General features: G+C 73.5%; 103 protein-coding genes and 4 pseudogenes (1 of these 107 running past the window's edge). 49 read left to right on the forward strand and 58 right to left on the reverse strand.

All coding sequences use genetic code 11. The features are described 5' to 3' along the window. On the reverse strand, nucleotides 1–377 hold the 5' end (the start) of the coding sequence (locus FJK98_RS29390) for an amino acid permease (RefSeq protein WP_240762417.1). The gene continues 1126 nt to the left of window position 1, outside the view; 377 of the gene's 1503 nt are visible here — the first part of the coding sequence; its start codon is at nucleotides 375–377; its stop codon lies beyond the left edge, outside the window. Between the two features lie 500 nt (nucleotides 378–877). Here FJK98_RS29390 and FJK98_RS29395 point away from each other — a divergent pair, with 500 nt between their 5' ends. Both FJK98_RS29395 and FJK98_RS29400 read left to right on the forward strand, forming a co-directional pair. After that, a complete protein-coding gene (locus FJK98_RS29395) occupies nucleotides 878–2563 on the forward strand; it encodes a glycoside hydrolase family 10 protein (RefSeq protein WP_145923060.1) in 1686 nt (561 codons plus the stop codon). A 171-nt stretch (nucleotides 2564–2734) separates the two neighbouring features. Continuing rightward, the gene (locus FJK98_RS29400; RefSeq protein WP_145921823.1) at nucleotides 2735–3277 is read left to right on the forward strand and encodes a phospholipase; all 543 of its coding nucleotides are present in this window, start codon (nucleotides 2735–2737) and stop codon (nucleotides 3275–3277) included. Nucleotides 3278–3334: 57 nt separating this feature from the next. On the opposite strand, the gene FJK98_RS29405 is transcribed toward FJK98_RS29400, so the two are convergent. Further along, nucleotides 3335–6163, reverse strand: a complete 2829-nt coding sequence (locus FJK98_RS29405) for an adenylate/guanylate cyclase domain-containing protein (RefSeq protein WP_145921824.1) — start codon at nucleotides 6161–6163, stop codon at nucleotides 3335–3337. Nucleotides 6164–6337: 174 nt separating this feature from the next. Continuing rightward, nucleotides 6338–6565: a zinc ribbon domain-containing protein gene (locus FJK98_RS29410; protein ID WP_145921825.1), complete on the reverse strand. Its 228-nt coding sequence runs from the start codon at nucleotides 6563–6565 to the stop codon at nucleotides 6338–6340. A 56-nt stretch (nucleotides 6566–6621) separates the two neighbouring features. Here FJK98_RS29410 and FJK98_RS29415 point away from each other — a divergent pair, with 56 nt between their 5' ends. The 3 genes from FJK98_RS29415 (at nucleotide 6622) to FJK98_RS29425 (ending at nucleotide 12357) form a co-directional block, all read left to right on the forward strand. Beyond that, nucleotides 6622–7854 carry a lytic transglycosylase domain-containing protein gene (locus FJK98_RS29415; RefSeq protein WP_145921826.1) on the forward strand — a complete coding sequence of 411 codons (1233 nt, stop codon included), beginning with the start codon at nucleotides 6622–6624 and terminating at the stop codon, nucleotides 7852–7854. Nucleotides 7855–7926: 72 nt separating this feature from the next. Further along, a complete protein-coding gene (locus tag FJK98_RS29420) occupies nucleotides 7927–8943 on the forward strand; it encodes an N-acetyltransferase (protein WP_145923061.1) in 1017 nt (338 codons plus the stop codon). Between the two features lie 141 nt (nucleotides 8944–9084). Continuing rightward, nucleotides 9085–12357: a lamin tail domain-containing protein gene (locus FJK98_RS29425; protein ID WP_145921827.1), complete on the forward strand. Its 3273-nt coding sequence runs from the start codon at nucleotides 9085–9087 to the stop codon at nucleotides 12355–12357. Between the two features lie 56 nt (nucleotides 12358–12413). Here the strand turns inward: FJK98_RS29425 and FJK98_RS29430 are convergent, their stop codons facing one another. The 7 genes from FJK98_RS29430 to FJK98_RS29460 all read right to left on the reverse strand — a co-directional run bounded on the left by FJK98_RS29430 (nucleotide 12414) and on the right by FJK98_RS29460 (nucleotide 20103). Then, nucleotides 12414–12959 carry a helix-turn-helix transcriptional regulator gene (locus FJK98_RS29430; protein WP_168222569.1) on the reverse strand — a complete coding sequence of 182 codons (546 nt, stop codon included), beginning with the start codon at nucleotides 12957–12959 and terminating at the stop codon, nucleotides 12414–12416. 892 nt (nucleotides 12960–13851) lie between these two features. Beyond that, the gene (hemB, locus tag FJK98_RS29435) at nucleotides 13852–14835 is read right to left on the reverse strand and encodes a porphobilinogen synthase (protein ID WP_145921828.1); all 984 of its coding nucleotides are present in this window, start codon (nucleotides 14833–14835) and stop codon (nucleotides 13852–13854) included. A gap of 19 nt (nucleotides 14836–14854) precedes the next feature. Beyond that, nucleotides 14855–16435 (reverse strand): uroporphyrinogen-III synthase, encoded by a 1581-nt coding sequence (locus FJK98_RS29440; protein WP_145921829.1) that lies wholly within the window; start codon nucleotides 16433–16435, stop codon nucleotides 14855–14857. Further along, nucleotides 16432–17400, reverse strand: coding sequence for a hydroxymethylbilane synthase (gene hemC / locus FJK98_RS29445; RefSeq protein ID WP_145921830.1), 969 nt, complete (start codon nucleotides 17398–17400; stop codon nucleotides 16432–16434). Before hemC ends, FJK98_RS29440 begins: the two co-directional genes overlap by 4 nt. Beyond that, nucleotides 17397–18788, reverse strand: a complete 1392-nt coding sequence (locus tag FJK98_RS29450) for a glutamyl-tRNA reductase (RefSeq protein WP_145921831.1) — start codon at nucleotides 18786–18788, stop codon at nucleotides 17397–17399. Before FJK98_RS29450 ends, hemC begins: the two co-directional genes overlap by 4 nt. Continuing rightward, the gene (locus FJK98_RS29455) at nucleotides 18785–19555 is read right to left on the reverse strand and encodes a redox-sensing transcriptional repressor Rex (protein ID WP_145921832.1); all 771 of its coding nucleotides are present in this window, start codon (nucleotides 19553–19555) and stop codon (nucleotides 18785–18787) included. Before FJK98_RS29455 ends, FJK98_RS29450 begins: the two co-directional genes overlap by 4 nt. Nucleotides 19556–19848: 293 nt before the next feature. Next, nucleotides 19849–20103, reverse strand: a complete 255-nt coding sequence (locus FJK98_RS29460; RefSeq protein ID WP_145921833.1) for a glutaredoxin family protein — start codon at nucleotides 20101–20103, stop codon at nucleotides 19849–19851. A gap of 709 nt (nucleotides 20104–20812) precedes the next feature. Here FJK98_RS29460 and FJK98_RS34730 point away from each other — a divergent pair. The 3 genes and pseudogenes from FJK98_RS34730 to FJK98_RS29475 all read left to right on the forward strand — a co-directional run bounded on the left by FJK98_RS34730 (nucleotide 20813) and on the right by FJK98_RS29475 (nucleotide 23910). Beyond that, a pseudogene (locus FJK98_RS34730) lies at nucleotides 20813–21843 on the forward strand (ECF subfamily RNA polymerase sigma factor, BldN family). Between the two features lie 229 nt (nucleotides 21844–22072). Continuing rightward, the gene (locus FJK98_RS29470) at nucleotides 22073–22936 is read left to right on the forward strand and encodes a DUF5667 domain-containing protein (RefSeq protein WP_145921834.1); all 864 of its coding nucleotides are present in this window, start codon (nucleotides 22073–22075) and stop codon (nucleotides 22934–22936) included. A gap of 104 nt (nucleotides 22937–23040) precedes the next feature. Next, nucleotides 23041–23910 (forward strand): HAD family phosphatase, encoded by an 870-nt coding sequence (locus FJK98_RS29475; RefSeq protein ID WP_145921835.1) that lies wholly within the window; start codon nucleotides 23041–23043, stop codon nucleotides 23908–23910. 44 nt (nucleotides 23911–23954) lie between these two features. Here the strand turns inward: FJK98_RS29475 and FJK98_RS29480 are convergent, their stop codons facing one another. The 5 genes from FJK98_RS29480 to FJK98_RS29500 form a co-directional block, all read right to left on the reverse strand. Continuing rightward, nucleotides 23955–24809 (reverse strand): lysophospholipid acyltransferase family protein, encoded by an 855-nt coding sequence (locus tag FJK98_RS29480; RefSeq protein WP_145923063.1) that lies wholly within the window; start codon nucleotides 24807–24809, stop codon nucleotides 23955–23957. Between the two features lie 140 nt (nucleotides 24810–24949). Then, nucleotides 24950–26023, reverse strand: coding sequence for an NAD-dependent epimerase/dehydratase family protein (locus FJK98_RS29485; RefSeq protein WP_145921836.1), 1074 nt, complete (start codon nucleotides 26021–26023; stop codon nucleotides 24950–24952). 119 nt (nucleotides 26024–26142) lie between these two features. Continuing rightward, entirely contained in the window at nucleotides 26143–26244 is a 102-nt protein-coding gene (locus tag FJK98_RS29490; RefSeq protein WP_007465623.1) for a 30S ribosomal protein bS22, read from the reverse strand. 206 nt (nucleotides 26245–26450) lie between these two features. Then, entirely contained in the window at nucleotides 26451–26663 is a 213-nt protein-coding gene (locus FJK98_RS29495) for a helix-turn-helix domain-containing protein (RefSeq protein ID WP_088646105.1), read from the reverse strand. A 190-nt stretch (nucleotides 26664–26853) separates the two neighbouring features. Then, complete coding sequence (locus FJK98_RS29500) at nucleotides 26854–27774, reverse strand: proline dehydrogenase family protein (RefSeq protein ID WP_145921837.1); 921 nt, start codon at nucleotides 27772–27774, stop codon at nucleotides 26854–26856. Between the two features lie 114 nt (nucleotides 27775–27888). Here FJK98_RS29500 and FJK98_RS29505 point away from each other — a divergent pair, with 114 nt between their 5' ends. From FJK98_RS29505 to FJK98_RS29515, 3 genes are read left to right on the forward strand one after another with little or no spacing between them, the layout of a single operon-like run. Then, nucleotides 27889–28170, forward strand: a complete 282-nt coding sequence (locus tag FJK98_RS29505) for a hypothetical protein (RefSeq protein WP_232377627.1) — start codon at nucleotides 27889–27891, stop codon at nucleotides 28168–28170. Nucleotides 28171–28172: 2 nt separating this feature from the next. Further along, nucleotides 28173–29339, forward strand: a complete 1167-nt coding sequence (locus FJK98_RS29510) for a glutathionylspermidine synthase family protein (RefSeq protein ID WP_145921838.1) — start codon at nucleotides 28173–28175, stop codon at nucleotides 29337–29339. A gap of 19 nt (nucleotides 29340–29358) precedes the next feature. Continuing rightward, on the forward strand, nucleotides 29359–29907 hold the full coding sequence (locus FJK98_RS29515; protein WP_088646103.1) for a CGNR zinc finger domain-containing protein: 549 nt from the start codon (nucleotides 29359–29361) through the stop codon (nucleotides 29905–29907). Nucleotides 29908–30061: 154 nt separating this feature from the next. On the opposite strand, the gene FJK98_RS29520 is transcribed toward FJK98_RS29515, so the two are convergent. Beyond that, entirely contained in the window at nucleotides 30062–30868 is an 807-nt protein-coding gene (locus FJK98_RS29520) for a sugar phosphate isomerase/epimerase (protein WP_194822121.1), read from the reverse strand. 76 nt (nucleotides 30869–30944) lie between these two features. Then, complete coding sequence (locus tag FJK98_RS29525) at nucleotides 30945–31889, reverse strand: Ppx/GppA phosphatase family protein (protein ID WP_145921839.1); 945 nt, start codon at nucleotides 31887–31889, stop codon at nucleotides 30945–30947. Nucleotides 31890–31962: 73 nt separating this feature from the next. Between FJK98_RS29525 and FJK98_RS29530 the strand changes: the two genes are divergently transcribed. Further along, a complete protein-coding gene (locus tag FJK98_RS29530) occupies nucleotides 31963–32775 on the forward strand; it encodes a hypothetical protein (protein ID WP_205789272.1) in 813 nt (270 codons plus the stop codon). Nucleotides 32776–32787: 12 nt separating this feature from the next. Here the strand turns inward: FJK98_RS29530 and FJK98_RS29535 are convergent, their stop codons facing one another. Beyond that, on the reverse strand, nucleotides 32788–33471 hold the full coding sequence (locus FJK98_RS29535) for a response regulator transcription factor (protein WP_067314784.1): 684 nt from the start codon (nucleotides 33469–33471) through the stop codon (nucleotides 32788–32790). After that, on the reverse strand, nucleotides 33468–34778 hold the full coding sequence (locus FJK98_RS29540) for a cell wall metabolism sensor histidine kinase WalK (RefSeq protein WP_145921840.1): 1311 nt from the start codon (nucleotides 34776–34778) through the stop codon (nucleotides 33468–33470). Before FJK98_RS29540 ends, FJK98_RS29535 begins: the two co-directional genes overlap by 4 nt. 211 nt (nucleotides 34779–34989) lie before the next feature. Between FJK98_RS29540 and phoU the strand changes: the two genes are divergently transcribed. Beyond that, a complete protein-coding gene (gene phoU / locus FJK98_RS29545) occupies nucleotides 34990–35643 on the forward strand; it encodes a phosphate signaling complex protein PhoU (protein WP_145921841.1) in 654 nt (217 codons plus the stop codon). A gap of 59 nt (nucleotides 35644–35702) precedes the next feature. On the opposite strand, the gene FJK98_RS29550 is transcribed toward phoU, so the two are convergent. Further along, nucleotides 35703–36470 carry a phosphoglyceromutase gene (locus FJK98_RS29550; protein ID WP_145921842.1) on the reverse strand — a complete coding sequence of 256 codons (768 nt, stop codon included), beginning with the start codon at nucleotides 36468–36470 and terminating at the stop codon, nucleotides 35703–35705. A 151-nt stretch (nucleotides 36471–36621) separates the two neighbouring features. On the opposite strand from FJK98_RS29550, the gene FJK98_RS29555 reads away from it, so the two are divergent. Beyond that, nucleotides 36622–37968 (forward strand): MFS transporter, encoded by a 1347-nt coding sequence (locus tag FJK98_RS29555; protein WP_145921843.1) that lies wholly within the window; start codon nucleotides 36622–36624, stop codon nucleotides 37966–37968. A 962-nt stretch (nucleotides 37969–38930) separates the two neighbouring features. Here FJK98_RS29555 and FJK98_RS29560 read toward each other — a convergent pair. From FJK98_RS29560 to mshA, 3 genes are all read right to left on the reverse strand, one after another. Beyond that, nucleotides 38931–39671: a hypothetical protein gene (locus FJK98_RS29560; RefSeq protein WP_145921844.1), complete on the reverse strand. Its 741-nt coding sequence runs from the start codon at nucleotides 39669–39671 to the stop codon at nucleotides 38931–38933. A gap of 76 nt (nucleotides 39672–39747) precedes the next feature. Then, nucleotides 39748–40263, reverse strand: a complete 516-nt coding sequence (locus FJK98_RS29565) for a YbjN domain-containing protein (protein ID WP_088646095.1) — start codon at nucleotides 40261–40263, stop codon at nucleotides 39748–39750. A 60-nt stretch (nucleotides 40264–40323) separates the two neighbouring features. Next, complete coding sequence (gene mshA, locus FJK98_RS29570) at nucleotides 40324–41688, reverse strand: D-inositol-3-phosphate glycosyltransferase (protein ID WP_145921845.1); 1365 nt, start codon at nucleotides 41686–41688, stop codon at nucleotides 40324–40326. A gap of 182 nt (nucleotides 41689–41870) precedes the next feature. On the opposite strand from mshA, the gene FJK98_RS29575 reads away from it, so the two are divergent. Further along, a complete protein-coding gene (locus tag FJK98_RS29575; protein WP_145921846.1) occupies nucleotides 41871–42638 on the forward strand; it encodes an SDR family oxidoreductase in 768 nt (255 codons plus the stop codon). Nucleotides 42639–42644: 6 nt separating this feature from the next. Continuing rightward, complete coding sequence (locus tag FJK98_RS29580; protein WP_145921847.1) at nucleotides 42645–43442, forward strand: class I SAM-dependent methyltransferase; 798 nt, start codon at nucleotides 42645–42647, stop codon at nucleotides 43440–43442. Between the two features lie 39 nt (nucleotides 43443–43481). Here FJK98_RS29580 and FJK98_RS29585 read toward each other — a convergent pair whose 3' ends face one another. Continuing rightward, complete coding sequence (locus FJK98_RS29585) at nucleotides 43482–44573, reverse strand: UDP-N-acetylmuramate dehydrogenase (protein ID WP_145921848.1); 1092 nt, start codon at nucleotides 44571–44573, stop codon at nucleotides 43482–43484. Between the two features lie 71 nt (nucleotides 44574–44644). Here FJK98_RS29585 and FJK98_RS29590 point away from each other — a divergent pair, with 71 nt between their 5' ends. From FJK98_RS29590 to FJK98_RS29620, 7 genes are all read left to right on the forward strand, one after another. After that, nucleotides 44645–45406, forward strand: a complete 762-nt coding sequence (locus tag FJK98_RS29590) for a maleylpyruvate isomerase family mycothiol-dependent enzyme (RefSeq protein WP_145921849.1) — start codon at nucleotides 44645–44647, stop codon at nucleotides 45404–45406. 239 nt (nucleotides 45407–45645) lie between these two features. After that, the gene (locus FJK98_RS29595) at nucleotides 45646–46953 is read left to right on the forward strand and encodes an ABC transporter substrate-binding protein (RefSeq protein WP_145921850.1); all 1308 of its coding nucleotides are present in this window, start codon (nucleotides 45646–45648) and stop codon (nucleotides 46951–46953) included. A gap of 92 nt (nucleotides 46954–47045) precedes the next feature. Continuing rightward, entirely contained in the window at nucleotides 47046–48032 is a 987-nt protein-coding gene (locus tag FJK98_RS29600) for a carbohydrate ABC transporter permease (RefSeq protein ID WP_145921851.1), read from the forward strand. Further along, nucleotides 48029–48862, forward strand: coding sequence for a carbohydrate ABC transporter permease (locus FJK98_RS29605; protein WP_088646087.1), 834 nt, complete (start codon nucleotides 48029–48031; stop codon nucleotides 48860–48862). The genes FJK98_RS29600 and FJK98_RS29605 overlap by 4 nt, the downstream gene beginning before the upstream one ends. A gap of 120 nt (nucleotides 48863–48982) precedes the next feature. Further along, nucleotides 48983–50362, forward strand: coding sequence for a GH1 family beta-glucosidase (locus tag FJK98_RS29610; protein WP_145921852.1), 1380 nt, complete (start codon nucleotides 48983–48985; stop codon nucleotides 50360–50362). Between the two features lie 19 nt (nucleotides 50363–50381). Further along, entirely contained in the window at nucleotides 50382–51389 is a 1008-nt protein-coding gene (locus FJK98_RS29615) for a LacI family DNA-binding transcriptional regulator (protein WP_145921853.1), read from the forward strand. A 416-nt stretch (nucleotides 51390–51805) separates the two neighbouring features. Continuing rightward, nucleotides 51806–52837, forward strand: coding sequence for a GNAT family N-acetyltransferase (locus tag FJK98_RS29620; RefSeq protein WP_145921854.1), 1032 nt, complete (start codon nucleotides 51806–51808; stop codon nucleotides 52835–52837). A 43-nt stretch (nucleotides 52838–52880) separates the two neighbouring features. Here the strand turns inward: FJK98_RS29620 and FJK98_RS29625 are convergent, their stop codons facing one another. Further along, nucleotides 52881–53675, reverse strand: coding sequence for an EI24 domain-containing protein (locus FJK98_RS29625; RefSeq protein ID WP_145921855.1), 795 nt, complete (start codon nucleotides 53673–53675; stop codon nucleotides 52881–52883). An 84-nt stretch (nucleotides 53676–53759) separates the two neighbouring features. On the opposite strand from FJK98_RS29625, the gene FJK98_RS29630 reads away from it, so the two are divergent. Next, on the forward strand, nucleotides 53760–54755 hold the full coding sequence (locus FJK98_RS29630; protein WP_145921856.1) for a YafY family protein: 996 nt from the start codon (nucleotides 53760–53762) through the stop codon (nucleotides 54753–54755). On the opposite strand, the gene FJK98_RS29635 is transcribed toward FJK98_RS29630, so the two are convergent. Next, nucleotides 54746–55663, reverse strand: coding sequence for an SDR family oxidoreductase (locus FJK98_RS29635; protein WP_145921857.1), 918 nt, complete (start codon nucleotides 55661–55663; stop codon nucleotides 54746–54748). The genes FJK98_RS29630 and FJK98_RS29635 overlap by 10 nt on opposite strands. A gap of 76 nt (nucleotides 55664–55739) precedes the next feature. Here FJK98_RS29635 and FJK98_RS29640 point away from each other — a divergent pair, with 76 nt between their 5' ends. Then, nucleotides 55740–56252, forward strand: coding sequence for a hypothetical protein (locus FJK98_RS29640; RefSeq protein WP_145921858.1), 513 nt, complete (start codon nucleotides 55740–55742; stop codon nucleotides 56250–56252). Here FJK98_RS29640 and FJK98_RS29645 read toward each other — a convergent pair. From FJK98_RS29645 to FJK98_RS34895, 4 genes and pseudogenes are all read right to left on the reverse strand, one after another. Beyond that, nucleotides 56242–57129, reverse strand: a complete 888-nt coding sequence (locus FJK98_RS29645; RefSeq protein WP_145921859.1) for an alpha/beta fold hydrolase — start codon at nucleotides 57127–57129, stop codon at nucleotides 56242–56244. The two genes, FJK98_RS29640 and FJK98_RS29645, sit on opposite strands and share 11 nt — an antisense overlap. After that, on the reverse strand, nucleotides 57126–57440 hold the full coding sequence (locus FJK98_RS29650; RefSeq protein ID WP_088643267.1) for a DUF2516 family protein: 315 nt from the start codon (nucleotides 57438–57440) through the stop codon (nucleotides 57126–57128). Before FJK98_RS29650 ends, FJK98_RS29645 begins: the two co-directional genes overlap by 4 nt. Nucleotides 57441–57510: 70 nt before the next feature. Next, entirely contained in the window at nucleotides 57511–58287 is a 777-nt protein-coding gene (locus FJK98_RS29655) for a hypothetical protein (protein ID WP_145921860.1), read from the reverse strand. Nucleotides 58288–58490: 203 nt separating this feature from the next. After that, a pseudogene (locus FJK98_RS34895) lies at nucleotides 58491–59198 on the reverse strand (helix-turn-helix domain-containing protein); the annotation flags it as partial. A 112-nt stretch (nucleotides 59199–59310) separates the two neighbouring features. On the opposite strand from FJK98_RS34895, the gene FJK98_RS29665 reads away from it, so the two are divergent. Beyond that, complete coding sequence (locus FJK98_RS29665) at nucleotides 59311–60111, forward strand: alpha/beta fold hydrolase (protein ID WP_240762423.1); 801 nt, start codon at nucleotides 59311–59313, stop codon at nucleotides 60109–60111. A 63-nt stretch (nucleotides 60112–60174) separates the two neighbouring features. On the opposite strand, the gene FJK98_RS29670 is transcribed toward FJK98_RS29665, so the two are convergent. The 4 genes from FJK98_RS29670 to FJK98_RS29685 form a co-directional block, all read right to left on the reverse strand. Beyond that, nucleotides 60175–61134, reverse strand: a complete 960-nt coding sequence (locus FJK98_RS29670) for an asparaginase (protein WP_145921862.1) — start codon at nucleotides 61132–61134, stop codon at nucleotides 60175–60177. Nucleotides 61135–61340: 206 nt separating this feature from the next. After that, complete coding sequence (locus FJK98_RS29675; protein ID WP_145921863.1) at nucleotides 61341–62168, reverse strand: 3-keto-5-aminohexanoate cleavage protein; 828 nt, start codon at nucleotides 62166–62168, stop codon at nucleotides 61341–61343. 146 nt (nucleotides 62169–62314) lie between these two features. Further along, entirely contained in the window at nucleotides 62315–63427 is a 1113-nt protein-coding gene (locus FJK98_RS29680; protein ID WP_145921864.1) for a folate-binding protein YgfZ, read from the reverse strand. Beyond that, nucleotides 63424–63828, reverse strand: coding sequence for a Fur family transcriptional regulator (locus FJK98_RS29685; protein ID WP_145923066.1), 405 nt, complete (start codon nucleotides 63826–63828; stop codon nucleotides 63424–63426). Before FJK98_RS29685 ends, FJK98_RS29680 begins: the two co-directional genes overlap by 4 nt. 91 nt (nucleotides 63829–63919) lie before the next feature. Here FJK98_RS29685 and FJK98_RS29690 point away from each other — a divergent pair, with 91 nt between their 5' ends. Next, entirely contained in the window at nucleotides 63920–64762 is an 843-nt protein-coding gene (locus tag FJK98_RS29690) for an aminotransferase class IV (protein ID WP_145921865.1), read from the forward strand. Between the two features lie 89 nt (nucleotides 64763–64851). Here the strand turns inward: FJK98_RS29690 and FJK98_RS29695 are convergent, their stop codons facing one another. Continuing rightward, nucleotides 64852–65439, reverse strand: coding sequence for an FABP family protein (locus tag FJK98_RS29695; protein WP_145921866.1), 588 nt, complete (start codon nucleotides 65437–65439; stop codon nucleotides 64852–64854). 114 nt (nucleotides 65440–65553) lie between these two features. Then, on the reverse strand, nucleotides 65554–65658 hold the full coding sequence (gene mtfM / locus FJK98_RS34735; RefSeq protein WP_305070102.1) for a small membrane protein MtfM: 105 nt from the start codon (nucleotides 65656–65658) through the stop codon (nucleotides 65554–65556). A 12-nt stretch (nucleotides 65659–65670) separates the two neighbouring features. Here mtfM and FJK98_RS29700 point away from each other — a divergent pair, with 12 nt between their 5' ends. From FJK98_RS29700 to FJK98_RS29710, 3 genes are all read left to right on the forward strand, one after another. After that, on the forward strand, nucleotides 65671–66045 hold the full coding sequence (locus FJK98_RS29700; protein WP_145921867.1) for a DsrE family protein: 375 nt from the start codon (nucleotides 65671–65673) through the stop codon (nucleotides 66043–66045). A gap of 78 nt (nucleotides 66046–66123) precedes the next feature. Then, on the forward strand, nucleotides 66124–66501 hold the full coding sequence (locus tag FJK98_RS29705) for an SCP2 sterol-binding domain-containing protein (protein WP_145921868.1): 378 nt from the start codon (nucleotides 66124–66126) through the stop codon (nucleotides 66499–66501). Then, on the forward strand, nucleotides 66501–68555 hold the full coding sequence (locus FJK98_RS29710) for a glycogen debranching N-terminal domain-containing protein (protein WP_145923067.1): 2055 nt from the start codon (nucleotides 66501–66503) through the stop codon (nucleotides 68553–68555). The genes FJK98_RS29705 and FJK98_RS29710 overlap by 1 nt, the downstream gene beginning before the upstream one ends. A gap of 13 nt (nucleotides 68556–68568) precedes the next feature. Here FJK98_RS29710 and FJK98_RS29715 read toward each other — a convergent pair whose 3' ends face one another. Together FJK98_RS29715 and FJK98_RS29720 are read right to left on the reverse strand one after the other, a co-directional pair. Further along, on the reverse strand, nucleotides 68569–69345 hold the full coding sequence (locus tag FJK98_RS29715; protein WP_145923068.1) for a hypothetical protein: 777 nt from the start codon (nucleotides 69343–69345) through the stop codon (nucleotides 68569–68571). 115 nt (nucleotides 69346–69460) lie between these two features. Next, entirely contained in the window at nucleotides 69461–69946 is a 486-nt protein-coding gene (locus FJK98_RS29720; protein WP_240762425.1) for a winged helix-turn-helix domain-containing protein, read from the reverse strand. A gap of 301 nt (nucleotides 69947–70247) precedes the next feature. Between FJK98_RS29720 and FJK98_RS29725 the strand changes: the two genes are divergently transcribed. Continuing rightward, nucleotides 70248–74630 (forward strand): S8 family serine peptidase, encoded by a 4383-nt coding sequence (locus FJK98_RS29725; protein WP_370516938.1) that lies wholly within the window; start codon nucleotides 70248–70250, stop codon nucleotides 74628–74630. A 382-nt stretch (nucleotides 74631–75012) separates the two neighbouring features. On the opposite strand, the gene FJK98_RS29730 is transcribed toward FJK98_RS29725, so the two are convergent. After that, nucleotides 75013–75252, reverse strand: coding sequence for a winged helix-turn-helix domain-containing protein (locus FJK98_RS29730; protein ID WP_088643161.1), 240 nt, complete (start codon nucleotides 75250–75252; stop codon nucleotides 75013–75015). Nucleotides 75253–75705: 453 nt separating this feature from the next. Here FJK98_RS29730 and FJK98_RS34430 point away from each other — a divergent pair, with 453 nt between their 5' ends. Together FJK98_RS34430 and FJK98_RS29740 are read left to right on the forward strand one after the other, a co-directional pair. Next, complete coding sequence (locus FJK98_RS34430; RefSeq protein ID WP_370516939.1) at nucleotides 75706–75930, forward strand: DivIVA domain-containing protein; 225 nt, start codon at nucleotides 75706–75708, stop codon at nucleotides 75928–75930. Further along, nucleotides 75927–76181 carry a hypothetical protein gene (locus FJK98_RS29740; RefSeq protein ID WP_145921870.1) on the forward strand — a complete coding sequence of 85 codons (255 nt, stop codon included), beginning with the start codon at nucleotides 75927–75929 and terminating at the stop codon, nucleotides 76179–76181. Before FJK98_RS34430 ends, FJK98_RS29740 begins: the two co-directional genes overlap by 4 nt. Before the next feature lie 79 nt (nucleotides 76182–76260). Here the strand turns inward: FJK98_RS29740 and FJK98_RS29745 are convergent, their stop codons facing one another. The 5 genes and pseudogenes from FJK98_RS29745 to FJK98_RS34740 all read right to left on the reverse strand — a co-directional run bounded on the left by FJK98_RS29745 (nucleotide 76261) and on the right by FJK98_RS34740 (nucleotide 79790). Then, on the reverse strand, nucleotides 76261–76581 hold the full coding sequence (locus tag FJK98_RS29745) for a DUF1416 domain-containing protein (RefSeq protein WP_145921871.1): 321 nt from the start codon (nucleotides 76579–76581) through the stop codon (nucleotides 76261–76263). A gap of 3 nt (nucleotides 76582–76584) precedes the next feature. Continuing rightward, nucleotides 76585–77433, reverse strand: a complete 849-nt coding sequence (locus FJK98_RS29750) for a sulfurtransferase (protein ID WP_145921872.1) — start codon at nucleotides 77431–77433, stop codon at nucleotides 76585–76587. Nucleotides 77434–77635: 202 nt separating this feature from the next. Further along, complete coding sequence (locus FJK98_RS34900; protein ID WP_342747087.1) at nucleotides 77636–77764, reverse strand: Ms5788A family Cys-rich leader peptide; 129 nt, start codon at nucleotides 77762–77764, stop codon at nucleotides 77636–77638. Nucleotides 77765–77829: 65 nt separating this feature from the next. Further along, complete coding sequence (locus FJK98_RS29755) at nucleotides 77830–78609, reverse strand: DUF2993 domain-containing protein (RefSeq protein ID WP_145921873.1); 780 nt, start codon at nucleotides 78607–78609, stop codon at nucleotides 77830–77832. A 135-nt stretch (nucleotides 78610–78744) separates the two neighbouring features. Beyond that, nucleotides 78745–79790 (reverse strand): annotated as a pseudogene (locus tag FJK98_RS34740) (hypothetical protein). A 273-nt stretch (nucleotides 79791–80063) separates the two neighbouring features. On the opposite strand from FJK98_RS34740, the gene FJK98_RS29765 reads away from it, so the two are divergent. The 7 genes from FJK98_RS29765 (at nucleotide 80064) to pstB (ending at nucleotide 87239) form a co-directional block, all read left to right on the forward strand. Continuing rightward, nucleotides 80064–80780: a response regulator transcription factor gene (locus FJK98_RS29765; protein ID WP_088643167.1), complete on the forward strand. Its 717-nt coding sequence runs from the start codon at nucleotides 80064–80066 to the stop codon at nucleotides 80778–80780. 176 nt (nucleotides 80781–80956) lie between these two features. Continuing rightward, complete coding sequence (locus FJK98_RS29770) at nucleotides 80957–81847, forward strand: polysaccharide deacetylase family protein (RefSeq protein ID WP_145921874.1); 891 nt, start codon at nucleotides 80957–80959, stop codon at nucleotides 81845–81847. Nucleotides 81848–81874: 27 nt separating this feature from the next. Then, nucleotides 81875–82798: a mycothiol synthase gene (mshD, locus tag FJK98_RS29775; RefSeq protein ID WP_145921875.1), complete on the forward strand. Its 924-nt coding sequence runs from the start codon at nucleotides 81875–81877 to the stop codon at nucleotides 82796–82798. A 324-nt stretch (nucleotides 82799–83122) separates the two neighbouring features. After that, nucleotides 83123–84226 carry a phosphate ABC transporter substrate-binding protein PstS gene (pstS, locus tag FJK98_RS29780; protein WP_145921876.1) on the forward strand — a complete coding sequence of 368 codons (1104 nt, stop codon included), beginning with the start codon at nucleotides 83123–83125 and terminating at the stop codon, nucleotides 84224–84226. A gap of 42 nt (nucleotides 84227–84268) precedes the next feature. Next, nucleotides 84269–85360: a phosphate ABC transporter permease subunit PstC gene (pstC, locus tag FJK98_RS29785; RefSeq protein ID WP_145921877.1), complete on the forward strand. Its 1092-nt coding sequence runs from the start codon at nucleotides 84269–84271 to the stop codon at nucleotides 85358–85360. After that, nucleotides 85357–86445, forward strand: coding sequence for a phosphate ABC transporter permease PstA (gene pstA / locus FJK98_RS29790; protein ID WP_145921878.1), 1089 nt, complete (start codon nucleotides 85357–85359; stop codon nucleotides 86443–86445). The genes pstC and pstA overlap by 4 nt, the downstream gene beginning before the upstream one ends. A gap of 17 nt (nucleotides 86446–86462) precedes the next feature. After that, nucleotides 86463–87239, forward strand: coding sequence for a phosphate ABC transporter ATP-binding protein PstB (gene pstB, locus FJK98_RS29795; RefSeq protein WP_145921987.1), 777 nt, complete (start codon nucleotides 86463–86465; stop codon nucleotides 87237–87239). 419 nt (nucleotides 87240–87658) lie between these two features. Here pstB and FJK98_RS29800 read toward each other — a convergent pair whose 3' ends face one another. After that, nucleotides 87659–88501 carry an NUDIX domain-containing protein gene (locus FJK98_RS29800; protein ID WP_145921988.1) on the reverse strand — a complete coding sequence of 281 codons (843 nt, stop codon included), beginning with the start codon at nucleotides 88499–88501 and terminating at the stop codon, nucleotides 87659–87661. Between the two features lie 125 nt (nucleotides 88502–88626). Here FJK98_RS29800 and FJK98_RS29805 point away from each other — a divergent pair, with 125 nt between their 5' ends. After that, entirely contained in the window at nucleotides 88627–89595 is a 969-nt protein-coding gene (locus FJK98_RS29805; protein ID WP_145921989.1) for a Gfo/Idh/MocA family protein, read from the forward strand. A gap of 52 nt (nucleotides 89596–89647) precedes the next feature. On the opposite strand, the gene FJK98_RS29810 is transcribed toward FJK98_RS29805, so the two are convergent. The 3 genes from FJK98_RS29810 to FJK98_RS29820 all read right to left on the reverse strand — a co-directional run bounded on the left by FJK98_RS29810 (nucleotide 89648) and on the right by FJK98_RS29820 (nucleotide 92356). Continuing rightward, the gene (locus FJK98_RS29810) at nucleotides 89648–90652 is read right to left on the reverse strand and encodes an inorganic phosphate transporter (RefSeq protein WP_145921990.1); all 1005 of its coding nucleotides are present in this window, start codon (nucleotides 90650–90652) and stop codon (nucleotides 89648–89650) included. A gap of 4 nt (nucleotides 90653–90656) precedes the next feature. Continuing rightward, a complete protein-coding gene (locus FJK98_RS29815) occupies nucleotides 90657–91283 on the reverse strand; it encodes a DUF47 domain-containing protein (RefSeq protein ID WP_067311399.1) in 627 nt (208 codons plus the stop codon). Nucleotides 91284–91402: 119 nt separating this feature from the next. Continuing rightward, nucleotides 91403–92356, reverse strand: a complete 954-nt coding sequence (locus FJK98_RS29820) for a PPK2 family polyphosphate kinase (protein WP_145923071.1) — start codon at nucleotides 92354–92356, stop codon at nucleotides 91403–91405. 250 nt (nucleotides 92357–92606) lie between these two features. Between FJK98_RS29820 and sigJ the strand changes: the two genes are divergently transcribed. Then, nucleotides 92607–93512 carry an RNA polymerase sigma factor SigJ gene (sigJ, locus tag FJK98_RS29825; protein ID WP_240763080.1) on the forward strand — a complete coding sequence of 302 codons (906 nt, stop codon included), beginning with the start codon at nucleotides 92607–92609 and terminating at the stop codon, nucleotides 93510–93512. Between the two features lie 30 nt (nucleotides 93513–93542). Here the strand turns inward: sigJ and FJK98_RS29830 are convergent, their stop codons facing one another. Next, nucleotides 93543–94049: a DUF402 domain-containing protein gene (locus tag FJK98_RS29830; RefSeq protein WP_145921992.1), complete on the reverse strand. Its 507-nt coding sequence runs from the start codon at nucleotides 94047–94049 to the stop codon at nucleotides 93543–93545. 141 nt (nucleotides 94050–94190) lie between these two features. Here FJK98_RS29830 and FJK98_RS29835 point away from each other — a divergent pair, with 141 nt between their 5' ends. Next, a complete protein-coding gene (locus FJK98_RS29835; RefSeq protein WP_145921993.1) occupies nucleotides 94191–96389 on the forward strand; it encodes an ATP-dependent DNA helicase in 2199 nt (732 codons plus the stop codon). 59 nt (nucleotides 96390–96448) lie between these two features. On the opposite strand, the gene FJK98_RS29840 is transcribed toward FJK98_RS29835, so the two are convergent. After that, nucleotides 96449–97753 (reverse strand): AI-2E family transporter, encoded by a 1305-nt coding sequence (locus tag FJK98_RS29840; protein WP_370516940.1) that lies wholly within the window; start codon nucleotides 97751–97753, stop codon nucleotides 96449–96451. A 156-nt stretch (nucleotides 97754–97909) separates the two neighbouring features. Here FJK98_RS29840 and FJK98_RS29845 point away from each other — a divergent pair, with 156 nt between their 5' ends. Continuing rightward, nucleotides 97910–98257 carry a co-chaperone GroES gene (locus FJK98_RS29845; RefSeq protein WP_088643178.1) on the forward strand — a complete coding sequence of 116 codons (348 nt, stop codon included), beginning with the start codon at nucleotides 97910–97912 and terminating at the stop codon, nucleotides 98255–98257. A 106-nt stretch (nucleotides 98258–98363) separates the two neighbouring features. Further along, nucleotides 98364–98531 (forward strand): hypothetical protein, encoded by a 168-nt coding sequence (locus tag FJK98_RS33415; RefSeq protein WP_168222570.1) that lies wholly within the window; start codon nucleotides 98364–98366, stop codon nucleotides 98529–98531. Nucleotides 98532–98592: 61 nt separating this feature from the next. On the opposite strand, the gene FJK98_RS29850 is transcribed toward FJK98_RS33415, so the two are convergent. Genes FJK98_RS29850 through FJK98_RS33725 form a run of 3 tightly spaced genes read right to left on the reverse strand, consistent with a single transcriptional unit; the run spans nucleotide 98593 to nucleotide 101097 of the window. Then, on the reverse strand, nucleotides 98593–99858 hold the full coding sequence (locus tag FJK98_RS29850; protein WP_145921995.1) for a glycosyltransferase: 1266 nt from the start codon (nucleotides 99856–99858) through the stop codon (nucleotides 98593–98595). A gap of 7 nt (nucleotides 99859–99865) precedes the next feature. Further along, nucleotides 99866–100492, reverse strand: a complete 627-nt coding sequence (locus tag FJK98_RS29855; RefSeq protein ID WP_145921996.1) for a tetratricopeptide repeat protein — start codon at nucleotides 100490–100492, stop codon at nucleotides 99866–99868. Next, nucleotides 100489–101097 (reverse strand): collagen-like protein, encoded by a 609-nt coding sequence (locus FJK98_RS33725; protein WP_240762427.1) that lies wholly within the window; start codon nucleotides 101095–101097, stop codon nucleotides 100489–100491. Before FJK98_RS33725 ends, FJK98_RS29855 begins: the two co-directional genes overlap by 4 nt. Nucleotides 101098–101163: 66 nt before the next feature. Between FJK98_RS33725 and FJK98_RS33730 the strand changes: the two genes are divergently transcribed. After that, nucleotides 101164–102543 carry a hypothetical protein gene (locus FJK98_RS33730; RefSeq protein ID WP_240762428.1) on the forward strand — a complete coding sequence of 460 codons (1380 nt, stop codon included), beginning with the start codon at nucleotides 101164–101166 and terminating at the stop codon, nucleotides 102541–102543. A gap of 319 nt (nucleotides 102544–102862) precedes the next feature. Here FJK98_RS33730 and FJK98_RS29865 read toward each other — a convergent pair. Both FJK98_RS29865 and FJK98_RS29870 read right to left on the reverse strand, forming a co-directional pair. Then, nucleotides 102863–104375, reverse strand: a pseudogene (locus FJK98_RS29865) (PrsW family intramembrane metalloprotease). A gap of 32 nt (nucleotides 104376–104407) precedes the next feature. Further along, nucleotides 104408–105667: an aromatic acid exporter family protein gene (locus tag FJK98_RS29870; RefSeq protein ID WP_370517099.1), complete on the reverse strand. Its 1260-nt coding sequence runs from the start codon at nucleotides 105665–105667 to the stop codon at nucleotides 104408–104410. Between the two features lie 58 nt (nucleotides 105668–105725). On the opposite strand from FJK98_RS29870, the gene FJK98_RS29875 reads away from it, so the two are divergent. After that, entirely contained in the window at nucleotides 105726–106361 is a 636-nt protein-coding gene (locus tag FJK98_RS29875; RefSeq protein ID WP_145921999.1) for a metal-dependent phosphohydrolase, read from the forward strand. Between the two features lie 48 nt (nucleotides 106362–106409). On the opposite strand, the gene FJK98_RS29880 is transcribed toward FJK98_RS29875, so the two are convergent. Continuing rightward, a complete protein-coding gene (locus FJK98_RS29880; protein ID WP_145922000.1) occupies nucleotides 106410–106748 on the reverse strand; it encodes a DUF4031 domain-containing protein in 339 nt (112 codons plus the stop codon). A gap of 35 nt (nucleotides 106749–106783) precedes the next feature. Between FJK98_RS29880 and FJK98_RS29885 the strand changes: the two genes are divergently transcribed. Then, nucleotides 106784–108184, forward strand: coding sequence for an FAD-binding oxidoreductase (locus FJK98_RS29885; protein ID WP_145922001.1), 1401 nt, complete (start codon nucleotides 106784–106786; stop codon nucleotides 108182–108184). 15 nt (nucleotides 108185–108199) lie between these two features. Here the strand turns inward: FJK98_RS29885 and FJK98_RS29890 are convergent, their stop codons facing one another. After that, entirely contained in the window at nucleotides 108200–108649 is a 450-nt protein-coding gene (locus FJK98_RS29890) for a hypothetical protein (RefSeq protein ID WP_145922002.1), read from the reverse strand. A 130-nt stretch (nucleotides 108650–108779) separates the two neighbouring features. After that, the gene (locus FJK98_RS29895; RefSeq protein WP_370516941.1) at nucleotides 108780–110621 is read right to left on the reverse strand and encodes a glycerol-3-phosphate dehydrogenase/oxidase; all 1842 of its coding nucleotides are present in this window, start codon (nucleotides 110619–110621) and stop codon (nucleotides 108780–108782) included. A gap of 457 nt (nucleotides 110622–111078) precedes the next feature. Between FJK98_RS29895 and FJK98_RS29900 the strand changes: the two genes are divergently transcribed. Next, nucleotides 111079–113610, forward strand: coding sequence for a S8 family serine peptidase (locus FJK98_RS29900; protein ID WP_145922003.1), 2532 nt, complete (start codon nucleotides 111079–111081; stop codon nucleotides 113608–113610). Nucleotides 113611–113631 lie beyond the last annotated feature (21 nt).

Raw genomic sequence — 113631 nt, forward strand, 5'->3', positions numbered from 1 at the left:
CCGAGCGCGAACTCCAGCAGCAGGTCCCACCCGATGATCCACGCGACGATCTCGCCCATCGTGGCGTACGCGTAGGTGTAGGCGCTGCCGGCGGTCGGCACGCTGGACGCCAGTTCGGCGTAGCAGAGGGCGGCGAGCAGGGCGACCGCCCCGGCGATGGCGAACGAGATCACCACACCCGGGCCGGCGCTGTCGCGCGCCTCGATGCCGGTGAGGGTGAAGATGCCGGTGCCGATCACGATGCCGATGCCGAAGCCGGTGAGGTCGCGGGCCCCGAGTCGTCGTTTCAGACCGGGGGTGCCGTCACTGCCGTCGGCGTTGCCCTGGGCAACCACGTCCTTGATCGGTTTGGTTCGCAGCACGGACACTGCGCTCACCCCTCCCACCACCGCGACCGCCCTGCTGACGGCCGGTGCCGGGCGTTGCTACCCACCCCGACCCCACCCCAATCACCCCACCCCATCCACGCCCCGTGCCCCGATAACCACTTTCGGTCACCCCCCACCCGCATCCCCTCACCCACCCCTTGCACCGACACCCCCGAGTATGAAAATTTCCTCCCATCCCCCCACCCACCCCGCCACTTCCCGCCACCCTTTCCTCCACCCCTCCCTCCCTCCCCCACCCACCCACCCGTCCTTGGTGATCAAGAGCTTTGCGTCAATCCCGGCGCGTCCGCTGACGCAAACCTCTTGATCGACTGACGCAAAGCTCTTGATCACCGGGCGGGGCGGGGGCGGGCGGGGGGGAGGCGGAAGGGCGAGCGGCCGGGGGTGTCGGAGGCGGTAGGGCGAGCGGCGAGGGAGGCGGGCGGGTGAGGCGGGACCGGAGGAGGGAGAGCGTGGTGAGCAGGCTCGGGATCGGTGTGGTCGGGTTGATGCTGGTGGTGGTCGGTGGGCTCGCAGGGAGCGGGCCGGCGGCGGCCACCGGCGGGGCGACCGGGACGGCGGCGGCTACCGACGGGGGCGGCGGTGCCGCGACGGTCGGGCCGGCCGCCGGCAGCGCCACGGCGGGCGACGCCTGCGTGGTCGATCCGGCGTTGCCGAAACGGCAGTTCCGGGCCATGTGGATCTCGTCGGTGGTGAACATCGACTGGCCGAGCGCGGGCTCCCGCACCGCCCCCGACCGGGTCGCCGCCCAGCAGGCGGAGTACCGGGGCTGGCTCGACCTGGCACAGCGGCTGCACCACAACGCGGTGGTGGTCCAGGTCCGCCCGACCGCCGACGCGTTCTGGCCGTCGCCGTACGAGCCGTGGTCGGAGTACCTGACCGGGGTGCGGGGGCAGGACCCGGGCTGGGACCCGCTGGCCTTCCTGGTCGCCGAGTCGCACCGGCGGAACCTGGAGTTCCACGCCTGGTTCAACCCGTACCGGATCTCCATGCCGGCACCCGGGGGCGCGGGCCCGGACCTGGGGCAGCTCGCCCCGGACCACCCGGCCCGGCAGCACCCGGAGTGGACCTTCGCCTACCCGCCGGCCGGCGTCGCGGGCAGCCGGCTCTACTACGACCCCGGGGTCCCGCAGGTCCGCGAGTTCGTCCAGACCGCGATGCTCGACGCGGTACGCCGGTACGACCTCGACGGCGTGCACTTCGACGACTACTTCTACCCGTACCCGAGCGGCACCTGGCCGGTGCCCGACGACGCCACGTTCGCCGCGTACCACCGGGGGTTCACCGACCGGGCCGCCTGGCGGCGGGACAACATCGACCTGCTGATCCAGGAGATGGGCGGCCGGATCAAGGCGGTCAAGCCGTGGGTGAAGTTCGGGGTGAGCCCGTTCGGCATCTGGCGCAACGCCAGTGTCGACCCGGCCGGCTCGGACACCACCGGCAGCCAGTCGTACGACATCATCTCCGCCGACACCCGCACCTGGGTCAAGCGGGAGTGGATCGACTACATCGTGCCGCAGCTCTACTGGTACATCGGCCAGTACCCGGCCGCCGACTACGCCCGGCTGGTGCCGTGGTGGGCGCAGACGGTACGCGGCACCCGGGTGCAGCTCTACATCGGCCAGGCGGACTACAAGAGCGGCGACCCGGCCTACGGCACGTACTGGATGAACCCGCAGGAACTGTCCGACCACCTGACGCTGAACCGGTCCTACCCGGAGGTGCTCGGCAACGTGCACTTCTCCGCCGTGCAGGTGCGGGCCGACCGGCTGGGCGCGACGAGCCGCTACGCCGCCGCGCACTACTCCCGTCCGGCGCTGGTGCCGACCATGGCGCACCTGCCGGCGAAGCCGCTGCTGCGCCCGGCGCTCACCCGCGCCGAGCGCACCGCCGACGGGGTGCGGCTGCGCTGGCGGCAGCCGGCGGACGGGAAGGGCCCGCTCGGTGCCGCCACCTCGTACGCGGTCTACCGCTTCGACGGGTCCGGGCCGGTCGACGGGTGCGACCGGGCCGACGCCGCGCACCTGGTCGGCACGGTCCGGGCCGCCCCGGGGCAGCCGCAGTCCTGGGTGGACGGCTCCGCCGAGCCCGGCCGGACGTACACCTACCAGGTGACCGCGCTGGACCGGTCGTGGAACGAGAGCGCCGCCTCGCCGGCCCGGGTGGTGCGCTGATCGACCGCGGACGCCCCGGGTGCCCGCGCACCCGGGGCATTCGTCTGTTTCGACGCATGTCACCAATACGTCGCCTCCGCCACGCCCCACCGACGAGAGATTGATCGAGACTGATCGAATTCCGGTTACCAGCCGGTGACGCACCGTACCGCCCATCCCGCGGAGGAACCCGTGTCCCGTCGTCTCGCCACCGCCCTCGCCGCCGGCACGTTCGCCCTGCTCAGCGTGCTCGGCGTCGGCTCGCCCGCGTCCGCCGCGGTGAGCACCTCGCAGAAGCTCAGCGTGCTCGGCAGCTGGACCCAGACCAGCGCCAGCAGCTACAACGCCTGGAACGCCGGCCGCCTCAACCAGGCCGCCTGGGCCGACTACGGCTTCGACTGGTCCACCGACTACTGCTCGTCGAGCCCGGACAACCCGCTCGGCTTCACCTTCAACCTCGCCTGCTACCGGCACGACTTCGGCTACCGCAACCACAAGGCGATGGGGATCTTCTCGGCCAACAAGGCCCGCCTGGACAGCGCCTTCTACGAGGACCTGAAGCGGGTCTGCGCCACCTACAACTCCGTCGTCCGGCCGGCCTGCACCAGCCTGGCCTGGACGTACTACCAGGCGGTCAGCATCTTCGGTTCGGTCGCCGCCGTCTCGCCGGCCGACCTCGACCGGGCCGCCCGGATGAAGGCCGACGCCGAGCGGGCCGCCGCCCGGCGCGGCTGACCGCCGCCCGCCGCCCAGCCGCCGTGCCGTCCGGGCGACCCCGGACGGCACGGCGGGTCAGGCCCACTCCTCCCGGCGGTCCGCCTCACGACGGCGGACCGGCCGGGGCGTCACCGGGCCGGTCGCCCGGAACCGGATCGAGTCGGCCGCCAGGTCCGGGTGCTCCACCGCGAACGCCAACGCCGCCGCCTCCTCCAGGCCCAGCTCACCGCCCTCGCCGTACGCGGCGTCGAAGGCCGCGTCGCCGAGGACGCGCCGCAGCTCGGCCTGCTGCTGGAGCCAGTACGTGCCGTAGATGCCGGGGGTGCCGCGCAGCCGGGCCCGGGTGGCCTGGGCCGCACCGAACAGCCGGGCCGCCGTCAACGGCTCCCCACCCAACGCGCAGCGCACCGCCACCGCGTTCACCGTGTCGCAGGCCCGCCCGTGGTAGCCGTGCCCCATCCGGGCCCGCAATGCCACCAGCAGGTGCTCGTGCGCGGCCACCAGGTCACGCCGGGCCAGCGCCACCATGCCCAGCAGCATGTCCACCGAACGGCACCCCCGCTCCACCGGGCGGCCCGCCTCCACCGGCCGGGCCCGCCCGAGCAGCTCCGCCGCCTCGACCAGCGCGCCCCGCCGCCACAGCAGCTCGGCCAGGTGGTAGACGGCGAGCAACGCGTCCCCACCGACCTCCTGCTCGTTCGCCCAGTCGATGACCTCCCGGCAGACCCGCTCCGCCTCGGTGAACTGCCCCATGTCGACAAGCGGCACGGCCCGCCCGGCGAGCACCCGGGCCAGCAGCCCCGCGTCGCCGGCCTGCCGGGCCGCCGCCTCCGCGCGCTGCGAGAACCGCAGTTCCTCGGCGAACTCGCCGTCCGCTCCGGCGTGCAGCGAGTGCAGGTGGTACGCCGCCGCCAGCTCCGCCTCGGGGATCGCCTCGCCGGTCTCGGCGATCCGCCCGTACAGCCGGAACAGCCACAGCCGGGCCTCCCGGGACAGCCCGCGCTCCCGCCACCACTGGTCCAGCCCACCGGCCAGCCGCAGCCCGGCCCGGGCACTACCCCTGGTGGCCGACCAGCGCAGCGCCGAACGCAGCTCACCGGCGAGCGGGTCGACCGCGTACAGCGACAGGGTGACCGGGCGGCCGTCCGCCCCCAGGTGTGCCCGGTGCAGCGCGTGCTGGGCCCAGGCCACGTGCCGGTCCCGGGCGGCCTGCTCCTCACCGGTCTCGACCAGCCGACGCGCCGCGTACGCCCGGATCGGGTCGAGCATCCGGTAGGTGCTGCCCGAGGCGTGCGGCTCGGCCAGCACCATCGACTTGTCCACCAGCACCGACAGCGGGTCGAGCGGGTCGTCACCGATCAGCCACTCCACCGTGGCCAGGTCCACCGGCCCGGTGAAGACCGCCAACCAGTGCAGCAGCCGGGCCGCACGCGGCCCCAACGTCCGGTACGACCAGGTGACCGTGGCCTGCATGGTGAGGTGCCGCTCGGTCGCCGACCGCTGCACCGCCCGGTGCGCGGGGCTCGGCGGCGTCTGGCCCGAGGCTGCGGCGACCAGGTCCACGGTGTCCTGCTGGTTGCCCGCCCAGCCCCGCTCGGGGGGCCGCTCCGGCACGCCCCGGCCGGCGTCGAGGGTGCCCAGCATGTCGTCCAGCCGGGCCGCCAACTGGCCTGCGGAGAGCACCCGCAACCGGGCCGCGGCCAGCTCGATCGCCAACGGCAACCCGTCCAGCCGCTGCACCACCCGGCGCAGGTCGGCGGCCTCCGTCCACTCCGGCGGCCGGCCGCCCCGGGCCGCCGCCGTACGGTCCAGCAGCAGCGCCACCGCGTCGCTCTCCGTACGCCCCGGCTGCGGGTCGACCGCCAGCGGCGGAATCCGCCACACCACCTCGCCGGGCAGGCCGAACGCCTCCCGGCTGGTGGCCAGCACCCGCAGCCCGCTGCCCCCGGCGAGCAGCCGCGAGATCACCTCGGCGCAGGCCGCCGGCTGGGCGTCGCAGGTGTCGAGCACCACCAGCATCCGCCGGACGGCCGCGTACTCGACCAGGGTGTCCAGGATCGGGCGGCCCGGTTCCGGCCGGGCCCCGAGCACGGCGGCGATCGCGAACGCCACCAGCCCCGGGTCGGTGACCGTGGCGATGTCGACGAACCACACCCCGTCCGGGTACGCCTCCACCTGGCCGCCCGCCACCTCGACAGCGAGCCGGGTCTTGCCGGCGCCACCCGCGCCGACCACCGTGACCAGCCGCTGGCGGCGGATCAGCAGATCCAGCTCCACCCGCTCGGTCTCCCGGCCGACGAACGAACTGACCTGGGTGGGCAGGTTGTGCGCCAGCGCCTCGGCGGTGTTCGGGCGGGGGAACTGCCGTTCCAGCCCCGGCGCGACGAGCTGGAACAGCCGTTCCCGGTCGTCGAAGCCCCGCAGCCGGTGCAGGCCCAGGTCGATCAGGGTGGCCCCGGCGGGCAGCGGGTCGGCCAGCCGCGCGGTCGACGCCGAGCAGAGCACCTGCCCGCCGTGCGCGGCGGCGGCCACCCGGGCGGCCCGGTGCACCTCGGGGCTGGCGTACTCGCCGTCGCGGGGTTCGGCGAAGCCGGTGTGCAGTCCCATCCGTACCCTCGGCGCGGCCTCCGGGTTGGGCCAGTCGTGGGTGGACAGCGCCCGCTGCGCGGTCAGGCAGGCGGTCAGCGCCGCCGACGCGTCCGGGAAGGCGAGGAAGAAGGAGTCCCCCTCGGTCAGCAGTTCCGCACCGTCGGTCTCGGCCAGGGTGTCGCGCAGCAGCCGGCGGTGCTCCCAGAGCACCGGGCGGTAGTCGGACCCGAGCAGTTGGGCCAGCCGGGTGGAACCTTCGATGTCGGTGAAGACGAAGGTCACCCAACCGCTCGGGAGGTGCATCCGTGGCGACATGCGTGGACCTCCGCCCCTGACGTCGGGTTCATGCTGCCCTATGGTCGACCGGTCACGCATCGTAAGAACGGTCGGGCGATATCGGACCCAAGGGGTCACTGGTCCCGGCGCACCGGTGCGCCGAACCGTTACATCGGGCCACCTCCGGCGCGGTCGGCAGCCGGCCCGGTCAGATCAACAGCCGCAACCGCCGCCGCAACAACCACCGCCGGAGGCGGGACCCGCCGGGGCGCCACCGGCGGCGGAGCCGCCCCCACGGCCGGTGACCGCCACGGTGGACAGCAGCTTGACCGTGTCGGCGTGACCCTGGGGGCAGTCGGCCGGGGCACCGGCGTCGGCCATCGGTCGGTTGACCTCGAAGGTGTCGCCGCAGGCGCGGCAGCGGAACTCGTACCGGGGCATGGGCCCACCCTACGGCCGGACCTGACTCCCTGGCCGACATGGGTGATACTCAAACGGTGGTGAGCGGCGAAGATTCGACGGAACGGCCCCTGCGCGCAGCGACCCCGCCCGAGGACGTGCCCCCCGCTCCGCGTCGCGGCTGGCTCCCCCGCCCCCGCCGGCCCCACCACGACGCCCTCACCCCGCCGGCCGCCCCGACCGCCGACGGCCCCGCCGCAGATCCTCCCCCGTCCGCCGAGCCCGCCGAGCAGGCAGCCCCGGGCGGAGGGACCGGCCCCGCCACGGAGGCCGACGGGACCGGGAACACCGGCACGGGTGACACGGCCGGGTCCGGGGCGAAGATCGGTCGGCGGCGGCGGGTGCCGTTCGCGCACGCCGTCCGGCTGCCGCCGCCCCGGCAGGCGGTGGGGGCCGCGACCCGGGCCACCCGGGCCTGGTCGCGCCGCCCCAGCGGCCGGTTGACCCTTCCCGGCCTGTTCCTGTTCGCGCTGGTCGCGGCGACCGCCGCGGTGGGCGCGGTGGTGGTGCCGAGCGCGGTCCGGGCACCCCGACCGGTGGCCGTGGACGACAGCGCCTCCGCCGGTCCCGAGGTCCCGTCGGCCGGGCCGACCACCGGGGTGCCGGTGTTCCCGGGCGCCACCCCCACCCTGCCGCTGGGCAGCTTCCCGTCGGCCGGGGCCGTGCCGAGCGGGCCGGTCGTACCGCCCGCCGCCGGCCGGCCCGCCGACGCGCTGGGCGACTGGGCCCGGGTCACCGGCAGCAAGGTGGGCGTCTCCCCGACCGCCATGCAGGCGTACGGCTACGCCGAGCTGGTGCTCGCCCAGACGAACCGGAGCTGCCAGCTGAGCTGGACCACGCTCGCCGCGATCGGCTACGTGGAGTCCCGGCACGGGCAGGCCAACGGCGCGACCCTCGGGGCGGACGGCCGGGCCGTACCGGAGATCATCGGTGATCCGCTCGACGGCAAGGGCGGGCGGTCCCTGATCCGGGACACCGACGGCGGGCTGTTCGACCGGGACACCGTCTACGACCGGGCGATCGGGCCGATGCAGTTCATCCCGACCACCTGGGAGCAGGTCGGCGCGGACGCCGACAACGACGGTCGCAAGGACCCGCACGACCTGGACGACGCGGCCCTCGCCGCCGGGAACTACCTGTGCCAGGGCGGCCGGAACATGACCATCCCCGGCGACTGGTGGGGCGCCATCCTCTCCTACAACGACGTGCGCCGCTACGCGCAGGACGTCTTCGACAAGGCCCAGGAGTACGGGCGCGCAAGCCGTACGTGAGGTGATCGTTCGCATACATTGGCGGACCGGACACTTCCCCCGAAGAGCCGTTGACGGCAAGCTAGACGCGTGATGGTGCGCGAATGGGACCCCCGAACCGCGTCGTCCGCCGAGATCGGCTCCGTGCTGGACACGCTGAACGCGGTTCTCGCGGCCGACCTCCCGCAGGACCCGCCGTGGCGGGAGGATTCGCTGCGGGAGTACCTCTCCGAGGTGATGCCCGGCGAACGACGCATCTCCTGGGTGGCCCACGCCGACCCGCCGGCCGACGGGGGTCCCGCCCCGATCCTCGGGCACGTGCACGTGCTGCTGCTCGGTGACATCGGCGTACTGGAGGTGCTGGTGCACCCGGCGGTACGCCGCAGCGGGCTGGGCCGTGAGCTGGTACTGACCGCCGCCCGCCGGGTCTACCAGGAGGGCTTCCGGTCGATCGGCGTCGAGGTGGTCGGCGACACCCCGGCGATCGGTTTCTACTCGTCGCTGGGCTTTACCCGGGAGTACGTCGAGACCCGCAGCGTGCTCGACCTCGGCACGGTCGACTGGACGGCGCTGACCGAGATGGCCGTCGCCGTCGACCCGGGCTACCACCTGGAGTTCTACCCGGGCGGGCCGTCCGACGACCTGATCGAGGCGTACGCGCGGGCGAAGGCCGAGGTCCGCGACGTCGAGGACGGCGAACTGCGCCCCAGTTCGTACGATCCGCAGCGGCTGCGGGACAGCCTCGACACGCTGCACCGGCGGGGCATGAAGCCGTACATCGTGCTCGCCCTGCACGAGCGCACCGGCGCGGTGGCCGGCCTGACCGAGGTGGTGGTGCCGGTCCAGCACCCCACCCGCGCCGACCAGTACGACACCATCGTGGTGCGTGACCACCAGGGCTACGGCATCGACCGGGCGATCAAGGCGCGGATGCTGCTGGAGCTGCGGTCCGCCGAGCCGGAGCTGACCGAGGTGCAGACCTGGAACGCGCAGGCCAACGAGACGATGCTCAAGGTCAACGCCGAGCTGGGCTACCAGCCCGACCGGGACTGGTGCGAGTACAGCGTGGACGTCGCCGAACTGGTGCACCGCCTCGACGCCCACCGCTGAGCAGGGCCTTGCGGCGGCACCCGCTCGGGGGCGTTGGGCAGCACTGTCGCGAATTCACCACATCGCCGCCCGGGGGATGGACGGCGGACAGCGACGCACCTTAACGTGCGTTGGTTCCCGTCCACCCATCGTGGAGGCCCCATGCGCCTGCGCCGCAGATTCGCCGCGCTCGCCACCGTCGCCGTCGTCGCCGTACCGGTGCTCGGCGTCGCTCCCACCGCGGCCACCGCCGCGCCCACCGACCTGTTCATCTCCGAGTACGTCGAAGGCTCGTCCAACAACAAGGCGATCGAGCTGTTCAACGGCACCGGCGCACCGGTCGACCTGACCGCCGGCGGCTACCAGCTCCAGCTCTATTTCAACGGGTCCACCACGGCCACCACGATCGCCCTCACCGGCACCGTCGCCACCGGGGACGTCTTCGTCTTCGCCGCCGCGTCGGCCGGCCCGGCGATCCTCGCCCAGGCCGACCAGACCACCGGCGCCAGCCTGTTCAACGGCGACGACGCGATCGTGCTGCGTCGGGGTGCCGTCGTGCTCGACGCGATCGGGCAGGTCGGCGTCGACCCGGGCACCGAGTGGGGCAGCGGGCTGACCAGCACCGCAGACAACACGCTACGCCGGCTGCCGTCGGTGTCCAGCGGGGACACCGACCCGTCCGACGCGTTCGACCCGGCCACCCAGTGGGCCGGCTACCCCACCGACACCTTCGACGGGCTGGGCGCGCACACCCTCGACGGCGGCGGCCCGGTCGACCAGCCGGCCGTGCTGACCTGCGGCGGCACGTTGACCGTCGAGGCCGGCGGGACCGGCACCCGCGACGTCACCGGCACCGACCCGGACGACACGATCGTCGACCTGGCGGTCACCTCGGTCAGCCCGGTCCCGGCGGGCGGCACGATCAGCCGTACCGCGTTCACCCCGGCGACCGCGCCGGGTGGCACGGCGACCGCGACGGTCACCGCCACCGGCCTGCCCGCCGGCACCTACACGGTCACCGTGACCGCGACGGACGCCGACGGCGGCACCGCCACCTGCCCGCTCACCGTGCAGGCCAACGGGGTGCTGTCGGTGGGCCAGGTGCAGGGCCCGACCCGGGACGACGAGAACCCGCGCACCGACCGGTCGCCGCTCGCCCCGCCCTCCGGCACCGGCACCAGCCCGCTGCTGTACGACGTCCGGGGCGTGATCACCCAGAAGTCGCTGACCCGCACCTCGGCCGGTGCCGACCAGTACGGCTTCTACCTGCAGAGCCGCACCGGCACCGAGGACGGCGACCCGCTCAGCTCGGACGGCATCTTCGTCTTCATGGGCGCGTTCACCACGCTGATCGGCGGCTACGCGCCGACCGTCGGCGACGAGGTGGTGCTGCGCGGCCGGGTGTCGGAGTATTTCGACCAGACCCAGCTCTCCGGTGCCTCGCTGGTCCGCCGGCTCGACACCGGGCTCGACGTGAACACGGCCGTGACCGTGGACGACGCGGTCCCGCCGGCCGACGCGACGGCGGCCGACCGGTTCTGGGAGCGGCACGAGGGGGCCCGGCTGCGGGTCCGCAGCGGGTCCGGCGTCACCGGCCCCCGGGACGTGTTCGGCTCCACCGCCGACTCCGAGGTGTGGGTGGTGGACCGGGCGGACCCGCTGCTGAAGCGCGCCGACCCGTACGCCCGCCGGGTGTTCCGGGACACCCACCCGCTGGACGACGTGCCGGGGCAACTGTTCGACAACGGCAACGGGCAGCGCATCCTGCTCGGCGGCGGCGGCGTGAAGGCCACCGCCGGTGACTCGACGGCGCTGCTCCCGCCGGCGCGCACCTTCGACACCCTCACCGCCGACGCGTTCGGCGCGGTGTCGTACGGCTTCAGCAAGTTCAGCGTGCAGCCGGAGTCGCTGGCCCTGACCGCCGGGGCGGACCCGGCGGCGAACAACCCGCCGCGCCCGGCGGACCGGGCCCGGGAGGTCGCCGTGGCGACCTACAACGTGGAGAACCTGTACGACTTCCGCGACGACCCGTTCGACGGCTGCGACTTCACCGGCAACGCGGGCTGCCCGGGGGTGTCCCCGCCGTTCGACTACGTGCCGGCGGGCGAGGCCGACTACCGGGAGCACCTGACCGAGCTGGCCGCCCAGATCCGCACCGACCTGCACGCGCCGGATCTGATCCTGGTGCAGGAGGCCGAGGACCAGGACATCTGCTCGGTCTCCGGCGGCAGCCTGGTCTGCGGCACCACCGACAACGCCGACGGTGCCCCGGACACCCTCCAGGACCTGGCGCTGGCGATCCGGGCCGCCGGTGGTCCCGCCTACGCGGCGACGTACGACCGGACCGGCGCGGACGCCCGGGGGATCACCTCGGCGTTCCTCTACCGCACCGACCGGTTGTCGCTGGCTCCGGCGACCGCCACCGATCCGCTGCTCGGTTCCGCGCCCACCGTGCAGTACCGGTCGGCGGGGCTGGCGTCCAACGCGGACGTGCAGAACCCGAAGGCGCTCAACGCGGTGCTGCCGGCCGACACCGACACCTCGACCGGCAAGGACGGCAACAACGTCTTCACCCGGGCCCCGCAGCTCGGCAAGTTCGTGGTGAAGGCGACGCCCGGCGGGTCGGAGTCCTACCTGCTGTACGCGCTGAGCAACCACTACTCGTCGGGGCCGGACACCCGGGTCGGGCAGCGCACCGAGCAGGCCGCGTACGGTGCCGCGATCGTCACCGCGATCGAGGCGGCCGACCCGGACGCCCGGGTGGTGTACGGCGGGGACCTGAACGTCTTCCCCCGCCCGGACGACCCGATCGCGACCGGGGCGAACCCGACCCCGTCGGACCAGCTCGGCCCGCTCTACCGGGCCGGCCTGCGTAACCTCTGGGACGACCTGGTGGCCGACGTGCCGTCGGCGGCGTACTCGTACAGCTTCCAGGGGTCGGCGCAGACGCTGGACAACCTGTTCGTCAACGACACGCTGCACGCCGACCTGGTGCAGATCCGGGCGGCGCACGTCAACGCGGACTGGCCGGCGGAGTTCACCGGCGACGGCACCCGGGGGGCCAGCGACCACGACCCGCAGGTGGCCCGGTTCCGCAGCCAGCCGTCGCTGCGGGTGGCCGACGCCAGCGTGGTGGAGGGCGACCGGGGCACCAGCACGATGACGTTCCAGGTCACCGTGTCCCGTCCGCTGTCCCAGCCGACCACGCTCTGCGCCGCCACAGTGGGGCTGACCGCGACGGTCGTGCTGGACTTCGAGCCGTACGTCGGCTGCCGGACCCTGCCCGCCGGGCAGACCTCGCTGGCGTTCCCGGTGACCGTCCGTGGTGACCGCAAGCGGGAGGCGGACGAGAAGATCGCGTTCGCGGTGGCCGGTCCGCTGAACCTGCGGTTCGCCGACCTGCTGGCGACCGGCACCATCACCGACGACGACTGAGCGTCGCGCACCTCCGACGGCCCGTCGGTCCGGCTTCCCGCCGGATCGGCGGGCCGTCACCGTTGCGGGCGCACCACCCGGGGCGGCGGTGGCACGTTGCGGTACTTCGCCACCCGCACCTCCCACTGGCTGCGGCGGCGCATCGCGTCCCGGACGGCCCGGTTGCGGTGGAACGTCTCCGGCGGTCGGGCCAGCCCGTAGACGTCCGCCCACCACTCACCCGGTTCCGGGTCGAGAATCGTGTCCAGGTGCGACGGGTAGCGGCGGTCCGCACCGTCCCGGGCGTCGTCGCGGTCCCGCATCGGTGTGAGCACCCGGCCGAACTCGTCGACCACGGCCAGCCGGAAGCCGGCCGCCGCGATGATCCGACGCAGCAGCGCGATGCTCGGGGTGAGCGCGCCCGCCTCGATCCGCCCCACCGTGCCGTGGTGCACCCCCGCCCAGCGCGCCAGTTCCCGCTGACTCGCGTCGGCGCGCCGCCGGACCGCCCGCACGATGCCGGCCGCCGGCCAGGGCAGGTCGTACGGCTTGCTGAGGAAGGTCGGCGGCTCGTCCTCCCGTCGCCCCGCCGACCGCCCCTCTTCCCCCGCACGACCCGGCACGTCCCCGGACGCATCAGGCCCAGCGGCCGGACCGCAGGCCGACCCCGGAATGGCCCCGGAAGCCGGAACAGAACCGACGCCCGGGGCGACATGGGCAGCCGGGGTGGCATAGGCGGCTGGGGGCGCATGAGCGGCAGGGGTGGGATGGGCGGCGGGTCCGAGCGGCGGGACGGAGTCGGTCATGTCGCCACCGTCACGCCCGGCCGGGCCCCGCTGCAACCCCGCCCTCGTCACCTGTGGACAACACCGCCACCTGTGGAAAACCCTCACCCAACGACCGACCATCTCGACTACAGGAAGTGACTCTGTCGCCCGGACCGCCTCAGTCACTAGGAGTAACCCGGTGGTCGACCTCGCCGCCGCCGCCAAGATCCGCGAAATCCGCCTCACCTGCGGCAATAGGACTTCATCGGCGACCAGACCCCACCCCCATACCGACACTTTGCTCTGCTGCCCCATCCGCGACGGACACCCAGAGCAAGCGTCGCGTGGAAGGCAGCAGAGCAAAGTGTGCGAGGGAGGGTAGGGATGGTCGGGCGATAAAGTGCGGAGAGTAACCGGAGCCGTGTCGAAACCGGGCGGACGACGCCGACGAGGGCCAGCCACCCCGTGCCGGAACGGGGCAGGCGGGCGAGGCGTGGAGGGCAGCCATCCCGTGCCGGAACCGGACAGGCGGCGAAGGGCCAGCCCACCCTGTGCCGGAAACCGGGCGGCGGACGACACGGTCGAGGGTCAGCCCAACCAGCAGCCCGGCCGGTGGCAGCCGGCCGCCAGCGGCGGCGGACGCCCGTGACGGATGACGGTGGCGACCCCCGGGGCGGGTGGCGCGAACCAGGGCCGGTGACAGCGCTCAGGACGGGCTGCGGGCCCGAGGGCGGGCAGCGCATCCGGGTCAGTAGCGCTGGCGCAGCAGAGCGGCGGCCTCGACCGCCCAGTAGGTGAGGATGACCTGTGCGCCGGCCCGGCGGATCGAGGTGAGCGTCTCCAGCATCACCCGCTCGCGGTCGATCCAGCCGTTCGCGGCAGCCGCCTCGACAGTCGCGTACTCGCCGGAGACCTGGTAGGCGGCGACCGGGACGTCCACGGCGGCCCGGACCGCCGCCACCACGTCGAGGTAGGGCAGGGCCGGCTTCACCATCACCAGGTCGGCGCCCTCGGCCACGTCCAGCTCGACCTCGCGCAGCGACTCCCGCAGGTTCGCCGGGTCCTGCTGGTAGGTGCGCCGGTCGCCGTCGAGCGCCGATTCGACGGCGTCGCGGAACGGGCCGTAGAAGGCGGAGGCGTACTTCGCCGCGTACGCCAGCACCGCCACGTCGGCGTGCCCGGCGGCGTCGAGGGCCCGGCGGACGACGCCCACCTGGCCGTCCATCATCCCGGACGGGCCGACCATGCCGACCCCGGCGTCCGCCTGGGCCACCGCCATCTCGGCGTACGCGGCAAGGGTCGCGTCGTTGTCCACCCCGCCGTCGGGGGTGAGCAGCCCGCAGTGCCCGTGCGAGGTGAACTCGTCGAGACACAGGTCACTCATGACCACGGTGGCGTCGCCGACCTCGGCCACCACGTCGCGGATGGCGACGTTGAGGATGCCGGCCGGGTCGGTGCCGCCGGAGCCGGTCGGGTCCCGCCGCTCGGGCACCCCGAACAGCATGATCCCGCCGACCCCGGCCTGGACCGCCTCCACGGCCGCCTTGCGCAGCGAGTCCCGGGAGTGCTGGAGCACCCCCGGGAGCGACGCGATGGCCCGTGGCTCGGTCAGCCCCTCCTTGACGAACATCGGCACGACCAGCTCGGCCGGGTCGACGCGGGTCTCGGAGACCAGCCGCCGCACGGCCGCGTTGCGACGCAGCCGGCGGGGCCGGATCTCGGGGTACGGCATGAGGGGCCTCCCAGTACGGCTAGCGGAACCTGAGCGCGGTCGGCCCCTGCACCTTCGAACCCCGACGCTGCTTCGCCGGCATGGCGGCGAGCTTCTCCCGCAGTTCGACGGCGTAGGCGGCGAGCGCCTCGACCAGGTCGGGCACCGAGGCGTGCGGCGGCTGCACGTCGACCCGCAGGCCGAACTCCGTCGCGGTCTCCGCCGTCTTGGGCCCGATGACGGCAACCACGGTACGCGCGTGCGGCTTCCCGGCGATACCGACGAGGTTGCGCACCGTCGAGGAGGACGTGAAGAGCACCGCGTCGAACCCGCCCGACTTGATCGCGTCGCGGATCTCGGCGGGCGGCGGGGCGGCCCGGACCGTCCGGTACGCGGTCACGTCGTCGACCTCCCAGCCGCGCTCGGTGAGCCCGGCGGCGAGCGTCTCGGTGGCGATGTCGGCGCGGGGCAGCAGCACCCGGCCGACCGGGTCGAGGATCTCGTCGTGCGGAGAGAACTCGGCCAGCAGCCCCTCGGAGGACTGCTCCCCGGCGGGCACCAGCTCCGGCTGGATGCCGAAGGCGCGCACCGCGTCGGCGGTGGCCTCACCGATACAGGCGATCTTGACGCCGCCGAAGTGCCGGGCGTCCAGGCCGTGCTCGGCGAACTTCTCCCAGACCGCCCGGACCGCGTTGACCGAGGTGAAGATCACCCAGGCGTACCGGCCGTCGACCAGCCCCTTGACCGCCCGCTCCATCTGGGCCGGGGTGCGCGGCGGCTCGACCGCGATGGTCGGCACCTCGCACGGGATCGCCCCGTACGCGCGCAGCCGGGCGCTCATCGCGCCGGCCTGCTCCTTGGTCCGGGGGACGAGCACCTTCCAGCCGTACAGCGGGCGGTTCTCCCACCAGCTCAGCCTGTCCCGCTGGCCGACACCCTCGCCGACGGTGAGCACCACCCGGCCGGTGAAGCCGAGCGCCGCCGCGACGAACGAGTCCACGCTCGACGTGGTGGTGTACTGCGTCTCGCCGGTGCCGTCGCCGGTCACCCCGACCCCGGTCGCGCCGTCCACCCCGGCTGCCAGCAGGCCGTCCCGCACGGCGGCCAGGTCACCGGCGTCGACCGCCAGGGCCAGCGACCCCCGGGCGACGGCGGCGGCGAGCGCGTCGAAGTCCAGCGTGCCGACGTCCTCGACGTCGGCGGCGGTGCGTACCCCGGGCAGCGGCACCCCGGCGTAGGTGGCGACGCCCTCGGCCTGGCCGACGCCCGGCACCACCTCGAAGTGCGCGGCGGTACGCGCGACCGCCTGCACCTCCTTGACCACGGAGTCGTGGCCGAACGGGTCACCGGCGACCAGGTGCACCGCGTTGAGCCCGGAGCGGGCCGCGCTGATGAGCATCTTCGCCACGTCGCCCGGCACGCCCTCGGCGGGGCTGAACTGGGCGTCGGACCGGGCCTGGGCCCGGACCACGTCGAGCAGCGTCTCGGGGACTCCCCGGTCGTACACCACCTGGTCGGCGTCGACCAGGGCGTCGTGGGCCCGGCGGGTCAGCAGGCCCGGGTCACCGGGTCCGGCACCGACGAACGCGATGCGGCCGACGGGCTTACGGGTGCGGGTCATTCTGTGCTCCCAAATTGCTGGGTCCCCGGGCCGGTGCTTCCTTCGTGGCCGAGGATCGAGTCGGCGCCGAGTTCGAGGAGTTCGGCGGCGAGTGCCTTGCCGATCTCCGCCGCGTCGGCGGGCGTTCCGGTGCGGGACAGCCGGAGGTCTCGGGAACCGTCCGGGCTGATCACCGCCCCGCGCAGGTAGATCTCATCACCGGCGTCGCCTTCGGCGAGTTCGGCGTAGGCGGCGACCGGGGCGGAGCACCCGGCCTCCAGGGTGGCCAGCAACGCCCGTTCCGCGACGACCGCGGCCCGCGACGGTGCGTGGTCGAGCACGGCGAGCAGCTCGACCAGGTCGGAGTCGTCGGCCCGGCACTCCACGGCCAGCGCACCCTGGGCGGGCGCGGGCAGCATCAGCATCGGGTCGAGCGTTTCGGTGATCACGTCGGTGCGGCCGAGCCGGGCCAGCCCGGCCCGCGCCACGACGACGGCGTCGAGGTCGGCGTCCGGGCCGAGCACCCGGGCGAGCCGGCTGTCGACGTTGCCCCGGATCGGGGTGACCTCCAGGTGCAGGCCGAGGGCGTGCAACTGGGCGATACGGCGCAGCGCGCCGGTGCCCACCACGGCCCCCGGCGGCAGCTCGGCGAGGGTACGGCCACCGGTGGCGACCAGCGCGTCGCGCGGGTCCTGCCGGGGTGGCACGGCCGCGACGTGCAGCCCGCTCGCCCCGGCGGTGGGCAGGTCCTTGTAGGAGTGCACGGCCAGGTCGATGGTGCCGGCGGTCAACGCGTCGCGCAGCGCCGAGACGAAGACGCCGACGCCGAGGCGCTGCACCGGCGCGGACGACCGGTCCCCGGCGGTGACCACCTCGACCAGCTCGACGGCGCGGCCGGTCGCCGCGGTGATCGCCTCGGCGACGTGCCCGGACTGGGCCATCGCCAGGGCGCTGCCCCGGGTGCCGAGGCGCAGGGGGGTACTCATCGCTCACCTCCGGTGGGCGGCTGGTCGGTGTCGGTCACCGGCACGTCGGCGACCCCGAAGGAACCACGGCCGTCGACGGTCTCGACCACGTCGGGCACCGCGTCGACCCCGGCGGTCTGCGGCACCTCCAGGTCGAACAGTTCCCGCAGCAGCGCGGCGTACTGGTCGCCGCCCGGTTCGGCGGCGAGCTGGCGGACCTTGACGGTGGGCTGGTGCAGCAGCCGTTGCACCACCCGGTGCACCGTCCGGGCCACCTCGGCGCGCTGGTCGTCGCTGAAGTCGGGGCGACGCTGGGCGAGCCGGCGCAGTTCGGCGGTGACCACGTCGTCGGCGCGGCCGCGCAGGGCGGCCACGGTGGGCGCCACGTCGGCCCCGCGCAGCCAGCTCAGGAACGCCTCGACCTCGGCGGTCACGATCCGGCCGACCTCGGCGGCGTCGGCGGCGGCCGGGCCGTCGGCGAGCAGGGTGGCCATCCGGTCGATGTCGATCACCTCGACGCCGGGCAACCCGGCCACCTCGGGGTCGACGTCGCGGGGCACGGCGAGGTCGAGCAGGACCAGCGGCCCGCGGGCGGGGTCGCGGCGGTCGAGCGCCCGGGTCACCACGTCGACGGTGAGGACCGGTTCGGTGGCCGCGGTGGCGGCCACTACGATGTCCACTGTGGAGAGCGCGGGGACGAGTCCGGCGATCGGGACGGCGTTCGCCCCGTACGACTCGGCCAGCCGGACGGCCCGGTCGGCACCCCGGTTCGTGACGGTGAGCGGCCCGGCGGCCCGGCGGGACAGCGTCGCCACGCTCAGCGCGCCCATCGCGCCCGCCCCGACCACCAGGGCCGGCCGGCCGGCGAGGTCGCCGTCGAGCAGTTCGGCGGTGAGGTCCAGGGCGGCGGTGACGACGCTCTGGCCGGCCCGGTCGATGCCGGTCTCGGCGTGGGCCCGCTTGCCGACCCGCAGTGCCTGCTGCATCAGCTCGTGCAGCAGCCGCCCGGCGGTGTCCGCGCCGGAGGCCCAGTGGTAGGCGTCGCGGAGCTGGCCGAGGATCTGCGCCTCGCCGACCACCATGGAGTCCAGCCCGGCGGCGACCCGGAACACGTGGTCGACGGCGGCCGAGTCGTAGTGCACGTAGAGGTGGCTGGCGAAGGCGGCGGGCGGCGCGCCGGCCTGCTCGGCGAGGACGGCGCAGACGTCGCCGAGGCCGCCGTGGAAACCGGACACGGCGGCGTACACCTCCACCCGGTTGCAGGTGGAGACGAGCACCGCCTCGGCGACGTACGGCTGGGCGACCAGGCGGTCCAGGGTGCGGGTGAGGTCGGCGGGGGCGACCGCCAACCGCTCCAGCGTGGCCACGGGAGCGGTGCGGTAGGACGCGCCGACGACGAGCAGCTTCACGTGCCGATCGCCTCCTGGGTGTCGGGGGTCGCGAGCCCGCCGGGCAGGGCGGTGAGGGCGGAGCCGCCGGCGGCGGGCAGCGCGGTCAACGATGCCTTGCGGTGCTCGTGGAAGGACAGGATCTGAAGCTCGATGGCGAGATCGACCTTGCGCACGTCGACCCCGTCCGGCACCGAGAGTACGCACGGCGCGAAGTTGAGGATGCTCGTGACGCCGACGGCGACCAACTGCTCGGCCACCGCCTGGGCGGCCGGCGCGGGGGTGGCGATCACGCCGATCGAGATCGCCTCCTCGGCGGCGACCCGGGGCAGTTCGTCGACGTGCCGGACGACCAACCCGTTGATCATCTCGCCGACCCGGGACGCGTCCGCGTCGAACAGGGCCGCGATCCGGAAACCCCGGCTGGCGAAGCCGTCGTATCCGGCCAGGGCGTGACCGAGATTACCCACCCCGACCAGGGCGACCGCCCGGCGCTGGGTGAGCCCGAGCACGAACTCGATCTGGTCGATCAGCAGGGCGACGTCGTAGCCGACCCCCCGGGTGCCGTACGAGCCGAGGTGGGAGAGGTCCTTGCGGAGCTTGGCCGAGTTGACCCCGGCCGCCCCGGCCAGCCCCTCGCTGGAGACCGTCTCGTGGCCGGCGTCGGCGAGGTTGTGCAGGGCGCGGAGATACTCGGGGAGCCGCGCGACGGTCGCCTCCGGGAGGTCCGGGAGCGCCGGTACGGCACCGGCGCGGCCGGGCGCGCCAGGGTGACGGTGCTGACTCATGAGACTCCGTGCGGTGCGATCCTCGGCCGGCTCCGGTGCCCGCCCGTTGGGGGACCCCCGCCGGTGGCCGGGCGAGCCGGCCGTGCTAGCAGGGCGCGTCGAAACTACAGAGTAGGCGCTTGTGAAGACGTGCACAAATCGCGATCTTGCTGAATCGCGGCCCCCCTGCACCTGCTCCCCCATCCCACAAGATCGATCGGGCACGCCAGCGGTGCCGCCGCGCGATTATTGCGCAATCCCGACTTCTCTCACCAATCGCGCTCGCTCGATGACCCAGGGTGATCCGCGCCACCCTAGAGTTGAGGAGTGGTCAGGTCACGCAGCAACCGCTCCTCCTCCACCCGCCAGTAGCCGTGCTCCTTGCCGTCGAGCAGCACCACCGGCAGCCGGTCGCCGTACTCGCGCTCCAGCTCCACGTCGCCGGTGACGTCCTTCTCCACCCACCGGTCCCCGGTGACCGCCACCACCCGGTCCAGCGCGGCCTTGGCGTCCTCGCACAGGTGGCAACCGGGCCGGGTGATCAGGGCGAGCCGGGCGGCAGTGGACATCGGGACCTCCGGGTGAGGGCGGCCGGGCTCGGCCGCGACGGGGATGCGCGCGCTGGACGGACCGCTGCGCACCGGTGCCGGATGCCCGGCGGCGGGCCGGGCCCGTCCGCCCAGTCTCGCCCGTCCCCGGGTGCGGCACACCCGGGACGCCCGAGCCGGTCGCGCGGTGGCTGAGTCTGACACGCCGTCGGCCGCCCGGCCAGGCCCACACACCGAACGGTCACGCAGCGTCGACCGGACCACCCGAACGGGGCCGGCGCGACCGCCCGCGGGGGCGCGCCGGGCGGACCTGCGGACACCGGTCGCCGGGGCGGCCACGCGGGGTGCCGGCGACCACCCAGAACCCCCCTGGGCTGCAATTTCCATCAGGGAACAAGTCGCGACGTGAAAGTCAACCGACCACGACGGACAACCGGTCCGCCAGGGGTCGGCGGGCCGGGCAAATACTTTGGCCCTGTGTAACGGACTTGGCACACGCGGGTGACGTTGGCCCTATCATCACTCGGGTCGGCTCACCCCATTTGCCGTGAGTCGACACCCCTCAGCCCGAGGAGGCCCCCGTGCCTGTGCGCGCATTGGACCAGCACCTCAAGGGGATCTGCCGCGCGTCGGCACCCCCCCACACGGCCCTGCCCGTCCGGGGTAGACCCGGCACGGCGGCCGCCCGCCGCCGTCCGGTCACCGTCGTGACCCGCTGCGGGGAGGCCCGGTGACCGCCTTCGGCTACCCGGATCGTTCCACCGGACTGACCGGGCCGACGCCCCGGGCGACGGTCAACGAACGGCTCGACCCGGCCCGCCCGGAGGCGACGCCCCGCCGGGTGCACCAGCGTCCGCACCCCAACGAGGCGGCGCCCCGGCCCGCCGCCCCCGGCGGCAACGCCACGCCGGCCGGCCGGGTGACCTCCCACTCCCGGCCCCCCATGCCGACGCAGACCCGACGGGTCGGTGAGCCACCCGCCGTCACCGACCCGGCCGGCGGGGAAACCGCCGTGATCCCGGTGGTGCCGGCCGACGACACCGCCGTCATCCCGGCCGTACCCGCCGACGACACCGCCCTGATCCCGGCCGTACCGGGCGGGCCGCCGACGGCTCCGGCCGCCGAACCGCCCGGCACCGCGGCGACGCCCGCCGGCACCCCCCCACCGGCTTCCCGAGCCGGCCCGACCCGTCCGACCCGGCCACCGAGGTCTGGACGCTGGTGGAGCGGGCCCAGGCCGGCGAGGCCGAGGCGTTCGGCCTGATCTACGACCGGTACGTCGACACCGTCTTCCGGTTCGTCTACTTCCGGGTCGGCAACCGGCAACTGGCCGAGGACCTCACCTCGGACACCTTCCTGCGCGCCCTCAAGCGGATCGGCAGCTTCACCTGGCAGGGCCGCGACCTCGGCGCCTGGCTGGTCACCATCGCCCGCAACCTGGTCGCCGACCACTTCAAGTCCGGCCGCTACCGGCTGGAGGTGACCACCGGCGACGTGCTCGACGCCGACCGGGAGGACCGGGGGCCGGAGGGCAGCCCCGAGGCGGCGGTGGTCGAACACATCACCAACGTCGCGCTGCTCACCGCCGTCACCCGGCTCAACCCGGAGCAGCAGGAGTGCATCGTGCTCCGCTTCCTCCAGGGCCTCTCGGTGGCCGAGACCGCCCGCGCGATGGGCAAGAACGAGGGAGCGATCAAGGCGTTGCAGTACCGCGCGGTCCGCGCGCTGGCCCGTCTACTTCCGGACGGTTTCCAGCCCTGACCCGCCGCGACGATCACTCTTCGTGATTTCGCTCCCGACCGCCCCGTAACCGGGGCCCGGCACGGAGCGTTTCTCCGGGTGCGGCCGGTGGTTGTCCGGCGCCCCCGGACCCGTCCCGGTCCGGAGCAGCGCCGCCGACCACGACCCTGGTACGACGGTGCACGCCGCCGCCGGTCGCGTGGAACCACCGCGGCCGACCGGCCGTGACCAGCGAGAGGGGGTGCCTGCGGTGGACAGCGACCTTTTCTCCCGTCGTCGGGCCGTACGCTTCGCCCAGCTTCTCGACGAGGCCAACGGCGGCCGACGCCACCACGTCCGGTCCCGCGCCGACGACCAGCTCACCAGGCTCGTGGCGGTCGGGCAGCGAATCGTCGCCGAACGACCCGACATCCAGGTGGACGTCGAGTTCCGCGCCGGCCTGCGGGCCATGCTGGTGGCCGCCGCCGAACGTGGGCACGCCGCCGAGCCGGTGACCGACGGCACGTCGCAGGCCACCGGCCGGGGCTCCCTGCTGGGCGGGGCGACCGCCCGACGGGCCCGGGCCCGGGGCGCCATCCTGGTCGGCATCGCGGCCGGGGCGGTCGCCGTCTCCGGCATCTCGGCCGCCAGCGAGAACGCGGTGCCGGGTGACGCCCTGTACGGCATGAAGCGCTCCACCGAACGCGCCCAGCTCGCCCTGGCCAGCTCGGACGTCAGCCGGGGGCAGCTCTTCCTCGACTTCGCCCGGACCCGGCTCGACGAGGCGGCCACGCTCCGCGACGACGCGACCGGCTTCGGCGCGGTCCTCGACGACATGGACGCCGACACCCGCCAGGGCGTACGACTGCTCACCGGCGGTGCGGTGCAGCACGGCGATCCGACGGCGCTGGACGCGGTGAACACCTTCGTCAGCGGGCAGCGCCGGGCGGTCGGCGGCCTGCTCGACGGGGCCGGCTCCGCCGAGCGGGACCGCACCCGGCAGTCCCTCGCCCTGCTCGACGCCATCCGCCGGCGCTCCGACGCGCTGCGCACCGCGCTCGCCTGCGCGCTGCCCACCCCGGTCGGCAGCGACGCCCTCGGCCCGGTGCCCGGCACCTGCCCGACCGACCGCTGACGGCGACGGAGCCGCACGCCACAGTTCCCGCGCCGGCCGGTCGGCCACGGTCCGCACCGGACTAGGCTCGATCATGCAGGGCCCGCTCGTCGGAGGGAGGCGCCATGGCCGGCACCCGCAGGGTCACGGTCAGCACCGACGCCCACGGACACACCACCGGCTGGGCCGAGGCGACGGCCACCGGGACCACGCCGACCCACTCCCGTGCCGCCGCGTTCTTCGACGTCGACAACACGATGATGCGCGGCGCGTCGATCTACTGGTTCGCCCGGGGGCTCGCCGCCCGCCGCTACTTCACCACCGGCGACCTGGCCCGGTTCGCCTGGCGGCAGGCCCGGTACCGGGTGCTGGCCACCGAGCACGCCGGTGACATGTCGCAGGCCCGGCAGGCCGCCCTCGCCTTCGTCGAGGGCTGGCGGGTCGGTGACGTCGAACGGCTCGCCGAGGAGATCTTCGACGAGTTGATGGCGCCCCGGATCTGGGCCGGCACGCGTCGGCTCGCCCAACGGCACCTCGACGCCGGGCAGCGGGTCTGGCTGGTCAGCGCCGCGCCCGTGGAGATCGGCCGGGTGATCGCCGCCCGGCTCGGCCTGACCGGCGCGATCGGCACCGTCGCCGAGGTGGTCGACGGGGCCTACACCGGGCGGCTGGTGGGCGAGCTGATGCACGGGCCGGCCAAGGCCGAGGCGGTCACCCAGCTCGCCACCGTCGAGGGGCTCGACCTTCCCCGCTGCACCGCCTACAGCGACTCCCGCAACGACCTGCCGATGCTCACCACGGTGGGACGGGCGGTGGCGGTCAACCCGGACGGCGCGTTGCTGCGGGTGGCCCGGGAACGGGGCTGGGAGGTGCGGGACTTCCGCACCGGTCGTCGGGCCGCGCGGATCGCCGTACCGTCGACCGCCGCGCTCGGGTTGCTGGCCGGCGCGGTCTCCGCCGGTCGGGCGCTGCACCGACGCCGCCGCCCGGCCTGACCCGGACCGTCGCCCCGCAGGGCCGGGCGTCCGCAGCCGTGGGTTCAGGGGCCGAACGGGTCGGGTCGGCGTTCCAGCAGCTGGTGCAGGGTCTGCTGGATGGTTTCCCGGACCTGGTCGGCGAGGTTGAACACGACAAGCGGGTCGTCGGCCGAGTCGGTCAGGTGGGCGGTCGGGATCGGCGGGCAGAACTCGATCAACCACTTGCTCGGCAGCGGCACCATGCCCAGCGGCCCCAGCCACGGGAACGTCGGGGTGACCGGGAAGTAGGGCAGCTTGAGCAGCCGGGCCAGCGGCTTGATGTCGGCCAGCATCGGATAGATCTCCTCGCCGCCGACGATGGCGACCGGGACGATCGGGGTGCCGGTACGCAGCGCCGCCGAGACGAAGCCGCCCCGGCCGAAGCGTTGCAGCTTGTAGCGGTCGGAGTAGAGCTTGCCGACGCCCTTGAACCCCTCGGGGAAGACGCCCACCAGCTCTCCGTTGCCGAGCAGCCGCTCGGCGTCCGGGTTGCAGGCGACCGTACCGCCGGTCTTGCGGGCCAGCTCGGAGACCACCGGCATCCGGAAGACCAGGTCCGCGCCGAGCAAACGCAGGTAGCGGTGGGCGGGATGCCGGTCGTGCAGGGCCGCGGAGAGGATCAACGCGTCCAGGGCCACCGTGCCGGAGTGGTTGCCGACCACCAGGCCGGCACCGTCGGCGGGCACGTGCTCCAGGCCGGTGACCTCGGTACGGAACCAGTCACGGTAGAGCAGCCGCAGCAGCGGGTGGAAGACCGCCCCGGTCAGCTCCGGGTCGAAACCGAACTCGTCCACCTCGTACTGGCCGGACAGGCGGCGGCGCAGGAACGCCAGCCCGGAGGCGACCCGACGGTCCCACTGGTCACCGGGCCGCTCCACCCCCGGGGCGTCCGCACCGGCCGGACCGGCGGCGGCCGGGGTGGACCGTGCCGGGGCGGCGACGGCCGGGTCGGGGCCCGACCCGTTGCGCGAGGCGGGGGCGGGTGACGTGGTGAGCCGACGGTGGCCGTTCTGCGCTGTCACGTACGTTCCCGGACGGCGGAGCGGACCTGCCGGATGCTCTCCAGCACCACCTGCTCGGCGGCGGCGAGCCGGTCGGGGGTGACCACGACACCGCCGTGGTGGGCCCGGATGAAGTCGTCGAACGCCGCCGCCGTGGTGCGCGGGGTGAAGCCGTACTCCCGGGTCAGCCGACGGGTGTCGACCACCCGGCCGTGCACGATCAGGTCGACCTGGTCGAGGCCGTAGCGGCCGAAGCCGAGGTTCCGGGCGATCGCGGCGGCCCCGGACAGCCCCGGCTCCCACACCGGTACGGCCACCCGGCCGGCCCGGCGGATCGCCTGGGACAGCGAGAGCACCCCCGGCCCGGCCACGTTGTACGTGCCCGGATGGTCCTCGGCGACGGACCGGTGCAGCACTTCGAGGGCGTCGTCGAAGTGCACGAACTGGAGCCGGGGGTCACGGCCGAAGACGGTGGGCACCACCGGCTGGGAGAGGTAGCGGGTGAGCGTGGTGTCGGCGGTGGAGCCGATGAACGGGGCGAACCGCAGCACCGTCGCGGTCACGTCGGGCCGGCGGCGGCGGAAGCCGCGCACGTACCCCTCGATGTCGAGGATGTCGCGGCCGAAACCGCCGCGCGGCACCTCACGGGGCTCGGTCTCCTCGGTGAAGACCGCCGGGTCACGGAAGGACGCGCCGTAGGCGGCGGTCGACGACCGGACCACCAGCTTGCGCAGCCGGGGCGCCCGCTGGCAGGCGGCGAGCAGTTGCATGGTGCCGATGACGTTCTGTTCCTTCATCGCCGCCCGGCCGCCGTGCTGCGGGTCGGGGGCGGTGACCAGGGCGAGGTGGACCACGGCGGCGACGTCGAGGTCGGCCAGCAGCCCGCCGAGCGAGTCGAGGTCCAACCGGATGCGTTCCACCCGGTCGAGCAGGCCGGCGAACTCGGGGCCGGGGGTGGCCGGGTCGATGCCGATCACCCGTTCGATCCGGGGGTCGGCGGCGAGCCGGGCGGCGACGTGCGCGCCGAGGTAGCGACCGACCCCGGTCACGACGACGACCCCCGGAGCACCTGGGGTGCCACCGGGGGTCATCGCGCACGCCCTGACCGGCAGGCGAGATCGAGCCGGGATGTCCGCGGCCTGATCACCTGAGCCTCCGGGGGTCGACAGATGGCAAGTGGAGCCGGACGCCGGGGGTGACCCGGCGTCGGTCACTTGCCGAGACGGCGACGCTGGACGCGGGTCTTGCGCAGCAGCTTGCGGTGCTTCTTCTTAGCCATGCGCTTGCGGCGCTTCTTGACCACCGAGCCCATACGACAGCCTTTCAATGCAACGTTCGGGACGGACCCTCGGCGTCGAGATGGTGACGCCGGTGGCCGCTTACGGACAACGGACCTGGACCAGCCTGGTGGCGTCGGGGCGCACCGGCGCACGGTCAGATCGGGCTCCAGGGTAGCCGGAGAGCGTCAGCAGGACCAACGCGCCCCCGTCGATGCCCGTTACGTCGCGATCGGCGGGGTCAGGCGGTCTCCTGGAAAGCTCCCCGCAGATAGTCGTGCACCGCGTGCTCGGGCACCCGGAACGACCGGCCCACCCGTACGGCGGTGAGTTCACCGCTGTGCACCAGGCGGTAGACCGTCATCTTGGAGACCCGCATCACCGAGGCGACCTCGGCGACCGTGAGGAACCTGACGTCCGACAGCCGACCGTCGGAGGACTGCGACCCGGCCATGGCTCACCCGACCCATCCCATGCCCGGCGCGCGCCACCCGACGGAGCTCCCGAACGGGCCGGCAACGCGCGTGTTACCAGTACGGTAGCGGGACGGCTGTGACCTGCGCGATCCCTTCCCACAACTGATCGCGCCGGAGGCGGCGTTCACCCGGTCGTGACCTGGTGTTCCCCGGGTCGACTCCGGTGGCCTACTTCTTCGAGGCCAGGGCCCGACCGAAGAAGACCAGGTTCGCGGGACGCTCGGCGAGCCGGCGCATCAGGTAGCCGTACCAGTCCTCCCCGTACGGCAGGTAGGTGCGCACCGTGTAACCCTCGCCGGCCAACCGGGCCTGCTCCTCGGGGCGGATGCCGTACAGCATCTGGAACTCGAACTCGCCGGGCCCCCGGTCGAACCAGCGGGCCCGGTCCTCGCCGATGGCGATCAGGCGCGGGTCGTGGGTGGCGAGCATCGGGTAGCCCGCCCCGGACATCAGCACGTTGAGGCAGCGCACGTACGACTTGTCCACCTCGCGGGCCGACTGGTACGCCACCGACTCCGGCTCGGCGTACGCGCCCTTGCACAACCGGACCCGCGACCCGGCGCCGGCCAGCTCCCGGCAGTCGGACTCGGTGCGCCGCAGGTACGCCTGGAGCACCGCCCCGGTCGACGGGTGGTCCTTACGCAGCTTGAGCAGCACGTCGAGGGTCGAGTCGGTGGTGGTGTGGTCCTCCATGTCCAGGGTGACGGTGGTGCCCGCCTGGTCGGCCGCCACGCAGATCGCCCGCACGTTGTCGTAGGCCAACTGCTCGTCGAAGCGCTGGCCGAGGGCGGAGAGCTTCACGCTCACCTCGGCGGCCGGGGTGAGCCCGGCGGCGTCGAGCGCCCGCAGCAGGGTGAGGTACTCGTCCCGGGTGGCGGTGGCCTGCTCTGCGGTGACGGTGTCCTCGCCGAGATTGTCGAGAGTGACCCGGAGGCCGTCGGCGACGAGTTCGCGGGTGGCGCGCAACGCGTCGTCGGTGCCGGTGCCGGCGACGAACCGGCGGACGACGTCCCGGGTGAACGGGGCCGTCGCGACGAGCCGCTCGACCTGGGATGACCGGGAGGCGGCGAGGATGACGGAACGGAGCATGAGCCGAGCGTAACGCCCGACCGTACGGCCGCGCCCGGCGGCGGGGCGGACCGGTTCCGGCCACGGCGGAGGGCCGGTCAGGGGACGCGCCGCTGGCGTGGATCAGTTACAACCATGAACGTGGAACGACACCCCCGCCGCCGGCTGCGGTCGGCCTCCGTGCAGCTCGGCGCGCTCACCGCGCTGGCACTCGCCCTCTCCGGCTGCAACCTCACCTCCGACGACGACGATGACGACTGCGCCCTCGGGCCGGTCGGTGGCGGGGACACCGTGGCACTGGCCATGCAGGTGCCGACCGTCGGCATCGACCCCCGGGCCGCCGCGCCCGACCCGGTGGCCGGCGCGCTGCCGGAGCGCGGCGGTTTCGGCACCCATCTCGCCTCCTGCGGCGGCTGACGGTGCGCCGGGAGCGGGTCACCCCCCGCCCGGACTCCGACGCGGTGATCCGCACCCAGGGCCTGGTCTACGTCGACACCGAGCTGCCCGACGGCGAGATCATGTCGTACTGGGACGAGTCCGCCGCGTACGCCTTCGACCTCGACGAGGTGCTGCGGCTGGAGGAGGCGACCGAGGAGCTGCACCGGATGTCGGTGGCCGCCGCCGAGCACGCGGTGGCCCGCAACCGGTACGCCGAGTTCGGCATCCCCGCCTGGGCGGCGCAGGCGGTCGCCCGGTCGCTGCACGAGCGCCCACCCACCCTGTACGGCCGGTTCGACCTCGCCTACGACGGCTCGTGGCCGCCGAAGCTGCTGGAGTACAACGCCGACACCCCGACCGCCCTGGTCGAGGCGAGCATCGTGCAGTGGTACTGGCTGGAGGACACCCGGCCCGACGCCGACCAGTGGAACAGCCTGCACGAACGGCTGGTCGGGGCGTGGGCCAAGATCGGGGCCGGGCTGCACGACCGGCGGGTGCACGTGTGCTGGTCCAACGAGGAGGAGTCCGGCGAGGACCAGATCACCGCCGGCTACCTGGCCGAGACGGCCCGGCAGGCCGGGCTGGACGTGACCCTGCTGCCGATCCAGCACCTCGGCTGGGACGGCCGGCGTTTCGTCGACGCCGCCGACCGGCCGGTCACCACCTGTTTCAAGCTCTACCCGTGGGAGTGGATGCTGGCCGAGCCGTACGGCCGGCCGGCGCTGGAGCCGGGCACCCCGACCACCTGGATCGAACCGGCCTGGAAGCTGCTGCTGTCGAACAAGGCGCTGCTGGCCGTGCTCTGGGAGCTGTTCCCCGGGCACGAGTTGCTGCTGCCGGCGTACCTGGACTCGCCGCGCGGGATGCCGGAGTACGTGGCGAAGCCGCTGCTCGGCCGGGAGGGCGGTTCGGTACGCATCGTGACCGGCGACACGGAGATCAGCAATCCCGGGATCTACGGCGACGAGGGTTTCTGCTATCAGGAGTTCCGGCCGTTGCCGCAGTTCGACGGGGGTCGGATGGTGCTGGGCAGCTGGATCGTCGACGGCGAGTCCGCCGGCGTCGGCATCCGGGAGAGCGAAAGTCTGATCACCGACGGTTACGCGCGCTTCCTGCCGCACTACATCGACGCGCCGCGTGCCGCGTGAGTCGTCTACCGTTGGTCGGGTGAACTTCGACGCGTACGCCAGGACCGGGGTTGACCTCGTCAACGCCCACCTGGACGACCTCGACGACCTGCGGGCCCTCATTCCGGACGAGAACGCGTGGATGCGCGACGAGGTGGCCGACCGGGACCTGGCGGTCTTCCGACGGGCGCAGAAGCGGTTGCGCGACGTCTTCGAGTACGGCACCTCGGGGCGCGACGCCCAGGCGGTGGCCGAGCTGAACGCCCTGCTGGAGGCGTTCCCGGTGCAGCCGCGCATCTCCGGTCACGACTCCAGCGACTGGCACATGCACGTGACCAGCCGGGGCGCGTCGGTCAGCGCCGAATACCTGGCCGGCGCGGCGTGGGGCCTGTCGGTGTGGCTCTGCGAGTACGGCAGCGCCCGGTTCGGGGTGTGCGCCGACGAGCGTTGCGGCAACGTCTACCTGGACACCTCGTCGAATTGCTGCCGTCGGTTCTGCTCGGAGCGCTGCGCCACCCGCTCGCACGTGGCCGCCCACCGCGCCCGCAAACGCGCCGCCGAACAACCCACCCTCACCCCGGTCCCCTGACCTCTCCCACCCCGCCGCCTCGGTGATCAAGAGGTTTACGTCAGTTGATCAAGAGGTTTGCGTCAGATTCACGCCCGGACATGACGCAAACCTTTGATCACCGGGGCGAGGCGGCGTGGCCGGGCGCGCGGGGAGGGGAGGCGTGGGGTGGGGGTTAGGCGTTGAGGGGGGTGGGGGCGGTTAGGTGGGCTCGGGCGAAGGCGAGGGATTCGCGGAGGTCGGCCTCGCGGACGGCGCGGCTCTTGGCGCCCCGGGTGGTGACCTCGACGGCGACGGAACCGGTGAAGCCGCGTCCGGCCAGGGAACGCAGCAGTTCGGCGCAGGGTTGGGTGCCCCGGCCGGGCACCAGGTGCTCGTCGCGGCCCTCGCCGGTGCCGTCGCCGAGGTGGACGTGGGCCAGGCCGGCGCCCATCCGGTCGGCCATCGCCAGCGGGTCGCTGTGCGACGCGGCGCAGTGCGACAGGTCGAGGGTGTACGCGGGATAGCCGACCTCGGTCGGGTCCCAGCCGGGCACGTACGGCACGAACTGCCGGCCGGCCATCCGCACCGGGTACATGTTCTCCACCGCGAAGTGCAGCCCGGTGAACCGGTCGGCGACGGTGCGCAGCCCGTCGGCGAAGTTGCGGGCGTAGTCGCGCTGCCAGGTGAACGGCGGGTGCACCACCACCGTGGGCGCCTCCAGCGTGTCGGCCAGCTCGGCGGCCCGCCGCAGCCGCTCCCACGGGTCGGGGCTCCACACCCGCTGGGTGACCAGCAGGCAGGGGGCGTGCACCGACAGCACCGGGACGCCGTAGTGCTTGGCGAGGCCGCGCAGCGCCCCGGCGTCCTGGCTGACGGCGTCGGTCCAGACCATCACCTCGACCCCGTCGTAGCCGAGTGCCGCGGCGAGCTGGAACGCCGCCGCGGTCCGCTCAGGAAAGACCGAGGAACTGGACAGGAGCACCGGGACGCGGGAAGTCACATCCCCGAGGGTAACCGGGTCCGCCACCGCAGTTCCGGACGAGCAGCGGCAAAAGCCGCGCAACGACCGGCGTACGTCACATCGGTTCGAGCTGATCCAACCGTCTGAGGATGACGCCCTCACGCAGTGCCCACGGGCAGATGTCCACCGCCGGCACGTCGAGCCGGCGCAGCACCGCCTCGGCCACCACCGCCCCGGCCAGCAGCTGGTGCGCCCGGCCGGCGCTCACCCCCTCCAGCTCGGGCAGCTGGGCCGGCGGGATGTGCCGGACGAACCCCAGCACCTGCCGCAGCCCCGTACGGGTCAGGCTGCGCCGCGCCCACAGGCCCGCCGAGGAGGGGGCCGCCCCGGTCAGCCGGGCCAGCGTCCGGAAGGTCTTCGAGGTGGCGACCGGCCGCTCCCAGCCCACCCCGGCCAGTTTCTCCACCACCGGGTCGAGCTGCGCGTCGACGTACTCCCGCAGTTCCTCCACCGCCTCGGCGGTCGGCGGGGTCGACCCGGCCGGGTCGACGTGCAGCCGTTCCCGGCTCAACCGGCCGGCACCCAACGGCAGCGACACCGCCACCTCCGGGTCCTCGTCGATGCCGGCGGCCAGCTCCAGCGAGCCGCCGCCGATGTCCATCGCCAGCAGCCGCCCCGCCGACCAGCCGAACCAGCGCCGGACCGCGAGGAACGTGGCCCGTGCCTCGTCCGCGCCGGAGAGCACCTCCAGCCGTACCCCGGTCTCCTCGCGGACCCGGGTCAGCACCTCGGCCGCGTTGGTGGCGTCGCGTACCGCGCTGGTCGCGAAGGCGAGCAGGTCATCGGCGGCCAGCGCGGTGGCCGCCGCGCGGGCCGCCCCGACCGCCTCGACCAGCCCGTCGGCGCCGGCCCGGGTGAGCGCACCGTCGGGGCCGATCTGCTCGGCCAGCCGCAGCACCACCTTCTCGGAGTGCGCCGCCCACGGGTGCGCGCCGTGGTGGGCGTCGACCAGAAGCAGATGCACCGTGTTGGAACCGACGTCGAGCACACCCAGCCGCATGGGAAGACCCTAGGGCCACCACGTTTCGACGGCACGCCGGCCGGCCGGTTCACTCACGCGTACGCTGGGCCGGGTGACGAGCCAGGTGGAGCTGCACGTGCTGGTGGACGGCCCCGACGACCCGCGCAGCCGGGAGGTCGGGCTGGACTTCCCCCGGGAGTGGATCGAGTTCGTCGACCCAGCCGACGAGCGGCACCTGGTGCGCGCCGACCTCACCTGGCTGCTGTCCCGCTGGACGTGCGTCTTCGGCCGGGGCTGCCACGGGATCGTCGCCGGGCGGGCCGCCGACGGGTGCTGCTCGCACGGCGCGTTCTTCACCGACACCGACGACGAGAAGCGGGTCCGGGCGGCCGTCAAGCGGCTCACCCCGCAGACCTGGCAGCACTTCCGCAAGGGTACGAAGAACTGGACCGCGACCGACACGATCGACGGCAAGAACCCGGCCCGGCGGACGGCCACCCGGGGCGAGGACGCCCCGTGCGTGTTCCTCAACGACGCCGACTTCCCCGGCGGGGGCGGCTGCGCGCTGCACGGCCAGGCACTGCGCGACGGCGTGCACCCGCTGGAGTACAAGCCGGACGTCTGCTGGCAGTTGCCGATCCGCCGGGACCAGGAGTGGACCACCCGCCCCGACGACACGAAGGTGCTGGTGTCGACGCTCGCCGAGTTCGACAGGCGGGGCTGGGGCTCCGGCGGGCACGACCTGGACTGGTGGTGCACCTCGTCGACCGACGCGCACGTCGGCACCGAGCCGATGTACCTGTCGTACGGCCCGGAGCTGACCGCGCTGGTCGGTGCGCCCGCGTACGCGCGGCTGGCCGAGCTGTGCGCGGCCCGGCTGGGCCAGGGTCAGATCGCCCCGCACCCGGCCAGCCCGCAGGGGTGAACGGTTGCCGGCCTACGGCTCGAACTTGTAGCCCAGCCCACGCACGGTGACGATGAACCGGGGCGCGGACGGCTCCGGTTCGATCTTGGAACGCAGCCGCTTGACGTGCACGTCGAGGGTCTTGGTGTCACCGACGTAGTCGGCACCCCAGACCCGGTCGATGAGCTGCCCCCGGGTGAGCACCCGGCCGGCGTTGCGCAGCAGCAGCTCCAGCAGCTCGAACTCCTTGAGCGGGAGCTGCACGGCGGCCCCGTCGACGGTCACCACGTGCCGTTCGATGTCCATCCGGACCGGGCCGGCGGCCAGCGTCGGCGCGCCCGACTCGGTCACCTCGGGGCTCTGCCGGCGCAGCACCGCCCGGATCCGGGCCACCAGCTCCCGGGGCGAGTACGGCTTGGTGACGTAGTCGTCGGCGCCGATCTCCAGCCCGACCACCTTGTCGATCTCGCTGTCCCGGGCGGTCACCATGATGATCGGCACGTGCGAGCGCTGCCGCAGCTGCCGGCAGACCTCCGTCCCGGACATCTCCGGGAGCATCAGGTCGAGCAGCACGATGTCCGCGCCGGTCCGGTCGAACTCGGTGAGGGCGGAGGTGCCCGTCGCGGCGACGGAGACCTCGAAACCCTCCTTGCGGAGCATGTACGACAGGGCGTCGGAGAACGACTCCTCGTCCTCGACCACCAGTACGCGGCTCAACGGGGTGTTTCCTTTCCTACGGTCAGGCCCGGCGCAGGGTCGGTCGGGCCGGGCTCGATACCAGCGGACGGCAGTAGCGACTCCAGGGCGTCCGGTGGGCTGGCGGGTAGCCGGAGGGTGAATGTCGACCCCCCACCCAGGGTGCTCGCCACCTCCACCCGGCCGCCATGGTTGCTGGCGATGTGTTTGACGATGGCCAGGCCGAGGCCGGTGCCACCGGTGGCGCGGGACCGGGCCTGGTCGGCCCGGTAGAACCGTTCGAAGATCCGGTCGACGTCGGTGGGGGCGATGCCGATGCCCTGGTCGGTGACGGAGACCGTGACGTGGTCGTCGTCGGCCCGGGTGACGACCCGCACGGTGGTGTCCTCGCCGGAGTAGGTGATGGCGTTCTCCACCAGGTTGGACACGGCGGTGGCGAGCTGGCTGTCGCTGCCGTACGCGGTCAGGCCCCGCTGCCCTTCGGTGACCACCTGGACCCGGCGGGCGGTGGCCGAGGTGCGGGTGCGGTCGAGCACCTCGGCGATCACCCAGTCGACCGCGACGGGCTCCGGCGCGGGTTGCGGCTCGGCGCCCTGGAGCCGGGTCAGTTCCAGCAGTTCCTGCACCAGCCGCCCGAGCCGGGTCGACTCGTGCTGGATGCGTTCGGCGAACCGGCGGGCGGCCAGCATGTCCTCGGAGAGGTCCGGTGCCCCGTCGGCCGGCTCGGTGGCGTCGACGAGCGCCTCGGCGAGCAGTTGCAGCGCACCGATCGGGGTCTTCAGCTCGTGGCTGACGTTGGCCACGAAGTCCCGCCGGACCCGGGCCAGCCGGTGCGACTCGGTGACGTCGGCGGCTTCGACGGCGATGTACCCGCCGCCGATGCCCATCGCCCGTAGGTGCACGCCGAGCGGGTTCTCCCCGGCGTTGTCGCGGCCACGGGGCAGGTCGAGCTCGATCTCGCGCCGCACCCCGGTCCGCCGGACCTGCCCGGCGAGGGTACGGATCAGCGGGTGGGCCGCGATGGAGCCGGGGGTGGCGCCGGTACGGAGCAGTCCCATCGCCCGTGCGGCCGGGTTCACCAGCACCGGAACGTCGTCCGGGCCGAGCACCACGACACCGGCGCGCAGCGAGTCGATGGTCTTGCGGCCGAGCCCGGTCAGCCCGCCGGACTGGTCGTCGGGAATCGCACGCCTCCCCAGGTCCCCGTGGGGGCCCTCGCCCCCGGACGACGCCGCGCGGCGTCGCCAGTCACGGACGGGGCGCGCCAGCAGCAGCCCGGCGACCAGTCCGGTCACCAGGGCCACCACGATCGCCACCGCCCATTCCACCCGGCGATCGTAGGGTCATTGTTAACCTGGCTATCGCCCATAACAGGACGAACCACACTCGCTTTGGCAGAAATTCACTCCCGGGCCCCGCGTCGTTCATCCGGGTTCATCTCGGGTCCGTCGCCCCCGCCTACGGTGGGTCCCGCACCTGCTCGACCCGTACGCCGGCGGTCCCTCCGACCACCGGCGGCACCGACCCCAGGAAGTGACGATGCGCGACGAGTTCCGGGCCGACCTGCAGATCGTCAGCCAACTGCTGGTGGACATGGCCGACGGCGTACGCGCCGCGATGCGCCAGGCCACCCGCGGCCTGCTGACCGCCGACCGCGAGGCGTCCGAGGCCGTGATCGCGCGGGACGCCGAGATCGACGACCTCTACCAGCACGTCGAGGAGCGGGTCTGCGACCTGCTCGCCCGGCAGGCGCCGGTCGCCTCCGACCTGCGCGCGATGATCACCGCACTGCACGTCGCGGCCGACCTGGAGCGGATGGGCGACCTGGCCGACCATGTGGCGAAGACCGCGCTGCGCCGGCACCCGTCCCCGGCGGTGCCGGCCGAGCTGCGCCCGGTCTTCACCGACATGGCCTCGGTCGCCGACCGGATGGCCGAGAAGATCGGCAAGGTGCTGGCCACCCCCGACGCCGACATCGCCGCCGAGTTGGACCGCGACGACGACGTCATGGACGACCTGCACAAGAGCCTGTTCGGCATGCTGCTCGGCGACGAGTGGCCGTACGGGGTGGAGACGGCCATCGACGCCACCCTGCTCGGCCGGTTCTACGAGCGGTTCGCCGACCACGCGGTCAACGCCGGCGAGCGGGTGGTCTACCTGATCACCGGGGAGACCGCCCCCACCACGAGCTGATCCCGGGCGGGGGCTCCCGGGGCCGGCGGAGGTCGCCGGCCCGGGAGCCCTCCGTCAGCTCAGCGGCCCTGGTTGGCGACCGCGGCGGCGGCCTCCTTGGCGGCGGCCGGGTCGAGGTACGTCCCGCCCAGGGCGAGCGGACGCAGCTGCGGGTCGAGGTCGTAGCGCAGCGGGATGCCGGTCGGGATGTTCAGCTTGGCGATCGCCTCGTCGGAGATCTGATCGAGGTGCTTGACCAGGGCGCGCAGCGAGTTGCCGTGCGCCGCCACCAGGACCGTGCGGCCGGCGAGGATGTCCGGCACGATCGAGTCGTACCAGTACGGCAGCATCCGGTGCACCACGTCCTTGAGGCACTCGGTACGCGGCATCAGCTCGGTCGGCAGCAGCGCGTAGCGCGGGTCACCGACCTGGGAGAACTCGTCGTCGTCGGCGATCGGCGGCGGTGGCGTGTCGTACGAGCGACGCCAGAGCATGAACTGCTCCTCGCCGTACTCGTCCAGGGTCTGCTTCTTGTTCTTGCCCTGTAGGGCGCCGTAGTGCCGCTCGTTGAGCCGCCACGACCGGCGCACCGCGATCCAGTGCCGGTCGGCGGCGTTCAGCGCCAGCTCGGCGGTGCGGATCGCCCGGCGCATCACGCTGGTGTGCACCACGTCCGGCAGCAGGCCGTGCTCACGCAGCAGCTCGCCGCCACGGCGCGCCTCCGCCTCACCCTTGGCCGTCAGGTCGACGTCGACCCAGCCGGTGAAGAGGTTCTTCGCGTTCCAATCGCTCTCGCCGTGCCGCAGCAGGACCAGCGTCCCGACGGTGGGCCCCTCGCTCGCAGTCATGCCGATCATCCTGCCGCACGGCGCGCGGGGACACGCGGGCAGTGGTGGTGACGACCACCACGTGGAAAAACGGGTGACCGGTGTTCACCCCCGGAACTAGGTTGTAAGGCGCTTCAAGGACAGCGGTCATTACCTGAGCGGGGGCGCGGGCGTGCGGACGGTACGGGGTTGGTTCCGGGAGACCACCGGTGGGTTACCGAGGACGTTCTGGTACCTCTGGACGGGCACCCTGGTCAACCGGCTCGGCTCGTTCGTACTGATCTTCCTCGCCATCTACCTGACCCAGGCCCGCCACTTCTCCGCCGCCCAGGCCGGCCTGGTGATGGGCCTGTGGGGGGTCGGCGGCGCGGTCGGCACCACCGTGGGCGGCACCCTGGTCGACCGGTGGGGGCGACGGCCCACCCTGCTCACCGCCCACCTGGGCGCGGCCACCATGATGCTGACGCTCGGCTTCGCCCGGCCGCTCTGGGCGGTGGCGGTGGGCGCGCTGCTGCTCGGCATGTTCGCCGAGGCCGCCCGGCCGGCCTTCGGGGCCATGATGATCGACGTGGTGCCGGAGCGGGACCGGTTGCGGGCGTTCTCGCTCAACTACTGGGCGATCAACCTGGGCTTCGCCTGCGCCGCCGTGCTCGCCGGCCTCGCCGCCGAGGCCGGCTACCTGCTGCTGTTCGTGGTCGACGCGGCCACCACCCTGGTCACCGCGCTGATCATCTTCGTCAAGGTCGGCGAGACCCGCCGCCCGACGGCCGTCGTCGCCAAGGGCGCACCCGGCCGGGCCGGTAAGCCGCCCCGGGCCGGCGCGCTGCGCACCATCGCCGCCGACCGGGTGTTCCTGACCTTCGTCGTGCTCAACCTGTTCGGCGCGCTGGTCTTCCTCCAGCACATCTCGATGCTGCCGATCGCGATGGGCGACGCCGGCCTCTCCCCCGCCACCTACGGCTCGGTGATCGCGCTCAACGGGGTGCTGATCGTGGCGGGGCAGCTCTTCGTCCCCCGACTGATCCGGGGACGGAGCCGGTCGCACGTGCTCGCCCTCGCCTCGGTGGTGATGGGGGTCGGCTTCGGGCTGACCGCGTTCGCCGACGCCGCCTGGTTCTTCGGGCTCACCGTGCTGATCTGGACGCTCGGTGAGATGCTCAACTCGCCGTCCAACGCCACCCTGATCGCCGAACTCTCCCCGGCCGAGCTGCGCGGCCGGTATCAGGGGGTGTTCTCGCTGTCCTGGCAGGTGGCCGGGGCGGTCGCCCCGGTCCTCGGTGGGCTGGTGCGCGAACACGCCGGCAACGGCGCGCTCTGGCTGGGCTGCGCCGCGATCGGCGCGGCGACCGCGCTGGCCCACCTGCTCTCCGGGCCGGCCCGGGAACGCCGGGCGGCCCACCTGCGCCGTCCCGAGGTCCCCGTCGTGCCGGTCACGGCCGTCCAGCTGCCGGCCCCGCAGTCGGCCGAGGCCGCCACGACCGCACCCGCCGAGCCGGTCACGGCCCGTACCCCCGCCTGAGTACGCCCACCGCCCGCACCGCCCGACCCACGTCCCACGCCCCTGGGCCGCCCCACCGACCCCTCCACCCGCCCGGCCGGACCCCGCCCGACCACCACCCGGCCGAAGCCCGCCCGACGGCTGCCCCGGCCGAAGCCCGCCCGACCACTGCCCCGGCCCGGCCGCACCACTGCCCGGCCGACCCCCGCCGCCGGGCACCCGATTCACCGGAACCCGGCGACCTGAAAGCGCCGTGGGTCATCGCGCAGTTGGGGAGCGGGCATACACCTGGCGCGTCCTTTAGACCTGATGACGTGAACGACTCCACTCGGCGTCGGCCTCGGCGCAGGTGCCGCCCGGCCTACCGACCGCCGCCTGCCACCTGCGGTGCCGACCCGGCGCAACAGCCCCTCGGCGAGAGCCTTGGCGCTGTCGCCGGTCGCATGTTGCCGGTCGCCTGAATCGTTGACGACATCAGCTCGAAAGGACGCGCACGGGCCACCCGACCTCCGGGCCGGGGTTGCTTCCACCACGTGCCGCGACACCGTGACGTTCGGGGCGAGCCTTCCGGATCGGCCGAACAGGGCCGAAAAGTCCGCAAGAAGCCGGGGAACGGCAGAGCGCCCACCGACGACCGATGGTCGCGGTGGGCGCTCGTACCGCCTGCCCGGCGGCGGCGGGCGACCCTCACCCCCGTAAGCGTCGCCCGCTCGCGCCGCCGGTTCCCGGGTGGCGCCGTCCCCCAACGGCGTGCTCCACCCGATGTGCGTCTCGCTCGGTGCACGGATCTGATCGATCCGCCGCTCCCCCGAACGTTTCCGAGCGTGACGCGGTGCAATAAAGTTAGTTCGCCCGGATTCCGGATTCAACCTTCGAGCACTGTCTCGCCGGTCACAACACCGACCGTCCCCGCTCGGTGCCGCTGTTTCCGGGCTCCGTGACTGCCAACACGCGGCTACCCGGCAGCCATTCCGCCAAACGTCTCAGCCGTCTTCCCGATCGGGTGACTCGGTGCGGAAGAAGTTGCTCGGTCGGCCGTCCCGCAACTGCTCCTGGAAGATCAGGTTCAGCTTGCGGGAGTCGAACGTCCGGAACCAGTCGTCCCAGCTCACCACGCGCAGCCGACGGCTCTCCCGGTAACCCGGGATGTCGAAGGTGAGCACCCCCGGCCGGCCGTTGCGCTCGGTGCCGGCGATGGTCGCCGGCTTGGCCCCCCGGGCCGCGGCCCAGTTCCGGATCACCTGGTGGTTGGTGGTCACCAGGCTGCGCCCGGGACGTTCCGGACGGTCCGCCGGAGACGTGATGAGCTGCGCGGAGCGCACCGAACGGGAGGTGGACCGCCCCGTGCGCACGCCCGTCGCGCGGGTGGCCCTCGCCGGCGTCACCTTCGCCCGCGTACGCGACGGGGTGGCCTTCGCCTTCGCGGCCCCGGCCGTGCTCCTGCGGGCCGGCGCCCGGCCCGACGGGCCGGTGCTGCGACGGGCGGCACCGCCGGCCCGGCCCTCCGCGCGCAACGTCCGTGCGAGCGCCTTCACCAGTTCCGGCTTGCGCAACGCGGAGATCCCGGAGACCCCCCGCCGGCGCAGTTGACCCCGGATGTCGTCGACCCTCATCCGGGAGATCTCCGACTCGGAGATGCCCGGCGTGTTCGGGGTCCGGTTGCCGGCCTGACGCGTGGTCCTGGTCGCCGTCGCGCCGCGACCTGAGCTGTTCCGCTGAGCCATGACACGCTCCTCGACAGTCCGTCCTCGGCCTGCGGCGGGTCCCACACTGCCGCGCCGCAGCGCTGCGGCATACCCGTCAGGACCGGTCCGAACCTCCGGCGGACGGAGTGAACAGATGGGCGAAGGCGGCGAGGTTCGCGGTCGACTCGCCCCGCTTGACCCGCCACTCCCACTCCCGGCGGATGGAACTGCCGAACCCGATCTCCAGCATCGTGTCGAAGGACTCGTCGGCGTAGCTGAGCACCGCGCCGAGCAACCGGTCCAGCTCGTCGGCGTCGACGGCCGACGGATTGACCCGCCCGGTGAGGTAGACGTCGCCGACCGCGTCGATCGAGAACGCGACACCGTACATCCGGGCGTTGCGTTGCAGCAGCCACGCCCACAGTTCCTCGCGCCGCTCGTCGGGCTGGCGCATCACGAACGCCTCGACCCGCAGCGCGTGCTCGCCGACTATCAGGTTGCAGATCGTCTTGAGCTTGTGGGTGCCGGGCAGGGTGACCGCGTACGAGCCCTCGCCGGTGGCTTCCCAGTCCAGCTCCCGTTCGGTGCAGACCGCCTCGATCAGGGCCGCCAGCTCGCTCTTCGCGCTCATCGGACCCACTCTACGGCCGCCGTGGCCGCCCCACCCGACGACGCCGGGCGGGGCGCCCGGTCACCAGGAGCCGGTGAGCGCCGGACCGTCGGCCAGCCGGGCCGCCAACCGCTCCCGGTGCCCGGTGACCGCCTCGCCGTAGACGGCGAGCAGCCCGGAGACGGTGCGTTCCCAGGAGAAGCTCCGGGCGTGCCGGGCGGCCCCCCGACCCAGCGCCTCCCGACCGGCCCGGTCGGGCAGCAGCCGGGCCAGCGTACGGGCCCAGTCGGTCGGGTCGTGGCCGTGCACGAGCACGCCGCTGGCCTGGTCCCGGACGGCGGTCACCAGGCCACCCACGGCGGCGGCGACCACCGGCGTGCCGCAGGCCTGCGCCTCCAGGGCCACCAGCCCGAACGACTCGTTGTGCGAGGGCACCGCCACCAGGTCGGCCGCCCGGTAGAGGGCGGGCAGGTCGTCACCGGTGCGCGGCGGCAGGAAACGCACCCGGTCGGCGACCCCCAACGAACCGGCCAGCTCGATCAGCGAGGTGGGCCGGTCCAGGCCGCTGCCGCTCGGGCCGCCGCAGATCACCACGGTCACCTGGTCGGCGAGGGCCGGGTCGCGTTCCCGCAACGCGGCGACCGCGCGGACCAGCACGTCGGGGGCCTTCAACGGCTGGATCCGGCCGACGAACGCGACGACGTACCCGTCGGTGGGCAGGCCCAGCCGGCGACGGGCGGCGCGGGTGGCGACCTCCCGGTCCCCGACGGCGGGCCGGAACCGCGCCAGATCCACCCCCGGCTCGACGACCACCACCCGGGCCGGGTCGGCGGCGTACCTGTCGACCAGGTCGGTGGCCTCCGCCCGGGTGTTCGCGACCAGCCGGTCGGATTCGGCGACCACCTGTTCCTCGCCGATCACCCGGGCCTTCGGCTCCGGCCGGTCACCGGCGGCGAGCTGGGCGTTCTTCACCTTCGCCAGGGTGTGCGCGGTGTGCACCAGCGGCACCCCCCAGCGCTCCTTGGCCAGCCAGCCGACCTGACCGGAGAGCCAGTAGTGCGAGTGGATCAGGTCGTAGTGGCCGGGCGGGCGGGCCGCCTCGGCGCGCAGCACCCCGGCGGTGAAGGCACAGAGCTGGCCGGGCAGCTCCTCCTTGGTCAGCCCCTCCAGCGGGCCGGAGGTGACGTGCCGGACGTGCACCCCGGGGGCCATCTCCACCACCGGGGGCAGGTCACCGGAGGTGGCCCGGGTGAAGATCTCCACCTCGACGTTCGCCTCGGCGAGCCGACGGGCGACCTCCAGGATGTAGACGTTCATGCCGCCCGCGTCGCCGGTGCCCGGCTGGTGCAACGGTGAGGTGTGCACCGACAGGGTGGCGATCCGGCGGGGCCGGGGCCACGGCAGGGCACCTCGCTGACGACCGACACCGGTGTGCTGATCCGCCACGTCCGCTCCCTCTGTCACGGTTGATGCCGTCCCGCACGACCGGCGCTCCTCGGTCAACCTTCACGCCGGATGCAATCTTCCCCATCGGGCTTCGGAAATGCCTCGCCCCGGGCCGTGGGCGTGACGGACCTCATCACGGGGCCCGGGGCGGCCGGCCACGCCGCCAGGGTGAGAATGGCCGGATGACCTCTGTCGCGATCGTCACCGGGGCGTCCAGCGGGATCGGCGCGGCCACCGCCCGCCGGCTCGCCGCCGAGGGTTTCCACGTGCTCGCCGCCGCGCGCCGCACCGACCGGCTCGCCGGTCTGGTCGCCGAGATCGCGGCGGCCGGCGGCAGCGCCACCGCCGTGGCCTGCGACGTCACCTCGGACGAGTCGGTGGCCGGGCTGGCCCGCGCCGCCGCCGACGCCCCCGGCCCGGTCACCGTCCTGGTCAACAACGCCGGCGGGGCGCGTGGGCTGGACCCGGTGGAGACCGGCTCGGTCGCCGACTGGCAGTGGATGTACGACGTGAACGTGCTCGGCACGCTGCGGGTCACCCAGGCCCTGCTGCCGGCCCTGGAGCGCTCCGGCGCGGGGACGATCGTGGTGCTCTCGTCCACCGCCGGCTTCACCGTGTACGAGGGCGGCGGCGGGTACAGCGCGGCCAAGCACGCGCAGACCGCCGTGGCGGGCACCATGCGGTTGGAGCTGTGCGGCCGGCCCGTCCGGGTGGTCGAGATCGACCCCGGGATGGTCCGGACGGAGGAGTTCAGCCTGAACCGCTTCGGCGGGGACACGGCGAAGGCCGACGCCACCTACGCCGGGGTGGCGCAGCCCCTGGTGGCCGCCGACGTCGCCGAGTGCGTCGCCTGGTGCGCCACCCTCCCGCACCACGTCAACGTGGACCGGCTGGTGGTCCGCCCGCTGGCCCAGGCCGCCCAGCACAAGGTGCACCGGGTCGGGCAGTGACCCCGGATGGCTGACCGGGGCCGGCAGCGGCCGCTGGGGGTGGTGACCCGGGGGACGACCAACCCGAACCGGCTCCGCCGGGTCGACAACTGGATCGTCGGTACCTGCGGCGACCGGTTACGTGCCGCCGTCGACCCCCTGGTGGTGGACCTGGGTTACGGCGCCACCCCGGTCACCGCCGTCGAGCTGCGGGACCGGCTGGCCACCCGGGTCCGCACCGACGTCCGGGTGGTCGGGCTGGAGATCGATCCGGTACGGGTGGCCGCCGCCGCGCCGGCCGCCGACCCGCCGGGGTTGACGTTCGCCCGGGGCGGCTTCGAACTGGCCGGGTTGCGGCCCACCCTGGTCCGGGCGTTCAACGTGCTCCGCCAGTACGACGAGAACGAGGTCGCCGACGCCTGGCGGACGGTCACCGACCGGCTCGCCCCGGGCGGGGTGCTGGTCGAGGGCACCTGCGACGAACTGGGCCGGCTGGCCGGCTGGCTGCTGATCGACTCCACCGGCCCCCGGACGCTGACCCTGGCCGCCAAACTGACCACGCTGGAGAGCCCGGCCCGGTTGGCCGAGCGCCTGCCGAAGGCGCTGATCCACCGCAACGTGCCCGGCGAACGCATCCACGCCCTGCTCAGCGCCCTGGACGACGCCTGGCACGCCGCCGCGGGGCTGGCCCCGTTCGGTCCCCGCCAACGGTGGCTGACCGCCGTCGGCACCCTCCGGTCCACCGGCTGGCCCGTCCTCGACCGCCCCCACCGCTGGCGTCACGGCGAACTCACCGTCCCCTGGCCCACCATCTCCCCCACCTGACCCCAACACGGACGGGGCGGCGGGCGGGGTCGGGGTGGGTTAGAGGGTGCAGTTGATGAGGACGGGTTCGGGGTGGAGGGGGACGGCGAAGCGGGTGTGGACGCCGTCGCGGATCTCCCGGGCGAGGGCGATCAGGTCGGCGGTACGGGCGGTGCCGCTGCGGTTGGTCAGGGCCAGGGTGTGCTTGCCGGAGATGGCGGTGCCGCCCGGCCCGGGGTGCCCCTTGGCGAAGCCCGCCTTGTCGATCAGCCAGGCGGCGCTGACCTTCACCAGGTCACCCGGGCAGGGCCAGGAGGGGGGTTCGCCGATGTCGGCGGCGCGCTCGCGGAGCAGGTCGTACGCCGCCCGGTCGAGCACCGGGTTGGTGAAGAACGAACCGACCGACCAGGTGTCCGGGTCGGCGGGGTCGAGCACCATGCCCTTGCCGGCGCGCAGGGTCAGCACCGTGCCCCGGGCGGCGGCCAGCGGCACCCGGTCGCCGACCTCGACGCCGAGCGAGCGGGCCAGTTCGGCGTAGCGGACCGGCCCGGACAGCGGCGAGCGGTCCAGCCGGAAGTCGACCGAGAGCACCACCCAGCGGTCGCTGTACTTGAAGATGCTCCCCCGGTAGGCGAAGCCGCAGTCGGCGGCGGCGACGGTGGTGAGCCGGTCCTCGGCGCGGTCGTACACCTGGACGCCGGTGATCCGTTCGGCGACCTCCTGGCCGTACGCGCCGACGTTCTGGATGGGGGTGGCGCCGGCCGAGCCGGGGATGCCGGAGAGGCATTCCAGGCCGGACCAGCCGTTGCCGACGGTGGCGGCGACGAGGTCGTCCCAGGGTTCGCCGGCTTCGACCCGTACGGTGACGGTGTCCTGGTCCTCGGCGACCACGGCGAAGCCCCGCGACCGGATCAGCACGACGGTGCCGGGGAAGCCGGCGTCCCCGACGACCACGTTGCTGCCGCCGGCCAGGACCAGCACCGGTTCGTCGCGCCGGTGCGCCTCGCGGACCCGGTGGACGATCTCGTCGGCGCTGGTGGCGGCCACGCAGCGGGCAGCGGGGCCACCGAGCCGCAGGGTGGTGTATTCCGCCAGGGCGGCCGGATCGGCGGGTTCGGCGTCCGTTGTCGGTTTGGCGTAGACGTCTGACACGCCTTTCACCCTAGGCTGAGGGGTAGCCGCGGCACCCACTGGTCGCCGGGTCACCCCGGGGAGGATTTGCGATGAGCAGACTGCACGCCACGAAGGACTTCTGGTTGGGAGCGCTCCGGGTCGACGGCCCGGCGTTCGCCGCGGCCGTCGCCGAGGCCCCGCCGGAGACACCCGTGCTGTCCTGCCCGGGGTGGACGGTGTCCGACCTCACCGTGCACCTGGCCGGCCTCTACCACTGGGTGCACTCCGTCGCCGGCGCCGGGGACACCGCGCAGCCGGCGAGCCGCGACGACACCATCGACCTGCCCGCCGGGTTGACGCCGCTCCAGCTCTGGCAGCACGAGTACGACCGGCTGATGACCCTCTTCGACGCGCTCGACCCGGAGGCCCCGGCGTGGAACTGGGCGCCGCAGCCGAAGAAGGCCGGGTTCTGGCCGCGGCGGATGGCGCACGAGACGGCGGTGCACCGGTGGGACGCCCAGCTCGCCATCGCCGCCGGTGACCCGATCGAGGCGAAGCTCGCCGCCGACGGGGTCGGCGAGGTGCTGGACACCTGGCTGCCGGCGGGCCGGCGCAGCGGTTCGGGGCAGTGGCAGGGGGTGGTGCACCTGACCGCCAGCGACGCCGCACAGGACTGGTACCTGCGGATGCGTGGTGAGGGGGTGGCGCTGCTGGACACCGCGACGGTGTTCGGGCACGACGACCACCACGCCCGGGTGCAGGTCACCGGTTCGGCGAGCGACCTGCTGCTGGCGCTGTGGGGCCGGGTCAGCTTCGACACCCTCGGCGTGGCCGGGGACCGTTCCCTGTTGGCGGGTCTGCGGGTGGGCTGACCTCCCGCGCGCCGCCGCGACCGCGTTCCACGAGCGGCCGTCCCCAGCCGGGGGCGGCCGCTCGCGCGTGTCCGGGCTCGCCGCGATCCTTGAGAGAGCGCTCTCTTGACAGGAGTCGATCGACCCACCACCCTGTCGTGAGAGCGCTCTCTCGCTGAGATCGAGTCCGGGCCGCCGCCTCCGCGGCCCGCGCATACGCCGTACCACCCCACCACCGACCTGAGAGGGGTCCGACCCAGATGGGTGTCTTTTCCCGCCGCCGCCTCACGGCGATCGCCCTGGTCACCGTCACCGCATTGCTCGGCACCACCGCCTGCGGCGGCGACGACGAGGCCGCCGACGGCGGCCCGGTCACGCTGACCGTCGACGTGTTCGGCCAGTTCGGCTACGAGAAGCTCTACCGGGAGTACGAGTCCAGCCACCCCGGCATCAAGATCGTGGAGCGGGGCACCGGCGGCAACCTCGACGAGTACTCCCCCAAGCTCACCCAGTGGCTCGCCGCCGGCAAGGGTGCCGGTGACGTGGTCGCCATCGAGGAGGGGCTGCTGGTCGAGTACAAGGCCAACCCGCAGAACTTCGTCAACCTGCTCGACCACGGCGCCGCCGAACTCAAGGGCAACTTCCTGGAGTGGAAGTGGAACGGCGGGCTGACCGCCGACGGCAAGCAGCTCATCGGCCTCGGCACCGACGTCGGCGGGATGGCGATCTGCTACCGCAAGGACCTCTTCGCCGCCGCCGGCCTGCCCACCGACCGGGACGCCGTGTCCAAGCTCTGGCCCACCTGGCAGGACTACGTGCGGGTCGGCGAGCAGTTCAAGGCGAAGAACACCGGCGCGGCCTTCCTGGACGCCGCCACCAACACCTTCAACACCATCCTGTTGCAGACCGCCGGCAACACCACCGGCTACAGCTACTACGACACCGCCGACAAACTGGTGGTCGACAGCAACCCGGCGGTACGCCAGGCGTACGACACCACCGTCGACATCATCGACTCCGGCCTCTCCGGCCGGTACGGGGCCTGGTCCGAGGAGTGGGTCTCCGCGTTCAAGCAGGCCAAGTTCGCGACCATCGCCTGCCCGGCCTGGATGACCGGGGTGATCGAGGGCAACGCCGGCCCGGATGCCAAGGGCAAGTGGGACATCGCCCAGGTGCCCGGCAGCGGCGGCAACTGGGGCGGCTCCTACCTGGCGGTGCCCAGGCAGAGCCGGCACCAGGCCGAGGCGATCGAGCTGGCCAAGTTCCTGACCAGCGCCAAGGGCCAGATCGGCGCGTTCCAGGAGAAGGGGCCGCTGCCGTCGTCCCCGCAGGCGCTGGACGACCCGGCGATCGTCAACTCGACCAACGCGTACTTCTCCGACGCCCCGGTCGGCAAGATCTTCGCCGCCGGCGCGAAGAGCCTCAAGCCGGTCTACATGGGCCCCAAGAACCAGGCCGTCCGCACCGAGGTGGAGAACGCCGTGCGCACCGTCGAGCTGGGCCAGCGCAATCCCGCCCAGGGCTGGACCGACGCCACCACCAACGCCCGCAAGGCCGCCGCCAAGTAACCCGTCCGGGGTGGGGTCGCGGGCCCACGCCGCGACCCCGCCCCCGACGGGCGGGCAGGTGCAGGCAGGGACAGAGAGGAAGCGCACGGGAGATGGTTGTTCAGGTCGACGGTCCGCCGCCGGTGGCGGTACGGACCCGGAGCAGACGGCCGGAGCGGGAGCACCGGTGGGCCCGGCTCGACGTCAGGTACTCGCCCTACCTGTACGTGACGCCGTTCTTCCTGCTGTTCGCGGTCTTCGGGCTCTATCCGCTGGCGTACACGTTCTGGGTGTCGCTGCACGACTGGGACCTGCTGGGAGTGGACCCGGCCTTCGTCGGCGCGCAGAACTACACCCAGCTGATGGCCGACGCCGACTTCTGGAACTCGGTGGTGAACACCCTCGGCATCTTCGTCCTCTCCACGGTGCCGCAACTGCTCGCCGCCCTCTGGCTGGCCAACCTGCTCAACCGCCGGCTGCGGGCGCGGACCACCTGGCGGATGGCGGTGCTGGTGCCCAACGTCACCTCGACGGCGGCGGTGGCGATCGTCTTCGCGGTGCTGTTCGGTCGCGAGTTCGGCATGATCAACTGGCTGCTCGACCTGGTCGGCGTCGACGCGATCGACTGGAAGGCGAACCGGTTCGCCGCCTGGACCGCCATCTCCGCCATGGTCGACTGGCGGTGGACCGGCTACAACGCGCTGATCTTCCTGGCCGCGATGCAGGCCATCCCCCGCGACCTGTACGAGTCCGCCTCGATCGACGGGGCCGGCCGGGCCCGCCAGTTCTGGTCGATCACCGTGCCGCTGCTCAAACCCACGATCATCTTCGCGGTGATCATCTCCACCATCGGTGGGCTGCAACTGTTCACCGAGCCCCGGCTGTTCAACTCCGGCACCAACGCGATCCGGGGCGGGCCGCTGCGCGAATCCCAGACGATGACCATGTACATGTTCGAGAACGCCTTCGCCCCGCACTACAACTTCGGCTACGGCTCGGCCGTCGCCTGGCTGCTCTTCGCCCTGATCGCGGTGGTCGCGGCGATCAACGTACTGATCCTGCGCCGGCTCGGCGGCGGCGCCCGCAAGGGGGACCGATGACCCGCATCTGGTCGGCCGGCCGGCTCACCTACCCGGCGCTGACGCTCACCGCCCTGCTGTCGATCTTCCCGATCTACTGGATGTTCGTGGTCGCCAGCCGCAGCAGCGACGCGATGGGCCAGGTGCCGCCACCGCTCACCCCCGGCGGCAACCTCGGCGCGAACATCACCCGGCTGTTCGCCAACCCCGACGCGCACTTCCTCACCGGCCTGGTCAACTCGACGATCGTCGCGGTCAGCGTCACCTTCTCGGTGGTGCTCTTCTCCACCCTCGCCGGGTTCGCGTTCGCCAAGCTGCGGTTCCGGGGCCGCAACGCCCTGCTCATGGTCATCGTCGCCACCATGATGGTGCCCACCCAGCTCGGGGTCATCCCGCTGTACCTGCTGATGACCAAGCTGAACTGGAACGACCGGCTGCCGGCGGTGATCGTCCCCGCCCTGGTCACCGGATTCGGCGTGTTCATGATGCGCCAGTACGCGGCCCAGGCGGTCAGCACCGAGCTGATCGAGGCGGCCCGGGTCGACGGCTGCCACACGCTGCGGATCTACTGGAACGTGGTGCTGCCCGCGCTGCGCCCGGCCGCCGCCGTCCTCGGCCTGCTCACGTTCATGACGACCTGGAACGACTTCCTGTGGCCGTACGCTGTGCTCAACGACCCGGAGAACCCGACCGTGCAGCTGTCGTTGCGGGCCCTCTCCGACGGTTACTACCAGGACATGTCGCAGGTGTTCACCGGCACGGCGATCGCGACGCTGCCGCTGCTGCTGGTGTTCGTCGTGTTCGGCCGCCAGATCATCGGCGGCATCATGGAAGGTGCGGTCAAGGCGTGAGCGCGAGGAGTGAGCCGGGTTTGCGAGCCCCGCAGCCGCGAACGAAGGAGAGCCCCGCGTGAGCGCGAGGAGTGAGCCGGGTTTGCGAGCCCCGCAGCCGCGAACGAAGGAGAAAACCGCGTGAGCGAGCTTCGATTTCCCGAGAACTTCGTGTGGGGCGCGGCGACCGCCGCGTACCAGATCGAGGGCGCGGCCCGCGACGACGGTCGCGGCGAGTCCATCTGGGACACCTTCAGCCGTACGCCGGGCAGGGTGTTCGCCGGCCACACCGGTGACGTCGCCTGCGACCACTACCACCGGTACGCCGGCGACGTGGCGCTGATGGCCGAGCTGGGGCTGGCCGCGTACCGGTTCTCGGTGGCCTGGCCCCGGATCAGGCCGGACGGCACCGGCCCGGTCAACCCGCGCGGCCTGGACTTCTACGACCGGTTGACCGACGCGCTGCTCGGCCGGGGCATCGACCCGATCGTCACGCTCTACCACTGGGACCTGCCGCAGACGTTGCAGGACCGGGGCGGCTGGGCCAGCCGGGAGACCGCCGAGCACTTCGCCGACTACGCCCTGGCGGTGCACGCCCGGCTCGGTGACCGTATCCGCACCTGGACGACGCTCAACGAGCCGTGGTGCTCGGCGTACCTCGGGTACGGCAACGGGGTGCACGCCCCCGGCGAGCGGGACGCCGGGGCGGCGTTCCGGGCCGTACACCATCTGCTGCTGGGGCACGGCCTGGCGGCGCGGGCGCTGCGGGCGGCCGGCGCGCGGACGGTCGGGATCACCCTCAACCCGGCGGACGTCGCGCCGGCCGACCCGGCCAGCGCCGCCGACGCCGCCGCGGTACGTCTCGTCGACGGCCTCCAGAACCGGATCTTCCTGGACCCGCTGACCGGGGCCGGCTACCCGGCCGACGTGCTCGAACACGTGGCCCGGATGGTGCAGCCCACGTTCGTCCGGGACGGCGACGAGAAGATCATCGCCGCGCCGCTGGACCTGCTCGGGATCAACTACTACTCACCCACCTACGTCGCGGGCCGCCCGGACGGGGCTGGCAGCAGCGCCTACCCGGGCACCGAGGGGGCGGTGGAGTTCCTGCCCGCCACCGGCCCGGTGTCCGACATGGGCTGGCAGATCGAGCCGGCCGGGTTGACCCGGCTGCTGGTGCGGATCGCCACCGACTACCCGGGGCTGCCGCTGATGATCACCGAGAACGGTGGCGCGTTCCCGGACGACAGCGGCACCGCCGACGGGGGCGCGGCGGGCCGGATCGACGACGCCGACCGGATCGCCTACCTGGACGGGCACCTGCGGGCCGCGCACGAGGCCATCTCCCGCGGAGTCGACCTGCGCGGCTATCTCGTATGGTCGTTGCTGGACAACTTCGAGTGGGCCGAGGGCTATCGGAAGCGGTTCGGGATCGTCCACGTCGACTATCTGAACCAGCGGCGCACCCCGAAGTCGAGCGCCCGGTGGTACCAGGAGGTGATCTCCCGGAACGGGCTGTGACGAAGTGGTGGGAGCGGGTATGACGGCGGCACAACGGCCCACCCTGGAGGCGGTCGCCCGGCAGGCCGGGGTGTCCCGGGCGACGGTCTCCCGGGTGGTGAACGGCTCCACCACGGTCGCCGAACCGATCCAGGAGGCGGTCCGCCGGGCGGTGGCCGAGCTGGGGTACGTGCCGAACCTGGCCGCCCGCAGCCTGGTCACCCAGCGGACCGACTCGGTCGCCCTGGTGCTGCCGGAGGCGGCCACCCGGGTCTTCTCCGACGACCAGGTCTTCCCCGGGCTCATCCGGGGCGCGGCCCAGGAGTTGGAGGCGGCCGACAAGCAGCTGGTGCTGATGCTGGCCGGTTCGCCCGCCGGGCACGACCGGGTCACCCGCTACACCACCGGCCGGCACGTCGACGGGGTGCTGTTCGCCTCGCTGCACGGGGAGGACCCGCTGCCCGGCCGGCTCGCCCGGCTGGGCATCCCGGTGGTGTGCAGCGGCCGGCCACTGGACGCCGCCGACGTCCCCTACATCGACGTGGACCACGTCGGTGGGGTCGCCACGGCGACCCGCTACCTGATCGACAACGGTCGCCGCCGGATCGCCACCATCGCCGGCCCGCAGGACATGGTCGCCGGCATCGAACGGCTCGCCGGCTACCGGGACACCGTGGTCGCCGCCGGCCTGCCCGAGCTGATCGAGTACGGCGACTTCACCCGCGAGTCGGGCACCATCGCGATGCGTCGGCTGCTCGCCGCGTACCCCGATCTGGACGCGGTCTTCGCCGCCTCCGACCTGATGGCGCACGCCGCCCTGCGGGCGCTGCACGAGGCGGGCCGGCGGGTGCCGGACGACGTCGCGGTGATCGGCTTCGACGACATCGAGACGGCCGCCTACACCGAGCCGCCGCTGACCACCGTGCGCCAGCCGATCGTCGAGCTGGGCCGGAAGATGACCCGCCTGCTGCTGGCCCTGGCCGACGGCGCGGAGGTGGAGCGGGCGGTGGTGCTGCCGACGGAGCTGGTGATCAGGCAGTCCGCCTGATCCGCCCCGTCCCCGTCCCCGTCCGCCGCGCTCCCTGCCCGCCGCGCTGCCACCCCGCCGTTCCGAGCACCGCACCCGACGCTGACCATCGACAACCCCGTCACTCTCAGCGATTTTGCGTCGACCCCATACTTCTCCTGTTCAGCCGCTTTGCTCTGCTGCCATCCGCGCGACAGGCACCTAGCGTGACCAGGCTGACGCGACGGCCGTCGAACGCAAGTTACAGAACAGCAGCTCAGGCTCCTGTCGCCTCCATGGCAGCAGAGCAAAGGAAGCGAGGGTGACATGGTGGGGGTGGACCCGAGAACACGGAGAGTGAAAACGGTCACGCCAGGGCAGTGTCACTCAGAGCGACGGGCAGGGCAGATCCGAAAAGCCGTGGCCGGCGACACCGGCCCGTGCCTACGCTCGCGGGCATGCCTGACGCTGCCGCACCACCACCCGCGCCGACCGGCACCACCGAGCCGACCGGCACCACCCAGCAGCGCCGGCCCCCTGTCCCGCCCGCCCACGATTACTCCGCCGGGCCACTCAGCGGACCGGCGGCGGGGTGGCACATCCGCACCGCCCGGCCGGACGACGCGCCAGGGGTGGTGGCGCTGCGGTCGCTGGTCCATCCGTACCTGGTGCGGGGCGTCGCGTCGACCCGGCAGATGATCGCCCAACCGCCGCCCGAGGAGGACTGGACGGCCTGGGTGGCCGAGGCGGACGGCCGGATCGTCGGCTGGGCCTCGGCCCACCGGAACGCGCACACCTCCGTGCCGGACTTCGGGGACGTCTCCACCCTGCACGTGCACCCGGAGCACCGGGGCCGGGGCGTCGGCACCGCGCTACTCACCGCCGCGCTGGACCACCTGGCCGCGCTGCGGGTCCGCCGGGTACGCACCTGGGTGCAGACCGACTCGCTGTCGTACGCCCGCGGGCACGGGTTCACCCCCAGCCGGGAGCTGCGCTACTCGGCGCTCGACCTGCGCCCGGCCCCGCCGATGCCCGAGCCGCCCGCCGGGGTACGGCTGCTCCCGCTCGCCGGGCTCGACCCGTACCGGGTCCACCTCCTCGACGCCGCCGCCGCGACGGGCGAGCCGGGCGACGTGCCGGTGGACGCGACCAGCTACTCGCTGTGGCGGTCGGAGTGCTGGGACAACCCGGGACTGGACCGGGACGCCGGCACGGTCGCCGAGATCGACGGCAGGCTGGTCGCGCTGAGCCTGGTCAAGCGGGACGGCGACCGGATGTGGTCCGACTTCACCGCGACCCGGCCGGAGTACCGGGGTCGGGGGCTGGCCCGGCTGACCAAGCAGGCCGCGCTGCACCGGGCCGCCGGTCGCGGGGTACGCACGGCCTACACCTCCAACGACGAGGCCAACGCGCCGATGCTGGCGGTCAACACCCGCCTCGGCTACCGGCCGGTGGCCTCCGCCTGGTCCTGCCTGCGCGACCTGCCCTGACAGCAGGCCCGGCCGGGCCGTCGGGCCACCGGACAGCGGCGGGTCAGTTCTCCTCGATGTGCTGGCCCAGCGACCGGCGGGCGAGCAGCGCCGCCCCGGCGACGGCGGCCGGCATCACCAGCACCGCACCGAGCGGGATCAGGAAGCACAGGAAGACCGCCACCCCGAAGCCGAGCGAGGTGGCCCGGTCCGCCTTCAGCCGGACCCGCCGGTCCGGCAGCCGCAGCCCTCGCCGGGAGAACGGCGCGCCGACCAGCTCCACGGCGAGCAGCCAGCCGCCCACCGCCGCCCCGACCACCGGCACCACGGTCTGCCCGACCACCGGGATGAAACCGGCCAGGAACAGCGGGATGCCGAACAGCACCGAGAGCCCGACCAGTCGCAACGAGTCGACGACGCTGCGCCGCAGCGACGCCCCGAACGGCACCTCAACCGCGCCCGGGGTGCCGCCCAGGCGATCCTCCACCCGCTCGGAGATCTTCTCGTAGAACGGGTCGCCGATGACCAGGGTGACCGCGGTGAACCCGACCACGGTGAGCAACCCGCCCAGCCCGAGGAAGGCCAGCCCGGCGATCACCCGGACCAGGCTGCGTGGGGTGTCCGACCAGTCGTCGGCGAACGGGGTCACCCACGCCGCCAGCTCGTCCACGAAGTAGACCAGGGTGGCGAACGCGGCGACGAAGAGCACGGCGGACAGCAACGCCGGCACCACGCCCAGCAGCATCAACCCCGGGCTGCGGACGTACAGGCCGAGGCCACGCAGGAGCAGGCCCACGCCGCCGAAGAAGCGACGGGCGGCACCGGTCACGGGCGCGGCGATCGTACGGGGTCCGTTCACGACCGCAGAGCCTATCGGCCGGGGGCCACCGCCACCGGACACCCGGTGGTGCCGGCCGACGGGTCGGGCCGGCAGGATGCAGGGGTGCGGGCGTCCCGGTTGATCTCCCTGGTGCTGCTGTTGCAGTCGCGGGAGACGATGACCGCCGCCGAACTCTCCCGGGAGCTGGAGGTGTCCGAGCGGACCGTCTACCGGGACGTGCTGGCGCTCTCCGCCGCCGGGGTGCCGGTCTACGCCGACCGGGGGCGGGCCGGCGGGTACCGGTTGCTCGGCGGCTACCGGACCCGGCTGACCGGGTTGACCCGCGACGAGGCGGAGGCGCTCTTCCTCGCCGGGCTGCCCGGCCCCGCCGGGGACCTGGGGCTGGCCGACGCGGTGGCGTCCGCCGAGCTGAAGGTGCTCGCCGCGTTGCCGCCGAGCCTGCGCGACGCCCCCGCCCGCACCGGGCGACGGTTCCATCTGGACGTGCCCGGCTGGTTCCGGGAGTCCACCCCGCCCCGCTGGCTGACCGAGCTGGCCCGCGCGGTGTGGCGGGACGGGGTGGTGGTGCTGCGGTACCGGCGCGGCGAACGGGAGGTGACCCGCCGGATCGAGCCGTACGGGCTGGTGCTCAAGAGCGGCACCTGGTATCTCGTCGGCCGGGTCGGTGACGCGATGCGTACCTACCGGGTGGACCGGGTGGTCGACGTCGTGCCCGACCCGGCGACGTTCGTCCGGGACGACGGTTTCGACCTGGGCGGCTACTGGCGGGAGCAGGCCGAGGCGTTCCTGCGGGGCATGCTCGCCGAGCGGGTCACCGTCCGGGTCAGCCCCGTCGGCCTGCGCCGGCTGCGGTTCCTCGCCGACACCCCCTTCGCGTACGAGGAGGCGCTGGCCTCGGTCGGCGCACCCGACGGGCAGGGCTGGGTGGTGACCCGGCTGCCCGTCGAGTCCGTCGAGGTGGCGTACCCGCAACTGCTCGGCCTCGGCCCGGAGGTGGAGGTGCTCGACCCACCGGAACTGCGCGCCCGCCTGGTCGACGCGGCGGCCCGCTCAGCCGCCCTCTACGGCGTCACCTCCGTACCCCCTGATCAGCGGTAGCCGGTGGGGTCGGCGGGCTTGTCCGCCTCGACCACCTCGCTGAGGTAGCGGAACGCGTCCGGTCGGCTGCCGTCGACGTCGGTGAAGCCGTACACCTGGGCCAGTTCGCCGGCCGAGACGGACGCCTGGTTCCAGCGGGCCCGGTCGTCGTCGGCGGCCAGGGCGGCGACCGCCCGCCCGACGAAGGCCGGCGTCTCCGAGATGAGGAAGTGCGGGTCCTTCGCCGCGCCGTCGCGCCACGTCTCCTCGGTCACCCCGAAGTGCTCCAGCATCGCCTCGGACCGGATCCAGCCGGGGGTGAGTGCCACCGCCGTGCACCCGTGCGGCGTCAGCTCGTGCCCCCAGCTGTACGCGAGCCGGGTCACCGACACCTTCGCCAGGTCGTAGAAGACCGACAGCCGGTAGTGCGTGTCGTTGTACGCCCGGGTGCCGTCGCCGATCTCGACGACCAGCCCGCCGGGGCGGCGGATCAGCAGCGGCAGCGCGAAGTGGCTGGTGACGATGTGGGTGTCCACCGCCAGCCGCAGGGTGTGGAACCCGGCTTCCAGCGGCTGCTCCCAGACCGGCTTCTCCCAGGTGATCAGGGGGTCGGCACCCCAGATGTCGTTGACCAGCACGTCGAGCCGGCCCTGTTCGGCGTCGATCCGGGCCACCAGGTCGCGGACCTGGTCGGGCACCAGGTGGTCGACCCGTACCGCGATGCCGGTGCCACCGGCGGCGGTGACCAGCTCGGCGGTCTCCTCGATGGTCTCGGGACGGTCCAGCTCGGAGCGGCCGGCCCGGCTGCTGCGGCCGGTGGCGTAGACCGTCGCCCCGGCCGCGCCGAGCTGGATCGCGATCTGCCGGCCCGCGCCCCGCGTCGCGCCGGCCACCAGCGCGACCTTTCCGTCCAACGGTGTCGTCGTCATACCGTCGAGGGTGGCAGTGATACCTGACAACCGAAGTCCGGTTTCGGATGCCGGTTCGGTCCGGCATGCTCCCGGCATGCACCTGCTGCTCTCCGGGATCGTCGGCTCGGTCGCCTACGGGCTGGCCGGCCCTGGCTCCGACGGCTGCTACGAGACCCGCACCGAAACCGGTGACCGCCTGATCGCCATCCGGTCGGCTAGCGCACCGCGCGTCCGCGACGCCTACCTCGGGTACGCGAGCCAGCAGTTCCGCAAGCTGACCACCCGCGACGCGACGGTGGGCGGCCGACGCTGCTCGGCGAAGCACGCCCGGCACCTGGCCCGGCTGCTGCACCAGGGACGCACCCTCTACGCCACCGGCCGTCTGGAGATCCGGCTGGCGGACCCGCAGTGGTTCCGGGCGTTCGGCGAGCGGGTCGTGGGCGGCGCGCTGGCCGAGGCGCAGGCACTGGTCGCCGAGGCGGAGCGGGACTTCGACCGGCTCCGCACCCCGCTGCCCGACCGGCCCGACGAGGCCACCGTGGAACGCTGGCTGCGCGACGTCCGCGCCGCCCACCTGCCGGCGGCGGACGCCGACGCTAGTCGTTGAGGAAGGTGGAGATCCGGTCCCGCAGGTCGGCGCGGTCGGTCCAGGCGAACCCGGGACGGTCGTAGACGTGCAGGGTCGCCTGCGGCAGCGCGTCGGCCAGCTCGGCGGCGATGTGGGTGGGGTGCAGGTCGTCGCCGACGCAGCCGATCACCAGGGCCGGCGCGGTCACCGCGGCGAGGGCGGCGAGGGCGGCCAGCGGGGACTGCTCCGGCAGGTCGGCCAGGCCGGTGGCGAGCCCGTCGCGGAGCAACTGGTCGAGCCGCTGCCGCAGGTAGGCCCAGCCGGCCGGGGTGTTGCGGACCGACGGCGGCAGCTCCAGGGCGACCACGTCCGCCACGGCCGAGGCGTCGCCGCCGGACACCGCCTCCAGCAGGTCGGCCAGCCGCTGCTGGGCGATCGGGCCACGCGGCCGGTCGAGGACGGCCGGGAGCAGGAAGACCAGCTTCTCGAACCGGTCCGGGCTCTCGGCGAGCAGCCGGCACAGCGCGCCCGCGCCGAGGCTGGCCCCGAACGCCCGGGTGGCACCGCTGAGATCCGCCACCGCCCGCAGGTCGCGGGCCAGGTCGAGGTAGCTCCACGGGCCGGGCGGCGCGTCGGAGCGGCCGTGCCCCCGGAACTGGAAGAAGACCCGGCGACCGGCGACCGCGCTGCCGAACGGGCGGGTGGTGGCGATGCCGTTGCCGAACCCGTGCGCGAACACGGTGACCGGGTCACCGACGCCGGTGACCAGCCGTTCCAGCTGCACGTCGTGCGGGGTGGCGACCAGCTCGGTCTCCGGCTCCGGCAGGGCGGGTCGCCCGGTACGCGGCGCCCCCGGCCCCGGGCCCCAGGTGCGGGGTCCGCCGTCCGGTGGTGGCGGCCAGCGGAAACCCCTCACCAGAACCCTTTGCCGTCGTGCAGGTCGCGCAGCCCCACCCGGACGTCGAGCAGGTAGATCAGGCCGGCCGCGATGCCGATCAGCCCGAAGATGCTCAGCGCGCCGAAACCGAGCAGGGTGAGCAGCATGCAGACGGCCAGGATGGCGATCCAGCCACCCTTGGGGAGGGTCCCGATCGCCGGGAAGGCGTCCGAGCGCTGGGTGAACGCGTGCACCAGCGAGATGCCCTGCACCGCCAGTGCGAACACGAGCAGGACCAGGTCGATCACGTAGACGAGGTGGAACACGAAGATCGGCGCGGCGATGGCCATGTCGGCCAGCATATGCCGACGGCCCCGGAAACGTCCGTCAGGACGCCCCCGGGGCCGGTGCCGGTGACGGTCACTCGGCGGCCGGGCGGGTCCGCTTCGTGGTCTTCGGCTTCGCCGTCGTACCGGTCGCGGTCGACCCGGTCGCCGCCGGCTTGGTGGCCTTGGCGGCCTTGGTCACCCGGGTCCGGGTGGCCTTGGCGGCGGCCGGCTTGGCCTCGACGACCTCGGCCACGTCCGCCGGGGTCGGCGTCTGGTCGGCGGCCACGCCCGCCGGGCGGGTGGTCACGGTGTCCGCCGGGCCGGTCGTGGTGTCCGGCGTGGTCCCGGTCCGCACGGTGGCGTCGGTGGCCTCGATGTCGGCGTTGACGGTGTCGGCGGCCTCCAGCACCCCGGCACCGACCACCCGCTCGCCCCGGGCGATCAGCGCGCCGTAGGCGGCCAGCGCGCGCTCCTGGGCCGCCTGAGCCCCGGCGACCACGACGGCGGCGTTGCGGGTGGCGGCACCGCGCAGCCGGTCCAGGTCCAGTTCGGCCCGGAGCTTGTCCAGGTCGAGTTCGGCGCGGAGCTTGTCCAGGTTCAGCTCGGTCGGGGCGACCCGCTCACGCAGACCGGTGGCGGTCAGGTTGGCGGTACGGAAGGTCTCGGTGGCCTTCTGCCGCAGCTCGACCGAGGTGACGACGGCCCGGCCGCCCAGTTCGGCGACGACCCTGGTGCCGTCGGCGACGACCCGGTTGCCCAGCTCGGTCGCCACGGTGGGCAGCTTGCGCAGTTGCTGGTAGGCCAGCTCGCCGGCGCCGGCGGCGGCGTAGAGCGGGGCAGGGATGCGGTTGGTCTTCGGCTGGGTCATGACAACTCCTCCTCGGCCGCTCCGGCGGCCCTGCTGGTGCTGGTCGTGGGTGCGGCATCCGCCCTGCCGGCGCGGGTGCCGGTGGCGGGCGCGGGGTCCGTCCCGCCGGCCGGGGACGCTGGCGCCGTCGCGGCGTCGGCGGCGCTGCCCGGGGCGGGGGCGGTGCCCGCCTCGGTGCGGGCGACCGATTCGAGGACGGCCTCGGTCGGGGTGCCCTCCGGGGTGACCGGGCCGGTGGCCGCCGGGGTGATCCCGGCTGCCGCCCCGGTCGGCACGGCCGGCGCGGACGGGCCGCCCGCCGGGGCCGGGGTGGCCGGCCGGTCCGCCACGGCGGCGGTCCGGTCCGTGACGACCGGCTGATCCGTGGCGGCGGCCCCGTCGGTGACGGCCGCCGTGACGGTCTCGTCGGTGACGGCGGTCCGGTCGGTGACGGCGGTCCCGCCGGTGACGGTCCGGCCCGTAGCGGACGGGTCCGGTGCGGTGGCGGTGGCCGGTGCGCCGGTGGCCCCGGCCGTGGCCACCGGCTCGTCCTCGGCGGACGGGTTGGCGGCGGCTTCGGCCTCGGCCAGGCGGGCGTTCTCCCGGCGGAAGGTCTCGTAGATCTGGCTGAGGGACTGTTTCTGGGCCATCGTGAGGTCGGGGTCGACCGCGATGGCGGCGAGCACGCCCTGGCCCTCCTTGTCGTCGAGCAGCCCGGCCCGCAGGTACATCGCCGGGGTGGAGACCCGCAACGCGCTGGCCAGCTGCTGGAGCACCTCGGCGCTGGGCTTGCGCAGGCCCCGCTCGATCTGGCTGAGGTAGGGGTTGCTCACCCCCGCCTGCTCGGCGAGTTGGCGGAGCGAGATCTTGGCGTTCCGCCGCAGGTCACGGATGAATCCGCCGACGTCGGGTAGATCCTTGGGTGCGGCCATACCCCAACCGTAGTCCGCGCTGCTAGCTCCAGCAAGCGAAACGCTAGCCAGAGTTAGCGAGGTAACAAAACCGCGTTGCGGGACCGGATGTCCGGTCCGTACCTTGCACGGCGTGACCACGAACATCGCCGTCAACGGCACCACCCTGGGGTACGACGAAGCGGGCAGCGGCAGCCCGGTGCTCCTGCTGCACGCCGGGATCGCCGACCGACGGATGTGGCACGGCGTACGGGACGCCCTCGCCGACCGGCACCGGGTGATCTGCCTGGACCTACGCGGCTACGGGGATTCCGCGCTGCCCCCCGAGTCCTTCGCCCACCACGACGACGTACGGGCGGTGCTGGACGCGCTCGGCATCGAACAGGCCGCCCTGGCCGGGTGCTCGTTCGGCGGGGCGGTGGCGATCGACACCGCGCTGGCGTACCCGCAACGGGTGTCGGCGCTGGCGCTGTTCGGCACCGCCGTGTCCGGGCACGAGTGGTCGGAGCAGACCGAGGAGCTGTGGGACACCCTGGTCGGCGAGGTCGACGAGGAGGATCTCGCGGCGAACGCGGCAGGTGAGGTGCGGTTCTGGGTGGTCGGCCCGTACCGCCGCCCGGAGGACCTGGACCCGGCGTTCATCGCCGCCGCCGAGGAGTCGGACCGCCGTGCCCTCGCCGCCGAGCAGGCGCTGAGCGCGGTGGACGTCGTCGAACTCGACCCACCCGCCATCGGCCGGCTCGGCGAGCTGCGGATGCCGGTGCTGGTCACCGCCGGTGCCGTCGACATCCCGGACATCATCGGACTGGCCGACCGGATCGCCGCCGAGGCCCCGGACGCCCACCGCCTCCCCGACGTGCCCGACGCGGCCCACCTGGTCCCGCTGGAACGCCCGACCCCGGTCGCCGACGCCCTCCGCGCCTTCCTGCCCTGACCACGCGGCCGGCCCGCCCCGCCCGCACGCCACCGGGAAGGCGCCGGGCAGGGGCCGGGGGCGTCACCAGACGGGGCGGACCGCGCCGACGGGGAGGCCCCCACCCAGCAGGGGAAGTTCGGCGTACTCGGTCAGGACGGGGGCCTGCACGCCGAGCCGGCGCAGCCCGGAGACCAGCACCGGCATCCGGGCCCGGGTAGCCCCGTCGTCGATCTTGAGGGCGACCGCGCCGACGCCGGGCAGCGCGGCGGCGATCACGCCTTCCGCGCCGATCTTCGCCAGCATCCCCGGCACGCCCCGCATCAGCCGGGTGTCGTCCGCCCCGGTGCCGCCGACCAGTTCCGGGTACGCCCGCATCGCGTCCGCGACGGTGCGCTCCGGGGAGCCGGGCTCGGCGGCCACCAGCCGCAGGAACGCCCGCGCCAGCCCGGTCAGCGAAACCGCCAGCACCGGCGCGCCGCAGCCGTCCACCCCGACCGCCGCAGCCGGCCCACCGGTGCACTCCTCGACGGTGGCGGTCAGCCGCCGCTGCAACGGGTGCTCCGGCCGCCAGTACCCGTCCAGCGGCCAGTCGGCGGCCAGGCAGGTCAGCAGCATCCCGGCGTGTTTGCCGGAGCAGTTCATCGCCAGCCGGCTCGGACCGCCGCCGGCCCGGAGCACGGCCTCCCGGGCGGCCTCGCCGAACGGCAGGTCGGGCGGGCAGTGCAGGGCCTCCGGGTCCAGTCCGGCGGAGCGCAGCAGCGCCGCCACCCGGGCCAGGTGGAACTCCTCACCGGCGTGGCTCGCCGAGACGAGCGCGACGTCGGCCGGGTCGGTCGTCGCCAGTCCGGCCCGGAGCATGCCGAGCGTCTGCAACGGCTTGCTGGCCGACCGGGGGAAGATCGGTGAGGTGCCGTCCCCGGCACCGGCCACCGGGCCGCCGGCGGCGTCGAGCACCACCACCGAACCCCGGTGCACACCCTCCACGAACCCCGACCGGACCACCTCGGCGAGCGGCTCGCCACCCTCGTACGTCTTGGTCACCCTGGGAAGGTACCGACGGGGGCCGGCACGGCCGGCACCCGGGTGACCTGCGACGTCAGCCGCGCGGGTAGGGAGCGCCGGGCCGGGTGTGGCTTACCGACGGGCAGGCCGACTCCGACCGGTCGCCGGCACGCCACCACACGCCGGGCCGGCGCGCAGGCCACCAGCCGGCGGGCAGGCCACACGGCCGGCGGGCAGGCGGCGGGCTACCGGCCGAGCAGGCGACGGGCCTCGGTGGTGGTCAGCGGCGGGCGCTGGGCGAGCTGCGCGAACCCGACCGCGCGGGCGACGAGCTGCATGTTGGACTCCACCGGGCGGCCCTTGGCGTACGTCACGGTGTCCTCCATGCCGACCCGCAGGTGACCGCCGGTGGAGAGCGAAGCCAGCATCACCGCAATGGTGCTGCGCCCGATGCCGGTGGCCGAGAAGGTGGTGCCCGCCGGCAGGTCACGCAGCATCTGCTGGGCGGCGACCAGGGTGGCCGTGGTGCCCGGCATCCCGCCCGGCACGCCCATCACGAAGTCGACGTGCACGTGCCCGCCGTGCGGCAGGCCGTACCGGTCGAGCAGGCGGGGCAGGGCGGCGAGCTGGCCGAGGTCGAAGATCTCGTACTCGGGGAGGATGCCGCGCTCCTGCATCCGGGTGTGCAGGTCGACGATGAACTCCCACCGGTTGAGGAAGACGTCGTCGCCAAAGTTGACCGTGCCCATGGTGCAGGAGGCCATGTCCGGGGCGGCGTCCAGCACGGCCAGCCGGTCGGCCTCCGGGTCGGTCACCGCGCCGCCGGAGGAGAGCTGCACGATCAGGTCGGTGCCCTCGCGCAGCGCCGCCACCGTCTCCCGCAGCCGCCCCTGGTCGAGGGTGGGACGGGCCGCGTCGTCCCGGATGTGGACGTGGATCACGGAAGCGCCGAGCGCCTCGCACTCCTTGGCGGTGAGCAGCAACTCGTCGAGGGTCACCGGCAGCGCCGGCACCTCCGCCTTGGCCGACTCCGCGCCGGTCGGGGCAACCGTGATCAACGTCCCTGTCGTCATGCCGGCGATGGTAACCGTCCCGACCGCCCGAGGTCGATGGCGCAGCCGAGGCAGGGCAGGAAGAACCGCACGCTCGAAGAGGAATACGCGAAGAAATTCCCGTCCCTATAGCGGTGGATGGGCATCCTTACCGTCGGGCGGGTCGGCTACCCCGGGTCGACGGCGGCGGCGGCGTCGCCCACCGACAGCCGGGCGTCGTCGGCGAGGTTGCGCTTCACCACGGCCAGCGCGACCTGACCCAGCTCGTAGTGGTGCACGGCGGTGCCGACGAAGCCGACCGTCCGGCCGTCCAGGGTGACCGGGGTGCCCGCCGCCGGAAGCTGGTCGGTGGTCACCCCGTCCAGGTGCAGCAGGACGAGCCGACGAGGCGGCTTGCCCAGGTTGTGCACCCGGGCGACCGTCTCCTGCCCCCGGTAGCAGCCCTTGTCCAGGTGCACCGCCGGGGCGATCAGGCCCACCTCGGCGGGGATCGTCCGGTGGTCGGTGTCCACCCCGACCCGGGGCAGTCGGGCGGCCACCCGCACCGCCTCGTACGCCCACAGCCCGGCCGCCGGCACCCCGCCGGCACGCAACTCGGCGACGACCCCGTCCAGGGCGGGCCGGGGCACCAGCAGGTCCACCCCGAGCGGGACCCGGCGGGCCCACCCGCCACCGGTCAGCGGCTGCACGTCGTACCGGATGGTGGGGCGGAGGGGCAGCTCGCCGGAGCGGAACTTCGGACCCGGCACCGTGAGCACCTCGGGTGCGGCCAGGCCGGTCACGCCGAGCGTGGCGACGGCGTCGGTGGCCTGCGGCCCGACCAGCGACAGCAGCGCGTGGTCAGCGGTGGCGTCGCGCGGCTCGACCTGGCTGAAGAACCGCATCTTCTCCAGGTACGTCAGCAGGCCGGCCGTCATCCCCGGCTCGGTGTCCAGCCAGGTGGTCTCGCCGTCCTCGGTGACCATGGCGTGCTGCTCGACGTGCCCGTGCGGGCTGAGCACCAGCAGTTCGGTGCCCTGCCACGGGCCGAGCGCGGCGAGGTGCTGGCTGGTCAGGGTGTGCAGCCAGCCGATCCGCTCCGGGCCGGAGACGGCGACGACCCCCCGGTGCGAGCGGTCCACCAGGCCGACCCCGGTGGCCAGGGTGCGCTGCTCGCGCAGCGGGTCGCCGTAGTGCGCGGCGACGCCCCGTACCCCGGCCGCCCGGTGCTCGGCGTCCGGCTGGTCCCGGCTGGCCTCGTCGATCGCCTCGACGGCGACCGCCCCCCCGATGTTGATCATGTCGGTTCCCCGTCCTCGCAGTTGTCGCAGACGCCGAAGAGCGCCACGTGCCCGATGTCCACCCGGAAGCCCCGCTCGGTGGCGAGCTGGTCGGCCAGCGGGCGCATCAGCTCCGGGTCGATCTCGTCGACCGCGCCGCACTCGCGGCAGACCAGGTGGATGTGCTGGTGCTCACCCGCCGCGTGGTAGGTCGGCGAACCGTGCGACAGGTGGGTGTGGGTCACCAGGCCGAGCCGTTCCAGCAGCTCCAGCGTCCGGTAGATGGTGGTGATGTTGACCCCGGCGGCCACCTCCCGGACCGCGGTGTGCACCTGCTCCGGTGTGGCGTGCCCCAGGTCGAGCACGGCTTGGAGGACCAGTTGCCGCTGCGCCGTCAGCCGCAACCCACGGGAGCGGAGCATTTCCGCCAGCGAGGATTCGGACACCGTCCGATCATAGTTCGGCCGCCGGCCCGCGCCCGGCCGCGTCGGGCCGCCGCTAGGCTCGGCGGTCGTGGTGGCATCGAGGATCGCCGTGCTCGGCCGGGGTGTCGTCCCCGCGACGGAGCCGGTGCTGCGCGGGAACGACCTGGGCGTGCTGCGCGGCGACGGGCTGTTCGAGACCATGCACCTGCGCGACGGACGCCCCTGGCTGCGGACCGCCCACCTGGCCCGGCTGCGCGTCGGCGCCGCCGCCCTGGAACTCCCGCTGCCGCCCGACGCGGTCCTGGTGGATCTGCTGGACGCCCTCGTCGACGGCTGGCCCGCCGGGGTCGAGGGCGCATTGCGCCTGGTCTGCACCCGGGGGCCGGAGGGCGGCGGGCTGCCCACCGTCTACGCCACCCTGGCCGAGGTGCCGGCCGCCGCGAAACGGCTGCGCCACGCCGGGGTCACCGTCGCCACCCTGCCCCTCGGGGTGCCGGCCACAACCCGCCCCGGACTGTCCTGGCTGCCCACGGGCATCAAATCCATCTCGTACGCGACCAGCAGCGCCGCCCGCCGCTGGGCCGACCGGACCGGCGTGGACGACGTGCTCTGGGTCTCGACCGACGGCTACGTGCTGGAGGCCCCGGGCGCGAACGTCGTCTGGCTGGACGGCGACACCCTGTGCACCGTCCCGGCCGCCCGTACCGGCATCCTGCCCGGCACCACCTGCGGCTGGCTGCTCGACCACGCCACCGAGCTGGGCCTGACCCCGGCCGAACGGATGGTCACCCCGGCCGGGCTGCACGCCGCCGCCGGAGTCTGGCTGACCTCGTCGGTACGCGGCCTGGTCGAGGTCAGGACCCTCGACGCCACGCCCCGCCCGGCCTCCCCGCACACGCCCCGCCTTCGGGGGCTGTTGGGGTTTTCGTGAGTGGGGCTGTGGGGCCGATGTTGCGGTATCTCCGCTCACGGACACCGCGACATCGGCCCACCTGAGTCGATCAACTCCCGGCCGGCGGGTCAGCCGGCCACCCGGATCAGCCGGGCGGACAGGTGCGGGGAGAGACTGTGGCCCATGCCCGCCATCTCCTGCGCGTAGAGCAGCGCCCCCTCCACGATGCCGAAGAGCCGGGCACCCGCCGTCACCTCCTTGGCGGTGGCCGTACGCACCACCGCGTCGGTGGCGAACTCGATCTGCGTACCGGTACGCCGGCCGATGTGCAGCTCCATGATCCCCGTCGGGGTGGTCATCAGGGCCTCCAACTCGTCGGTGACCCGCTCACCGTCCAGCACCGGACGCCACCAGCCCACCTCACGCCCGGCCGGACGGACCGGACGGCTCTCCTCGTCGAGCAGCCAGGCCCGGGACTCGTAGAACAGGAACGGCCGGCCGTCGTGGCTGATCCGGATCTCCTGGGCGTAGTCGAAGTCCTCGATGGTGGGGAAACCGCCCCGCCCCCGCCCGCGCCACACCCCGACGTACGGCAACAGCCCATCCAGCGACGGGTGCAGCTTCGGGCCGACCCGCAGGTCGTGGCTCTCCTGGTACGGGTACTCCTCGACCGGCGGCGCGTTCAACCACGGCGGCTGAAGGGGATTCTCGCTCACCGGATCTCCTTCGTTCGCGACTGCGGGGCTCGCAAACCCGGCTCACTCCTCGCGCTCACCGGCCCACCCTCGTTCGCGACTGCGGGGCTCGCAAACCCGGCTCACTCCTCGCGCTCACCATTTACCTCTCGACAGGCGTACGGCCAGGTAGACCAGGCCACCGGCGAGCGCGCCCAGGGCTGCGACCAGCAGGCTGACGAACCCGATCTCGGTAACCATCATGGTCATCCTATGCTGGGCCCCATGGGCCGCACTCTCGTCGTCAAGGCCACCGCCGGAGCGGACGCCCCGGAGCGGTGCGCGCAGGCGTTCACGGTGGCCGCCACGGCCGCCGCCGCCGGGGTGACCGTGTCGCTCTGGCTGACCGGTGAGTCCACCTGGTTCGCCGTGCCCGGTCGGGCCGGGCAGTTCACCCTGCCGCACTCGGCGCCGCTGACCGACCTGCTGGACGTCATCCTCGCCACCGGCCAGGTCACCGCCTGCACGCAGTGTGCCGCCCGCCGGGACATCGGCCCGGACGACGTGCTGCCCGGCGTCCGGATCGCCGGCGCGGCCGTCTTCGTCGAGGAGGCGATGGCCGAGGGCGCGCAGGCGCTCGTCTACTGACCCGGCCGCCCACTACCGACCCCACCGGGCGGTGCCGATAATGCCCCTGTCTGTAGGCATTTTGCCTACCATGCGGAGGTGAGTCGGGCGACGGAGGAGTTCTTCGCGGCAGTGCCGGCACGTGCCCCGGCGGTGCTGCGTGCCCCCGTCACCGGGACACTCCAGATCGACCTGGTCACCGACGACCACACCGACCACTGGCTGGTGCGGATCAGCCCCGGCCGGGCGGTGGTGGAACGGGCCAGCGGCCCGGCGGACGCGGTCTGGAGCAGCAGCGCGGACCTCTTCGAACGGCTGGTCACCGGGCGCGCCCAGGGCGTCTCGGCGGTGCTGCGCAACGAGTCCACGTTCAGCGGCAACGTGATGCTGTTCCTGGTCTTCCGGCAGTTCTTCCCCGCCCCGCCCGGGGTACGCGACCCCCGGGAGACCGCGCGTGAGCAGACCGGGCGGGCGTGATGCAGCAGCGGGTCAGCATCCTCGACGGCAACACGTTCCTGGTCTGCGACGGGCGCGGGGACGTCGAACCGTCGTTCGACTTCCCGACCGGGTTGTTCTCGTTCGACACCCGGTTCCTGTCCACCTGGCTGCTCACCCTCGACGGCGAGCGGCTGCACGCCCTCTCGGTCGACGACGCGCACTCCTACCAGACCCGGTTCTTCCTCGTCCCGGGCGAGCCGACGCACTACCTCGACGCGAAGGTGTCGATGATCCGCACCCGGTCGATCGGTGGCAACTTCACCGAGGAACTCACCGTGCTCAACCACTCCGGCCGGGAGATGCGCTTCGACCTGCGGCTGGAGATGGGCTCCGACTTCGCCGACCTCTTCGAGATCAAACACCAGCGGCCGAAGAAGGGCCGCACCACCGCCGTCGCCGGGGACAACGCGCTGCGGCTGACCTACCGACGCGAGGCGTTCCACCGCGAGGCGACGATCACCAGCAGCGCCGACGCCCGCGTCGACCAGGCCGGGATGACCTGGTCGATCACCGTCGCGCCGCACTCCGAGTGGAGCACCCGGCTGACCGTGACGCCGATCATCCACGGCGCGCGGGGCGAGGACGTCCGGGCGATCACCGCGCTCGGGGCGGTACGCGGACCGTCGGTCATCCGCGACGAGCAGGAGGAGCTGGTCGGCCGGGCACCGCAGCTCGGCTGCGACTGCGAGCCGCTCGCCGGGGCGTACCGGCAGAGCCTGCACGACCTGGCCGCCCTCCGGTACGAGTCGATCACGCTGGGCGTACGGCTGCTCGCGGCCGGTCTGCCCTGGTTCATGACCCTGTTCGGGCGGGACAGCATGCTCACCTCGTTGCAGGTGCTGCCGTTCCTGCCGGAGCTGGTGCCGCCGACGATCCTGATGCTGGCCGGGCTCCAGGGCTACCGGCTCGACGACTTCCGCGACGAGGAACCCGGCAAGATCCTGCACGAGCTGCGGTACGGCGAGACCGCCGGCTTCGAGGAACAACCGCACTCCCCCTACTACGGTGCCGCCGACTCGACCCCGCTCTTCATCATCCTGCTCGACGAGTACGAGCGGTGGACCGGGGACGCGGCGCTGGTCAAACGGCTGGAGTTCGCCGCCCGCGCCGCGCTGCACTGGATCGACAGCTACGGCGACCTGCTCGGCACCGGGTACGTCTGGTACCGCAGCCGCAACCCGGAGACCGGCCTGGAGAACCAGTGCTGGAAGGACTCCTGGGACGCCATCTCCTACGCCGACGGCCGGCTGCCCGGCTTCCCCCGGGCCACCTGCGAGATCCAGGGGTACGCCTACGACGCCAAGCGGCGCGGCGCCCGGATGGCCCGGCTGTTCTGGAACGACCCCGAGTACGCCGACCGGCTGGAACGGGAGGCGGCGGCGCTCAAGGAACGCTTCAACCGGGACTTCTGGATTCCGGAGAAGGAGTACTTCGCCGTCGCCCTGGACCCGGACGGCCGGCACGTCGACTCGCTCACCTCCAACATCGGCCACCTGCTGTGGAGCGGCATCGTCGACGAACCCCGGGCGGCCCGGATCGCCGAACACCTGCTCGGCCCCCGGCTCTACTCCGGCTGGGGGGTACGCACCCTGGCCACCGGCGAGGGCCGCTACAACCCGATCGGCTACCACGTCGGCACGGTGTGGCCGTTCGACAACGCGTTCATCGCCTGGGGCCTGAGCCGGTACGGCTTCCGGGAGGAGGCCGGGCGGATCTGCGAGGCGATGCTGGACGCCTCCCGGTTCTTCGGCGGCCGGCTACCGGAGGCGTTCGCCGGCTACGAACGCACCCTCACCGACTACCCGGTGCAGTATCCGACGGCGTGCAGCCCGCAGGCCTGGTCGGCGGGCACCCCGCTGCTGCTGTTGCGGGTGATCCTCGGTCTGGAACCGCAGGGCGAGCACCTGATCATCGATCCGCTGGTGCCGGAGGGGATGGGCCGGGTCGAACTGCTGGACATCCCGGGCCGATGGGGTCGGGTCGACGCCCTCGGCCGCAGCCGTACCCCCCGCGACCACGGACCCCGCCACTGACCGGGCGGGCGGGTCAGCCGGGGCAGCCGGTGGAGGCGGCGACCCGTACCTGCGCGCCGGTGCCGTCGGCCAGCACGGTGGCCGGGCCGCTGCGGTAGGCGTACACCTCGGGGAGGTCGGCCACCGGGGAGCCGGCGGCCAGCGGACGCAGCCCGGTCAGCGCGACCGGCGCGTCGCCGGCCGAGACGGCGACGGTACGCGCGGTGCCGCCGCCCGGGCACGGTGCGGTGACCTGTTCCGGGGCGGAGCGCGCCGGGCGGCCCAGCGCCCGCAGCGCGGCGTCCAGCGTCGGATCGGCGGGGGCCGCCGACGGCTGCGGATAGCCGGCGCCGACCGGGCGGCACCCGGTGTCGGCGGTGAACCGGACCCGGCCACCGCTGGTCACCCGGCCCTGCACGGCGACGAACTCCCCGGCGTCGGCGCGCAGCCGGGGACCCGACGCGCCGGCCCGCACCCCGGCCCGCCAGTCGGCCGGCAGCCGGTCGGCGACCCGGTCCAGCAGGGCCCGCTCGCCACCCTCGGCGACCAGCACGTCCAGCCCCCGGCTCAGGGTCGCGCCGTCGGCCATCGGGGTGATCCGGCAGCCGCGCTCGACCCGCGGGCCGGTCAGCGCCCAGGCGCCGTCGCCGACCGCCGCGACCAGTTCACCGAGCGCCCGGTCGACCACCGGGCCGGCCTCGGCGAGGGTGCGCTGTTCCTTGACGGTCGGCGGGTCGTGCCGGGCCGACCACCAGGTGAGCCCGCCCACCACCACCGCCCAGGCCACCGTCACGGCCAGCAGCCAGGCCAGCCGGCGGCGCGGCGCGGACGGACCGGTCGGTGGGGCGTACCCCTGCTGGACGGCACCGTTCACCGGGCCATCGTGTCACGCCCCCGCCGCCGGCCCACCCGCCGGTGGTCCGGCGTCAGGCGCGCGGTACGGCGAGCCGGTAGCCGACGCCGCGTACGGTCTGCACCTGCGGGCCGCCGGGCACCTCGCGCAGCTTGCGGCGCAACCGCTTGACCGCCGAGTGCAGGATGGCCGCGTCGCCCAGCCAGGCGCCGCCCCAGACCGAGCCGAAGATCCGTTCGTAGCTCCAGACCGCCCCCGGGTCGCCGGCCAGCCGGGCCAGCAGTTCCCGTTCCAGCCGGGTCAGCGCCAGCGGCTCCCCCTGCCAGGTGACCAGGTGGCGGGCCGGGTCGACGACGAGGTAGCCGCAGCGCACCGGGAGCTGCTCCGGCGGGGACGCGGGAGCCGGCACCGGCGGGGTGGGGAAGAGCATGGCGCGCAGCTCGGCCAGGTCGGCGCAGATCACCACCGGGCCGAGGTCGTCGAGCCGGCGGACCACCCGCTCCCGGACCGAGACGTCAGCGCTGACACAGACCACGAAAGGGATGTCGACACCGGTCACCCGTCCTCCCCAGGACCACACCCGCCGCCCGCTGCCGGCGGCCCCGTCTGCCCACGACGGGGGCCGGCGCGGCCTGCCGTCAGCCTAGCGGTCAGCGTGGCGCCCGGTTACTGACCGAATACTGACCAACCCTATCCATTGATCAGCTTGGTTCTCCGGCTGAGCATGATGCACAGCGGCCGTGGGGGGGCCACGCAGCACCCACCACCGGCCACCTCCTCAGCCGCTGCGCGTGGCCGCGACCCCGGCACACGCGGCCGGGCCCGAACCGATCGGGCCCGACGACGTGGGGAGGAACAGCGTGCTCAGACGACCGACCGGACGACCGTCCCGGTGGCGATTGGTGGCCGCGCTCGCGGCCGGACTCCTGGGCCTCACCGCCCAGCCCGCACTACCCGCCGGGGCCGCGCCGGCCGCGCCCCGGGCCACCGTGGACCGGCAGGTCCTCGACGGGCTCGCCGACGGCACCGAGACCTTCCTGGTCTACCTGCGCGAACAGGCCCCGCTCGCGCAGGCGGCCCGGCTGCGCAGCCCGGACGCCCGCGCCGACGAGGTACACCGGCTGCTCACCACCACCGCCGAACGGACCCAGCGTGACCTGCGGGCCGTGCTCGACGACCGCAAGGCCACCTACACCGCCTACTGGATCGCCAACGCGCTGCGGGTGACCGGGGACCGGGCGCTGCTGGACACCATCGCCGCCCGGCCCGAGGTCGAGCGGATCGCACCGACCCGCAGCTACCCGCTGATCCGTCCGGTGCGCGGCACCGCCGCCCGCGCCGGCACCGACGCCGTCGAGTGGGGGCTGACCAACATCGGCGCGCCCCGGGTCTGGGACGAGTTCGGCGACCGGGGTGAGGGGCTGGTCGTCGCCAACATCGACAGCGGCGTGCAGTTCGACCACCCCGCGCTCGTCGGCTCCTACCGGGGCAACCTCGGTGGCGGCACGTTCGACCACAACTACGACTGGTACGACCCGGCCGGCATCTGCCCGCAGGACGCGCCCTGCGACAACAACGACCACGGCACGCACACCATGGGCACCATGGTCGGCACCGACGGCTCCGCCAACCAGGTGGGGGTCGCCCCCGGCGCGAAGTGGATCGCCGCCAAGGGCTGCGAGTCCAACAACTGCTCGGACGCCTCGCTGCTGGCCGCCGGCCAGTGGGTGCTCGCCCCGACCGACCTCAACGGGCAGAACCCCCGCCCCGACCTGCGCCCCGACATCGTCAACAACTCCTGGGGCGGTGACGGCGGCGACCCGTGGTACCAGCAGACCGTGGCCGCCTGGCGGGCCGCCGGGATGTTCCCGGTCTTCTCCGCCGGCAACGACGGCCCGGCCTGCGGCAGCGCCGGCTCCCCCGGCGACAACCCCAACGCGTACGCGGTCGGCTCGTACGACGTGAACAACGCCATCTCCAGCTTCTCCGGGCGGGGGAACGCCACCGACCCGGCCGGGTTGAAGCCGAACATCGCCGCACCGGGGAGCAACGTGCGTTCCAGTGTCCCCGGCAACGGGTACGCGTCGTTCAGCGGCACCTCGATGGCCGCCCCGCACGTGGCCGGCACGGTCGCCCTGATCTGGTCGGCCGCGCCCAGCCTGCGCGGGGACATCGCCGGCACCGAGGCGCTGCTCGACCGCACCGCGACCGACGTCGACGCGACCACCTGCGGGGGCACCGCCGCCGACAACAACGTCTTCGGTGAGGGTCGGCTCAACGCGTACGAGGCGGTCCGGCAGGCCCCGCGCGGGCCGGTGGGCCAGGTCAGCGGCCGGGTCACCGACGCGGCCGGCGGCGACCCGGTGGCGGGTGCCACCGTCGCCACGGGCGCGCGCAGCGTCACCACCGGCACCGACGGCAGGTACTCGCTGACCGTCCCGGCCGGCGAGACCACGCTGACCGTGTCCGCGTACGGCTTCCGCACCGCGACGGGCACCGTGACCGTCCCGGAGGACGGCACGGTCACCCGGGACTTCGCCCTGACGGCCACCCCGACGGTCACCGTCTCCGGCCGGGTCACCGACGGCTCCGGGCACGGCTGGCCGCTGTACGCCAAGATCGAGGTCGCCGGCCGTCCCGGCGCGCCCGTCTTCACCGACCCGGTGACCGGCCGGTACTCGTTCACCGTGGCCGGCAACACCGACTACAAGCTCACCGTCACCGCGAAGTACCCGGGCTACCGGACGGTGACGAAGGACCTGACCGTCGGCGCGACGGGCACCACGGCCGACATCCCGGTCCCCGTCGAGGCGGCCTGTGTCGCCGCCGGCTACACCGGCAGCCTCAGCGCGCCGCTGCTGTCGCAGAGCTTCGACGGCACCACCGCGCCGGAGGGCTGGACGGTGCGCAACCGCACCGACAAGGGCGGCTGGGTCTTCAACGACCCGGGCGCGCGGGGCAACCTGACCGGCGGCACCGGCGGGTTCGCGATCATCGACAGCGACAAGCTCGGCACCGGCAACACCCAGGACACCGACCTGGTCGCCCCGCCGGTCGACCTGTCCGCCTCGGCCGCGCCGCTGCTGCGGTTCCGCAGTGACTGGCGGGCCGTCGGGATCAGCGACACCGCCGACGTGGACGTCTCCACCGACGCCGGGGCGAGCTGGACGAACGTCTGGCACCAGACCGCCAGCCGGCGCGGCCCCCGGGTCGAGGAGGTGCCGCTGACCCCGGCGGCCGGCGCGGCCGGCGCGCTGGTGCGCTTCCGGTTCAAGGGCACCTTCGCCTGGTGGTGGCAGGTGGACGACGTCCAGCTGGTGAACCGGGACTGCACCCCCGTCCCGGGTGGCCTGGTGGTCGGTAACACCACCGACCGCAACACCGGCGCCGCCGTCAACGGGGTGACGGTGACCAGCGTCGACCGGCCCACCGACACGGCCGTCTCGGCGGCCACCCCGGACGACCCGAACCTGCCGGACGGCTTCTACCACCTCTTCTCGGGGCTGACCGGCACCCACCCGTTCACCGCCTCCCGGCCGCCGTACACGGCGGTCACCCAGCAGGTGACCGTGGTGGCCGACAGCACCCGCCGGGCCGACCTGGCCCTGACCGCGGGGCGGCTCACCGTCAGCACCACCACGATCGAGGCCCACCAGCCGTACGGCAGCACCCGCACCGCCAAGGTCACGGTCCGCAACACGGGCTCCGCCCCGGCGACCGTGGAGCTGCTGGAACGCGGTGGCGGGTTCGAGGTGCTGTCCACCGCCGGCGCGCCGCTGCGGGAGCAGGTGGTCAAGGGGATCAGCACCGGGCGTACCGGTGCCCGTTACGGCGGCGGGTCCGTCGACGCCGCGCCGCAGGCCGACGACGCCTGGGCCCGGATCACCAACCTGCCCGCCGCGATCTACGACAACGCGGCGGCCAACCTGGACGGCAAGGTCTACTCGGTCGGCGGCGGTGGCGACACCGGCAACGAGCGCAAGGCCTGGGTGTTCGAGCCGGCCACCGGCGTCTGGACGGCGCTGCCCGACCTGCCGCACGCCCGCTCCAAGCCGTCCGCCGTGGGGATCGGCGGCAAGCTGTACGTGATCGGCGGTTGGGGCGACGGCGAGGGTCCGGAGCCGTCGGTGGACGTCTTCGACCCGGCCACCGGCGCGTGGAGCACCCTGGCCGGGGCGGTCAACCCGGCACCCGCCGCCGCGGCCGGCACCGCCGTGGCCGGTGGCAAGGTGTACCTGGTCGGCGGCTGCGTCGACAGCACCTGCACGGAGACCGACAAGCTGGTGGTGTTCGACCCGCGTACCGGGACGTTCCGCACCGGCGCGGCCTACCCGCACCCGGTCTCCTGGGTGTCCTGCGGCGGGATCGGCAGCCAGGTGTACTGCGCGGGCGGGGTCGCCGCCGACGAGTACACCGACACCTGGCGGTACGAGCCGGCGTCGGACACCTGGAGCCCGCTGCCGAACCTCCCGGTCGACCTGTGGGGCTCCCAGTACGCGTCGGCCGGCGGCATGCTGGTGCTGGCCGGCGGGGTGACGGGCGGCTCGACGTCGGTCACCAACCGGACGCTCGGCTTCGACCCGGTCGCCGGGGCCTGGAAGAACCTGCCGAACGCCCAGTTCAACAGGTACCGGGGTGCCGCCGCCTGCGGGGCGTACAAGATCGGCGGGTCGCCCAGCTCGTTCGTCGGCTCGGCCGACAGCGAACGGCTCGGCGGGCTGGAGGGCTGCGCGGACGCCAGTGACCTGCCGTGGCTGTCCACCGCACCGACCAGCTTCACGCTCGCCCCGGGGGCGTCCCAGACGGTCACCGTCACGCTGACCGCCACGGCGGCGGCCGGGGTGCTCCAGCCCGGGGCGTACTCGGGTGAGCTGGGGATCACCTCGGACACGCCGTACCCGGTGTCGGCGGTCGGCGTCGAGATGAACGTCTCGCCGCCGAACAACTGGGGCAAGATCCAGGGCACGGTGACCGGGGTGACCTGCGGCGGCCAGACCGTCGGCGTCCCGGCGACGATCCGGCTGAACCTGGTCAACTCGACCACCGGCGTCACGCTCACCGCCGACGCCCAGGGTCGCTACGCCTGGTGGCTGCCGAAGGGCAAGTACGAGGCCATCGTGGCCAAGGACGGTTGGGTGCCCCAGGTCCAGCGCACCGTCGTGGAAGCGGGCATCGTCGGGACGCTCAACTTCGGGCTGACCCCGACGTCGACCTGCGCGGGCGTCCGGGCATCCGGCCTCTGACCGGCTGACCGGCCCCACCCGGTGGCCGCCGACCCCGCCCGGGGTCGGCGGCCACCGCCATCTCCCGGCCGCCTCGCCCCGCGTCCGCCCCGCCCCGTGGGGCGGCGTCCGTCGTGATCCAGCGCTGTTGGGCCGTTGTAGCGGTATCAGTGCGTACTGATACCGCTACATCGCTGACTACGTGTTGACGGTGGTGCCCCGACGAGCTTCGGTCGCCGGGGACCGACCTCTCCGTCGGCTCGGGGGAGCCACACCATGTTCTGGACCGGGGAGAGCGTCCCCCATCGGGATCAGTAGGGCAGCAGAGCAGCAGGACAGCGGTGCACAGGCGGCGGCACGTGAGCAACGTCGGCGCAGCCCCGAAAACGCCCTCAGGTTCAGATCAGGGCTTGCGCAACCAGGTCGCCGGATCGGTGATGTAGATGCCCTTGCCCTGGTGACGGCTGATCACCCCGAGCGCCTCCAGCCGCACGTTGACCAGGTTGATCGTCGACGGACTGACGTTGAACCGGCTGCACTGCTCGCTGATCGAGGGCAGCTTGTCCCCCGGCTTGTACTTACCCGACCTGACGTCGGCGACGATCTCGTCGGAGATCCGGATGTAGTCCGGGGTCGCAGGCATGGCACTCCTCGCGTGGCACCCGCGATTCGATCACGCTCTCATCACGGCATGCAACTACGCACTGCAACCGGTCGTTGACTCTTTCAAGTTCCTCAAATAAGTTGGTCGGCGAGCGCTCCTCGCGTGGCAACGAGCAGGGCTCTCCCCCCGGCCGGGGCGGGTGCGGTGGAAGGGAAACCGCCCGCCCCGGCCACCTTCCACGGCAGCACGGTCCCCCGCTGCCCCCTGCGGAGAGGTGGTCCCATCGTGTGCAGGTTCCTCCGGCTGTTCCGCCGGAACCGTTCGACGACAACCGACCGACCCCCGACCAACCAGGTCCCGACCAGCCATGCCGCGAGCAGCCGGACCGGCAGCCGTCCCGTCAGGCGGTCCGGACCGCCGGGGCGGCCGAATACCGGGCACCACCACAGGCCGGCGGCATACCACCACCAACCGGCGAACCACCACCGACCGGTGGCGTACCGGCTGCTGTGCACGAGTCAGGTGCGGCAGCAGCGGTTCCGGCGGTCCCGGCACGGGCTGGACCCGGCCGAGGTGGACGGGTTCCTGCACCGGATCGCCGACGAGTTGGCGGTGCTGCACGCCGAGCTGGCCCGTACCCGGGAGGAGAACGCACGGATCAAGGGTGCGCTGCGCGACTGGCAGTCCCGGTTCGCGCCCCGGGTGGTGCGGGCGTGACCGCCGCGACCGGGCGCGAGCGGTACGTCGTACACCTGACTGTCGCCGCCGACGACCTGCCGGCGGCGCGGCTGCTGGCCCGCGCGATCGGCCGGTCGCTGGCGTTCCTGCCGGAGCTGGTGCTCGGTGAGACGACCGTCTCCGAGGAGGGCGGGTCGGAACCGCAGCATCACGTCTTCTGCGACCGGCGGCTCGGTGGGCGTCGCCGCTGCGTCCGGCGGGTCGGTCACCAGGGCGGCTGCACCTCGTGACGCCGCCGGAGGGGGGCGACGGCGCGGGGCCGGTCACCCCGGGTGGGGTGACCGGCCCCGGGCCGATCGAGAGCGTGGGTCAGGCCACCGTGACGGAGACCTCGTTGACGCCCCGGTTGGCGGTCACGGCGGTGTCGCCGTTGCCGTGCCGGGACAGCGCCCGCAGGGTCCAGTTGCCCGGCGCGGCGAAGAACCGGAACTGACCGGCCGGGGAGGTGACGACCTCGGCGGTGAACTCACCCGTCGAGTCGAGCAGCCGGACGTACGCGCCGGGCACGACATCGCCCGACTCGGCCAGCACCTGGCCGGTGATGACGGTTTCCTTCTCCAGGTCCAGGCTGGCCGGCAGGGGCGCGGACTGGTCCGGTGCGGCGCAGCCGGCGGCGGTGGGAGCAGTCATGGCTCAGGCCTCCCCGGGCTCGTCGCCGAGGGCCACCGGCACGCCGACCAGCGAGCCGTACTCGGTCCAGGAACCGTCGTAGTTCTTGACGTTGGTGTGGCCGAGCAGCTCCTGGAGGACGAACCAGGTGTGCGAGGAGCGCTCGCCGATCCGGCAGTAGGCGATGGTCTCCTTGCCGTCGTCCAGCCCGGCGTCGGCGTAGATCTTGCGCAGCTCGTCGTCGGACTTGAAGGTGCCGTCCTCGTTGGCCGCCTTGGACCACGGCACGCTGATCGCGGTGGGGATGTGCCCGGCCCGCTGCGCCTGCTCCTGCGGCAGGTGGGCGGGGGCCAGCAGCCGGCCGGCGAACTCGTCGGGGCTGCGCACGTCGACCAGGTTCTTGGTGCCGATCGCGTCGACGACCTCGTCGCGGAAGGCCCGGATCGAGGTGTCCGGCTCGCTCGCGACGTACTGGGTGGCCGGACGGGTGACCGCGTCGGTGACCAGCGGGCGGGCGTCCAGCTCCCACTTCTTGCGACCGCCGTCGAGCAGCTTGACGTCGCGGTGGCCGTAGAGCTTGAAGTACCAGTACGCGTACGCGGCGAACCAGTTGTTGTTGCCGCCGTAGAGGACCACGACGTCGTCGTTGCCGATGCCCCGCTCGGAGAGCAGCGCCTCGAACTGGGCCTTGTTGACGAAGTCCCGGCGGATCGGGTCCTGGAGGTCGGTCTTCCAGTCGAGCTTGATGGCACCGGCGATGTGGCCGGTGTCGTAGGCCGAGGTGTCCTCGTCGACCTCGACGAAGACGACGCCCGGGGCGTCGAGGTTCTTCTCGGCCCATTCGGCCGAAACGAGTGCGGTGTCGCGACTCATCAGATCACTCCCTGGTGAGGATGGGTGGTGAGCCAGCGCGGGTGGTGGAGATCGGTGATGTCGCACCCTGCGCGGGACCCATAGAGGAACGGATCACGGGTTCGTGCGACGGCGCCGCTGCCGGGCGTTTCGGAGGGTTGGCACCCGAAGGTCAGGGACCCTGGGTGCGGTGGCCGCTGGGCGGCCGGAGACAGCCCCGCCGTCAGATGACGGAGCGACACAGGCAGGTGGCCACGCGGCACAGGTCGACCGCGCGCCGTTTGGTGAGGTGCGTCCCCATGGGCTCGGAGCCTACCAGCCGTCCCGGAGAGTGCCAGCTCACGACCAGCATGCGGGACGCGGGCCCACCAGGCGGGCAGCGCCGGGTGGGTGCCGCGTCCAGAACTGAGCGCTGACTCAGCTCGGCGAGTTGATCGGGACGTCCTTCGCGTCGGCGGTCACCGTGAGCCCCTCCGGGCGCGGCTCGACCTTGCGCACGTTGAGCTGGAACGGCAGCGACGGCAGGGGCACGTCCACCGAGATGCCCCGGGCGTAGTTGTTCAGCAGGGTCCGGGCCAGCGGCACCGCCGGCAGCCCCTGGGCGTTCAGGTCGCTGAACTTCAGCGACACCTTGCCGTCGTCGGCCACGGTGACGTCGGCGGTGCCGGTGACGGTGAGCTTCTGGCCGAGGATGTCGACAGGCGCGGTGACGGCGAGCTTGCCGTTCTGCTCACCGAGCTTGAGCCCCGGCCGGTCCAGCAGCTTGGCCAGGCTGTCGTAGGTGACCGTGCCGGTGCCGGCCACCGTCTCGGCCACCACCTCGCCCTGCCCGGAGCGGATGGTGTCCAGCGGGGCGCGCACGTTACGGGCGTCCACGTCGAGCCGGGGCAGGCTGACCGCGTTGCCCTCCACCGACCCCTGCACGTCGGTCAGCACGATGGAGATCCGCTCGTACCGGCCGTCGACGACCTGGGTGAGGAACGGGAACCCGCCCACGTCGACCTGGGGCGGCGCGGAGCTGGCGTCCTGCTCGGTGATCGCCTGCTGCACCTGGTCGGCGATGGCGCGTTCGGCCAGCCCGGCCGCCACCCGGTCGGCCACCACCAGCAACCCGCCCAGGATCAGCACCAGGACGACAAGTACGACGAGCCACCTGCGCCCGCGCCGCCGGGGCCGCTCCTCGTACGTCTGCGCCACGCCCGTCTCCGTCCGTCGTCGCCGTCGCGGTCGCGCGACGTGCCCGTCATCGATGCCGCCGCCCGCGGCGCACCGCTACTACCCGGGCGCCGCCGCGCCCAACCGCGCCGCGCGCCCCACCGCCGTCAGCCGGCGTCAGAGAAAGAGCACACACATGGCGTACGCCGCCGGAGCGGCCAGCGCGAACCCGCCCAGCGGACCCTGCATGTGCCGGGCGATCCACATGGTGGGCGGCTCGCCGGCCATCAACCGGCCCGCCTCGGCGTAGCCGACGGCGAGGTCGGCCAGCACGGCGGTGGCCGCGGTGACCAGCCCGATGACCGCGGCGCTGGTCGGGGTGAAGCCGACCAGGTAGCTGCCGAGCAGGGCGCTGGTGAGGGTGCCGATCATCGCGCCGACGACCACCCCGGCGGCCCCCCGGGGCACCTGCGGCGCGAGCCGGGGCCAGGCGAGCACGGCGTCGGTGAGCCGGGCCACGGTGAGGGCGACGCCGGTGGCGGCCAGGCAGACGGTGATCGCCTGGGTGCCGGCGGGAATCCGGCTGAGCGTGATCAGGGTGGCGAACGCCACCACGCCGACCACGATGAGCAGGGTGGTGCCGAGCGAGTCGGTCACCCGGACCCGGTCCACCCGGCGGACGAGCTGGCCCAGCACCCCGACCAGGAACCCGCCCAGCGCCACGTACCCGAGCGGGGCCAGCCCGGCCACGTCGGTCTGCACGGCGGCGACGTCGGCCGCGGCGGCGACCACGCCGCTGGTCAGCGCGACCAGCAGCAGCGCGGGCGGGCGCATGGCCATCGTCCAGGCCAGCACGAAGAGCAGTTGCACGCCGAACACGATGATCGCGAACGGCAGCCGGTGCCCGGGGCCGGCGGTCTGCGCGCCGAGCACCAGGCCGACGCCGAGCAGCGCGGCGAACCCGGCGACGGTCAGCGAGAGCGGGCGGCGTACCTCGACCGGCTCGATCGGCTCCTCGTCCGGCTCGACCTCGTCGTCCTCGGTGCGGCGCGGCTGGCCGCCCTTGCGGAACCGGCGTGGGCCGCGCTCGCGTCGGCTCCCGGCGTCGTCGTCGGGGCGGGGCGGGGGCCGGGCGCGGGCCCTCCGGCCGGGCCGGCGGGCCCGTCGGGGGCGTCGTCGGCCCACGGGTCACGGCCGGTCTCGGGCGAGGTGGAGGGAAACACGCCCCGATCGTGCCAGACCGACGGGGATCGGCGGGGATCACGGGGCGCCGGACGGGGATCACGGTTTCGGCGACGTTAAAACCTGACCGGTGATCACGGGCAGATCCGACAAACAGGAAAGGACGCCGGGGTGACAGCGGAGCAATCGGTTACGCTCAGGCTGTTACCCGCCCGTCAGCGACGCCGGGACCCACGCAAGTTCTCAGCGCCCTGCCCACCCGCGGGGCAGCTGGTCGCGTGCGGCCGAAGGGCCGCCGGGACGGAGGTGATCGTGTGGAGCTCCTGCTGCTGGTGACCGCGCGCGCAGGTGAGCCCTCGGCGGTGCTGCCGGCACTCGACCTGTTGCCGCATTCGGTCCGTACCGCACCGCGTGACGTCCGCACCCTAGTTTCCGGGCCCAGCCCGGACGCGGTGCTGGTCGACGCCCGGTCGGAGTTGAGCGAGGCCCGTGCCACCTGTCGCATGCTGCACGCCACCGGCCTGGGCGTGCCGCTGGTCGCGGTGGTGACCGAGGCCGGACTGATCGCCCTGAACGCCGACTGGGGCGTCGACGACGTGATCCTGGCCGGGGCGGGTCCGGCCGAGGTGGAGGCCCGGCTGCGGCTCGCGGTGGGCCGACTGAGCAACGCCACGTCCGGGGCCGGTGGGTCGATCCGGGCCGGCGAGCTGAACATCGACCCGGACACCTACGCGGCGAAGCTGAAGGGCCGGCCGCTCGACCTCACCTACAAGGAGTTCGAGCTGCTCAAGTTCCTCGCCCAGCACCCGGGCCGGGTGTTCACCCGGGACCAGTTGCTGCGCGAGGTCTGGGGCTACGACTACTTCGGCGGCACCCGTACGGTGGACGTGCACGTCCGGCGGCTGCGGGCCAAGCTCGGCTCGGAGTACGAGTCGATGATCGGCACGGTCCGCCAGGTGGGCTACAAGTTCGTGGTCCCGCCGTCGTCCCGGTCGCTGCCCGAGTCCGAGCCCGCACCGCTGCCGGTCTGATCGGGGGCGGTGGCACCGCACCCCGATAGGACTATTTCCGATACGCCCCTTTTGCTCCTGTTGTCGGTTCTATTCTTGGTGCCGTAATCAGCAGGGGCGAGAGGGGCTACGGTGCGTGCACTGACCACGGGGGCGACGCGAGGGCCGTCCCGCGATCCGGACCGGCGGTGGCGCTGATGCGTACCCGGTCGACCGGCGGGACCATCGGCGTCGTCACGCTGGTGCTGGCCGCCCTGCTCGGGTCCGCGTACGCGCTCGGCCGCAGCATGACCCCCGACCCGCCCCGCCAGCCCCTCGGCGCGGCGGCGCAGGTCGACGGCGCCCAGTACGGCGAGCAACCCGCCGACCCGGCCGCCCCGCCCGCCACCACGGACGGCACCCGCCCCGACGCGTCCACCCCGGCCGACACTCCCACCGCCGGGGCCGACCCGGACGCGCCGCAGCCCGCCAGCGGCGGTGACGGCCCGTTCGGCAGTCACGCCAGCACCGGCACCGGCGAGGTCGCGCTGACCTTCGACGACGGCCCCGACCCGACGTACACGCCGCAGGTGCTGGAGGTGCTGCGAACGTACGGCGTCAAGGCGACGTTCTGCGTGGTCGGCGAGAACGCCCAGGACCACCCGGACCTGATCCGGGCGATCGTGGCCGACGGGCACACCCTGTGCAACCACTCGTGGCACCACGACGTGCTGCTCGGCAAACGCTCCCCCGCCCTGATCCGGGCCGACCTGGTCCGGACCAACGACGCCATCCACGCCGCCGTGCCGGACGCCCCGGTCAGCTACTTCCGGCAGCCCGGCGGGGCCTGGACGTACCCCGTGGTGTCGGTCGCCGAGGGGCTGGGGATGACCCCGCTGCACTGGACCGTCGATCCCAACGACTGGCAGGTCCCCGGGGCCGCGAAGATCACCGCGACGGTCTCCGGGGACACCGGGCCGGGCGCGATCGTGCTCATGCACGACGCCGGTGGCGACCGGCAGGGCACGGTGGACGCGCTGCGTCGGCTGCTGCCCGACCTGACCGGCCGGTTCCGGCTGGAGGCGCTACCGCCCGGCGGGGCCAACTGAACCGGCGACGCCGACTACCGTGTCGGGATGAGCAGCGTCGAACCGACCGTCGACCGGGTGGCCCGCACCGACCGCCTCACCCCGGACGAGGTGACCGAGGTGCTGGCCCTGGCCCGGCTCGGCGGCGACGCCGACGGGGCCGACCCGTTCGACGAGCACACCCTGCTGCGGCTGCGTGACCCGCACGCGGCGGCCGGGCACCTGACCGCCCGCGCCCCCGACGGCACCCTGACCGGGTACGCCCACCTGGACACCACCGAGCCGGCGTCCGGGGTCGGGGTGGAGTTGGTGGTGCACCCGGCCTTCCGGCGGCGGGGCACCGGGCGGGCGCTGGTCCGGGGCGTCCTCGCGGCGGCGTCCGGCCCGCTGCGGGCCTGGGCGCACGGCGACCACCCGTCCGCCGCCGCGCTCGCCGTGGATCTCGGCTTCACCCGGGCCCGGGTGCTCTGGCAGTTGCGCCGGCCGCTGACCGGTGCGGTGCCACCGCCCCGTCTGCCGGACGGGGTGACGCTGCGTTCCTTCCGCCCCGGCGCGGACGACGACGCCTGGCTCGCGCTCAACGCCCGCGCCTTCGCCACGCACCCCGAGCAGGGCCGGTGGACCACCGACGACCTGCGGGCCCGGCTGGCCGAGCCGTGGTTCGACCCGGACGGTTTCCTGCTCGCCGTCGACGCCACCGGGCGGCTGCTCGGCTTCCACTGGACCAAGGTGCACGAGCGGCCCGGCTCGGCCCGTACCGGTGAGGTCTACGTGGTGGGGGTGGACCCGGACGCCCACGGCGGCGGCCTGGGCCGGGCGCTCACCACGGCCGGTCTGGCCTACCTGCGGGACCGGCGCGGGCTGGACCGGGTGATGCTCTACGTCGACGAGTCGAACACCGCCGCCGTCTCGCTCTACGAACGGCTCGGGTTCGCCCGCTGGTGCGGGCACGTCAACTACCACCTGGGCTGACGCTGCCCCGTTCACGCCACCCCCGGCCGGTGACCGGCCGGGGCCATGATCGGCGTGTCTCCGCGCGGTAACGGCAGGGCCACGCGCGGATAACGGCTGCCCGGATATATCGCATCAATGCGGATACCGGGACGGCAGTTCACCTAACGGACAACCCTCCCTCAGGCAGCGGTCACCTTCCCGGCCGGGGCTGTTCATGCCCCGTTCACTTCCGACCGGCGAACCGTCTACCTGGCACTTCTAGCTTTCGTGTCAGCCGGTCAGCGCCGGCACTCGGGCCCCATCCGGGCGACCTGACCAAAGACGTGAAGGGAAACCCCTCAGGTGAAGCTCCAGCGGCACGGCGCCATTGCCTGCCTCGCTCTTACCGCGGTCCTCGGCCTCAGCGCCTGCGGCTCGGACAACAACGAGCCGGCCAGCGCCTCCGCCTCCGGCTCGGCCAGCGCGGCCGACTGCGGCAAGGGCACCCTGAACGCGCAGGGCTCCTCCGCGCAGAAGAACGCCATGGCTGAGTGGATCAAGGCGTACCAGCAGAAGTGCAGCGGCACCACGATCAACTACGAGTCGACCGGCTCGGGCGCGGGCATCCAGGCGTTCATCGCCGGCACCGCCGACTTCGCCGGTTCCGACTCCGCCCTCAAGCCGGAGGAGCAGCCGCAGGCCGACGCCAAGTGCAGCGGCGGCGCGGCGCTCAACCTGCCGATGGTGATCGGCCCGGTCGCGGTCGTCTACAACGTCGGCGGCGTGGACAACCTCCAGCTCAAGCCGACCACCCTGGCGCAGATCTTCGCCGGCAAGGTCACCAAGTGGGACGACCCGGCGATCAAGGCCGACAACCCGAACGCCACCCTCCCGGCCGCCCCGATCCAGACGGTGCACCGCTCCGACGAGTCGGGCACCACCGACAACTTCACCAAGTACCTGTCGAAGACCGCGCCGACGGACTGGACCTTCGGCAACAACAAGGCGTGGAAGGCCCCCGGCGGCCTCGGCGCCCCCAAGTCCGACGGTGTCGCCTCCAAGGTCAAGAGCACCGAGGGCACGATCAGCTACGTCGAGTGGTCGTACGCCGAGAACTCCGGCCTGAAGAAGGCCAAGGTGCAGAACGGGGCCGGCGAGTACACCGAACTGACCGCCGAGTCGGCCGGCAAGACCATCGCCGGGGCCAAGATCGAGGGCCAGGGCGACGACCTCAAGATGTCGATCGACTACGCCACCAAGGAGGCCGGGGCCTACCCGATCGTCCTGGTGACCTACGAGATCGTGTGCAGCAAGGGCATCGCCGCCGACAAGCTGCCGCTGGTCAAGGGTCTGCTGGGGCACGCCGCCAGCACCGAGGGCCAGGCCGAGCTGGTCGAGCTGGGCTACGCCCCGCTGCCCGACTCGGTCCGGACCAAGGTCGAGGCCGCGGTCAAGAACCTGGCCTGAGCATCCCGAGCGACATCACCTCAAGTCGAAGCGAGCGAGCAGATGGGTGAAACCCCTCACCGCTCGGCACACGCCGGCACCGGCGGACACCCCGTGACCCTGGGTCACGAGCGGTCCGCCGGTGCCTCGGCGCGTGTGGCCGAGGCACCAGTCAGCCCCCGTACCCCCGATGACGACCGTGGCCTCGGCGGAGGCGGCGGGCTGCCCCGGGCCCGCGCGTTCGGCGCGGAACGGGCGTTCCGTGGCGTGACCCTGGCCGCCGGCGTCGCCGTGCTGGTCATCATCGCGGCCATCGCGGTCTTCCTGATCGCCAAGGCCGTGCCGGCGCTGCGGGCCAACAGTGCGAACTTCTGGACCTTCGAGGGCTGGTTCCCCAACGACGATCCACCCACGTTCGGCATCGGCGCGCTCGCCTTCGGCACCCTGCTCACCGCCCTGCTGGCGCTGCTGGTCGCGGTGCCGGTGGCGCTGGGCATCGCCCTCTACCTGTCGCACTACGCGCCCCGGCGGCTCGGCACCGCGCTGGGCTTCGTGATCGACCTGCTGGCCGCCGTGCCGAGCGTGGTGTTCGGCCTGTGGGGGCGGGACTACCTGGTCGGGCCGGTCGCCGACCTGTCGGCCTGGCTGAACCGGTACTTCGGCTGGATTCCGATCTTCGGCGACGGTCCGTACGGCAACTCGATCCTGCTCGGCTCCCTGGTCCTGGCGATCATGGTGTTGCCGATCATCACCTCGCTCTCCCGCGAGGTGTTCCTCCAGACCCCGACCGCCAACGAGGAGGCCGCCCTCGCGCTGGGCGCCACCCGCTGGGAGATGCTGCGCACGGCGGTGCTGCCGTACGGCCGGCCGGGCATCATCGCCGCCGTCATGCTCGGCCTCGGCCGGGCGCTCGGCGAGACCATCGCGCTCGCGCTCACCCTCGGCTCGACGTACGCCATCTCGTTCAACATCCTCGCCAACGGCGGCAACAGCATCGCCGCGAACATCGCCAACCGGTTCGCGGAGGCCAACGAGACCGGCCGCGGCGCGCTCATCGCCTCCGGCCTGGTGCTCTTCGCGATCACGCTGGTCGTCAACATCACCGCGCGCGCGATCATCTACCGCCGCCGCGAGTTCACGGAGTCGGCCGCATGACCACCACCCTCACCCCCCGCCGTTCCCGCCCGCCGGCCCAGCCGGACAGCCTGCGGGCCCGCCGCCTGCCCGGGTACGCCGCCCCCGCCCTGGCGGCGCTGGCCCTGCTGGTCGCCGCCGGCATCGTCTACGGCGTCGACCTCGGCGGCCCGGTCCTGGTCGTGGTGCTCGGCGCGGTGCTCTACCTGGCCGGTCTCTTCGTCGCGGCGAACGCGGTGGAGGGGCGGCGCTCGGCCCGCAACCGGTTCTGGAGCGCCCTGATCCACTCCGCCCTGGTGCTGGCCGTGCTGCCGCTGGCCTCGGTGGTGTGGACGCTGGTCAGCAAGGGCACCGCCCGGCTCGACGGTGACTTCTTCGGCAGCTCGATGAACAACATCGGGGCCCGGGACGCCAACGGCGGCGCGTACCACGCCATCGTCGGCACGCTGGAGCAGGTCGGCATCGCCACCGCGATCACCGTCCCGCTCGGCGTGCTCTGCGCGATCTACATCGTCGAGTACGGCCGGGGCCGGTTCGCCTTCACCATCCGGTTCTTCGTCGACGTGATGACGGGCATCCCGTCCATCGTCACCGGCCTGTTCGTGCTGGCCTTCTGGGTGCTGATCGTGTCGCCGTGGTTCAACGACGGCCAGCCCGGCTTCTCCGGCTTCGCCGCCGCGCTCGCGTTGAGCGTGCTGATGCTGCCCACGGTGGTGCGTTCCACGGAGGAGATGCTGCGGCTGGTCCCCGCGCCGCTGCGGGAGGGCGCGTACGCCCTCGGCGTGCCGAAGTGGAAGACCATCCTGCGGGTGGTGCTGCCGACCGCGCTGCCCGGCATCGTCACCGGCATCATGCTCTCCATCGCGCGGGCCGCCGGGGAGACCGCCCCGGTGCTGCTCGTCGCCGGTGGTGGCGCGGCGATCAACTTCAACCCGTTCGAGAACAACCAGTCGTCGCTGGCCCTCTTCGTCTACCAGCAGGCCGGCGAGGCGTCGAAGTACTCCCCGGCACGGGCCTGGACCGCGGCGTTGACCCTGGTCGTCCTCGTGCTCGTCCTGACCGTCGCCGCGAAGCTGCTGGCCCGCCGCAACCGGCTCGGCCGATGAACCCCGGAGGTACCACCATGGCCAAGCGCATCGACGCCACCGACGTGACCGCCTACTACGGCGGTTTCAAGGCGATCGAGAACATCAACCTGACGGTCGAGCCGAAGACGGTCACCGCCCTGATCGGGCCGTCCGGCTGCGGCAAGTCGACCTTCCTGCGGTCGATCAACCGGATGCACGAGGTGCTGCCGGGTGCCCGGGTCGAGGGCAGCCTGACCATCGACGGCCAGGACGTCTACCACCGCGACGTCGACGTGACCGCCGTCCGCCGCATGATCGGCATGGTGTTCCAGCGCCCGAACCCGTTCCCCACCATGAGCATCTTCGAGAACGTGGTGGCCGGGCTGCGGCTCAACGGGGTCCGCCGGAAGTCCATCCTGGACGAGGCCGCCGAGAAGGCGCTGCGCGCGGCGAACCTGTGGGACGAGGTCAAGGACCGCCTCGGCAAGCCCGGCGCGGGCCTGTCCGGCGGTCAGCAGCAGCGGCTCTGCATCGCCCGGACCATCGCGGTCGAGCCGCAGGTGGTGCTGATGGACGAGCCCTGCTCGGCGCTGGACCCGATCTCGACGCTGGCCATCGAGGACCTGATGTTCCAGCTCAAGGACAAGTTCACCATCATCATCGTCACCCACAACATGCAGCAGGCGGCCCGGGTCTCCGACCGCACCGCCTTCTTCTCGATCGAGAAGACCGGCGACCCCGGCCGGCTGATCGAGTACGACAACACCCAGAAGATCTTCAGCAACCCCGGCCAGAAGAAGACCGAGGACTACATCACCGGCCGCTTCGGCTGACCCCCGCCCGACTCCCGTCCGCCCGCATCGCCGCGCCGGGTCGTGCGGGGCGGGTCGTCCTGCGGGGGCGACCGCCGGAGCGGGGGGCGGGGTCTCGGAACTCTCCTTCGGGCCCTTTCGACCTGATGACGTCGACGATTCACCCGCCCTGCGACGTCACCGGTCCCGGCCGCCCCGGCACGTGACGAGTTCCTCGCCCGGTGCGACGGTGAGCTGCCCCCACCGGCGACGACCCGCCGGCCGGACCGCAGGGAGACGTCCCGCTGGTGAGTCGCCCGCCCGGTGGGCCGTTGAGCCGCTGGCGTCATCAGTTCGAAAGGGTCCGAGGTGGACCTACACGGGCGGGGGCGCAGCGGAACCGGGTGCGACGGGCGGCGGCAGCCGTTGGACCCGCCTGGCCGACGCGGACCCGGCGGCAGTCAGGCGAGGGTGAAGTGCGGGGTGCCGTCCTCGGGGACGTGGAGGCGGGGGGTCACCGGGGTGGCCGCGTCCCGGGCCACCGAGGCACGCGCCACCGCAGCCACGCCACCGCCAGCGGCGGCGGCGGCCACCTCGGCGAGGGTGACCAGGGTGGGCGGGAGCATGGTCAGCTCACCGGCCCGCGCACGGGCCAGGGCGTCCGCCGGGCGGACCCACATGGTGTGGTCGGCCTCGCCGGAGACGTCCCGGGTCCGCTGCCCCTCGGGCAGCAGAGCGACGAAGAAGTACGTGTCGAAGCGGCGCGGCTCGAACTCCGGGGTGATCCACCGGCTCCACGGCAGCAGCAGGTCGGACCGCAGGGTGAGCTTCCGCCCGGCGAGCAGCCCGGCGAAGCCCCGACGACGTGCCTCCAGATCCTGTCGCGCGGCCTCCCAGTCGTCACCGCTGACGTCACCCACCACGGTGTCCGGGTCGGGGCCGGCCAGCAGCACCCCGGCCTCCTCGAACACCTCCCGCGCGGCGGCGCACACCACCGCCTGGGCGGCGTCCGGCGTGACGCCCAGCCGCCCCGCCCAGGCTGCCGGGTCGGGCCCGGCCCAGTCCAGGTGCGCCTCGGAGTCCGACGGGTCGACACCGCCGCCGGGGAAGGCGTACACCCCGCCGAAGGCCATCGCGGCGACCCGGCGGATGACGTACACCTCGAAGTCGGTGCCGGCCGGGCGGAGCAGCAGCACGGTGGCCGCGACCCGGGGCGGTGCCGGGATGCCGCCCTCGGCGTGGAACCGACGGGCGTGCTCGACCAGGGCCGGCGGGGCGGGGAAACCGGTGCCGTCGATCGTCATGCGCCGAGCCTAGCCCCGCCGCCCGGACCACCCCCGGGCCGACGACCCCGGTCGGTGGGCACCGACGGGCGGGACGACCACCACGGGCCACCGGTGGGCGACGGGCGGCGGGTTAGCGTGGGCGCATGACACGTTGGGGGATTCTGTCCACCGGCCACATCGCCGGCCGGTTCGCCGAGGACCTCCGGCTGGTGCCGGGGGCCGAACTGGTCGCGGTCGGCTCGCGGGCCATCGGGAGTGCCGAGGAGTTCGCCGGCCGGTACGGGGCCGACCGGGCGTACGGTTCGTGGGCGGAGTTGGCGGCCGACGACGGGCTGGACGCGATCTACGTGGCCACGCCGCACGCCGCCCACCACGAGGCGGCCCGGATCTGCCTGGAGGCCGGCCGGGCGGTGCTGCTGGAGAAGCCGTTCACCCTCGACCTGGCCACCAGCACCGAGTTGGTCGAGCTGGCGCGGGCCCGGGGGGTCTTCCTGATGGAGGCCATGTGGATGCGCTGCAACCCGCTGATCCTGCGCCTGGTCGAGCTGGTCCGGGCCGGGGCGATCGGCGAGGTTACCAGTGTGCGGGCCGACTTCGGGGTGGCCGGGCCGTTCCCGCCGGAGCACCGGATGCGCAACCCGGCGCTGGGCGGCGGCGCCCTGCTGGACCTGGGCGTCTACCCGGTGAGCCTGGCCCACCTGCTACTCGGCCTGCCGCAGCACGTGCAGGCCTGGGCGAAGCTCAGCCCGGAGGGGGTGGACGAGAACACCGGCATCGTCTTCGGGTACGACTCGGGGGCGGTCGCCACGCTGGGCTGCGGCATGGTGGGGGCGACCCCGTTGACCGCCGCGATCACCGGCACCACCGGCCGGATCGAGCTGCCCGAGCCGTTCTTCCGGCCCGGCTCGGCGGTGCTGCACCGGGCCGGTGCCGAGCCGGAGACACTCACCGACGACCCGGCCGGCGGCGGCTACCAGTACGAGGCCGCCGAGGTGCAGCGGTGCCTGGCGGCCGGGCTGACCGAGAGCACGCTGGTGCCGCACGCGGTCACGCTGGAGGTGATGGGCCTGCTGGACGACATCCGGGCCCGGATCGGCGTCGACTACGCCTGAGCACGACGTCGGGAGGGGCACCCCGGTCGCGGGGTGCCCCTCCCGAGGTGGCTCAGAACAGCGGACGGACCAGCAGGTAGGTGAGGCAGGCGATCAGCGCGGCGGCCGGGAACGTGATGATCCAGGCGAGCACGATGTTGCCGGCCACGTTCCAGCGGACGGCGGAGAGCCGCTTGGTGGCGCCCACCCCCATGATCGCCGAGGTGATCGTGTGGGTGGTGGAGATCGGGGCCTTGAGCACCAGGGCGTTGAAGTAGAGCACCGCGCTGGCCACCGTCTCGGCGGCGAAACCCTCCGGCGGGCCCAGATCGATGATCTTGCGGCCGAGGGTCCGGATGATCCGCCAACCACCGGCGTACGTGCCGAGCGCCAGCATGGTCGCCGAGGTCCAGAAGACCCAGCCCGGGATGTGCGTCTTGTCGTCCTGGAAACCGCCGGTGTAGAGGGCCAGCACCACGATGCCCATGGTCTTGGCCGCGTCCTGCATGCCGTGGCCGACCGACATGGCCGCCGCCGAGGCGGTCTGCGCCCAGCGGAAGCCCCGGTTGAGCTTGCCCGGCTGCCCCTTGCGGAACGCCCACAGGATGGCCAGCATCAGCAGGTAACCTAGGGTGAGCCCGATGATCGGGGAGAGCACCATCGGCAGGATGACCTTCTCGCCGATGGTGATCCACTGCACGACGCCGCCGGTGGAGAGCAGGGTCGCCCCGACCAGCCCGCCGAACAGCGCGTGCGAGGACGACGACGGCAGGCCGAAGTACCAGGTGATCAGGTTCCAGGCGATGGCGCCGAGCACCCCGGCGAAGACCACCCCGAGACTGCCCACCCCGGTGGGGAGGGTGACCAGGCCGTCGCCGACGGTCTTGGCGACCCCCGCGCCGAAGTGCGCGCCGACGAAGTTGCCGACCGCCGCCAGCAGCAGGGCGATCCGGGGGGTCAGCGCCCGGGTGGAGACGCTGGTGGCGATCGCGTTGGCAGCGTCGTGGAAGCCGTTGGTGTAGTCGAACGCCAGGGCCACCGCGATCACCGCCAGCACGGCGATGAGTTCGGGACTCACAGGATCAGGACTCCTTGACCGCGATGGTCTCGACTGTGTTCGCCACGTGCTCGAAGGCGTCGCAGGCGGCCTCCAGCTCGTCGGCGACCTCCTTCATCTTCAGGACGGTCAGCGCGTCGTACTCGCCGGAGAAGAGCCGGACCAGCAGCATCCGGTACGCCTGGTCGCCGTCGTTCTCCAGCCGGTTGCACTCGATCCAGTAGTCCTCGAGATCCTTCATCGACTTCAGCCGGGGCATCGCCTCGGCGGTCAGCTTGGCCTGGAGGTCGAGCACGTTGACCAGCTCGTGCAGCTCGCGCGGCAGCGACGGGAGCTTGGTGAGCCCGTAGAGGTAGAGCAGGTTGCCGACCGCCTCCAGGTGGTCCATCACGTCGTCGAGCAGCGAGCCCAGCCGGTAGATGTCCTCCCGGTCGAACGGGGTGATGAAGGTGGAGTTGATCTTCTTGTAGAGATCGTGGGTGATCTGGTCACTGTCGTGCTCGACCTCGGTCAACCGCTCGCTGACCGACTGCACGTCGACGCCGGGCAGGGCCAGCTCGTTGAGCAGCTCGGTGCCCTTCACCAGGTTCTGCGCGGCCCTGGTGAAGAGCTCGTAGAAAGCGCCCTCGGTGGGACGGAAGGAAAACTTCACAGCACGGACCTCGTCGTGTCGGTGGAAGGGTGGCCGCCGCCCCAGGGGGCGTCCGCTGATGCATGCTAGGTACCCCACCGGAGCGGGTCTCCGCCGGCCTACCCCTGGTCAGACCCGATTCACCGCTCGTTCATCTGCTGTTCACCTCGGCCGTCACCACCGCCACTCGCCAACCGCTGGCGCTCCCGTTCCACGTCGAAACCGGCAGCCGGATACCCCAGATCAAGACCCTCGAACGTCTCCCGCAGCAGGTGCGCCACCGCCCAGTCCCGGTACCACTTACGGTCCGCCGGGACCACGAACCAGGGCGCGGCGTCCGTGTCGCACCGCCCCAGCGCCTCCGCGTACGCGGCCCGGTAGTCGTCCCAGCGGGCCCGGGAGTCGAGGTCGCTCGGCTGGTACTTCCAGTACTTCGTCGGATCGGTCAGCCGCTGCGCCAACCGCTGCGCCTGCTCGTCGGCGGAGATGTGCAGCATCACCTTGACCAGGGTCACCCCGCCGTCGGTCAGCTCCCGCTCGAAGGCGTTGATCTGGTCGTAGCGGGCCCGCCAGGTCTGCTCCGGCACCAGGGCGTCGACCCGGGCCACCAGCACGTCCTCGTAGTGCGAGCGGTTGAACACCCCGACGTACCCGGGCGGGGGCAGCGCCCGGCGGACCCGCCACAGGAAGTCGTGCCGCAACTCCTGCCGGGTCGGCGGGCCGAACGAGCGGATGTGCAGGCCGAGCGGGTTCATCGCACCGGCCACCCGCTTCACCGTGCCGTCCTTGCCACCGCAGTCCATCGCCTGGAGCACGAGCAGCAGCCGACCCGGCCGGCCCCGGCCCAGCCGCGCCCCGTCCCTGGCCGGAGCCGACACCGACGGGCCCGGCTCGCCGGCCGCCCGGGCGGTGGCGAAGAGCATCTCCTGCTGCCGGGCCAGCCCCGCGCCGACCAGCTCCACCTGCCGGCGGGCCCACGGCTTACGGTCCCTGCCCCGGCCCGCCACCGCGGGCAGACCCGGGGTGGCCCGGGGATCGACCGCCCCCAGGTCGACCGGGCCACCACCGCCGGGCACCCGCAACAACTGCCGCATCGTCGCCCCCTCGGGTACGACGACCTCCGTCTCCTCGTCTGCGCGCATCCCCCGATCCTCGCCCACCGCCGCACCCGCCGCCTCCCGGGCGTCGGCGGCACCGACGGCGGGTGCGGTGTCACGTTCTCCCACGCCGGCCCGTCCGGTGGGTGGGAGAGAATCCGCTCGGACCCGGGAGGTAGTGGTGACGGTGGACCTGGTGACGGAGTTCGAGGCCGAACGCGGGCGGCTCGTCGCGGTGGCGTACCGGATGCTCGGCAGCCGCAGCGAGGCGGAGGACGCCGTCCAGGAGACCTGGCTGCGGTACGCCGGGGCGCTCGCCGACCCGGCCCGCCGGGCCGAGATCCGGCACCTGGGCGGCTGGCTCACCACCACCTGTGCCCGGATCTGCCTCGACGTGCTGCGCTCCGCCCGGGTCCGCCGCGAGACGTACCCGGGACAGTGGTTGCCGGAGCCGGTCGTCACCCCGACGGCCGGCGGACCGGCCGGGCCGGACGGTTTCGCCCCCGACCCGGCCGACCGGGCGGTCCGGCGCGACAAGCTCGGCACCGCCCTGCTGGTCGTCCTGGAACGGCTCAGCCCCGAACAGCGGGTCGCCTTCGTCCTGCACGACGTCTTCGCGGTGCCGTTCGCCCGGATCGCCGAGGTGCTGGCGAGCACCCCCGAGGCGGCCCGCCAGCACGCCTCCCGGGCCCGCCGCGCGGTCACCGCCACCGACGTGCCCCGGCACACCGCCGACCCCGCCGAGCAGCGTCGGGTGCTCGCCGCGTTCGCCGCCGCGACCGAATCCGGCGACCTCGACACGCTGGTCCGGGTCCTCGCCCCGGACGTGGTGCTGATCGGCGACAGCGGGGGACACTTCCCGACGGCCCGCCGCCCGGTCGTCGGCGTCGAACCGGTGGCCCGCTTCCTGCTCGGCCTCTTCGCCCGGGCCGGCCGGTACGGCCAGCGCCTACGGGCCACGCCGGTGCTGGTGGACGGGGTACTCGGCCTGCACCTGGAGACGGTCCAGCCCGACGGCCGGCTGCTGCGGATGGTCACCGCGTTCACCGTGCACGACGGCCGGATCACCGGCCTGTTCCACCAACTCAACCCGGACAAGCTGCACCGGCTGCCGCCGCTTCGCCCGGACGCCACCTGGCCGCCCCGCTGGTGACCCCCGCCGCGCCGGCCGGGCCACGCCCCGTCAGACCACCAGGGCCAACCACTTCCGGTACGCCGAGGCGAACGGCTCGGTGCCGTCGCCGAGGGCGGTGAGCAGCTTCGCCGCCGCCGCCTGCGCCTGCGCCACCACCTCGTCCGGGTAGCCGAACCGGGCCCGGTGCTCGGCGAACTCGTCCTCGTCGCGCAGCTCCACCAGGCCGGTGGTCCGGCGGCGCACCACGTCCAGGTCGAGGTCGACCAGGTGGACGGTGTCGTCGCCCTCCCAGCGGGCCGGGGTGGCGATGTCGCAGTAGACCTCGCTGGTCCGGGGCGGCGGGTTGAACATGCCCGTCCACCAGGCGTGGTGCGGCACCAGCAGGACGAAGGGGATCTGCTCCACCGAGGGCCGGCCGTGGTAGACCGACACGGTGCCCTCGGTCACCCCCAGCCACACCCCGAGGTCGTCCTCGGCCAGCCGGCGGGCCGGGTAGTCGCGGTGGGCGCTGCCGTCGTACTTGCGGTAGATCACGCGGACCACGTCGCTCGGCATGAATCGCACCCTAGCCGATTCCGACCCCTCCCCGCCGCAGCGAGTTGACCCGTCCGAGGTCACGACAATCCGGACGGTGACCGCGCCACGCGGGGAGGCGGGGGCGCGTCCACTGTCGGCGGCGGCGGGTACCGTCGCACGGTGACTCCGCCCCGTACCGCCGCCGGCCCCAGCACCCCCTCGGCCCGCTCCGGTCGACGGCGTGGTGGCCGGCCGAGCGGCACCGAGCTGCTGGCGGCGGCGGTCGGCGCGGTCCCCGGCGGCGCGACCCGGCCGGGCCAGCAGCAGATGACCGAGGCGATCGAACGCAGCGTCGCCGCCCGCGAGCACCTGCTGGTGCAGGCGGGCACCGGCACCGGCAAGTCGCTCGCCTACCTCGCCCCCGCGCTGACCGTGGACGGGCCGGTGGTGGTCTCCACCGCCACCCTGGCGTTGCAGTCCCAACTGGTCGAGCACGACCTGCCCCGGCTCGCCGACGCGGTCGAGCCGCTGCTCGGCCGTCGCCCGACCTTCGCCGTGCTCAAGGGCCGGCACCACTACCTCTGCCTGGCCCGGCTGGACAACTCCACCGAGGACGAGCCGGAGGACACCCTCTTCGACGCCCCCGCCGACCGGCCCGGCGGCGGGACGAAGTGGCTCGGCGAGGCCGGCCGGATGGGCAAGCAGATCCAACGGCTGCGCGACTGGGCCGAGAAGACCGACACCGGCGACCGGGACGAGCTGGACCCGGGCGTCGACGACCAGGCGTGGCGGCTGGTCTCGATGCCGGCCCGCGAGTGCGTGGGGGCGTCGCGCTGCCCGTTCGGCCAGGAGTGTTTCGCCGAGGCGTCCCGGGCCCGCGCCCGCGAGGCCGACGTGGTGGTCACCAACCACAGCCTGCTCGCGGTGGACATGCTAGCCGGCCGGCACATCGTGCCGCCGCACAAGCTGCTGATCGTCGACGAGGCGCACGAGCTGGCCGACCGGGTCTCCTCGGCCGCCCAGGCCGAGCTGGTGCCGGAGCAGATCGACAGGTCCGCCCGACGGGCCCGCCCGCTGCTGCGGCCCGACGTCGCCGACCGGCTCACCGAGGCCGGCGACGCGCTCGCCGTCGGGCTGGCCGAGGCCCCGGCCGGTCGGCTCACCGGCGGCCTGCCCGGCCCGCTGCGGGAGGCGTGCACGCTGCTGGACGCGGCCACCCGGGCCGCCCTCGACGCGATCGGCGACATCAAGGCCGACGATCCGGACCCGGTCCGCAAGCAGCAGGCCAAGGCGGTGCTCGACGAACTGTCGACCACCGCGCAGCGGCTGCTGGAGGAGGCCGACCACGACGTCGCCTGGGTGGAGAAGCCGGACAACGGCAGCCGCCGGGCGCTGGTGGTGGCGCCGCTGTCCGTCGCCGGCACCCTCGCCACCCACCTGTACGACGAGCGCACGGTGGTCGCCACCTCGGCGACCCTGGCGCTGGGCGGCCGGTTCGACACGGTGGCGCGGGCGCTCGGCCTGGAGGCGCCGCCGCCCGCCCCGCCGTCCCCGGCCGCCGCCGCGCTGGCCACCGCCACCGCCGGCCGGTCGACCGGTGTCGTCGGCGGCGGTACGGCGGTCGGGGCCGCCGGCCCGGATGCCGGCGGGGTGGCGAGCGCCCCGGGCAGCCGGGCCGCCACCGGCGTCGTGCCGGCCACGTCGGGGCCGGGCTGGTCGTCGCTCGACGTCGGCTCACCGTTCGACTACGCCCGGCAGGGCATCCTGTACGTCGCCGCGCACCTGCCCCGGCCCAGCGTCTCCGGGCTGCCCGAGGCGGCCGGCGAGGAGTTGCTGCGGCTGGTCGGCGCGCTCGGTGGCCGTACCCTCGGGTTGTTCTCCTCCCGGCGGGCCGCGCAGCAGGCGGCGGAGCTGCTGCGGGCGCGCACCGACCTGCCGGTGCTGCTCCAGGGCGAGGAGGCGCTGCCGCTGCTGGTGCGGCGGTTCCGCGACGACCGGTCGAGCTGCCTGTTCGGGGTGATGTCGCTCTGGCAGGGGGTGGACGTGCCGGGCGACTCGTGCCAGCTCGTGGTGATCGACCGGCTGCCCTTCCCGCGCCCCGACGAGCCGTTGGCGGCGGCCCGCGCGGCGGCGGTGGACGCGGGCGGCGGGTCCGGTTTCTCGGCGGTCAGTGTGCCGATCGCGGCGGTCCGGCTGGCGCAGGGGGTGGGCCGGTTGATCCGGGCCACCGGTGACCGGGGGGTGGTCGCGGTCCTCGATTCGCGGCTGGAGACGGCGCGCGGCTACGGGCCGTTCCTGCGCCGTTCGCTGCCCCCGTTCTGGTACACCACCCGGCCGGAGGTGGCCCGGGGCGCGCTGGAGCGCCTGGCCAAGGTCTGACCCCCACAGACGGCACGCCGCCCGCTCCCCGGCGGGGAACGGGCGGCGTGCCGGTTTGGTCAGGGGGCCTGGGAGGCGACCACCACGGCGTCCGGTGGGGTGTCGGGCACGCTGCGGGCGGCGAGCCGGCGTACGGCGGTGTTGAACACCGCGATCAGCGGCACCGCGACCAGCGCGCCGGTGATGCCGGCGAGCACCACCCCGGCGGCGATCCCGATGATCACCGCGAGCGGGTGGATGGCCACCGCCCGACCCATGATCAACGGCTGGAGCAGGTGGCCCTCGACCTGCTGCACGCCGATCACCACGCCCAGGATGATCAGCGCGGTCACCGGGCCGCTGTCGACCAGCGCCACCAGCACCGCCACCACCCCGGAGAGGAACGCGCCGACGATCGGGATGAACGCCCCCAGGAAGACCAGCGCGGCCAGTGGGAAGGCGAACGGGACGTCGAAGACGACCAGGAAGATGCCGATGCCCACCGCGTCGATGAACGCCACCAGCACGGTGGCCCGCACGTACGCGCCGAGCGTCGCCCAGGACGCCCGTCCGGCGTCGTCGACCTTCCACCGGGCGGCGACCGGCAGCAGGCGGACCAGGAACCGCCAGATCCGGCTGCCGTCGCGCAGGAAGAAGAAGGTGGCGAAGAGCACCAGCACCGCACCGGTGAGCACCTCGGCCAGCGTGGTGGCGGTGGCGAGCGCACCGCTGGTGAACTTCTCGGTGTTGCCGTTGATCCAGCCCTGTGCCTCTTCGATGTAGCGGTTGAGCTGGCTGTCCGACAGGTGCAGCGGGCCGGTCTTGAGCCAGTCCTGGATCTGCCGTACGCCCTGCGACGACTTCTCGCTCAGCTCCGGCACGCCCTGGATGAACTCGTTGACCACCAGGGTCAGCGTGCCGAACACCGCGACCAGGCCGCCGACCATCACCACGCCCGTCGCCAGCGAGCGGGGGAACCGGGCCCGCAGCAGCCAGCCCACCGCCGGGGCGAGCAGCGCGGAGAGCAGCAGCGCCACCGCCAGCGGGATGATCACGATGCTGATCGTCCCGACGATCCTCAGCAGCGCCCAGGTGACCACGCCGATCACGATCAGTCGCCACGACCACGCGGCGGCGATCCGCAGCGCGTGCGGCACGTCGGCGTCGTCGCGGCTGGAGGTGGAGTTGTGCATGGCCGCCGGCGGCTCGGCCCCGACCACCGTCGCCGACGGGGCCGCCGCCGGGCCGGGGGAAGCGGGTGTGGCCACTCCGGCCCCCTCCGGCGCGTCGGCCGGATCGGCGCGCCCCGCGCGGACCGACTCCCGTCCGGACTCGTAGGCGCGGCGGAGTCGGCCGCGTACCCGCTCGAAGCGGCTCAAGCGCACCTCCTGAGAAACGACACCGGGACGCCCACGGCGACGGCCCGGACAGGGTACGTCCGTACGCCCGCCACCGTAGGGCAGTTCCGCCACTCATTGCCCCGTGCCGCATCGGCTCAACCACCGGATCGACGCCACCGGGCCACACGGTAGCGTCTTGGCGTGACCGCCGACCCGAACCTCGACACCGGCCTGCCGATCCGCCTGCTGCACGACCGGGTGCTGGTCAGGCAGGACGGCAGCGAGGGCGAACGCCGCTCCACCGCAGGCATCGTCATCCCGGCCACCGCCGCCGTCGGCAAGCGGCTGGCCTGGGCCACCGCCGTGGGGGTGGGTCCGCACGTACGCGCCGTGGTGGCCGGCGACCGGGTGCTGTTCGACCCGGACGACCGCTCCGAGGTCGAACTGCACGGCCGGGGGTACGTGCTGCTGCGCGAGCGGGACGTGCACGCCGTCGCCGCCGAACGGGTGGAGAGCGAGTCCACCGGCAGCACCGGCCTCTACCTGTAGGTCCGGTCCCTCCCGGGGCCCTCGGGAGCCGTCCCGGGCGGCCTACCGGTTTGTCCCGCTTCCCGGCGGGAAGCCAGGCCCGTCACAGGTGCCCTGGGGAGGGACGATGCCGGTTCTCGTGAAGAAGGTGCTGCTCTGGGGCAGCGTCGCCTTCCTGATCTACTTCATGGCGTTCCGCCCGGACGGGGCGGCCCAGATGTTCAAGGGGATCGGGGCCGCCCTGATGGCGATGGCCCAGGGCCTCGGCGACTTCCTCACCAGCCTGATGACCTGACCGGCCACGGCCGGGCGGGAAGCGACCGCCGACGCCGACGCGGCGGCGACCCACCCGCAGGTCACAGGTTCAGCACTCCGCCGTTGCGCAGGGTGTCGTCCTTGATCGCGATGAGGTTCGCCGAGACGTACGGGATGTTGTGCGCCTGGTGCCATTCGCTGGGGAAGTACGTGACCAACCGCGACGCCTGGAACCGGCACCGGATCTCCGGCACGAAACGGGAGTAGTTAGCGTCCGTGAAATACCAGAACGAGTTCTCGTTGTAGAACGCCACATGCGTCGGGTCCTGATAGGCGCCCCGACCGTCGGTGCTGGGGGTCAGCGACAACAGCATCCCGTTCGGGGCGAGCAACCGGTACAACTCGTTGAAGAGTGCGATCTTGTCCGGAATGTGTTCCAGGAAGTCCACGGCCCGGATGACCCCGACGCTACCGTCCGGCAGATCGACTCCCTTCGTCACATCGCAGACCAGGTCGACGCCCGGCCCGTCGTGGTGGTCCAGCCCGAGATAGCCCTCCGGCTTGTTGTGGGCCGCACCCAGGTCGAGCGCCAGGAGTCCCTGACGCCGCGACCAGGCCAGGGCGTTCTGTTGGATGTTCCGGTCGTAGATCTCCACGGTGCGCTGCTGGATGCGGGCGTTGAACTCCGGCATACGCTGCGTGTTCTTGGCGTGCATCCGCTGGAGGTAGAGGCATTTCCGGATGTGGTGGAACTCGCTCACCTGGTAGATCCGAGCCATGAGATCGGCGTCATCCGCGACGTCGAGCGACTCGTCGTATCCGCCGACCTTCTCGTAGATGTCCCGGCGGAAGGCCCGCACATGGTTCGGCGCGTACCAGATGTAGCTCACGTTGTGCGGCGTCGGCGGCAACGCCCGGCAGACCAGCACCTCGCGGCCGTCGACCTTCTCGTCGTAGTGCCGCCAGCCGAACGAACTCGCGAAGCGGTCCTCACAGCGGCCACCGTCCTCCTGGATCTGGGCGGTGTCGCTGTAGACGAACCCCACCTCCGGGTGGGCGTCGAAGGCGTCGACGATCTCCTGCAGGCAGTCGCTGCTGAGCAGATCGTCGTCGTCGAGCTCGACCAGGATGTCCCCGGCGGCCTCGGCGCAGGCGAACCCCTTCACGGCACCCACGCCGTTGAGGTCGTCCTGGACGATGAGCCGGATGCGATCGTCGTGGGTCTCGGGCCGCCACCGGGACCCCTGGTTGAGGATGACCACCCATTCCCAGTCGGTGAAGGTCTGCGCCACCAGCGAGCGGAAGCACTCGTCGATGAACCGGGTGCGGTTGCTTCCGGTGAAGACCGTTACGCGCGGTGTGTGCATGGGCCGGTCACCTGCCCGCCGAGGCGGAGGACCGGGCGGTCGGCGTCGGGCGGTACTTCGCCGGAACGGAAGAGGTGAGCCCCTTGTCCAGCCGGATGGCCGCCTTGAAGGCGTCCCGCGCCGCCTCCTCGTCACCGGACTTGGACAGCAACATGCCCAGTCGGAGATAGGCGGTCGACGACTTGTCGTCGATCGACACGACCTTGCGGTAGATCTCCATCGACGTCGTCGGCTCCCTGCCCTCCAGGGCGATGGCCTTGTTGTAGAGGGCCGGCTTGTAGTCGGCGTCGGCCGCCAACGCCTTGTCGTAGTTGCTGATGGCCTCGTCGGCCTGATTGCGCGACTGGGCGATGAAGCCCAGGTTGAACCAGGCGAACTTGTTGTCGGCCTCGGCGGCCAGCACCTTCTCGAAGCTGGCCTTCGCCGCGTCGTAGTCACCGGCCTGCCCCTGCTCGACACCGAGCTTCAGCAGATCCGCCGCAGTGCTTCCGGTGCTGGAACCGCCGTTCGTACTGTCGCTGCTACCGGAACTGCTGGGCTGCGGCTTGTCGGCGGGTTTCGCACTGCATGCCGGCACTCCGGCGAGCAGGACCGCACCACAGGCGAGTGAACCCAGTATCTGACGCGTGCTCATTTCTCCTCCTTGACGGTTCCGGGGCGGTCCGATTTGCGGTTCGGCCGGCTGGCACGGCTACCGTTCGCCGTCGCCCGATCCGACTTGCCGCCGACCGCCGGGGCGTTCAATGCCACCGGCGTGCTGGGCGAGATGCAGGAAACCCAGATGTCGGCACCCCCGCCGGTGAAGGTGAACTGGTAGCCACTGATCGAGAGCGGCTGGATCAGCACCGGATTCACGCCCGCACCCGAGAGCTGGTAGCCGGTTCCGACCGCGATGTCCCCGGGTACGCAGCCGAAATCAACGGGTGTGTCCGCGATGACGGTCAACGGGCCCTGAATGTAGGCCGCCTGGATTCCGTTGCCCGCCGTTCCCTGCGCGCCCTGGGCACCCTGCACGCCCGCGCCGCCCTGCGGCCCCTGCGCACCCTGAGGGCCCTGCGGACCGATGTCGCCCTGGGCACCCTGGACGCCCTGGGCACCCTGGATGCCCTGTGGACCGATATCGCCCTGGGCACCCTGTGCGCCCTGCGGGCCCTGAACACCTGCCGCACCCTGCGCGCCGACGTCGCCCTGGGCACCCTGGAAACCCTGCGCACCCTGAACACCCGCCGCACCCGCCACGCCCTGCGGACCCTGCGCGCCCTGAGTACCCTGCGCGCCTGTGTCGCCCTGCGGTCCCTGCGCACCTTGCGCGCCCTGGGCACCCGTCTCGCCCGCGACACCCTGCGCGCCCTGCGCACCTGCCGCACCCTGCGGACCCTGCGGACCCTGCGCACCCTGCGCACCCTGCGCACCTGCGTCGCCCTGCGGTCCCTGCGCACCTTGCGCGCCCTGAGTGCCCTGCGCGCCCGCGTCACCCTGAGCACCCTGGAAACCCTGCGCACCCTGAACACCCGCCGCACCCGGCACGCCCTGCGGACCCTGAGCACCCTGAGCACCCGCGTCGCCCTGAGCGCCCTGAGCGCCTGTCTCACCCGGGACGCCTTGTGCGCCCTGGGGGCCCTGGACGCCCTGAGTGCCGGTCTCACCCTGCGCACCCTGGAAGCCCTGAGCGCCCTGCGCACCGGTCTCACCCTGCGGCCCCTGAGCACCGGTAGCACCCTGAGCGCCCACGTCACCCTGCGCTCCTTGCACACCCTGAGGCCCCTGGACACCCGGCGCACCGGTTGCGCCCTGCGCACCCTGGAAGCCCTGAGCGCCCTGCACACCGGTCTCACCCTGCGGCCCCTGAGCACCGGTAGCACCCTGAGCTCCTTGGGCGCCCTGAGCACCCTGCGCGCCAGCGTCACCCTGCGGGCCCTGAGGGCCCTGGGCACCGGTCGCACCCTGCGCGCCCTGAGCGCCCGTGTCCCCCTGCGCACCTTGGAAGCCCTGAGCGCCCGTCTGGCCCTGCGCGCCCTGCGCCCCCTGCACACCCTGCGTGCCTTGAGCGCCCTGCGCACCGGTGTCACCCTGGGCTCCCTGAGGCCCCTGAGCACCAGTCTCCCCTTGGGCACCCTGAGCACCTTGAGCACCCTGAGCACCGATGTCACCCTGCGCGCCCTGTACGCCCTGGAAACCCTGCGCCCCGGTCGCGCCCTGGGCACCCTGCGCCCCGGTCGCGCCCTGCGCACCCTGCGCCCCGGTCGCGCCCTGCGCACCCTGCGCCCCGGTCGCGCCCTGCGCACCCTGCGCCCCGGTCGCGCCCTGCGCACCCTGGGCACCCGTATCGCCCTGGGGGCCCTGGGCACCCTGTGGGCCCTGGGCACCCTGTGGGCCCTGGGGGCCCTTCTTCTTGGGGCCATGCGGGTAATGGCCCTTGCCGTCGTCGTGCCCGCCCCACGGCCCCTGCCAGCCCTGCGGGCCGCAGTCCGACGGCTCGTCGGGGTAGCTGTCCCACGAATCGTCCGGGCCGCCACCATCCTGGCGGACCGTCGACCAGGACGCCGGCCACCCGCCGTACTGGTGCAGCGGAACGGAGGTGCCGGTACGCACGTCCTGCGCGGACGGCGCGGTTTCCAGGGGTTGCGCTGCGACTGCGGGCCCACCCGTCATCCCGACCACCATCAGGGCGGAACTCAGCCCTGAAGCGGCGCGACCACGCTTCAGTCCTCGCCGCAGCCGTCGGCTGTTACTCATGAACCCCTCCAGAGAGCCACCCAGATATACCCAGAGCTGCCCGTCTGCGACCTAAAGCCATTTACGGGCTATCCATAGCCTATTCGACCGATTCGTCCGAATATGCGGGTTTCTGCTACAGCGAAGAGGTAAACAAGGAGAGGCGGAATCTCTTCATGAATCCGCCACCGGGGCGACGCGCCCCATACGGGGGTCGGGGACGGTGCACGCGCCGACGCCCGCCGCCCGCTTCGGCGGGCGGCGGGAGGTCCCGGCAGGAGTTCGGCGGTCAGTACCGGCCGGGCGGCCACGGGGCGGCCGGCCGGGGACCGTACCAGCCGGGCGGGCCGTAGCCGGCCGGGTAGGCCGGGGGCGGCGGCGGGGCCAGTACCACCGGGATCGGCACCACCGGCGAGTCCGGGGCGTCGACGACCCGCTGCGTGCCGTCGGGGAACCGCAGGTGGTAGCGCTGCCCGTCCCAGACCCCCACCGGCGTCTGCGGGTCCCGGCCGACGAAGAACGACCGGTACGCGGCGATCGTCTCCAGCAACTGCCGTTCCTCCCGCAGGGTGTTCTCCCGCTCCGCCGGCTTGCGGTCCAGGCCGCGCCGCATCCCGTCGCGCAGCAGCGCCAGCCGGGTCGCGGCGAACTGGTACCCGCGCATCGCGCGCAGCCCGGCGTCCCCGCCGACCCGCCGGGCCCAGGTCCGGGCGGCGTGCCGGCGGCCCAGGCTGCCCAGGGCGGCCACCTCGGGCGGGCTCAACCAGCCGGCCCGCACGTAGTCGGGCAGGGTCCGCTCGGTGAGCCGCCCCTCCCAGGCGCGCAGCCAGACCGCGAAGCCGACCATGCCGAAGAAGATCGGCACCATCACCGCGACCATCCCGTAGAAGAAGATCACCGCCTGGCCGGTGGCCTGGACCAGCGTCGGGATCAGATTCCAGGTGCCGTGCAACATCATCGCCAGCAGCAGGCCGGCGACCGGGGCGAGCACCCGGACCCGCCGGTCGGCGGTGCGGGCGGCGATGCCCAGCCCCACCCCGGTCATCGAGGTGAACAGCGGGTGGGCGAAGCCGAAGAAGAGGATCCGCGAGATGAAGATGACGATGACGTTGCGTACGCCGGTGGCCGGCCCCCACTGGTCGACGCCCGAGGCGTACCCGAGGCCGCCCAGGTAGAGGATGTTCTCCACCATGGCGAACCCGACGGCGGACAGCCCGCAGTAGACCAGGCCGTCGGTGATCCCGGACCACTCCTTGCGCCGGAAGATCAGCAGCAGGATCGGGCCGAGCGCCTTGGTCAGCTCCTCGATGAACGGGGCCACCAGCACGCCGGTCAGCGACGACGACACCCCCCAGTCCTTGAACAGGGCGGCGAAGGTGTTGTTGACGGTCAGCGACGCGGCGGTCGAGACGAACGCGCCCCAGGCGAAGCAGAAGATCAGGTACTTCAGCGGTTCGGGTTCGTACCGGTCGAGCCAGAGGAAGCAGGCCACCAGGACGGGCACCGGCAGGATCGCCGCGGTCACCCCGACCAGCAGCGCGTCCAGACCCAGGTTGGAGCCGAGCGTGTAGAGCATGTAGACCGCGCAGGCCGCGATCAGCAGCACCACCCCGGCCAGCACCAGGACCCGCCGCCAGCCGAGCCGGCGCAGCGGCATCCGGGGCGCGGCGGCGTCCGGCGACGGGACGGCGGGCGCGGGCGGCGGCGGGTGCCCGCCGGGCGGGGTGTCGGCCATGTGGATCAGCGTAGTCATCCCCGGCCCGTTCGGCCGGGCTCTCCCGGTGCGGGACGGCACGGTCCACGGGCGGAGCGACCCGGGGCGGCGCGGCCGGGGTCAGCCCAGGGGCGGGGCGGTCGGGGGTTTCGGGGCGGCGTGCTGCTCCGCCGGACCGCCGCCCGGTTTGTCCTTGTCGCCGAACGCCTGCCGGATCAGCCGGTTGGCCTCCTCCTGCTCGATGCCCGAGGCGACCAGCAGGTCACTGGCGGTGGTACGCACCTGGGCGATCACCACGCTGCCGGAGAACCCGACCCCCTGGTCGTACGCCCGACCGGCCTCGCTGACCGCGCGCAGCGACCGTTCCCGGGCCCGTTCCGGCTCGTCCCCGACGGCGAACTCGTGCCGCAGCAGGCGGACCGACTCGGCCAGGTGGACCACCGCGTCCGGCATCGGCTCCGGCACCGGCTCGTCGTCCTCGATCATGGTTACCGACCGGCGGATCAGGGTGCCGCTGTTGCGCATCGCCCGGTCGATCGGGTCGGCCGCCTCGGCGTAGTGGGTCAGTTCGTTGCGCCGGTGCCAGCGGGCCGGGGAGAGCGTGCTGGTCTCCTTCGCCCCCTCGATGGCCTCGGTGAAGGTGGCGAGTTCCTCCTTGTTCTCGCGGAGCCGGTCCAGCGCCCGCTGGGCGGCGCCCCGGTCCCGGTCGCGCAGCGCCTGGGCGCAGACGTCGAGCTGGTCGGCGAGCAGGTCCAGCGCCGGCCGGGCCGCCCGGTTGATCACCCGGAGCGGGTTGAGCGGCAGCAGGATCGCGGTGACCAGCAGGGCGATGCCGCCGCCGACGAACGCGTCGACGAACCGGGGCAGCTCCAGATCCTCGGTGGACGGGCTCAGCGTGACGATCAGCACGGCGGTCGCGGCGGCCTGGATCACCACCGCGACGCTGGCCCCGAAGAAGGTGGTGAGCAGGATGGCCGCGGTCACCACCAACCCGAGCTGCCAGCCCCCGGTGCCCAGGAAGTAGATCAGCACGTCGCCGAGGAACACCCCGACCGCCACCCCGACGATCAACTCCACGGTCCGGCGCAGCCGCTGGCCGACCGAGGCGGCCAGGGTGCCGACCGCCGAGATCGGCGCGAAGACCGGTTGCGGGTTGCCCAGCAGGTGGTGCGACACGATCCAGGCCAGCGCGGCGGCCAGCCCGGCCTGCACGGCCAGGCCCGTCGCCAGGTGCACCTGGTGCAGCCGGTCGCGCAGGGTGGCCCGGCCCCGGTGGCGCAGGTAGGCCACCGCCTCGGCGATCCGCGCGGTGTCGACGTCGTCGCCGGCGTCACGCAGCCCGGCCCGATGCAGCAGCGACGGTCGTCGGTCCCGGGCCAGCGCCATGGCGGGGACTACCCACGCCACACCGGTTCATCCCTGCGGCACAATCGTCCGGGTGACCGAGCTGATCGACCGGTGGGTGGCGGCGGCGCTCACCGCCGGGGCCGTTGACGGGCCGGCGCTCACCGCCGCCGGGTCCGACCTGCTGGCCCGCTGGCGCGAGCCGCACCGGCGCTACCACACGGCGCACCACCTGCGGGCGGTGCTGGACCTGGTCGACCGGCACGCCGACCTGGCCGACCGGCCGGAACGGGTCGCGCTCGCCGCTTGGACGCACGACGCCGTCTACGACCCGCGCGCCGCCGCCGACGCCAACGAACGGGCCAGCGCCGAGCTGGCCGGCACGCTGCTCACCGGGCTGGGGGTGCCGGCCGCCACGGTGGCCGAGGTCCGCCGGCTGGTGCTGCTCACCGCCGGGCACCGCACCGCGCCCGGCGACCGCGACGGCGCGCTGCTCTGCGACGCCGACCTGGCCGTCCTGGCCACACCCCCCGAGGTGTACGACGGGTACGCCGCCGCGATCCGCGCCGAGTACGCGCACGTGCCCGAGGCGGACTTCCGTACCGGCCGGGCGCGGGTCCTCGACGGGCTGCTCGCCCTGCCGGCCCTGTTCCGGCTGCCCCCGCTGGCCGCCCGGTGGGAGGCACCGGCCCGCGCCAACCTCGGCCGCGAGCTGGCGTCCCTGCGCTGATCCGCCGCCCGGCCGTCGCCGGCGTCCCGGGGTGCGGGCCGGCCGGTGTCAGCGGTGGGTGAGGTCCCCGGGCAGGCTGAGGCGTCCGGGGCCGGCGGGTCCGACGTGCGCTGTGGGGCCGGCCGGGCGGTTGAGGTGTTTGGGGCGACGCAGGCCGGACGCGTGGAGCAGGCGGACGATCTCCCGGCTGGGCACCACCCGGGCACCGAGCCACACCGCCACGGCGAACCGGTCGGCGGGGATGTCGTAGTGGTCCCGGTCGAACCCGCGCCGGGGCACCCCCAGCGTCTCGGCGAACACGTGCAGCTCGGCCGGGGAGACGTCGCTGATCAGGTGCGACCAGAGCCGACCGCGCCACGGCCAGGCGGGCCGGTCCAGGTACAGCATGGCGGCCAATCTAGCCGCCGGTTAGCCTCGGCCGCATGGCTGGCTCCCCCCTCCTCGACGACCTGCGGGCGGCCCTCGGTGACGAGGCCGTCCTCACCGATCCGGACCTGCTCCGGCTGCACCGGCGCGACGAGGCGGACCTCTGCGCCGCCGGCACGCCGCTGGTGGTCGTCCGCCCCCGGGACACCGCCGGGGTGGTGGCGGCGGTCCGGGCGGCGGCCCGGCACGGCGTACCGGTGGTGCCGCAGGGGGCGCGGACCGGGCTGGCCGGCGCGGCGAACGCGGTGGACGGCGCGGTGGTGTTGAGCACCGTCGCGATGACCACGGTCCGGGAGATCGACCCGGTGGCCCGGATCGCCGTGGTGCAGCCGGGCGTGGTGAACGCCACACTGGCCGGGGCGGTCCGGGCGCACGGCCTGTACTACCCGCCCGACCCGGGTTCCTGGGAGTCCTCCACCATCGGCGGCAACGTCTCCACCAACGCCGGCGGCATGTGCTGCGTCAAGTACGGGGTGACCACCGAGTACGTCCTCGGGCTGGAGGTGGTGCTCGCCTCCGGCGAGGTGCTGCGCACCGGCCGGCGTACCGCCAAGGGCGTGGCCGGGTACGACCTGACCCGGCTCTTCGTCGGCGCGGAGGGCACCCTCGGTGTGATCACCGAGGTCACCGTGGCGCTGCGGCCCGCGCCGGAGGATTCGCTGACCATGGTGGCGGTCTTCGGCTCGACCGCCGAGGCGGGTACGGCGGTGGCCGGGATCGCCGCGCAGGGGCTCACCCCGAGCCTGCTGGAGCTGCTGGACCGCACGCACCTGCGGGCGATCGAGACGTACCGGCCGATGGGGTTGCGGACCGACGCCCAGGCGCTGCTGCTCGCCGCCGCCGACACCGGCCCCCGGGCGGCGGACGACCTGGCCCGGATCGCCGAGGTCTGCACGGCGGCGGGCGCGCAGGAGGTCTACGCGGCGACCGACGCGGTGGAGGCGGCGGCGCTGCTCCAGGCCCGCCGGCTGGCCCACCCGGCGATGGAACGGTTCGCCGCCGACACCTACCCGGACGGCAACGGTGGCCTGATCATCGACGACGTGGCGGTGCCCCGGGGGGTGCTCGCCACGCTGCTGGACGGGGTGGCCCGGATCGCCACCGAGTGCGGGGTGCCGATCGGGGTGGTCGGGCACGCCGGTGACGGCAACCTGCACCCGAACATCGTGGTGGACCGGGCCGACCCGGCGAGCCTGGAGCGGGGCCGGCGGGCCTTCGACGAGATCATCCGGCTCGGGCTGGAACTCGGGGGCACCTGCACCGGCGAGCACGGCGTCGGGCTGCTCAAGCGGGACTGGCTGGCCCGGGAGATCGGCCCGGTCGGCGTCCGGGTGCACCAGGCGATCAAGGCGGCGCTCGACCCGGCCGGGCTGTTCAACCCGGGCAAGGTGTTCTGAGCGGCCCCGGTCGGCTCAGCGGGTCGGTTCGGCCGGGGTGGCCTGGGTGAGCAGGAGCAGGATCTCGCCGGCCACCGCCGGTCGTTCCTCACCGGGGCAGTCCTGCGAGGTGATCAGGCCGGCCGTGGTGAGCAGGCTGGACGTCAACGCGTCGATGCAGCTCGCCCGGTACTGGCGGGCCTGGTCGGTCTCCTGGGCCAGCCGAGGGTCGGCCAGCAGCCGGTGCAACCGCTGCACCTGCTCGGGGTCCAGGGAACCGGTCGAGGTGACCCCGTCGCCGGCACAGTCGTCGCACTCCCACCGGCCGTCCGGCTCGACGGTCAGCGAGCGCAGTGGACCGTCCTCGCCGAGCTTCTGCATCAGGCTGACCCGGGTCGCCCCCGGGGCCGTCGGTCCGCCCCGGCCCTCCGCTGTGGACCTGCCCTCCCGGTCGACCATCGCGCAGCCGGTCAGGGTGACCGTCATGACGGCGGGGACGAGGAGCGCGCGTGACCACTGAGGGGGAACCACGCGCCGGAACCTATCCCACCCCGCTGCCGTCCGGAACCGGCCGACCGGCCCCGCACCGCCTGGTGGAACCGGCCCCGGGGGCCGGTCAGCGGGAGGACGTCGGCAGGTGCAGCGGGTCGTCCTCGACGCCGTCGACGCCCCGGTCGGCGGCGAACCCCCGGACGTCGGGGGCACCGAGGCGGGCCGCGTCGGCGGTCGCGTCGTCCGGCATGAGCTGCGACTCCCGCTCGGCCTCGACCCGGGCCCGGTAGTGCGCGATCTCCCGTTCCCGGGTGGCCGCGTCCCAGCCGAGCACCGCCCCCATCAGCTCCGCCGTGTGCCCGGCCGAGTCGAGGCCCCGGTGGGTCGTCTCGAAGGAGATCCGGGTACGCCGGGTCAGCACGTCCTCCAGGTGCAGCGCCCCCTCGGAGCGGGTGGCGTAGGTCACCTCGGCAGCCAGGTACTCGGGTGCGCCGGCCAGCGGTGAGGCGAGCAGCGGGTCGGCGGCGATCAGCGCCAGCACCTCCAGGGTGAGCGTGCCGTACCGCTCCAGCAGGTGTTCGACCACCCCGACGGGCACCCCGTGCCGGCGGGCCAGGTCGGCCCGGTCCCGCCACATCGAGGCGTACCCGTCGGCGCCGAGCAGCGGCAGGTCGGCGGTGCGCGAGGGGCGTACGCCGCCGAGCCGGTGGGCGGCCCGGTCGACGACGTCGGCGGCCATCACCCGGTAGGTCGTGTACTTGCCGCCGGCCACCAGCAGCAGCCCGAGCATCGGCTCGAAGACGGCGTGTTCCCGGGAGAGCTTGGAGGTGGAGTCGGCCTCGCCGGCGAGCAGCGGGCGCAGCCCGGCGTAGACGCCCTCGATGTCGGCGCTGGACAGCGGCCGGTCCAGCACCAGGTTGACCTGGTCGAGCAGGTACTGGATGTCGCGGGCGGAGGCGGCCGGGTGGGAGCGGTCGAGCCGCCAGTCGGTGTCGGTGGTGCCGATGATCCAGTGCCCGCCCCAGGGGATGACGAAGAGCACACTGGTCGCGGTGCGCACGATCAGCCCGGTCTCGCCGGTGATCGCCGAGCGGGGCACCACCAGGTGCACCCCCTTGGAGGCCCGGACCCGCACCCCGGGGCGCAGCCCGACGTCGTTGAGCATCCGGGACATGTCGTCGCTCCACACGCCGGTGGCGGCGATGACGGTACGGGCGCGTACCTCGAACTCGGCGTCGGGGGAGCCGGCGGGGGCCTCCAGGTCGCGGACCCGGACCCCGGTGACCTCCCGGGCCTGCCGCACCAGCCCGACGGCGCGGGCGCTGCTCACCACGGTCGCGCCGAGGCTGGCGGCGGTGCGGGCCAGGGTCACCACCAGCCGGGCGTCGTCGACCTGCCCGTCGTAGTAGCGGATGGCCCCGGCCAGCGCGTCGGCGCGCAGGCTGGGGAAGACCCGGCGGGCGCCCTCACGGGTGAGGTGCCGGTGCAGCGGCATCCCGCGGCCGGTGCCGAACAGCCCGGCGAAGGCGTCGTAGGCGGCGACCCCGGCCCCGTAGTAGGAGCGGCGGAACAGCCGGGCCGGCAGGTCGCGCAGCCCCCGCCCGGCAGGGAGCGGGATCAGGAACGGGACCGGCCGGACCAGGTGCGGGGCGAGCCGGGTGGCGAGCAGACCCCGCTCGGTCAGCGCCTCGTGGACCAGGTGGAACTCCAGCTGTTCCAGGTAGCGCAGGCCGCCGTGGATCAGCTTGCTGGACCGGCTGGAGGTGCCGGCGGCGAAGTCACGGGCCTCGACCAGGGCGACCTTGAGCCCCCGCGAGGCGGCGTCGAGCGCGGCACCGGCCCCGGTCGCCCCACCTCCGATGACCAGCACGTCGAACCGCTCGGCCCGGAGCCGGCGCAGATCCGCGGCGCGGCGCTGCGGGGAGAGTTGACCGGCGGCGGATCGGGTCACATTGGGGTCACGCACCCGTCCACCGTAACCCGCCCGGTCCCGCCCGCAGCAGGCCCGGAACCGGCCAGATTCCCCACGGCCCGGCCGGTCACCATGCGTGAGCATGACCGCCGAGGCGATGACTACTTAACGTCACCAAGCTCGTGGCTGCCTCATTGCCCACCACACCCCTCCCGCCGGCAGCAGCACGACTGGAGCAGCCATTCCTCCTCGACCCCAACCGACCCCCCTCTCCCACCTCCGGACCCTTTGCTCTGCTGCTCTGCACGCGACAGTCACCCTTGGTGTGCGGTGCCGCGAGAGCAGCAGAGCAAAGGATCCGCGAGAGGAGGTAGACACCTTCCGCAAGGACTACTCTCCGTGAGCATGATCGGGCGATCGGAACAGCGGGACACGCTGCCTGGCGACGCGCCGCGCGGCAGTGGCTCCCGGGCCAGGTCGTAGCAGCACGGACGCGTCGTACTGTTTCCGGATGCTGGCCGACACACCCCCTCCACCGGGCTACGGCTTCCCGCCGAGCGCCGCCGCCCGTCCGTCGAGCCCGTGGCCGGTGGTGGCCGCCGCCCTCGCCGGTGGCTGGACGGTCACCCTCGCCGTGCTGCTCCAGGCGGTCGGCTGGTCGGTCGAGCAGTTGCAGGTGGCCGCGGGCTGGGACCGGCAGGTATGGCTCTGGCCGGCGCTCAGCCTGGCCACCGCCCTGCTGGTCGGCCTGCCCGCGCTGCTGCTGGCCCTGCTCCCCCGCTCGCCCCGGGTACGGGTCACCGGCCGTGCCTGGCTCGCCGCCGCGCTCGCCCTGGTCGCCCTCGGGTCGCTGCGGGCGCTGCCGCAGGTCCATCACGAGGCGTACCTGGCCGCGCTGGCCGCGACGGCGACGCTGCTCGCGCTGCTGGCCGCCCGCCTGCCCGCCCCGGCCCAGCCGGCCGCCGCCACGCCCGCCCCGGCCACCGCGCCCGGAAGCGGCACCGACCCCACGTACGGGGCCGCCACGTCCGGTTCCACCGACCGGGGCCGGCAGAGCAACCAGCAGACCGACCACGGTCGCGGACCGGGCGCCGGGGCCGGCCGGCCGCAGGCGGTCACCCTGCTGGCGATCGCCGCCGGCCTGGCGCTGCTGCTGCCGTGGGTCCGGTTCGGCGCGCTGGGCGGGCTGCTGGAGACGGTGCTCGCCGCGTTCGCCGCGGCGGCGGTCGGCCTGCTGGCCGGGGCGCTGCTCGACGACCGGTTCTGGGCGCCCTTCACCGGTGACGGGCCACCCCGGTCGGCCCGCACCGTGCTGGTCGGCGGTCTGGTCGCCGGGGTGGTCCTGCTGCTGGTCGCGGCGGGCGTCGGCCACTCGGGCGTCCAGCTTCCCGCGCTGCTCTTCGTCCCGCCTGTCGGCTTCGCGCTGGGCGCGTGCCAGGTGGCGGCCCGGCGGGCCGGCCGGCCTGCCGGTGCCGCGCCGGTGCGCTGGCTGGTCGGCCTCGCGGTGTTCGGCCCGCTGGCGCTCACCGATCCGGAGGAGATCTCGATCCTGCTGGCCACCACCCGCGACGTCCCGTACTGGGTCGCGGTCGCCTCGGGCGTCGGGTTCGCCGTCGCGGTCCTGCTGGCCGTCGGGTACGGGGTGCTGCTCGCCCGGCCACGCGGGCACGCGCCGCGCCGGCTGGTCGCCGCGTCGGGCGCGGCCGTCCTGCTGCTCACCGTCGGGGTGGTCGACGTGGCCGCCGGCCAGCCCGGCCTGTACGGCGAGCGGCTGCTGGTGGTGCTCCGCGAGCAGGCCGACCTGTCCGGCATCCCCGCCGGTACGCCCGGTCGGGCCGGCCGGGACGCGCGGACCGCCGAGGTCTACCGCAGGCTCGTCGCCACTGCCGAACGCACCCAGGGCGGGCTGCGCCGGGACCTGAGCCGGCTGGGCCTCGACCCGACGCCGTACTACCTGGTCAACGCGATCGAGACCGACGGCGGGCCGGCGGTGCGGGCCTGGCTCTCCGGCCGCCCCGAGGTGGCCCGGGTGCTGGTCAGCCAGCGGCTCCGCCCGTTGCCCGCACCGGCCCCGGTCAGCCGGGGCGACCAGCCCGCACCGACCGGGCCGGAGTGGAACCTGCGGATGATCGGGGCGGACCGGGTCTGGTCGGAGCTGTCCGTCACCGGCTCCGGGGTGGTGGTCGGCAGCTCGGACTCCGGGGTCGACGGCACCCACCCGGCGCTGGCCGCCGGCTTCCGGGGCGGCGACGACTCCTGGTACGACCCGTGGAACCACACCCGATCCCCCGCCGACTCCGGCGGCCACGGCACCCACACCGCGGGTAGCGCCGTGGGGCGGGACGGCATCGGGGTGGCTCCCGGCGCGCAGTGGGTGGGCTGCGTCAACCTCGATCGCAACCTGGGCAGTCCGGCGCACTACCTGGACTGTCTCCAGTTCATGCTGGCCCCGTTCCCGGCCGGCGGTGACCCGTTCACCGACGGACGCCCGGCGCGGGCCCCGGACGTGCTGACCAACTCGTGGGGGTGCCCACCGGTGGAGGGCTGTGATCCGGGGGCGTTGCGTCCGGCGACCGCCGCCCTGGAGGCGGCGGGCATCCTGGTGGTGGCCGCCGCCGGGAACACCGGCCCGGACTGCGGGTCGATCGTCGACCCGCCGGCCCCGTACGCGGACGTGCTCACGGTCGGGGCGGTGAACCGGGACCGGGTGGTCGCCGAGTTCTCCAGCCGGGGTCCCGTCGCGGGCGGGGTGGTCAAGCCGGATCTGGTCGCCCCGGGGGAGGGGATCAGGTCCGCGATGCCCGGCGGCGGTTACGCCACGCTGGACGGCACCTCGATGGCCACCCCGCAGGTGGCGGGCGTGGTGGCGCTGATGTGGTCGGCGAATCCGGCGCTGGTCGGCGACCTGGCGCGGACCCGGAGCATCCTGCGGGACACCGCGCAACCGGCCGGCCCCGCCGACCTCAGTTGCGGCCCGGTGACGGCGTCGAGCGGGGCCGGGCTGGTCGACGCGTACGCGGCGGTGCGGGCCGCCCGCCGCTGACCGGCCCCTGCCGCCGGGATG

The sequence above is a fragment of the Micromonospora sp. HM134 genome, assembly GCF_007833915.1.
Taxonomy (GTDB): Bacteria; Actinomycetota; Actinomycetes; order Mycobacteriales; family Micromonosporaceae; genus Micromonospora; species Micromonospora wenchangensis.

What these genes read in the sequence shown, in the direction of transcription:
- FJK98_RS29395 (WP_145923060.1), top strand. Translation starts at nt 878, where the DNA reads ATGCTGGTGGTGGTCGGTGGGCTCGCAGGGAGCGGGCCGGCGGCGGCC.
- FJK98_RS29405 (WP_145921824.1), bottom strand. Translation starts at nt 6,163, where the DNA reads ATGTCGCCACGGATGCACCTCCCGAGCGGTTGGGTGACCTTCGTCTTC.
- FJK98_RS29410 (WP_145921825.1), bottom strand. Translation starts at nt 6,565, where the DNA reads ATGCCCCGGTACGAGTTCCGCTGCCGCGCCTGCGGCGACACCTTCGAG.
- FJK98_RS29420 (WP_145923061.1), top strand. Translation starts at nt 7,927, where the DNA reads ATGGTGCGCGAATGGGACCCCCGAACCGCGTCGTCCGCCGAGATCGGC.
- FJK98_RS29425 (WP_145921827.1), top strand. Translation starts at nt 9,085, where the DNA reads ATGCGCCTGCGCCGCAGATTCGCCGCGCTCGCCACCGTCGCCGTCGTC.
- hemB (WP_145921828.1), bottom strand. Translation starts at nt 14,835, where the DNA reads ATGCCGTACCCCGAGATCCGGCCCCGCCGGCTGCGTCGCAACGCGGCC.
- FJK98_RS29440 (WP_145921829.1), bottom strand. Translation starts at nt 16,435, where the DNA reads ATGACCCGCACCCGTAAGCCCGTCGGCCGCATCGCGTTCGTCGGTGCC.
- hemC (WP_145921830.1), bottom strand. Translation starts at nt 17,400, where the DNA reads ATGAGTACCCCCCTGCGCCTCGGCACCCGGGGCAGCGCCCTGGCGATG.
- FJK98_RS29455 (WP_145921832.1), bottom strand. Translation starts at nt 19,555, where the DNA reads ATGAGTCAGCACCGTCACCCTGGCGCGCCCGGCCGCGCCGGTGCCGTA.
- FJK98_RS29460 (WP_145921833.1), bottom strand. Translation starts at nt 20,103, where the DNA reads ATGTCCACTGCCGCCCGGCTCGCCCTGATCACCCGGCCCGGTTGCCAC.
- FJK98_RS29475 (WP_145921835.1), top strand. Translation starts at nt 23,041, where the DNA reads ATGGCCGGCACCCGCAGGGTCACGGTCAGCACCGACGCCCACGGACAC.
- FJK98_RS29485 (WP_145921836.1), bottom strand. Translation starts at nt 26,023, where the DNA reads ATGACCCCCGGTGGCACCCCAGGTGCTCCGGGGGTCGTCGTCGTGACC.
- FJK98_RS29490 (WP_007465623.1), bottom strand. Translation starts at nt 26,244, where the DNA reads ATGGGCTCGGTGGTCAAGAAGCGCCGCAAGCGCATGGCTAAGAAGAAG.
- FJK98_RS29495 (WP_088646105.1), bottom strand. Translation starts at nt 26,663, where the DNA reads ATGGCCGGGTCGCAGTCCTCCGACGGTCGGCTGTCGGACGTCAGGTTC.
- FJK98_RS29500 (WP_145921837.1), bottom strand. Translation starts at nt 27,774, where the DNA reads ATGCTCCGTTCCGTCATCCTCGCCGCCTCCCGGTCATCCCAGGTCGAG.
- FJK98_RS29505 (WP_232377627.1), top strand. Translation starts at nt 27,889, where the DNA reads ATGAACGTGGAACGACACCCCCGCCGCCGGCTGCGGTCGGCCTCCGTG.
- FJK98_RS29525 (WP_145921839.1), bottom strand. Translation starts at nt 31,889, where the DNA reads ATGCGGCTGGGTGTGCTCGACGTCGGTTCCAACACGGTGCATCTGCTT.
- phoU (WP_145921841.1), top strand. Translation starts at nt 34,990, where the DNA reads ATGCGCGACGAGTTCCGGGCCGACCTGCAGATCGTCAGCCAACTGCTG.
- FJK98_RS29550 (WP_145921842.1), bottom strand. Translation starts at nt 36,470, where the DNA reads ATGACTGCGAGCGAGGGGCCCACCGTCGGGACGCTGGTCCTGCTGCGG.
- FJK98_RS29560 (WP_145921844.1), bottom strand. Translation starts at nt 39,671, where the DNA reads ATGGCTCAGCGGAACAGCTCAGGTCGCGGCGCGACGGCGACCAGGACC.
- FJK98_RS29565 (WP_088646095.1), bottom strand. Translation starts at nt 40,263, where the DNA reads ATGAGCGCGAAGAGCGAGCTGGCGGCCCTGATCGAGGCGGTCTGCACC.
- FJK98_RS29575 (WP_145921846.1), top strand. Translation starts at nt 41,871, where the DNA reads ATGACCTCTGTCGCGATCGTCACCGGGGCGTCCAGCGGGATCGGCGCG.
- FJK98_RS29580 (WP_145921847.1), top strand. Translation starts at nt 42,645, where the DNA reads ATGGCTGACCGGGGCCGGCAGCGGCCGCTGGGGGTGGTGACCCGGGGG.
- FJK98_RS29590 (WP_145921849.1), top strand. Translation starts at nt 44,645, where the DNA reads ATGAGCAGACTGCACGCCACGAAGGACTTCTGGTTGGGAGCGCTCCGG.
- FJK98_RS29595 (WP_145921850.1), top strand. Translation starts at nt 45,646, where the DNA reads ATGGGTGTCTTTTCCCGCCGCCGCCTCACGGCGATCGCCCTGGTCACC.
- FJK98_RS29600 (WP_145921851.1), top strand. Translation starts at nt 47,046, where the DNA reads ATGGTTGTTCAGGTCGACGGTCCGCCGCCGGTGGCGGTACGGACCCGG.
- FJK98_RS29605 (WP_088646087.1), top strand. Translation starts at nt 48,029, where the DNA reads ATGACCCGCATCTGGTCGGCCGGCCGGCTCACCTACCCGGCGCTGACG.
- FJK98_RS29615 (WP_145921853.1), top strand. Translation starts at nt 50,382, where the DNA reads ATGACGGCGGCACAACGGCCCACCCTGGAGGCGGTCGCCCGGCAGGCC.
- FJK98_RS29620 (WP_145921854.1), top strand. Translation starts at nt 51,806, where the DNA reads ATGCCTGACGCTGCCGCACCACCACCCGCGCCGACCGGCACCACCGAG.
- FJK98_RS29635 (WP_145921857.1), bottom strand. Translation starts at nt 55,663, where the DNA reads ATGACGACGACACCGTTGGACGGAAAGGTCGCGCTGGTGGCCGGCGCG.
- FJK98_RS29640 (WP_145921858.1), top strand. Translation starts at nt 55,740, where the DNA reads ATGCACCTGCTGCTCTCCGGGATCGTCGGCTCGGTCGCCTACGGGCTG.
- FJK98_RS29650 (WP_088643267.1), bottom strand. Translation starts at nt 57,440, where the DNA reads ATGGCCATCGCCGCGCCGATCTTCGTGTTCCACCTCGTCTACGTGATC.
- FJK98_RS29655 (WP_145921860.1), bottom strand. Translation starts at nt 58,287, where the DNA reads ATGACCCAGCCGAAGACCAACCGCATCCCTGCCCCGCTCTACGCCGCC.
- FJK98_RS29675 (WP_145921863.1), bottom strand. Translation starts at nt 62,168, where the DNA reads ATGACGACAGGGACGTTGATCACGGTTGCCCCGACCGGCGCGGAGTCG.
- FJK98_RS29680 (WP_145921864.1), bottom strand. Translation starts at nt 63,427, where the DNA reads ATGATCAACATCGGGGGGGCGGTCGCCGTCGAGGCGATCGACGAGGCC.
- FJK98_RS29685 (WP_145923066.1), bottom strand. Translation starts at nt 63,828, where the DNA reads ATGCTCCGCTCCCGTGGGTTGCGGCTGACGGCGCAGCGGCAACTGGTC.
- mtfM (WP_305070102.1), bottom strand. Translation starts at nt 65,658, where the DNA reads ATGGTTACCGAGATCGGGTTCGTCAGCCTGCTGGTCGCAGCCCTGGGC.
- FJK98_RS29700 (WP_145921867.1), top strand. Translation starts at nt 65,671, where the DNA reads ATGCTGGGCCCCATGGGCCGCACTCTCGTCGTCAAGGCCACCGCCGGA.
- FJK98_RS29710 (WP_145923067.1), top strand. Translation starts at nt 66,501, where the DNA reads ATGCAGCAGCGGGTCAGCATCCTCGACGGCAACACGTTCCTGGTCTGC.
- FJK98_RS29730 (WP_088643161.1), bottom strand. Translation starts at nt 75,252, where the DNA reads ATGCCTGCGACCCCGGACTACATCCGGATCTCCGACGAGATCGTCGCC.
- FJK98_RS29745 (WP_145921871.1), bottom strand. Translation starts at nt 76,581, where the DNA reads ATGACTGCTCCCACCGCCGCCGGCTGCGCCGCACCGGACCAGTCCGCG.
- FJK98_RS29750 (WP_145921872.1), bottom strand. Translation starts at nt 77,433, where the DNA reads ATGAGTCGCGACACCGCACTCGTTTCGGCCGAATGGGCCGAGAAGAAC.
- FJK98_RS34900 (WP_342747087.1), bottom strand. Translation starts at nt 77,764, where the DNA reads ATGCTGGTCGTGAGCTGGCACTCTCCGGGACGGCTGGTAGGCTCCGAG.
- FJK98_RS29770 (WP_145921874.1), top strand. Translation starts at nt 80,957, where the DNA reads ATGCGTACCCGGTCGACCGGCGGGACCATCGGCGTCGTCACGCTGGTG.
- mshD (WP_145921875.1), top strand. Translation starts at nt 81,875, where the DNA reads ATGAGCAGCGTCGAACCGACCGTCGACCGGGTGGCCCGCACCGACCGC.
- pstC (WP_145921877.1), top strand. Translation starts at nt 84,269, where the DNA reads ATGGGTGAAACCCCTCACCGCTCGGCACACGCCGGCACCGGCGGACAC.
- pstA (WP_145921878.1), top strand. Translation starts at nt 85,357, where the DNA reads ATGACCACCACCCTCACCCCCCGCCGTTCCCGCCCGCCGGCCCAGCCG.
- pstB (WP_145921987.1), top strand. Translation starts at nt 86,463, where the DNA reads ATGGCCAAGCGCATCGACGCCACCGACGTGACCGCCTACTACGGCGGT.
- FJK98_RS29800 (WP_145921988.1), bottom strand. Translation starts at nt 88,501, where the DNA reads ATGACGATCGACGGCACCGGTTTCCCCGCCCCGCCGGCCCTGGTCGAG.
- FJK98_RS29805 (WP_145921989.1), top strand. Translation starts at nt 88,627, where the DNA reads ATGACACGTTGGGGGATTCTGTCCACCGGCCACATCGCCGGCCGGTTC.
- FJK98_RS29820 (WP_145923071.1), bottom strand. Translation starts at nt 92,356, where the DNA reads ATGCGGCAGTTGTTGCGGGTGCCCGGCGGTGGTGGCCCGGTCGACCTG.
- sigJ (WP_240763080.1), top strand. Translation starts at nt 92,607, where the DNA reads ATGCTCGGCAGCCGCAGCGAGGCGGAGGACGCCGTCCAGGAGACCTGG.
- FJK98_RS29830 (WP_145921992.1), bottom strand. Translation starts at nt 94,049, where the DNA reads ATGCCGAGCGACGTGGTCCGCGTGATCTACCGCAAGTACGACGGCAGC.
- FJK98_RS33415 (WP_168222570.1), top strand. Translation starts at nt 98,364, where the DNA reads ATGCCGGTTCTCGTGAAGAAGGTGCTGCTCTGGGGCAGCGTCGCCTTC.
- FJK98_RS29850 (WP_145921995.1), bottom strand. Translation starts at nt 99,858, where the DNA reads ATGCACACACCGCGCGTAACGGTCTTCACCGGAAGCAACCGCACCCGG.
- FJK98_RS29855 (WP_145921996.1), bottom strand. Translation starts at nt 100,492, where the DNA reads ATGAGCACGCGTCAGATACTGGGTTCACTCGCCTGTGGTGCGGTCCTG.
- FJK98_RS29880 (WP_145922000.1), bottom strand. Translation starts at nt 106,748, where the DNA reads ATGCTGTACCTGGACCGGCCCGCCTGGCCGTGGCGCGGTCGGCTCTGG.
- FJK98_RS29885 (WP_145922001.1), top strand. Translation starts at nt 106,784, where the DNA reads ATGGCTGGCTCCCCCCTCCTCGACGACCTGCGGGCGGCCCTCGGTGAC.
- FJK98_RS29890 (WP_145922002.1), bottom strand. Translation starts at nt 108,649, where the DNA reads ATGACGGTCACCCTGACCGGCTGCGCGATGGTCGACCGGGAGGGCAGG.
- FJK98_RS29900 (WP_145922003.1), top strand. Translation starts at nt 111,079, where the DNA reads ATGCTGGCCGACACACCCCCTCCACCGGGCTACGGCTTCCCGCCGAGC.